This is a genomic window from Thermosynechococcus vestitus BP-1, from assembly GCF_000011345.1.
In the GTDB taxonomy this organism is placed as follows: Bacteria; Cyanobacteriota; Cyanobacteriia; order Thermosynechococcales; family Thermosynechococcaceae; genus Thermosynechococcus; species Thermosynechococcus vestitus.
On the sequence record NC_004113.1, the window covers coordinates 166,541 to 280,124 of the forward strand.

108 protein-coding genes, 2 tRNA genes, 2 other RNA genes and 3 pseudogenes (2 of these 115 cut by a window edge) are annotated in these 113,584 nt (G+C 53.7%); 68 read left to right on the forward strand and 47 right to left on the reverse strand.

Annotation, left to right across the window (positions count from 1 at the left end):
• From groL to TLL_RS00940, 4 genes are all read right to left on the reverse strand, one after another.
• Positions 1-1,584, reverse strand: partial view of a chaperonin GroEL gene (gene groL, locus TLL_RS00925; protein ID WP_011056040.1) — the 5' portion only. It extends 54 nt beyond the left edge of the window; only the first 1,584 of its 1,638 coding nucleotides appear in the window; it begins with the start codon at positions 1,582-1,584; its stop codon lies beyond the left edge, outside the window.
• Positions 1,585-1,652: 68 nt separating this feature from the next.
• Positions 1,653-1,964 (reverse strand): co-chaperone GroES, encoded by a 312-nt coding sequence (gene groES / locus TLL_RS00930; protein WP_011056041.1) that lies wholly within the window; start codon positions 1,962-1,964, stop codon positions 1,653-1,655.
• 187 nt (positions 1,965-2,151) lie between these two features.
• Positions 2,152-3,027 carry a carbohydrate ABC transporter permease gene (locus TLL_RS00935; RefSeq protein WP_011056042.1) on the reverse strand — a complete coding sequence of 292 codons (876 nt, stop codon included), beginning with the start codon at positions 3,025-3,027 and terminating at the stop codon, positions 2,152-2,154.
• Entirely contained in the window at positions 2,948-4,471 is a 1,524-nt protein-coding gene (locus tag TLL_RS00940) for an ammonium transporter (protein WP_011056043.1), read from the reverse strand. Before TLL_RS00940 ends, TLL_RS00935 begins: the two co-directional genes overlap by 80 nt.
• Before the next feature lie 258 nt (positions 4,472-4,729).
• Between TLL_RS00940 and TLL_RS00945 the strand changes: the two genes are divergently transcribed.
• The 10 genes from TLL_RS00945 to TLL_RS00990 all read left to right on the forward strand — a co-directional run bounded on the left by TLL_RS00945 (position 4,730) and on the right by TLL_RS00990 (position 13,321).
• Positions 4,730-5,365 carry an MORN repeat-containing protein gene (locus tag TLL_RS00945; RefSeq protein WP_231833795.1) on the forward strand — a complete coding sequence of 212 codons (636 nt, stop codon included), beginning with the start codon at positions 4,730-4,732 and terminating at the stop codon, positions 5,363-5,365.
• Between the two features lie 9 nt (positions 5,366-5,374).
• Positions 5,375-6,649 carry a bifunctional folylpolyglutamate synthase/dihydrofolate synthase gene (locus TLL_RS00950; protein ID WP_011056045.1) on the forward strand — a complete coding sequence of 425 codons (1,275 nt, stop codon included), beginning with the start codon at positions 5,375-5,377 and terminating at the stop codon, positions 6,647-6,649.
• Between the two features lie 251 nt (positions 6,650-6,900).
• A complete protein-coding gene (locus TLL_RS00955) occupies positions 6,901-7,491 on the forward strand; it encodes a class I SAM-dependent methyltransferase (protein ID WP_011056046.1) in 591 nt (196 codons plus the stop codon).
• A gap of 61 nt (positions 7,492-7,552) precedes the next feature.
• A complete protein-coding gene (locus TLL_RS00960) occupies positions 7,553-7,945 on the forward strand; it encodes a Fur family transcriptional regulator (protein ID WP_011056047.1) in 393 nt (130 codons plus the stop codon).
• A 38-nt stretch (positions 7,946-7,983) separates the two neighbouring features.
• Positions 7,984-10,341, forward strand: coding sequence for a GH116 family glycosyl hydrolase (locus tag TLL_RS00965; protein ID WP_164920650.1), 2,358 nt, complete (start codon positions 7,984-7,986; stop codon positions 10,339-10,341).
• A 117-nt stretch (positions 10,342-10,458) separates the two neighbouring features.
• Positions 10,459-10,908 (forward strand): hypothetical protein, encoded by a 450-nt coding sequence (locus tag TLL_RS00970; RefSeq protein ID WP_011056049.1) that lies wholly within the window; start codon positions 10,459-10,461, stop codon positions 10,906-10,908.
• Positions 10,909-12,066, forward strand: a complete 1,158-nt coding sequence (locus TLL_RS00975; protein WP_011056050.1) for a GAF domain-containing sensor histidine kinase — start codon at positions 10,909-10,911, stop codon at positions 12,064-12,066.
• Entirely contained in the window at positions 12,063-12,653 is a 591-nt protein-coding gene (locus tag TLL_RS00980) for a hypothetical protein (RefSeq protein WP_011056051.1), read from the forward strand. Before TLL_RS00975 ends, TLL_RS00980 begins: the two co-directional genes overlap by 4 nt.
• A 105-nt stretch (positions 12,654-12,758) precedes the next feature.
• Entirely contained in the window at positions 12,759-12,854 is a 96-nt protein-coding gene (gene psaM / locus TLL_RS00985) for a photosystem I reaction center subunit XII (RefSeq protein WP_011056052.1), read from the forward strand.
• Between the two features lie 140 nt (positions 12,855-12,994).
• Positions 12,995-13,321: a hypothetical protein gene (locus TLL_RS00990; protein WP_011056053.1), complete on the forward strand. Its 327-nt coding sequence runs from the start codon at positions 12,995-12,997 to the stop codon at positions 13,319-13,321.
• Positions 13,322-13,323: 2 nt separating this feature from the next.
• On the opposite strand, the gene TLL_RS00995 is transcribed toward TLL_RS00990, so the two are convergent.
• From TLL_RS00995 to TLL_RS01025, 7 genes are all read right to left on the reverse strand, one after another.
• Positions 13,324-14,073 carry an E3 ubiquitin ligase family protein gene (locus TLL_RS00995; RefSeq protein WP_011056054.1) on the reverse strand — a complete coding sequence of 250 codons (750 nt, stop codon included), beginning with the start codon at positions 14,071-14,073 and terminating at the stop codon, positions 13,324-13,326.
• Positions 14,074-14,150: 77 nt separating this feature from the next.
• Positions 14,151-14,837, reverse strand: coding sequence for a DUF3120 domain-containing protein (locus TLL_RS01000; RefSeq protein WP_231833797.1), 687 nt, complete (start codon positions 14,835-14,837; stop codon positions 14,151-14,153).
• Between the two features lie 81 nt (positions 14,838-14,918).
• The gene (locus TLL_RS01005; RefSeq protein WP_011056056.1) at positions 14,919-15,605 is read right to left on the reverse strand and encodes a hypothetical protein; all 687 of its coding nucleotides are present in this window, start codon (positions 15,603-15,605) and stop codon (positions 14,919-14,921) included.
• A gap of 6 nt (positions 15,606-15,611) precedes the next feature.
• Complete coding sequence (secF, locus tag TLL_RS01010) at positions 15,612-16,565, reverse strand: protein translocase subunit SecF (RefSeq protein WP_011056057.1); 954 nt, start codon at positions 16,563-16,565, stop codon at positions 15,612-15,614.
• Positions 16,562-17,992, reverse strand: coding sequence for a protein translocase subunit SecD (gene secD / locus TLL_RS01015; protein ID WP_011056058.1), 1,431 nt, complete (start codon positions 17,990-17,992; stop codon positions 16,562-16,564). Before secD ends, secF begins: the two co-directional genes overlap by 4 nt.
• A gap of 2 nt (positions 17,993-17,994) precedes the next feature.
• Positions 17,995-18,978 (reverse strand): alpha-ketoacid dehydrogenase subunit beta, encoded by a 984-nt coding sequence (locus tag TLL_RS01020; RefSeq protein WP_011056059.1) that lies wholly within the window; start codon positions 18,976-18,978, stop codon positions 17,995-17,997.
• A gap of 224 nt (positions 18,979-19,202) precedes the next feature.
• On the reverse strand, positions 19,203-20,375 hold the full coding sequence (locus tag TLL_RS01025) for an RNA-guided endonuclease InsQ/TnpB family protein (protein WP_011056060.1): 1,173 nt from the start codon (positions 20,373-20,375) through the stop codon (positions 19,203-19,205).
• A 192-nt stretch (positions 20,376-20,567) separates the two neighbouring features.
• On the opposite strand from TLL_RS01025, the gene bioD reads away from it, so the two are divergent.
• The 4 genes from bioD to TLL_RS01045 all read left to right on the forward strand — a co-directional run bounded on the left by bioD (position 20,568) and on the right by TLL_RS01045 (position 23,680).
• Positions 20,568-21,236, forward strand: a complete 669-nt coding sequence (bioD, locus tag TLL_RS01030; protein WP_269441373.1) for a dethiobiotin synthase — start codon at positions 20,568-20,570, stop codon at positions 21,234-21,236.
• Between the two features lie 109 nt (positions 21,237-21,345).
• Positions 21,346-21,906, forward strand: coding sequence for a glutathione S-transferase family protein (locus tag TLL_RS01035; RefSeq protein WP_011056062.1), 561 nt, complete (start codon positions 21,346-21,348; stop codon positions 21,904-21,906).
• A complete protein-coding gene (locus TLL_RS01040; protein ID WP_011056063.1) occupies positions 21,903-22,361 on the forward strand; it encodes a DUF3531 family protein in 459 nt (152 codons plus the stop codon). Before TLL_RS01035 ends, TLL_RS01040 begins: the two co-directional genes overlap by 4 nt.
• On the forward strand, positions 22,352-23,680 hold the full coding sequence (locus TLL_RS01045; protein ID WP_011056064.1) for a 16S rRNA (cytosine(967)-C(5))-methyltransferase: 1,329 nt from the start codon (positions 22,352-22,354) through the stop codon (positions 23,678-23,680). The genes TLL_RS01040 and TLL_RS01045 overlap by 10 nt, the downstream gene beginning before the upstream one ends.
• Here TLL_RS01045 and TLL_RS01050 read toward each other — a convergent pair.
• From TLL_RS01050 to lysS, 3 genes are all read right to left on the reverse strand, one after another.
• Positions 23,652-24,458, reverse strand: a complete 807-nt coding sequence (locus tag TLL_RS01050) for a CPBP family intramembrane glutamic endopeptidase (protein ID WP_011056065.1) — start codon at positions 24,456-24,458, stop codon at positions 23,652-23,654. The genes TLL_RS01045 and TLL_RS01050 overlap by 29 nt on opposite strands.
• A 28-nt stretch (positions 24,459-24,486) precedes the next feature.
• Positions 24,487-24,768 carry an ATP-dependent Clp protease adapter ClpS gene (gene clpS / locus TLL_RS01055; protein WP_024123996.1) on the reverse strand — a complete coding sequence of 94 codons (282 nt, stop codon included), beginning with the start codon at positions 24,766-24,768 and terminating at the stop codon, positions 24,487-24,489.
• Positions 24,769-24,844: 76 nt separating this feature from the next.
• On the reverse strand, positions 24,845-26,365 hold the full coding sequence (gene lysS / locus TLL_RS01060) for a lysine--tRNA ligase (protein ID WP_011056067.1): 1,521 nt from the start codon (positions 26,363-26,365) through the stop codon (positions 24,845-24,847).
• A gap of 131 nt (positions 26,366-26,496) precedes the next feature.
• Between lysS and ppk1 the strand changes: the two genes are divergently transcribed.
• Positions 26,497-28,695 carry a polyphosphate kinase 1 gene (gene ppk1 / locus TLL_RS01065; RefSeq protein ID WP_164921077.1) on the forward strand — a complete coding sequence of 733 codons (2,199 nt, stop codon included), beginning with the start codon at positions 26,497-26,499 and terminating at the stop codon, positions 28,693-28,695.
• On the opposite strand, the gene TLL_RS01070 is transcribed toward ppk1, so the two are convergent.
• Positions 28,670-30,502, reverse strand: a complete 1,833-nt coding sequence (locus TLL_RS01070) for an ABC transporter ATP-binding protein (RefSeq protein ID WP_011056069.1) — start codon at positions 30,500-30,502, stop codon at positions 28,670-28,672. The genes ppk1 and TLL_RS01070 overlap by 26 nt on opposite strands.
• Positions 30,503-30,635: 133 nt before the next feature.
• Here TLL_RS01070 and TLL_RS01075 point away from each other — a divergent pair, with 133 nt between their 5' ends.
• Positions 30,636-31,628 carry an IS481-like element ISTel1 family transposase gene (locus tag TLL_RS01075; RefSeq protein WP_011056237.1) on the forward strand — a complete coding sequence of 331 codons (993 nt, stop codon included), beginning with the start codon at positions 30,636-30,638 and terminating at the stop codon, positions 31,626-31,628.
• Positions 31,629-31,650: 22 nt separating this feature from the next.
• On the opposite strand, the gene hisA is transcribed toward TLL_RS01075, so the two are convergent.
• From hisA to queF, 3 genes are all read right to left on the reverse strand, one after another.
• Entirely contained in the window at positions 31,651-32,424 is a 774-nt protein-coding gene (gene hisA / locus TLL_RS01080; protein WP_011056071.1) for a 1-(5-phosphoribosyl)-5-[(5-phosphoribosylamino)methylideneamino]imidazole-4-carboxamide isomerase, read from the reverse strand.
• Between the two features lie 418 nt (positions 32,425-32,842).
• A tRNA-Gly gene (locus TLL_RS01085) sits at positions 32,843-32,914 on the reverse strand.
• A 19-nt stretch (positions 32,915-32,933) separates the two neighbouring features.
• Positions 32,934-33,332, reverse strand: a complete 399-nt coding sequence (gene queF, locus TLL_RS01090) for a preQ(1) synthase (protein ID WP_011056073.1) — start codon at positions 33,330-33,332, stop codon at positions 32,934-32,936.
• 143 nt (positions 33,333-33,475) lie between these two features.
• Here queF and TLL_RS01095 point away from each other — a divergent pair, with 143 nt between their 5' ends.
• A complete protein-coding gene (locus tag TLL_RS01095) occupies positions 33,476-33,715 on the forward strand; it encodes a hypothetical protein (RefSeq protein WP_011056074.1) in 240 nt (79 codons plus the stop codon).
• Positions 33,716-33,719: 4 nt separating this feature from the next.
• Here the strand turns inward: TLL_RS01095 and TLL_RS01100 are convergent, their stop codons facing one another.
• Positions 33,720-34,169, reverse strand: a complete 450-nt coding sequence (locus TLL_RS01100) for a fasciclin domain-containing protein (RefSeq protein ID WP_011056075.1) — start codon at positions 34,167-34,169, stop codon at positions 33,720-33,722.
• A 162-nt stretch (positions 34,170-34,331) separates the two neighbouring features.
• Here TLL_RS01100 and TLL_RS01105 point away from each other — a divergent pair, with 162 nt between their 5' ends.
• On the forward strand, positions 34,332-35,720 hold the full coding sequence (locus tag TLL_RS01105) for an NAD-dependent succinate-semialdehyde dehydrogenase (protein WP_011056076.1): 1,389 nt from the start codon (positions 34,332-34,334) through the stop codon (positions 35,718-35,720).
• Between the two features lie 220 nt (positions 35,721-35,940).
• Here the strand turns inward: TLL_RS01105 and TLL_RS01110 are convergent, their stop codons facing one another.
• Both TLL_RS01110 and TLL_RS01115 read right to left on the reverse strand, forming a co-directional pair.
• Complete coding sequence (locus TLL_RS01110; protein ID WP_011056077.1) at positions 35,941-37,113, reverse strand: RNA-guided endonuclease InsQ/TnpB family protein; 1,173 nt, start codon at positions 37,111-37,113, stop codon at positions 35,941-35,943.
• A gap of 263 nt (positions 37,114-37,376) precedes the next feature.
• Positions 37,377-39,326: an ABC transporter ATP-binding protein/permease gene (locus tag TLL_RS01115; protein WP_164920652.1), complete on the reverse strand. Its 1,950-nt coding sequence runs from the start codon at positions 39,324-39,326 to the stop codon at positions 37,377-37,379.
• A gap of 73 nt (positions 39,327-39,399) precedes the next feature.
• Between TLL_RS01115 and TLL_RS01120 the strand changes: the two genes are divergently transcribed.
• The 6 genes from TLL_RS01120 (at position 39,400) to TLL_RS01145 (ending at position 46,136) form a co-directional block, all read left to right on the forward strand.
• Positions 39,400-40,056 (forward strand): lysophospholipid acyltransferase family protein, encoded by a 657-nt coding sequence (locus TLL_RS01120; RefSeq protein ID WP_231833798.1) that lies wholly within the window; start codon positions 39,400-39,402, stop codon positions 40,054-40,056.
• Positions 40,057-40,549: 493 nt separating this feature from the next.
• A complete protein-coding gene (pflA, locus tag TLL_RS01125) occupies positions 40,550-41,314 on the forward strand; it encodes a pyruvate formate-lyase-activating protein (RefSeq protein ID WP_011056081.1) in 765 nt (254 codons plus the stop codon).
• Positions 41,315-41,353: 39 nt separating this feature from the next.
• A complete protein-coding gene (gene adhE, locus TLL_RS01130; RefSeq protein WP_011056082.1) occupies positions 41,354-44,011 on the forward strand; it encodes a bifunctional acetaldehyde-CoA/alcohol dehydrogenase in 2,658 nt (885 codons plus the stop codon).
• Positions 44,011-44,700: a lipoate--protein ligase family protein gene (locus tag TLL_RS01135; RefSeq protein WP_164920653.1), complete on the forward strand. Its 690-nt coding sequence runs from the start codon at positions 44,011-44,013 to the stop codon at positions 44,698-44,700. Before adhE ends, TLL_RS01135 begins: the two co-directional genes overlap by 1 nt.
• 31 nt (positions 44,701-44,731) lie before the next feature.
• The gene (locus tag TLL_RS01140) at positions 44,732-45,238 is read left to right on the forward strand and encodes a hypothetical protein (RefSeq protein ID WP_011056084.1); all 507 of its coding nucleotides are present in this window, start codon (positions 44,732-44,734) and stop codon (positions 45,236-45,238) included.
• A gap of 10 nt (positions 45,239-45,248) precedes the next feature.
• Complete coding sequence (locus tag TLL_RS01145) at positions 45,249-46,136, forward strand: hypothetical protein (RefSeq protein ID WP_164920654.1); 888 nt, start codon at positions 45,249-45,251, stop codon at positions 46,134-46,136.
• Positions 46,137-46,151: 15 nt separating this feature from the next.
• Here the strand turns inward: TLL_RS01145 and nadA are convergent, their stop codons facing one another.
• The 4 genes from nadA to ffs form a co-directional block, all read right to left on the reverse strand.
• Complete coding sequence (gene nadA / locus TLL_RS01150) at positions 46,152-47,111, reverse strand: quinolinate synthase NadA (RefSeq protein WP_011056086.1); 960 nt, start codon at positions 47,109-47,111, stop codon at positions 46,152-46,154.
• A gap of 18 nt (positions 47,112-47,129) precedes the next feature.
• On the reverse strand, positions 47,130-48,674 hold the full coding sequence (crtD, locus tag TLL_RS01155; RefSeq protein ID WP_011056087.1) for a C-3',4' desaturase CrtD: 1,545 nt from the start codon (positions 48,672-48,674) through the stop codon (positions 47,130-47,132).
• A 78-nt stretch (positions 48,675-48,752) separates the two neighbouring features.
• Entirely contained in the window at positions 48,753-49,397 is a 645-nt protein-coding gene (hisIE, locus tag TLL_RS01160) for a bifunctional phosphoribosyl-AMP cyclohydrolase/phosphoribosyl-ATP diphosphatase HisIE (protein WP_011056088.1), read from the reverse strand.
• Between the two features lie 23 nt (positions 49,398-49,420).
• An RNA gene (gene ffs / locus TLL_RS01165) (signal recognition particle sRNA small type) lies at positions 49,421-49,517 on the reverse strand.
• Positions 49,518-49,637: 120 nt separating this feature from the next.
• Here ffs and TLL_RS01170 point away from each other — a divergent pair.
• Both TLL_RS01170 and TLL_RS01175 read left to right on the forward strand, forming a co-directional pair.
• Positions 49,638-50,309 (forward strand): PHP domain-containing protein, encoded by a 672-nt coding sequence (locus tag TLL_RS01170; protein ID WP_164920655.1) that lies wholly within the window; start codon positions 49,638-49,640, stop codon positions 50,307-50,309.
• Complete coding sequence (locus TLL_RS01175; RefSeq protein ID WP_011056090.1) at positions 50,306-50,554, forward strand: hypothetical protein; 249 nt, start codon at positions 50,306-50,308, stop codon at positions 50,552-50,554. The genes TLL_RS01170 and TLL_RS01175 overlap by 4 nt, the downstream gene beginning before the upstream one ends.
• Positions 50,555-50,688: 134 nt before the next feature.
• On the opposite strand, the gene asnB (TLL_RS01180) is transcribed toward TLL_RS01175, so the two are convergent.
• Positions 50,689-52,671 (reverse strand): asparagine synthase (glutamine-hydrolyzing), encoded by a 1,983-nt coding sequence (gene asnB / locus TLL_RS01180; RefSeq protein WP_011056091.1) that lies wholly within the window; start codon positions 52,669-52,671, stop codon positions 50,689-50,691.
• 1,564 nt (positions 52,672-54,235) lie between these two features.
• On the opposite strand from asnB (TLL_RS01180), the gene TLL_RS01185 reads away from it, so the two are divergent.
• Positions 54,236-54,583 carry a hypothetical protein gene (locus tag TLL_RS01185; RefSeq protein WP_011056093.1) on the forward strand — a complete coding sequence of 116 codons (348 nt, stop codon included), beginning with the start codon at positions 54,236-54,238 and terminating at the stop codon, positions 54,581-54,583.
• An 849-nt stretch (positions 54,584-55,432) separates the two neighbouring features.
• Positions 55,433-56,173, forward strand: a complete 741-nt coding sequence (locus tag TLL_RS01190; RefSeq protein WP_164920656.1) for a glycosyltransferase family 2 protein — start codon at positions 55,433-55,435, stop codon at positions 56,171-56,173.
• Here TLL_RS01190 and TLL_RS01195 read toward each other — a convergent pair.
• Positions 56,070-56,836, reverse strand: a protein-coding gene (locus tag TLL_RS01195) for an IS5-like element ISTel4 family transposase (RefSeq protein ID WP_164920657.1) whose coding sequence is annotated in 2 segments (ribosomal slippage) — positions 56,070-56,461 and positions 56,461-56,836 — 768 coding nt in all. Because the reading frame shifts where the segments join, the coding sequence is not laid out codon by codon here. The two genes, TLL_RS01190 and TLL_RS01195, sit on opposite strands and share 104 nt — an antisense overlap.
• A 67-nt stretch (positions 56,837-56,903) precedes the next feature.
• On the opposite strand from TLL_RS01195, the gene TLL_RS01200 reads away from it, so the two are divergent.
• The 10 genes and pseudogenes from TLL_RS01200 (at position 56,904) to TLL_RS13425 (ending at position 66,105) form a co-directional block, all read left to right on the forward strand.
• The gene (locus TLL_RS01200; protein WP_164920658.1) at positions 56,904-57,383 is read left to right on the forward strand and encodes a hypothetical protein; all 480 of its coding nucleotides are present in this window, start codon (positions 56,904-56,906) and stop codon (positions 57,381-57,383) included.
• A gap of 154 nt (positions 57,384-57,537) precedes the next feature.
• Entirely contained in the window at positions 57,538-58,302 is a 765-nt protein-coding gene (locus TLL_RS01205; protein WP_164920659.1) for an FkbM family methyltransferase, read from the forward strand.
• Positions 58,299-59,396 carry a glycosyltransferase gene (locus tag TLL_RS01210; protein ID WP_011056097.1) on the forward strand — a complete coding sequence of 366 codons (1,098 nt, stop codon included), beginning with the start codon at positions 58,299-58,301 and terminating at the stop codon, positions 59,394-59,396. Before TLL_RS01205 ends, TLL_RS01210 begins: the two co-directional genes overlap by 4 nt.
• A complete protein-coding gene (locus tag TLL_RS01215) occupies positions 59,393-60,601 on the forward strand; it encodes a glycosyltransferase family 4 protein (protein ID WP_011056098.1) in 1,209 nt (402 codons plus the stop codon). Before TLL_RS01210 ends, TLL_RS01215 begins: the two co-directional genes overlap by 4 nt.
• A gap of 79 nt (positions 60,602-60,680) precedes the next feature.
• Positions 60,681-62,049, forward strand: a pseudogene (gene asnB, locus TLL_RS12815) (asparagine synthase (glutamine-hydrolyzing)).
• Positions 62,046-62,579, forward strand: a complete 534-nt coding sequence (locus TLL_RS12985) for an asparagine synthase C-terminal domain-containing protein (RefSeq protein ID WP_197524121.1) — start codon at positions 62,046-62,048, stop codon at positions 62,577-62,579. Before asnB (TLL_RS12815) ends, TLL_RS12985 begins: the two are co-directional and overlap by 4 nt.
• Positions 62,572-62,973 (forward strand): class I SAM-dependent methyltransferase, encoded by a 402-nt coding sequence (locus tag TLL_RS01225; RefSeq protein ID WP_164920660.1) that lies wholly within the window; start codon positions 62,572-62,574, stop codon positions 62,971-62,973. Before TLL_RS12985 ends, TLL_RS01225 begins: the two co-directional genes overlap by 8 nt.
• 566 nt (positions 62,974-63,539) lie before the next feature.
• A complete protein-coding gene (locus TLL_RS01230) occupies positions 63,540-64,322 on the forward strand; it encodes a glycosyltransferase family 4 protein (protein WP_197524122.1) in 783 nt (260 codons plus the stop codon).
• A gap of 714 nt (positions 64,323-65,036) precedes the next feature.
• Positions 65,037-65,567 (forward strand): annotated as a pseudogene (locus tag TLL_RS13420) (transposase); the annotation flags it as partial.
• A gap of 352 nt (positions 65,568-65,919) precedes the next feature.
• On the forward strand, positions 65,920-66,105 hold the full coding sequence (locus TLL_RS13425) for an HNH endonuclease (protein ID WP_407635180.1): 186 nt from the start codon (positions 65,920-65,922) through the stop codon (positions 66,103-66,105).
• On the opposite strand, the gene TLL_RS13110 is transcribed toward TLL_RS13425, so the two are convergent.
• Entirely contained in the window at positions 66,088-66,390 is a 303-nt protein-coding gene (locus tag TLL_RS13110) for a DUF2949 domain-containing protein (RefSeq protein WP_011056103.1), read from the reverse strand. The two genes, TLL_RS13425 and TLL_RS13110, sit on opposite strands and share 18 nt — an antisense overlap.
• A gap of 202 nt (positions 66,391-66,592) precedes the next feature.
• Here TLL_RS13110 and TLL_RS01255 point away from each other — a divergent pair, with 202 nt between their 5' ends.
• The 3 genes from TLL_RS01255 (at position 66,593) to ssrA (ending at position 69,888) form a co-directional block, all read left to right on the forward strand.
• Positions 66,593-67,402 carry a TPM domain-containing protein gene (locus tag TLL_RS01255; RefSeq protein ID WP_011056104.1) on the forward strand — a complete coding sequence of 270 codons (810 nt, stop codon included), beginning with the start codon at positions 66,593-66,595 and terminating at the stop codon, positions 67,400-67,402.
• A gap of 85 nt (positions 67,403-67,487) precedes the next feature.
• Entirely contained in the window at positions 67,488-69,194 is a 1,707-nt protein-coding gene (locus TLL_RS01260; RefSeq protein WP_011056105.1) for a helicase HerA domain-containing protein, read from the forward strand.
• Positions 69,195-69,502: 308 nt separating this feature from the next.
• Positions 69,503-69,888: a transfer-messenger RNA gene (ssrA, locus tag TLL_RS01265) on the forward strand.
• Here the strand turns inward: ssrA and TLL_RS01270 are convergent.
• Positions 69,886-71,679: an N-acetylmuramoyl-L-alanine amidase gene (locus TLL_RS01270; protein ID WP_164920663.1), complete on the reverse strand. Its 1,794-nt coding sequence runs from the start codon at positions 71,677-71,679 to the stop codon at positions 69,886-69,888. The two genes, ssrA and TLL_RS01270, sit on opposite strands and share 3 nt — an antisense overlap.
• A 285-nt stretch (positions 71,680-71,964) precedes the next feature.
• Between TLL_RS01270 and TLL_RS01275 the strand changes: the two genes are divergently transcribed.
• The gene (locus tag TLL_RS01275; RefSeq protein ID WP_011056107.1) at positions 71,965-72,456 is read left to right on the forward strand and encodes a metal-binding protein; all 492 of its coding nucleotides are present in this window, start codon (positions 71,965-71,967) and stop codon (positions 72,454-72,456) included.
• On the opposite strand, the gene TLL_RS01280 is transcribed toward TLL_RS01275, so the two are convergent.
• Positions 72,453-72,698, reverse strand: a complete 246-nt coding sequence (locus TLL_RS01280) for a DUF6439 family protein (RefSeq protein WP_011056108.1) — start codon at positions 72,696-72,698, stop codon at positions 72,453-72,455. The two genes, TLL_RS01275 and TLL_RS01280, sit on opposite strands and share 4 nt — an antisense overlap.
• A 143-nt stretch (positions 72,699-72,841) precedes the next feature.
• Between TLL_RS01280 and TLL_RS01285 the strand changes: the two genes are divergently transcribed.
• Entirely contained in the window at positions 72,842-73,426 is a 585-nt protein-coding gene (locus tag TLL_RS01285; protein WP_231833848.1) for a GerMN domain-containing protein, read from the forward strand.
• Here TLL_RS01285 and TLL_RS01290 read toward each other — a convergent pair.
• Positions 73,396-74,589, reverse strand: coding sequence for an APC family permease (locus TLL_RS01290; RefSeq protein ID WP_197524123.1), 1,194 nt, complete (start codon positions 74,587-74,589; stop codon positions 73,396-73,398). The two genes, TLL_RS01285 and TLL_RS01290, sit on opposite strands and share 31 nt — an antisense overlap.
• Before the next feature lie 11 nt (positions 74,590-74,600).
• On the reverse strand, positions 74,601-74,993 hold the full coding sequence (gene tnpA, locus TLL_RS01295) for an IS200/IS605 family transposase (protein WP_011056111.1): 393 nt from the start codon (positions 74,991-74,993) through the stop codon (positions 74,601-74,603).
• Between the two features lie 51 nt (positions 74,994-75,044).
• Here tnpA and TLL_RS01300 point away from each other — a divergent pair, with 51 nt between their 5' ends.
• Both TLL_RS01300 and TLL_RS01305 read left to right on the forward strand, forming a co-directional pair.
• Positions 75,045-76,223: an RNA-guided endonuclease InsQ/TnpB family protein gene (locus TLL_RS01300; RefSeq protein WP_011056112.1), complete on the forward strand. Its 1,179-nt coding sequence runs from the start codon at positions 75,045-75,047 to the stop codon at positions 76,221-76,223.
• Between the two features lie 26 nt (positions 76,224-76,249).
• Positions 76,250-76,504 (forward strand): annotated as a pseudogene (locus TLL_RS01305) (histidine phosphatase family protein); the annotation flags it as partial.
• A gap of 1 nt (position 76,505) precedes the next feature.
• On the opposite strand, the gene frr reads toward TLL_RS01305, so the two are convergent.
• The 3 genes from frr to TLL_RS01320 form a co-directional block, all read right to left on the reverse strand.
• A complete protein-coding gene (gene frr / locus TLL_RS01310; RefSeq protein ID WP_011056114.1) occupies positions 76,506-77,054 on the reverse strand; it encodes a ribosome recycling factor in 549 nt (182 codons plus the stop codon).
• Positions 77,041-77,769, reverse strand: coding sequence for a UMP kinase (gene pyrH / locus TLL_RS01315; protein ID WP_011056115.1), 729 nt, complete (start codon positions 77,767-77,769; stop codon positions 77,041-77,043). Before pyrH ends, frr begins: the two co-directional genes overlap by 14 nt.
• A 52-nt stretch (positions 77,770-77,821) precedes the next feature.
• Positions 77,822-77,895: transfer RNA gene (locus TLL_RS01320), tRNA-Arg, on the reverse strand.
• Positions 77,896-77,960: 65 nt separating this feature from the next.
• Between TLL_RS01320 and nblR the strand changes: the two genes are divergently transcribed.
• From nblR to cobO, 5 genes are all read left to right on the forward strand, one after another.
• On the forward strand, positions 77,961-78,650 hold the full coding sequence (nblR, locus tag TLL_RS01325; protein WP_011056116.1) for a response regulator transcription factor NblR: 690 nt from the start codon (positions 77,961-77,963) through the stop codon (positions 78,648-78,650).
• Positions 78,631-79,143, forward strand: a complete 513-nt coding sequence (locus TLL_RS01330; RefSeq protein WP_011056117.1) for a DUF192 domain-containing protein — start codon at positions 78,631-78,633, stop codon at positions 79,141-79,143. Before nblR ends, TLL_RS01330 begins: the two co-directional genes overlap by 20 nt.
• 1,008 nt (positions 79,144-80,151) lie before the next feature.
• On the forward strand, positions 80,152-80,592 hold the full coding sequence (locus tag TLL_RS01335) for a flotillin domain-containing protein (RefSeq protein ID WP_011056118.1): 441 nt from the start codon (positions 80,152-80,154) through the stop codon (positions 80,590-80,592).
• A 354-nt stretch (positions 80,593-80,946) separates the two neighbouring features.
• Positions 80,947-81,903, forward strand: coding sequence for an RNA polymerase sigma factor, RpoD/SigA family (locus TLL_RS01340; protein ID WP_164921082.1), 957 nt, complete (start codon positions 80,947-80,949; stop codon positions 81,901-81,903).
• Between the two features lie 3 nt (positions 81,904-81,906).
• Complete coding sequence (cobO, locus tag TLL_RS01345; RefSeq protein ID WP_011056120.1) at positions 81,907-82,509, forward strand: cob(I)yrinic acid a,c-diamide adenosyltransferase; 603 nt, start codon at positions 81,907-81,909, stop codon at positions 82,507-82,509.
• Here cobO and TLL_RS01350 read toward each other — a convergent pair.
• Entirely contained in the window at positions 82,506-83,303 is a 798-nt protein-coding gene (locus TLL_RS01350; protein ID WP_164920665.1) for a PhzF family phenazine biosynthesis protein, read from the reverse strand. The two genes, cobO and TLL_RS01350, sit on opposite strands and share 4 nt — an antisense overlap.
• A gap of 55 nt (positions 83,304-83,358) precedes the next feature.
• Between TLL_RS01350 and ndk the strand changes: the two genes are divergently transcribed.
• Complete coding sequence (gene ndk, locus TLL_RS01355; RefSeq protein ID WP_011056122.1) at positions 83,359-83,811, forward strand: nucleoside-diphosphate kinase; 453 nt, start codon at positions 83,359-83,361, stop codon at positions 83,809-83,811.
• Here ndk and TLL_RS01360 read toward each other — a convergent pair.
• A complete protein-coding gene (locus tag TLL_RS01360; protein WP_011056123.1) occupies positions 83,786-84,526 on the reverse strand; it encodes a TerC family protein in 741 nt (246 codons plus the stop codon). The two genes, ndk and TLL_RS01360, sit on opposite strands and share 26 nt — an antisense overlap.
• A gap of 149 nt (positions 84,527-84,675) precedes the next feature.
• Positions 84,676-85,563 carry a Sll0314/Alr1548 family TPR repeat-containing protein gene (locus tag TLL_RS01365; protein WP_197524124.1) on the reverse strand — a complete coding sequence of 296 codons (888 nt, stop codon included), beginning with the start codon at positions 85,561-85,563 and terminating at the stop codon, positions 84,676-84,678.
• 25 nt (positions 85,564-85,588) lie between these two features.
• On the opposite strand from TLL_RS01365, the gene TLL_RS01370 reads away from it, so the two are divergent.
• The 7 genes from TLL_RS01370 to cysW all read left to right on the forward strand — a co-directional run bounded on the left by TLL_RS01370 (position 85,589) and on the right by cysW (position 95,032).
• Positions 85,589-86,254 carry an ABC transporter ATP-binding protein gene (locus tag TLL_RS01370; RefSeq protein ID WP_164920666.1) on the forward strand — a complete coding sequence of 222 codons (666 nt, stop codon included), beginning with the start codon at positions 85,589-85,591 and terminating at the stop codon, positions 86,252-86,254.
• Between the two features lie 227 nt (positions 86,255-86,481).
• Positions 86,482-90,462 (forward strand): magnesium chelatase subunit H, encoded by a 3,981-nt coding sequence (locus TLL_RS01375; protein ID WP_011056126.1) that lies wholly within the window; start codon positions 86,482-86,484, stop codon positions 90,460-90,462.
• 112 nt (positions 90,463-90,574) lie between these two features.
• On the forward strand, positions 90,575-90,781 hold the full coding sequence (locus TLL_RS01380) for a hypothetical protein (RefSeq protein WP_011056127.1): 207 nt from the start codon (positions 90,575-90,577) through the stop codon (positions 90,779-90,781).
• A 154-nt stretch (positions 90,782-90,935) separates the two neighbouring features.
• Positions 90,936-92,108: an RNA-guided endonuclease InsQ/TnpB family protein gene (locus TLL_RS01385; RefSeq protein ID WP_011056128.1), complete on the forward strand. Its 1,173-nt coding sequence runs from the start codon at positions 90,936-90,938 to the stop codon at positions 92,106-92,108.
• Between the two features lie 200 nt (positions 92,109-92,308).
• Positions 92,309-93,355 (forward strand): sulfate ABC transporter substrate-binding protein, encoded by a 1,047-nt coding sequence (locus TLL_RS01390; protein ID WP_011056129.1) that lies wholly within the window; start codon positions 92,309-92,311, stop codon positions 93,353-93,355.
• Positions 93,355-94,206: a sulfate ABC transporter permease subunit CysT gene (cysT, locus tag TLL_RS01395; RefSeq protein ID WP_011056130.1), complete on the forward strand. Its 852-nt coding sequence runs from the start codon at positions 93,355-93,357 to the stop codon at positions 94,204-94,206. Before TLL_RS01390 ends, cysT begins: the two co-directional genes overlap by 1 nt.
• Positions 94,193-95,032 (forward strand): sulfate ABC transporter permease subunit CysW, encoded by an 840-nt coding sequence (cysW, locus tag TLL_RS01400; protein WP_011056131.1) that lies wholly within the window; start codon positions 94,193-94,195, stop codon positions 95,030-95,032. Before cysT ends, cysW begins: the two co-directional genes overlap by 14 nt.
• Here the strand turns inward: cysW and TLL_RS01405 are convergent.
• Positions 95,029-96,315, reverse strand: a complete 1,287-nt coding sequence (locus tag TLL_RS01405) for a homoserine dehydrogenase (RefSeq protein ID WP_011056132.1) — start codon at positions 96,313-96,315, stop codon at positions 95,029-95,031. The genes cysW and TLL_RS01405 overlap by 4 nt on opposite strands.
• A 44-nt stretch (positions 96,316-96,359) precedes the next feature.
• Positions 96,360-97,883, reverse strand: a complete 1,524-nt coding sequence (locus TLL_RS01410; protein ID WP_011056133.1) for an AAA family ATPase — start codon at positions 97,881-97,883, stop codon at positions 96,360-96,362.
• Positions 97,884-98,000: 117 nt separating this feature from the next.
• On the opposite strand from TLL_RS01410, the gene panB reads away from it, so the two are divergent.
• A complete protein-coding gene (gene panB, locus TLL_RS01415) occupies positions 98,001-98,789 on the forward strand; it encodes a 3-methyl-2-oxobutanoate hydroxymethyltransferase (protein ID WP_315862513.1) in 789 nt (262 codons plus the stop codon).
• A 1-nt stretch (position 98,790) separates the two neighbouring features.
• Here panB and TLL_RS01420 read toward each other — a convergent pair whose 3' ends face one another.
• Entirely contained in the window at positions 98,791-99,726 is a 936-nt protein-coding gene (locus tag TLL_RS01420) for a DnaJ C-terminal domain-containing protein (protein ID WP_011056135.1), read from the reverse strand.
• A gap of 114 nt (positions 99,727-99,840) precedes the next feature.
• On the opposite strand from TLL_RS01420, the gene TLL_RS01425 reads away from it, so the two are divergent.
• Positions 99,841-100,956, forward strand: a complete 1,116-nt coding sequence (locus tag TLL_RS01425) for a histidinol-phosphate transaminase (protein ID WP_011056136.1) — start codon at positions 99,841-99,843, stop codon at positions 100,954-100,956.
• Here TLL_RS01425 and TLL_RS01430 read toward each other — a convergent pair.
• A complete protein-coding gene (locus TLL_RS01430) occupies positions 100,953-101,366 on the reverse strand; it encodes a pentapeptide repeat-containing protein (protein WP_164920667.1) in 414 nt (137 codons plus the stop codon). The genes TLL_RS01425 and TLL_RS01430 overlap by 4 nt on opposite strands.
• 142 nt (positions 101,367-101,508) lie before the next feature.
• Here TLL_RS01430 and TLL_RS01435 point away from each other — a divergent pair, with 142 nt between their 5' ends.
• The 3 genes from TLL_RS01435 to TLL_RS01445 are packed head-to-tail and all read left to right on the forward strand — an operon-like array spanning position 101,509 to position 104,525.
• Complete coding sequence (locus TLL_RS01435) at positions 101,509-102,240, forward strand: PspA/IM30 family protein (protein ID WP_011056138.1); 732 nt, start codon at positions 101,509-101,511, stop codon at positions 102,238-102,240.
• 9 nt (positions 102,241-102,249) lie between these two features.
• Complete coding sequence (locus tag TLL_RS01440) at positions 102,250-103,152, forward strand: energy-coupling factor transporter transmembrane component T family protein (protein WP_011056139.1); 903 nt, start codon at positions 102,250-102,252, stop codon at positions 103,150-103,152.
• Positions 103,152-104,525, forward strand: coding sequence for an anthranilate synthase component I (locus TLL_RS01445; RefSeq protein WP_164920668.1), 1,374 nt, complete (start codon positions 103,152-103,154; stop codon positions 104,523-104,525). Before TLL_RS01440 ends, TLL_RS01445 begins: the two co-directional genes overlap by 1 nt.
• Here the strand turns inward: TLL_RS01445 and TLL_RS01450 are convergent.
• From TLL_RS01450 to TLL_RS01460, 3 genes are read right to left on the reverse strand one after another with little or no spacing between them, the layout of a single operon-like run.
• Positions 104,522-104,998 carry a DUF3122 domain-containing protein gene (locus TLL_RS01450; RefSeq protein WP_011056141.1) on the reverse strand — a complete coding sequence of 159 codons (477 nt, stop codon included), beginning with the start codon at positions 104,996-104,998 and terminating at the stop codon, positions 104,522-104,524. The genes TLL_RS01445 and TLL_RS01450 overlap by 4 nt on opposite strands.
• A gap of 12 nt (positions 104,999-105,010) precedes the next feature.
• Entirely contained in the window at positions 105,011-105,586 is a 576-nt protein-coding gene (locus TLL_RS01455; RefSeq protein ID WP_011056142.1) for a Tll0287-like domain-containing protein, read from the reverse strand.
• Between the two features lie 44 nt (positions 105,587-105,630).
• Entirely contained in the window at positions 105,631-106,929 is a 1,299-nt protein-coding gene (locus tag TLL_RS01460; protein WP_011056143.1) for an NAD(P)/FAD-dependent oxidoreductase, read from the reverse strand.
• A gap of 176 nt (positions 106,930-107,105) precedes the next feature.
• On the opposite strand from TLL_RS01460, the gene TLL_RS01465 reads away from it, so the two are divergent.
• On the forward strand, positions 107,106-107,519 hold the full coding sequence (locus TLL_RS01465; protein WP_011056144.1) for a single-stranded DNA-binding protein: 414 nt from the start codon (positions 107,106-107,108) through the stop codon (positions 107,517-107,519).
• On the opposite strand, the gene TLL_RS01470 is transcribed toward TLL_RS01465, so the two are convergent.
• On the reverse strand, positions 107,516-110,590 hold the full coding sequence (locus TLL_RS01470) for an alpha-mannosidase (protein ID WP_011056145.1): 3,075 nt from the start codon (positions 110,588-110,590) through the stop codon (positions 107,516-107,518). The genes TLL_RS01465 and TLL_RS01470 overlap by 4 nt on opposite strands.
• 122 nt (positions 110,591-110,712) lie before the next feature.
• Here TLL_RS01470 and TLL_RS01475 point away from each other — a divergent pair, with 122 nt between their 5' ends.
• Positions 110,713-111,513: a hypothetical protein gene (locus tag TLL_RS01475; RefSeq protein ID WP_011056146.1), complete on the forward strand. Its 801-nt coding sequence runs from the start codon at positions 110,713-110,715 to the stop codon at positions 111,511-111,513.
• A 60-nt stretch (positions 111,514-111,573) separates the two neighbouring features.
• On the opposite strand, the gene TLL_RS01480 is transcribed toward TLL_RS01475, so the two are convergent.
• Positions 111,574-112,446: an alpha/beta fold hydrolase gene (locus TLL_RS01480; RefSeq protein ID WP_011056147.1), complete on the reverse strand. Its 873-nt coding sequence runs from the start codon at positions 112,444-112,446 to the stop codon at positions 111,574-111,576.
• Between the two features lie 95 nt (positions 112,447-112,541).
• On the opposite strand from TLL_RS01480, the gene secE reads away from it, so the two are divergent.
• The 3 genes in view from secE to rplK are tightly spaced (at most 30 nt apart) and all read left to right on the forward strand, a layout consistent with a single transcriptional unit that may run on beyond the window.
• A complete protein-coding gene (gene secE, locus TLL_RS01485; RefSeq protein ID WP_011056148.1) occupies positions 112,542-112,757 on the forward strand; it encodes a preprotein translocase subunit SecE in 216 nt (71 codons plus the stop codon).
• A gap of 30 nt (positions 112,758-112,787) precedes the next feature.
• Complete coding sequence (gene nusG / locus TLL_RS01490; RefSeq protein WP_011056149.1) at positions 112,788-113,471, forward strand: transcription termination/antitermination protein NusG; 684 nt, start codon at positions 112,788-112,790, stop codon at positions 113,469-113,471.
• A 14-nt stretch (positions 113,472-113,485) separates the two neighbouring features.
• On the forward strand, positions 113,486-113,584 hold the beginning of the coding sequence (gene rplK, locus TLL_RS01495) for a 50S ribosomal protein L11 (RefSeq protein ID WP_011056150.1). It continues 327 nt past the right edge of the window; the window shows 99 of its 426 coding nt (coding positions 1-99); it begins with the start codon at positions 113,486-113,488; its stop codon lies beyond the right edge, outside the window.

The following is a 113,584-nucleotide window of genomic DNA, read 5'->3' on the forward strand; positions in this document are numbered from 1 at the left end:
CTTGGGTTCGGGCTTGTCAACGATGATGCACTCGGTGGTCAGGACCATACCGGCAATAGAGGCCGCATTTTGCAGAGCCGAGCGGGTAACTTTGGCAGGGTCAACGATACCGGCATCGAACATGTTGACATATTCATCTTTGGCGGCATCATAACCCACATCGAAGGGTTTTTCTTTGACCCGCTCGACAATGATGGCACCATTTTGACCCGCGTTTTCGGCAATGCGACGCAGGGGAGCGCTGAGGGCACGCTCAACAATGTTGGCACCAATCAGTTCTTCACCCGTTAGGTGCTCAGCGGCCCAGTTGCTCAACTCAGGAGCCAAGTGAACCAAGGTGGTACCGCCGCCGGGAACAATCCCCTCTTCAACAGCGGCTTTGGTGGCGTTAATCGCATCTTCCAGACGGAGTTTGCGATCCTTCATTTCAGTTTCGGTGGCAGCACCGACTTTAATCACTGCCACACCACCCGCCAGTTTGGCCAACCGCTCCTGCAGTTTTTCTTTGTCGTAGCTGGAGTCAGTTTCTTCGATTTGGCGACGGATTTGCTCGCAGCGAGCCTTGACGGCTTTTTCATTGCCTTCGGCCACAATCGTGGTGTGATCTTTGGTGATCGTGATGCGGCGAGCTTTACCGAGCATATCCAGCTTGGCATTTTCCAGCTTCAGACCCGCATCTTCGGTGATCACTTGACCCGCTGTGAGGACGGCAATATCTTCGAGCATCGCTTTACGGCGATCGCCAAAGCCGGGAGCTTTCACAGCAGCTACATTCAAGACACCGCGCAGACGGTTGACCACCAGGGTCGCCAAGGCCTCTTTCTCAATGTCTTCGGCAATGATGACCAAGGGCTTACCGGCGCGAGCCACCTGTTCGAGGATCGGCACCAGATCTTGCACCAAGGTAATTTTCTTGTCGGTGACCAGCACGAAGGGCTCATCGAGCACAGCTTCCATGCGCTCGGTGTCAGTGGCAAAGTAGGGGGAAATGTAGCCCTTGTCAAAGCGCATCCCCTCGGTGACCTCCAGTTCCGTGGTCATGGATTTGCCCTCTTCGAGGGAGATCACGCCCTCTTTGCCCACTTTGTCCATAGCGTCGGCAATCATCCGACCCACTTCTTCATCGTTCCCGGCAGAGATCGCCGCCACTTGGGCAATGGCTTTGGAGTCCTCCACTGGACGGGCATGTTCAGCAATTTTTTCAACAAGGAATTGGGTGGCTTTGTCAATGCCACGTTTCAGGGCAATGGGGTTAGCACCAGCAGCAACGTTGCGCAGCCCCTCTTTCACCATGGCATGGGCAAGAACCGTCGCCGTCGTGGTACCGTCACCGGCAGCATCATTGGTCTTGGAGGCAGCTTGGCGAATTAGAGCCACGCCGGTGTTTTCAATGTGATCTTCGAGTTCAATTTCTTTAGCAATGGTGACGCCATCATTGACAATTTGCGGCGCCCCAAATTTTTTCTCCAGAACCACGTTCCGACCTTTCGGACCAAGGGTCACAGCCACAGATTCGGCCAAGATGTCCATCCCTTTTTCAAGGGCACGACGAGCATTTTCGTTGTAGATAATGCGTTTCGCCATATGTGTTTCCTACCTCAATCCTTCAACAGTCATGAAAAATCGCACCAAGATCAAAGGAAGTCAGCGACCTAGCCCACAATGGCCAAGATGTCTTTTTCCGAGAGGAGAACGTAGTCTTCGCCCGCCAGTTTCACTTCGGTACCGGCATATTTGGAGTACAGCACTTTGTCACCCACTTTCACATCCATAGGCTGACGCTTGCCGTCTTCAGTGAGTTTGCCGGGACCTACGGCGGTCACTTCACCCACTTGGGGTTTTTCACGGGCATTGTCGGGCAGGAGAATTCCCCCTGCGGTCCGTTCTTCGCTTTCGGCGACTTTGACAAAAATGCGATCGCCCAAAGGCTTCACAGTTGAAACGCTTAGAGATACGGCTGCCATAGCGTACTGTTCTCCCAATTGTAAGAGTATGGATGGATAGCACTCACTGCACGGCTCATCGCGCAGTCTCGGGGGAGTGAGAGCATCCTTGGTAATGGCTTAGCACTCTCACCCTTCGAGTGCTAATGTAGCGAGAGACGGTTGGCGATCGCAACTCCTGTTGCAGTACGGTTTTCCGAACGGTACTTTAGTTCTTTAGCCCCGTAGTGGCAATACCGCGAATCAGTTGCCGCTGACCCAAAATAAACAAAATCATCACCGGTACAGTGGCAATCACCGCCGCGGCCATCATCAACGGCCAATCATTGGTGAACTGCTCCTGAAAATTGGCCAAGGAAAGCTGCACGGTGATCAGTTCTGGCTTGGTGGTAAAGACCAAGGGCTTAAACAGATCATTCCACTCGCCAATGAAGGTAAAGATAAAGAGCGTTACCAAGGCGGGTCGGCTCAGGGGCAAGAGAATATGCCAGAGGACCTGCCAGCGATTTGCCCCATCCAAGAGGGCTGCCTCCTCAAGGGCAACGGGCAATGTGAGAAAAAACTGCCGCATCAAAAAGACACCAAAGCCATTGGCCGCCGTTGGCAAGATCAATGCGCCATAGGTGTTGATCAGATGAGCCGCCTTCAGGATGAGAAAAATTGGGATCACCAAAAGCTGAAATGGGATCACTAGGGTTGCTAGCATCAGCAGCAGAATTGTCTGTTGTCCCGGAAAGGAAAGTCGCGCAAGGGCGTAACCTGCTAGGGCTGAAGTTACCAACTGGAGCCCCGTCACCGCCAAGGCCACAAACGTTGAGTTGGCAAAGGCTAAGATAAAGTGTCCCTGCTGCCATGCTGCGTGATAGCTCTGCCAGGTCCAGCCTTGGGGCGGCCATAATTGAGTGGGTAGGGTTCCGGGTGGCCAGCCGGAGGTAGAAAGCACCACTAGCAAGGGACTGAGAACCAACAATGCTCCCAATATCAATAGGAGCGTTAAGCCTACCCTAGGAGCGACCACTGCCAGACATCCGTTTGAGCAAATCCACAAACCCTTTGACTTCTTCGCGCAAAAGAAAGCCCGCATAGGCCTCCATGCCATGCTCGCCAATGTCCAACCCCTCGATTTCCTCTTCTGGAGAAACGCGGATGCCAATGGTCGCATTCAGGAGTAGCCACACCGCTGTACTAAAGGCAACGGTAAACCCGCCCACCGCCAGCACCCCCACCAATTGGTACCCGAACTGGGTAAAGTCACCACTCCAGAGCAATCCCTTGAGGGGCCCTGCCCCAGCTTCGTAAAAGCGCCCCGGTCCATCGGCAAAGAGACCTACGGCTAAGGTACCCCAGACGCCATTGACCAAGTGTACGGAAATGGCTCCCACTGGATCGTCAATTTTCAGACGATCAATTGTCACTACTGAAAAGACAATGATGGTCCCCGCAATAGCGCCGATTAACGCCGCACTCTCAATGGTAACAAAAGCACAGGAGGCGGTGATGGCCACTAATCCCGCCAGAATTCCGTTAATGATCATCGAAAGGTCAGGCTTGCCAAAGTAGAGTGTGGAAACCACCGTTGCAGTGACCCCCCCAAAGGCCGCCGCCATATTCGTGGTGACAGCAATGTGGGCGATCGCCCCCGGATCTGCCGCCATCGTTGACCCTGGATTAAAACCAAACCAACCAAGCCACAGGATCAAACACCCCAAGGTGGCGATCGCAAAATTATGGCCGGGGATGGCCGCCACCGACCCATCCGGCAGAAAGCGCCCCAAACGCGGCCCTAGGAGAGCTGCCCCCATCAATGCTGCCCATCCGCCTACAGAGTGCACCACCGTAGAACCAGCAAAATCCCACATGCCTAGCTGTTGCAGCCAACCGCCGCCCCAGATCCAGTGGCCCGTAATTGGATAGGAAATCCCCACCAGCAGCAAGCTGAAGATAAAAAAGGCATAGAACTTAATCCGCTCCGCCACTGCCCCAGAAACAATTGTGGCTGCCGTTCCCGCAAACACAAGTTGAAAGAAAAACTTAGCCGAGAGGGGCACCGCTGCCCAACTGAGGGAACTATAGACCCCCCGATAAGCTTCGCCAGTGGCCGGACTATTATCAGCACCCAGCAAAAAGAACCCACTGCTGCCCAACACCCCATTGCCATCCCCAAACATTAGGGCAAAACCAATTGCCCAATAGGAAATACTCGCAAGGGCAAAGACAATCAAGTTCTTTGAGAGCAGGTTCACCGCATTCTTAGCACGGCAAAAGCCGGTTTCCAACATACCAAAGCCAGCATTCATGAAAAATACCAAGACGCCGGCCAAAATCACCCAGAGCGTGTTGAGCGCCACCTGCACCTTTTCCGGAACCGCTGCTGAGGCGGCAGTATCCTGCCCCAATGCGGCTGTTGCACTGAGCACACCAATCATCACTGCAAACGTCAGTAGCGTGCGGCGAGTGGGCAGATAGAGAATCTGAGTCAGAGGATGCTGAAGACGGAACCCCCGGCGCAAGATAGAACGCAGTTTCATAGGTGCAGATGTCCAATCTACAAAGAAAACCCTTGGAACTTATCAACCCCCGCTAAAATCCCTAGAAAAATCCTAGGGTTGAGTTGCAAAGTTTGACACAAATCAAAGTTTGACATAGATGCACTGATCATCTCTGAATTCACCCTGGGGTATATGTATTCCACGATACAAAAACTTGGCTCTCTGCCTCAATTCTGCATAGGGACCAAGTGGTGCCAGTTAGATAAGTTGCAATTGTCCACCCCTGTGGAGTGTCCAGTGATAACTCATCCGCACTACCCAAATTCCGCTGTTGTCCACCGCTGGGTGCTCAGTTCTTGCCTGATGGGTTTAGGGTGTGTAACCCTACAGTTGGCTCCTGCAACTGCTCAAATTGCCGTCTATGAAGGGAAGCGGGTCACGGGGGACGTCACCCTCACCCTCCCCGATGGCAGCACCTACAAAGGGGAATTGCTAAACGGTCGCTTTGATGGCCAAGGCATCCTCACAATGGCCAATGGCAACCGCTACGAAGGGGAATTTCGCAATGGCCGCTACCACGGTCAGGGGGTGCTCACCTATGCCGATGGCGGGCGCTATGAAGGTGGCTTTGCCGATGGTATTTTTAGTGGCAAGGGTATTTTGCAACTGGCCAATGGCCAGCGCTACGAGGGAACGTTTCTCAATGGTCAGTACCATGGGGAGGGGGTACTCACCTTTCCCGACGGTACTCGCTACGAGGGACAGTTTCTAGCGGGCAAGTATCATGGAACTGGAACACTCTCCTTTGGGAATGGCACGAGCTATACGGGGCAGTTTCGCAATGGCTTATTTGAAGGAGAGGGGGTGCTTACTCTGCCAGATGGCTCCCGCATTATTGCCACATGGCACAATGGTCGTCGCGAGCCCCGCTAATCCCTTTCAATGGGGCTAGCTGTGGCTGATCCACTGACGGCAGCACTGAGGCCCTACGCCCGCTTTGGGGTGCGCCTGGGCCTTGAACCTATCCAGGCACTTCTGAGTGCCTTGGGGTCTCCGCAGTTCCAGGTGCCCTTGATCCACGTTGCGGGGACAAATGGCAAAGGCTCCGTGTGTGCCTATTTGGATAGTGTTTTGCGGGCAGCGGGCTATCGCACGGGTCGCTATACCTCGCCCCATCTGTTGAGCTGGTGTGAGCGCATTTGTGTGGATGGTGAACCCATTGCCCCTGAGGTCTTTTTGACCCTCATTCAACAAATTGAAGCAGTCCTGCCACAGGTGGCTTATCCCCCCAGTCAGTTTGAAGTGATCACGGCGGCGGCATGGCTGTATTTTGCCCAGCAGGGGGTAGATGTGGCGGTGATGGAGGTGGGCTTGGGGGGACGCTTGGATGCGACGAATGTGTGTCAGCCCCCTTTGGTGAGTGTGATTACCTCCATTGGTTGGGATCATTGGCAGCGGTTGGGCAATAGCCTGGGGGCAATTGCGGGCGAAAAGGCTGGAATTCTCAAGCAGGGTGTACCTGCTGTTATTGGTCCGGTTCCTCCAGAGGCAAAGACAGTGATTGCCGAGCGTTTAGCCGCTTTGGCCTGCCCGGCCGTCTGGCCAGAACCGGCCCAAAGGTGTGTTGAGCGTGCTGGTTGGGCAACTTGGGGTGGCATCGAGTACCCCTTGCCTTTGGCGGGAGAGATGCAGTTGGTCAATTCAGCGATCGCGATCGCCACACTGCAATGCCTGCAAGCTCAAGGTTGGCAAATTTCCCTAACAGCGATTCAACAGGGCATGGCACAAACCCGCTGGCCGGGACGACTGCAATGGTTACACTGGCAAGGTCGACAACTGCTCATTGATGGTGCCCACAATGCTCCCGCAGCTGCTTACCTACGGCAATATGTGGATCAATTGGGCTGGACAGAGGTGACTTGGGTCGTGGGGATCCTAGCCAATAAGGATCACGAGGGGATTCTCAACCATCTCCTGCGAGCCGGCGATCGCCTGTGGCTGGTGCCCGTCCCGGATCACGCTAGCGCTAACCTAGAGCACTTGAAGGACCTTGCCTACACCTGTTGTCCTAGGCTAGGGGAATGCCGTCTTTTTAACGATGTGGCTAAAGCCCTCGACAGGGCGGGCGATCGCTGCGTGGTCTGTGGCTCCCTTTACTTAATTGCTCGTGTTTTGGGGGCGATCGCAAGCAAAGACTCTCAGGTAACTCAACGATAGAAAACTGGAGGTACTCAGAGAGACAACTCATCCTCTTTGCCGGCAAAGATGGTATTGAGTAATTGAATGGCCAAGCTTGCGGGGCTGTATCAGTCAAGGCAAGACAAAAGGAAAATCGCTGACTAAATATTATTAAAAAAGAAGAAAGAAGCCATTGGAGGGTCTATTGCTGTGCTTGAAGAAGAGGGCTGACCTGTGCCTGAAGAACGCTTTGAAACTCTAGTGGTTGCCGTCGAAAAGAGCCGATATTGATGTGGGACACTCGCTTTCAAGGAGACACCTATTTCTACGGCAGGGAGCCAAACGACTTCCTCAAAGCCCATGCCCATGACTTTGTGGCCCAAGGGCAAATTCTCTCCCTCGCCGAAGGGGAAGGGCGTAATGCCGTTTATCTTGCTCAACAGGGATACGCCGTCACGGCTGTGGATGCCTCCCAAGTGGGACTGGCAAAAGCACAGCGCCTTGCTCAAGAAAGGGGAGTCTCAATCACCACCTATCACTGCGATCTGCGGGATTTTGACCTCGGTGAAAACACGTGGGATGGAATTGTTGCTATTTTTTGCCATCTGCCGCCAGAGCTGCGTACCCTAGTCAACCAGCGCATTGTCAAAGCCCTTAAGCCCCAAGGCCTCTATCTCAGTGAGACCTACAGCAAGAAACAACTGGGAATGGGCACAGGGGGCCCGCCCACACTGGAACTACTGCACGACTTAGAGGAAATGAAGCGAGAACTAACGGGTCTAGAGTGGCTCCACGCCGTTGAAATCCAGCGGGACATCCATGAGGGTCAAGGCCATCGCGGACGCGGCTGGGTGATTCAGCTGATTGGCCGCAAGGTCTGATCTCTTATCTAATTGCAGCCGTAAGGGAAAGGTAAAATCAAGGTAATGTTGTTCTATTGCTATGCCGCCGCGACGCACCCGTAGCCAAGCCATTATTCTCGATGCCCTTAGAGCCAGCGGCCGATCGCTCTCGGCGCAAGAGCTTTTTTTAGAACTGCGGCAACGACAGACACCCCTAGGTCTTGCAACGGTGTATCGCACCCTAGATCATCTCCGCATTCATGGTCAGGTGCAGGCCCGTCCCCTACCCAGTGGCGAATTGGTCTATAGCTTGGTGCAGCAGGATCAGCACTACCTCACCTGTTTACACTGCGGCACATCCATTGAAATTGAGCAGTGTCCTGTGCAGCCACTTGAAACGGAGCTACAAGAGTGCTATCACTTCAAGGTTTTTTACCACACCCTGGAGTTTTTTGGCCTCTGTGCAAAGTGCCAAGTGATGGCGCAGCGCTAAAGCGGTATTCTGGATCAGGGGCGTCTTCGGAAAATGGTGTGATTGAATTTGCCAACTGTGCTTGGACTCGGGCGATCGGCCAAGGTTGGGAGACTCCTTATCGCGTTCGCTATGCCAGCAATTTAGACGATGGCCCTTGGTATGGAATGCCCCTTGGTGGCTTTGGCGCTGGCTGTATTGGCCGTTCTTCTGCGGGGGACTTTAACCTTTGGCACGTTGATGGCGGAGAGCACATCTTTGGCACCCTGCCCGCCTGTCAATTTAGTCTTTTTGAGCAGGGAGAGCAAACACAGGCCTATGCCCTAGGCAGTGCCCCCAAGGATGGCCGCCTCAGCAGTTGGCAGTGGTACCCCGCTGGCAAAGGCACCTATGCGGTGCGGTACCCGCGGAGTTGGTTTGTCTATGAGGGGGTCTTTAGGGCCCAAATCACCTGTGAACAGTTTTCACCGATTCTACCCCACAACTACCAAGAAACCAGTTACCCGGTGGCGGTGTTTCTGTGGACATTCAGCAATCCCACAGATCAGTCCCTCACCCTAAGCCTAATGCTCTCGTGGCAAAATACCGTCGGTTGGTTTTGCAATACTACCCCTTCCTCGGCCATTGCTATCCGTGATGATGGTAGCCCTGTCTATACCTACACGCCCCGCTGGGGTCAAAGTGACGGCAATTTTAATGAACTGATTCAAACGGAGTCGTTTCAAGGTTGGCGACTGCGCCGTATGCCCCACCCCAACCCACCCCAAGAAGGGGATGGCGAATGGGCAGCATTGATTCCCACAGGCCTGGGCGAGTTTTTTGGCTGTAGTCGCTGGCAGCCAGAGGGGGATGGGGCACACCTGTGGCAATCATTTTCTGTGGATGGTTCCCTACCCTTTGTTAATGATCCCACCCCAGCGGCAGCGGGAGAGCAGGTGGCCGCCGCTTTTGCCCTGCGCTTTTCCTTAGCACCGGGGGAAAGAAAACAAATTCCTGTGGTCCTAGCGTGGGACTTTCCCGTGACCGAGTTTGGCAAGGGAGTGATCTATTACCGTCGTTACACGGATTTTTGCGATCGCCACGGTACTAATGCCGTCACCCTTGCCGCCCAAGCCCTCGCCGCCTATGCCACGTGGCAAGAGCAGATTCGCACTTGGCAAGCACCGATCCTCAGTCACCCCGACTGGCCGGACTGGTTCAAGATGGCACTGTGCAATGAGCTATACGTTCTCAGTAGTGGGGGCAGCCTCTGGAGTGCAGCCAGCGATCGCGATCCTGTGGGTCAGTTTGCCGTTTTAGAATGCCTTGACTACCGCTGGTATGAAAGTCTGGATGTGCGTCTTTATGGTTCCTTTGCCCTGCTGCAATTGTGGCCAGAGCTGGAAAAATCCGTGATGCGTGCCTTTGCGCGGGCCATTCCGACAGCAGATCCAACCCTGAGAATCATTGGCTACTTCTATCGCGGTGATCCCGAAACCGCCTACAAAGCGCCTCGTAAACTGGCCAATGCCGTCCCCCACGATCTCGGTGCCCCCAATGAGCACCCTTGGGAAAAGACCAACTACACGGCCTACCAAGACTGTAATCTGTGGAAAGATTTGGCCTCGGATTTTGTGCTCTTGGTCTATCGCGACTTTTTGTTCACGGGGGGGACGGATCTCAATTTTGCCCGGGAGTGCTGGCCGGCGGTGGTGGCCGCCCTAGACCATTTGAAACAATTTGACCAGGATGGCGATGGCCTGCCAGAAAATGGGGGTGCCCCGGATCAAACCTACGATGACTGGAAACTACAGGGAGTCAGTGCCTACTGTGGTGGCTTGTGGTTGGCAGCCCTAGAGGCGGCGATCGCCCTCGGCACGCTTCTCCAACAACCGCAGGTGGAGATCTACCGCCAGTGGCTTAGCCAAGCTCGGCCCCGCTACCATCAACTGCTGTGGAATGGCGAGTACTATCGTCTCGATACCGGCAGTGGCTCCGATGTGATCATGGCGGATCAACTGTGTGGCCAGTTTTATGCCCAACTCCTGGGCCTGGTGGATATTGTGCCCCCGGACTGTTGCGATCGCGCCCTGCGCAAAATTTACGACACCTGTTTTCTCAAATTTCACAACGGCCAGTTCGGTGCCGCCAATGGCCTATTGCCCAACGGCCAACCTGAAAACCCCCACGCTACCCATCCCCTTGAAGTGTGGACGGGGATTAACTTTGGTTTGGCTGCCTTTTTATGGCAGCGGGGAATGATCGACGAAGCATGGCGTTTAGCCGAAGTGGTGGTACGGCAAATCTACGAGAATGGCCTGCAATTTCGTACGCCGGAGGCGATTACGGCCAATGGTACCTTCCGTGCCTGTATGTACCTGCGCCCTATGGCCATCTGGGCACTGGCCCTTGTCAGTGGGGGATCACGATTGCCCTAAAATTTTTGTAACCTATCTTACATTGCTTCAATGTCTGAAGCGGCGACAATGGTCACGAATGGGCTGCCCGTTTATGATAGGGGGTAGCGCCTCAACAGCCACTTCTCTAGATAACCTATGGATAACCTCAGCCAACGTTACCTACGTCTGTGCCAAGCCTATAGCCAACTGGCAGAACGCTATACCAAACTCGATATTGACCACATGACGCTGCGGGAAAAGCTCGTTCCTTTCCTGATGGCGTTCAAATATTACAAACAAATGACAGAGCAGCTCACCGCTGAAAAAGAAGCCATGCAGCGAGAACTCAATGAGCTGCGCGATCGCTACCAGTTGCTGGTCAGTCAAAACGGCAATGTCGCCATCCATGAAGAGCTGCTCAGTGCCCTTGCTGAAGCAGAGGAGCAGATGGAACTCATTGAAGAAACCCTCAAGGAACAGGAAGCTGACCCGGATCCCAACCTGCTTCCCATTGAAAAGCAATTGTTGGAAGAATATACAAGGGGGAGTGGTGACTTTCAAGTCCTGCTCCCGCAATCGTTGAGTCACTCCGGGGTTACTGCCTAGATGCTCTGGCCAGCCAGTGAAGAATTTGCTGCCCTCTGTCGCACCCAACTAGAACTTGTTGTCAACAGCTTGGGTGCCTCTTCACTGGCGGTCTATCTTAGTGAAACCCTCAACGACTCGCCCTCGTGGTCTCCCGTTGCTGTCTATCCAGAGGCGGCATCCCTGCTGAGCTTAGCCATTCCCCCGACACTACCACCGCCAACCCAAGTCCCTGAGACCTCTTTAAGCCATTACCCTCAACAGGTGGTCTCATCCTTGGCCAACCAACTCATCCTGCCCCTGATGTACCAAAATTGGGTCTTGGGGGTACTGGTGGCGCAGCGGCAACACCGTCCTTGGCTGGCAGCAGAGCAGGCACAATTGCAACAGGTGGCACAAACCCTGGCCATCGCCTGCGTCTTGGATCAACGGCAACAATGGCTCAGTCACTCCCCTGCCCAGCCACTGGATCAACGGCAACAGCGCTTTGACGATCTGCTCCATCAACTGCGCAATCCCGTGGCCGCCATTCGCACCTTTGTCAAGCTCCTGCTCAAACGCTTGGAACCTGATCACAAGGGGCGTCCCCTCGCCGAAGGCATTGCCAAGGAAACGGAGCGGCTCATGGCACTGTTGGAGGACTATCGCCAACAGCGCAACGATATTCCTGCCCTCACAGGCAGCCAGCCCCTACCCCTTGCGGGTAAACCCCTCGATCTGGCTGAAACCCTCTTGCCACTGATCAGCGCCGCCCAAGCTCGCGCTGAAATGGAGGGTAAAACTTTTGTGGTGGAGATACCGCCTCAACTGCCGCCGATCTGGCTCGAGGAACGGGTGCTTCAGGAGGTTGTCGGTAATCTACTGGACAATGCCTTTAAGTACACCCCGAAAGGGGGCACGATTGGTCTGCGCTTGATGCTCTCGTCCCCCGCCTTAGAATTAACCGTTTGGGATACCGGCTGTGGTATTCCTAAGGAGGCGCAGCCGCGTCTTTTTGAACGGGGCTATCGAGGGGTTCAAGCAGACAGTGGGATTGAGGGCAGCGGTCTGGGCTTGGCCATTGCTCAGGATTTGCTGCGTCCCTATGGTCTGAGCCTGCGGGTGACCAGTCCCTACGCAGGCGATCGCGGTACGGCCTTCACCTTAGCCATTCCCTGGCAAATGAAGGTGGAACCATGAGTACTTTCAGACAGCGTCTTGCCAAGATCAGCAGTCAAGGGCATCAATTCCTTGGGGTGATCTTTGCCCTACCCCTATTGATCTCAGCGACAACGGGAATAGCCCATCGTCTTGGGCGCAGTTGGTTTGGGCTATCTAAAGACTTTGGGCGGGCAATGATGACCCTCCATGAAGGCCGCTATCTGGGGGAATGGGGCGTGCCGCTGTATGTGTTGGTCGTTGGCTTGGGCTTGCTGGGAATTATGACGACGGGTTTGGGTCTTCTGTGGGGGCGATCGCTCCCTGGCCAGTGGTCAGCGCGGCGGCTGCATCACCTCCTAGCTGCCATTGCAGCATTGCCCTTGCTTGTGAGTACGACGACGGGAATTGCCTATCGCCTTGGCCGCAACTGGTTTGGCCTCTCCAAAGAACAGGCGGCAATTTTCCTGAGCCTCCATCAGGGAACCTATTGGGGGGAGGTGGGGCGTCCCTTCTATGTTCTCTTGGTGGGGCTAAGTTTGCTGACCCTTCTGGCCACGGGACTGTCAATGCTGACTCTCCTACGACGGCTGCCCCACTGGCGTGCTAGGGTTACCCCCGAGACCTAGCTGCAAAATGTTACGAACTATGAGGAAGCGTTGCCAAAGGAAAGCACCTATGGAGTAATAAATACAGCACTTGATCGCGACTGTTATTCCATAAAGGAGTTGTTCATGGCGCTGACCGATACCCAAGTTTACGTTGCCCTTGTAATTGCTCTTTTGCCTGCGGTACTGGCATTTCGGCTGTCCACTGAGTTGTACAAGTAGTCAACACTGTTGTTGTCAACTGGCTGCATTGCTCTATTTCTCTAAAAATTTATTAGGCGGTTCCCAATCGTATTGCTCAGACAAGGGAACTGCTTTTTTCTTTTTATACTGATAGGCAACTGTCCGTTCACGGTTTAGCCATGGCTCACCCTCTGCAAAAAATTCCTGCGATTGCCTGGGAAGCCGCTGCCAAAATTGCAGTGCATCTGGTGCTGCTCGTCTTTGGCCTGGGGGCGATCGCCAAGCTGGTGCCCTATCAACGGAGTCAACTGCAAAAACTCCATGCCCTCGAAGCCGAAGTGGCCCAACTGGAGGCACGAGTTAAGGAATTACAACGGGAACAGGAGCGCGATCGCCAGCCCCAAGCACGGCGGCGCATTGCCCAGGAGGAGGCCAATTTAATTGGCGCCAATCAGCGGCGGATCATTTGGGTACAACCTAACACCTCAAAGCAAGAACCTGATTAAGCCTAAAACAAGGCCAAGACTAAACCACAGACGCCGCAGAGGGTGGCACCAAGGGAAGCATAGGTCATTTTTCGTTTTTGCTGTTTGTACTGCTGAATCAGCGGATCCTCAAAGCTGAGGGAAATGATAAATTTTTGTCCCCTGTTTTGTGGCTTTTGGAGGCGGAGAACTCCCCCCTGATCCGAGGCCATGCCCACCACTGACACGGGTTGCCCCAAGGGCAGCACCCACTCCTGATAGCGATAGCCGAGGGTTGTACCCTTGCCAAAGTGCCAATTGAAGGAGAGGAAGCCCAAGGAGAGGGCAAAGGCATGGGGTTGATCCGCAGGCCGCAATTCATCTAAGACCTGCACGGCTTCAATTTCAGCACCGAAGGGATTGACTTCGATCTCCCCTTGGTGATCTCGCAGCAAAAATAGGGTTGACTGCTCATGGCGGCCAATGATTTCCGAGGGGCGATCGCTCCCCTCTTTTTCATACTCGCGGCTGATAATCGTTTTGTAATAGACACAGGGAATGCGCTTCACCTCGGAGAGCAAGGGCTGAGACGTGGTTACTTGACCAACCACCTGCACGTACTCGCGCCAACTGCCGCTCCCCATCTCCTGAGCGACCTGTTGTTGGAATTTCTCTAACTCGCCAATGGTGCTAGGACTGGCCACCTTTATTCCCCTGAGCTGCAACCGATAATAGCCCTCAAGGGCGAAGAGAAAAGCTGACCCCGTTAAGCAAAGGTGAGCAAAAACCCCCATGGCTGTCGTTGAATTCCTCTGTGCTGATTTTAGCCTTATCGGCAGGCTGCCCCACTGGCTGACAGCGCTGAACTCCTTTATCCCATCGATATTAGGCCAATGGTGAGACCAAAGAAACCATCGACAACCAGCGTACTCAAGACAGCCCCCATAAATCCCCAGACGGGCAAGACGGCGGGATAGCCACGACGAATCTGGGATTCAAAGAGGGGCAGCAAACCAATGAGGAGCAAAGTCAGGCTCAAGAGAACTCCCCACACCTGGCCACTAAAGGTCTGGGCCTGGGCGATCGCCTGTGTGAGCATCTCCTGAACTGAAATGACATCCCCTTCGAGATACATAATGGCTCGCCAATGGGGAATCACATCAATCAAGTAAAAGTAGGCATCAGTGATGGCTGTGCCCAGAAACGATCCGCCAAAAAAGAACACCCCCACCAGTTGCTGCCGCCGCCGGAGGTGCCAGAGCATGAGCGGAATGGGTAGAGCCTCAATGGGCAAATGCCACAGGGGTTCCCAGCGCAGCCATCCCCAGTAGAGGGAACCTGCCCCCCAGCACCAGCTAAATCCATAAAGCATCTCGCCCCAATAGCGGCAGTGGGGGTGGCGTTGGAGGCAGAAACTAAGACCCAGAAGCGGCGGCGTCAAAGCCAAACTCAGCCAAGGGAATGTCCGCACGAGAGGCGCCTCAATGAAAACGGGAATGGAGACCAAGAAGGCGGCAAAGCCAAAGAGCAACCAAGCCAGCCGTGAGCCCAGGCGCAAAGACGAAGGTGTTGAGGGAGAAGTCAGCGCAGTCAAGGGAATATCGGGAATTGTTAACTTTTATTTCTTTCCTTTAAGGTATCACAGGCTGGAACGTCGGGGTCGGGGCGATCGCCGAGGAGCTTTCGAGCGGGCTTTGCGCCGCAGCGTTTCTGATAGATCCATAAAGGCATCCCGCTGCAAAATTGGGTAGGTGCCAATCCAGAGACGATGGCGGGGTAGGAAAACCTCAGAAATCAATTCAATCTCTGCCAGATCAGGACGACGGGAGAGAACCAACATTTCCGCTGCATCGCCAGGGCGAATCCCTCGATGTTGACGCAGCAATTTGGCTTGCACTCTGGTTTCAAAGCCTGTCTTATCGCCAATCTCCAGATTCAAGCAGCGTTCACGGTTCTCAATAATAACGAGTTGTCCCTTGTCGTTCACCGTCTCCTCTTTGCCCACCAATTCTTCCGTGACATAAACATCCAAGACACGCCCGCGCCAAAAGCCGCCATAGGGAAACCGCCGATGGCGACGATTGCGAAAGGAGGCTAACACTGCCGGTGCCCAGAGCCAATAGAGACCCGCAATCAGACCCAAAATCAGTTGGGTGCTATCCCCTAAAAAATTCAAACCGAAGGCAATAACGGCCACCGCCACCACAGAGAAGGTTAAGCGTCGGAGAAAGTCCTGAAGCTTACCCCAAACATAGCGATACTGGGAACCCGTGGCCACCAGCGGCACCAATTGACGGACTTTCTCTTGGGTGAGGGGAATGAGCACGACTAGCTAGGGCGTCGATGTTGTCTCCAGGGTATTCGTAGCGGGACGCGGCGGCGGGCGATCGCGCCACCAGGCAAGGAGGGTACTGGCAATGAAAATACTCGAATAAGCCCCTGTTGTGAAACCAATCAGCAAGGCCAAGGCAAAGTAGCGCAGCGTATCGCCCCCAAAGAGAAGGATCGTGATCAGAGGCAGCAGCGTTGTCAGGGTGGTATTGATGGAGCGTCCAAGGGTTTGCACCACGGCCTGATCCACCACCTCTTGAATTCCAAGCTCTGGGTTGAGCTTCAGGGTTTCCCGCACGCGATCGTAGATGACCACTGTATCGTTCACCGAAAAACCAATGATCGTGAGCAGCGCGACAATGAAGAGGCTATCAATTTCCACCCCTGCCACCAGTGCCAAAATGGCAAAAATTCCCGTGGTTACCAATACATCGTGGACAAGGGCGACAAGGGCAAAACAGGCATAGTCAAACTGGAAGCGCAGCGTCAGATAAATCGTAATGCCAATAAACGACACCAACAGTGCCAGCAGTCCCGATCGCAGGATTTCTTTGCCAAGGGTGGGGCCAACGGTCTCAATTTGGGTTTTCTGGGGGTCAAAGTCACCGATTTTTTGCCTGAGGGCATCACTGAGGCGGGTGCGCTGATCCACAGAGAGGGGCACTGTGCGAATACTCACCCCATACTCACCCACAATTTGCAGGCTGCTGTTACCCAATCCCTGCTGGTTGAGCACTTGACGCACCACATCAATATCAATGGGCTGGGAACAGTTGTGAGTGGCGCTACAGGCCAGTTCAAATTGCAACCGCGTCCCGCCAATAAAATCTAAGCCTAACCGCAGGGGACTGCCCAGGGACACCCACGAGATGGCCATGGCCACAAGCCCACTGAGAATGACCACCAAAGATAGACCCCACCAGAGCGATCGCTGGCGATTGACACTAAAGCTCATCGAACACTCTCCAGTTTTGGACAGAACCAATGGGGTCTACGCAGACTGGGAATACTAATGGCATAGAACAGGAACGTGCGACTACAGGTGAGAGCCGTAAACATACTAATGCCAATACCAATGGCAAGGGTAACGGCAAACCCGCGGACAAACCCTGTCCCCAAGGCAAAGAGGGCAGCACAGGCAATCAAGGTGGTGACGTTGCTATCCAGAATACTGGCAAAGGCGCGATCGAATCCCGCTTCAACGGAACGGTAGAGGGTTTTCCCTGCCCGTAACTCCTCGCGAGTGCGCTCAAAAATCAGGACGTTGGCATCAACGGCCATGCCAATACTGAGAATAAAACCCGCAATCCCCGGCAGGGTGAGCGTCACCCCAAACAGCAGAAAGGCCGCATAGGTAAAAATGGCGTATAGAAGCAGGGCAATATCGGCAATGAGTCCCGGGAGGCGATAGTAGGCCACCATGAAGACTAGCACCAACACCAAGCCGGCCAAGCCCGCATAGAGGCTATCGCGAATACTGTCTTGCCCCAGGGAAGCACCAACCGTGCGGTTTTCCACCACCTCTAGGGGAACCGGCAGCGCTCCCCCCTGCAACTGAATGGCCAGATCATTGGCGGTTTGGGCAGTGAAGCCACCGGAGATTTCGGCACTGCCCCCGACGATTCCCGTCTCGGCATATTCCACCGCCACCGTTGGGGCACTAATCAGGCGATCGTCGAGAAAAATCCCAAGGCTGCGCCCCGTGCCAGCAATCTCCTTCGTCAGTTGGGCAAAAAGCTCAGCCCCCTGGCTGTCAAAGCGCACAATCACACTCCAGTTTGGGGATGCGGGCGCCACGGGACTGGCAAAGGCCTCGGTGAGCATTGCCCCGGTTAAATCGGAGGGTGTAAAGAGGCTGGCGATCGCTTTCTGGCTTTTTTCAAGGGATTCACGGTTTTTTTCTAGCTTTGCCTCAATCTCCTTCAGGGCTTCGGGATCATTGGCCTTCTGAGCTTGCTCCGCCAAGAGTTGAGCCTGTTCCAGCAGCAGTTGTGACTGCAGTTGCCGCTCAATTTGTAGTTGAGTCTCTGTGCCCGGCTTTTGCACAGCAAAGAGTAGTTGCGCTGTCCCCTTGAGAATTCGCTCCGCCTGCTGCGGATCCGTCACCCCGGGCAACTGCACCAAGAGCTTATCGTCGCCGGCGGTTTGTACCACTGCTTCGGCAACACCCAAGCCATCAATCCGCCGCTGCACCACCCCTTGAACTGCTGCCAGCACTTGGGGCGTAATTTGCGGCACTTTGTCTGTGGTTTGCACCTGCAACGTCAGTTGGGCACCCCCCCGCAGATCTAAGCCCAGCCGCGCCGGCGTGCGCACAATGACCCACGTGGCGGCCATCAGCAACACCAAAATCGCAATCAGCCAGCCGCGATATTTTCCCATGGCTAAACCTGTCCCTGCACCAGCTTTTGCACTGCCGCTACAATTTGAGGCGGTTGCACAATCGTCAGATTCTCTAGGGTGCCATTGTAGGGGGTAGGAACATCTTTGGAAGAAAGGCGAATGACCGGTGCATCCAGCTCATCAAAGTAGCGTTCCATGATTGAAGCTGAAAGTTCGGCACCAATTCCCCCTGTCTTCATGCACTCTTCTACAATCACCACGCGATGGGTTTTGCGAATTGAGGCACCAATTGTCTCAAAGTCCAAGGGCTTTAGGGAAATCAGGTCAATTACTTCGGGGTCGTAGCCCTCTTTTTCAAGGGTTTTCACCGCTTGCAGAACATGGTGACGCATCCGCGAGTAGGTCAAGATGGTTACATCTTCGCCAGTGCGAACAACTTCGGCTTTATCAAGCGGCAGGAGATATTCTTCCTCTGGGAGGTCCTCCTTGAGGTTGTACAGGAGCACATGCTCAAAGAACAGCACCGGATTCGGATCGCGAATCGCCGATTTGAGCAAGCCTTTGGCGTTGTAGGGAGTCGAGCAGGCAACGATTTTTAATCCCGGCACCGCTTGAAAGTAGGCTTCGAGGCGTTGGGAGTGCTCGGCCCCCAGTTGTCGCCCAACCCCACCGGGACCACGGATGACAATCGGAATTTTGAAGTTGCCGCCAGAGGTGTAGCGGAGCATGCCAGCATTGTTGGCAATTTGATTGAAGGCCAAGAGCAAAAAGCCCATGTTCATGCCCTCAACAATGGGACGCAAGCCAGTCATGGCTGCCCCAATGGCCATGCCCGTAAAGCTATTTTCGGCAATGGGGGTATCCAATAGGCGCAGTTCACCATACTTTTTGTAGAGGTCTTTGGTGACTTTGTAGGAGCCGCCATAATGTCCCACATCTTCCCCCAGCACAAAGACTGTGGGATCCCGCTCCATTTCTTCATCAATGGCAGCACGAAGGGCATTAAACATGAGGGTCTCAGCCATGGTTGCGCGGCATACATTCAGTAAGGACTATTTCCTAGAGTAGTTGAAACTGCGCCGCCTGCGATCGCCCACCCCTACTCGTTCTGATCCTTCAAAGCCTTGATTGATGTCGCAATGTCCTCTAGCGCCTAGGGTGTGTACACCGCAAGACATGTTGACCTTCAGCGGTTGCGGAGTACCCACATTGACATCCTCCCCCCGCTAAAGCAGGGAGACTCCCAAAATCACTTTTGGGACTTTCTGCTTCTTCGCAGTTGCCCTCCAGACGTATGTCTATCAGGTCTTACACCCGCTCCACAGACTGTAACCGTGTGTCCCACGGCCAAAATATTCCCAGCGGCATTTATATCCCGATCATGGTGCGCCCCACACTTAGGACAGTCCCATTCTCGGACGCTCAATGGCAACCGCTCAACAATGTGACCACACTGTCCACAGCGTTTAGAACTGGGAAACCATCGGTCAATCTTCACCAGTGTCCGACCATACCACTGGGCCTTGTATTCCAATTGCCGTACCAGTTCACCCCATCCAGCATCACTGATGGATCGAGCAAGCTGACGGTTCTTGACCATGTTTTTCACAGCCAACGACTCGATTACGATCGTTTGGTTTTCACGTATCAATCGAGTCGTCAACTGGTGCAAATGGTCTTTTCTGGAATCAGAGATTTTCTGGTGAATCTTGGCAACTTTCAACCGCGCCTTATCCCAATTGCGAGAGCCTTTTTGTTTGCGACTCAAAGACCGCTGCGCCTTACGGAGTCGTTTGTAGTAGCGGTTAAAGTGCTTGGGGTTGGCAATCTTTTCCCCTGTACTCAGGGTAATGAGACTGCTCATCCCTACGTCCAAACCAACCGACGGGTCGACGGGCTGCAGTGTCAAATCTCTGGGGTCATCAAACCTCAGACTGATGTACCACTGTCCAGCAGGGTTAAGCCTGATGGTCACGGTGGATGGTTCAACACCATCTGGAAGCCGTCTCGACCAGCGAATATTCAGCGGTTCGTTGCACTTTGCCAAGAATACTTTTCCGTCTTTCCACCTAAAAGCAGACTTGGTGAATTCTGCGCTACCGCCATTACGTTTCTTTTTGAAGTTGGGATATTTCGCCCGACCTGCAAAAAAGTTAGTGAAAGCAGATTGCAGATGTCTCAATGCCTGCTGCAAGGGGACAGAGCTAACCTCATTCAAAAACTGGAGGTCATCTTGCTTCTTCCACTTAGTAAGCAAGGCAGAGGTTTGAACGTAGTCAAGTCTCTCTTTTCGTTCATACCAGGCTTCTGTTCTGGCTGCCAGTGCTCGATTATAAACCAACCGAACACAGCCCAATGTTCTCCGAAGCAGGGATTCCTGCTCGGTCGTTGGGTAGAAGCGGTAACTGAAAGCCTTTTCCATGCCTATATTATATTTGTTATTTTGTAAGTAGCACAACTATACTTGGCAGTCATAGACTATCGCTCCTATCCCTCCCCTCCCTAAAGGAAGGGGTCTCTCGGAGGTAAAGATGAAATGGGTATAATCCATTGAGAACTATGGCGACGAGGGTAGGGAGGGTTAAAAATTTCACAGTATTGCCAGTCTTTACTCATTACCGGTGTCGATACTGGTGTGGGCAAAACAATGATCACACGAGCACTGTGGTCCTATGCCCATCGCTATCGTCCCCAAGAACGCTGGGGCATTCTCAAGCCCATGCAAAGTGGAACAGCGGTTGAAATTGGGGATGGGGATTACTACTGTCAAACCCTACCTCTGGAACAAACGCCCAGGGAGGTGTGCCCTCTGAGTTTTGCAGCCCCCCTTGCGCCTCCCATTGCAGCCCAATTGGAAAATCGCAGGATTGATTTAGCCCCCCTCTGGCAGACTTACCAGCAGCTTCAGGAGCGATTTGATTATCTTTTAGTTGAAGGCATTGGGGGTCTTGGATCGCCCATTACTTGGGAGTGGACGGTGGCGGATTTGGCAGCCGCTTGGAAGTTGCCCATTGTTTTAGTGGCAACGGTACGCCTGGGGGCGATCGCCCAAATTGTGGCCAATATTGCCCTTGCCCGGCAGTACCAGTTGGTCATTCGCGGTCTGATTCTCAACTGTGTCAGCCCCTGTAGTGATGCCGAGATTGAACAGTGGACTCCGCCAGTATTTCTCAGCCGTTTTACCCAAGTGCCGGTGTTGGGGGTACTGCCCTATGGTCAACACTCCAATGAACAGTTGGCGGCAATGGTCGCTGAATGGCCACTGGATCTGCTTTGGCGCTGAGGACGGTTAGGCAGAAAATTATTTTGAGGTCGATCAAGGATCAATCAAGGATCATAATAAATAAAAGTGACTGAGATTTGATTGACACATTGATCGCTGCAACTGACCTATGCTCAAGCTCTATGGCGGCGCCAAATCCCGCGCCAGTATTGTCCGCTGGTATTTAGAAGAACTAGGCATTCCCTATGAGTTTGTGCTCATAGATCTCCAAGCCGGGGAACAACATCAACCTGAATTTCTCAAACTCAACCCTATGGGTAAAGTGCCCGTGATCGTCGATGGCGATGTGGTGCTTTGGGAATCAGGGGCGATTTTGCTCTATCTTGCCCAAGTTCACGGTGAATTACCCAAGGACGCGGCAGCCGCGGCCCAAGTTTATCAGTGGGTGCTGTTTGCCAACTCTACCCTGACCCAGGCAATGTTTCCTGCCGAAACGCGCGATCGCCAGCTTCCACCACTGCTCAAGGGCATTGAGACGGCTCTCATGGGGCAATCCTACATTCTGGGCAAGGACTTTTCGGTAGCCGATGTCGCCCTAGGGTCAATGCTGGCCTATCTCCAGATGCTCTTTCAGGTGGACTTGAGTCCCTATCCTGCCGTAGCGGATTATGTGGCCCGCTTGCAACAACGACCTGCCTTTCAGAAGGGTTTAATGGGAGCGAGGGCATGAATGTCATCTTCCGTGAAGTGAATCCCTTTGATGTATGGATTTGGGTGGAATTTGCGGCACCGCCTTCGTCCGTGGAGCAGCAGTACCTGGAGGAAGTCTTTAACTCCTGGTTTTTCCTAGGGAAACTGGGGGGATTCAATGCTGAGAATCTCCAAGTCCAGGAAACGGGTTTAGACCTCAGTCACCTAGAGTACGATCGCGCCCAAGCCGAGAGTTCGCTGATGGCAGTGATGCACAATATGGGCGAGTTTGAGTACAACGATCGCTGGGCCCGCTGCTGGTTTGATTTGGGTACCAGTGATGCCTTGGCCTTGGATGTCTTAATCAATGCCCTCCACCAATTTAGTGAGGACTATGTGCCCTTAAAAACCCTCGTAATTGGTGGTGACAATCCTGAGTGGCCGATCGCCACCAGTGAACAGCGGGAAATGATTGAACAATCAGCGTGGAACTAAGTGCACGGCGTCTTGCCCTCGATACCCTAGAACGGGTAGCCAAGGGAGCCTATGCCGATGTGGCCCTGCATCAGGTCTTGCAGCGGTATGCCCTCCATGGGAGCGATCGCACCCTCGTGACTGAACTGGTCTATGGAACTATCCGCCAACAGCGCACCTTAGATACCCTAATTCAGGGGTTTTGTCGCCAACTGCCTCCCCTCCCTGTCCAGTTAGTCTTGCGTTTAGGCCTCTATCAACTGCGGTACCTGGATCGCATTCCTGCCCATGCCGCCGTCCACAGCAGCGTTGAACTGGTCAAACAGATTGGCTTAGAAGGCTTTGCCAAACTCGTGAATGGGGTCTTGCGCCGTTACAGCCGCTGCACCACCGATCCCCTTGAAGCTTTCATTGCCCACCTGCCCCTCGTCTCTCAACTGGGGTGTCGCTATAGCTTCCCCGATGAACTGATTGCCTCTTGGTTAGAACGTTTGCCTCTTCAGGAGTGCACTGCCCTCTGTCAGTGGTTCAATCAGCCGCCCCGCCTCGATTTGCGGCTCAATCCACTGCGAATAACGGCTGATCAACTCATCGCTGATTTTGAAACAGCAGGCTATGGGTTGCAACCAATTCCCCCTCTGCCCCAAGGACTGGTGCTATCCCACTGTGGGCAATCGATGCAGGAACTCCCCGGCTATGCTGCCGGTCACTGGTCGGTTCAGGATCGGGCAGCACAATGGGTGAGCCATCTATTAGATCCACAGCCTGGGGAGGTAGTCATTGATGCCTGTGCAGCACCCGGAGGGAAAACCACCCACATTGCTGAGTTAATGGAAGATCAAGGCCGTGTCATTGCCTGCGATCGCTCCCCCCATCGCCTGCGGAAGTTAGCACAAAATCGCGATCGCCTCGGCCTAAAGAGCATTGAAATCCACATCCTAGATAGTGCAGCGGCAGGGGACTTTGCAGCAGTGGGCGATCGGGTCCTTTTAGACGCCCCCTGCTCGGGAACAGGAACCCTGCACCGCCATGCCGACGCCCGCTGGCGACCCCTGAAGAGGCGATTAGGTGAACTCTTGCCCCTGCAAGCCCAACTCTTGGCCACCGTTTCCCAGTGGGTCAAACCCTACGGCTTACTCGTTTATGCCACCTGTAGCTTGGAACCGGCAGAAAATGAGGCCCAGATTCAGCAGTTTCTGGCTCACCATCCCCAGTGGCACATTGAGCCGCCACCCCCAAACTTTCCCCTAAAAGCAGCGCCGGAGGGTTGGATCACCGTATGGCCGCAGCAGCAGGATATGGATGGTTTTTTCATGGTGCGGTTGCGACGCGATAGCTAAACCCCAAAGCCACCAGAATTAAAATCCCTACCCCCATCAGGCCGGCGATCGGGTTACCGTTAATGCCTGTTAGCCACTCTGGTGCCACACCAGTGTAGGTCACCAATTGGCCCACATTGACACCAAAATAAGCCCAGACCAAGCCACCGTGAAGTCCCATGGGAAAGCCTAAACGGCCAGCAAAGACCCATTTACTCAAACTCAGAATCCAACCCAACAGTGCCAGGCCAAAAAACTGCGGCCATGTCGCTAAAATCACCTCTAAGGGATGCAGATAGTGCAACGCCGCAAAAATCAGGCCATTGAGCAAGAGAGCAAACCACGGTTGGTACTCTAGCTCTAGTTCCTGCAACAGCCAGCCACGAAACAACAATTCCTCAGCAAAACCTACAGCAACACCGGTGAGGACGCCATCCAGCAAGACCAGACCAAAGCGATCCGACAGCCCCTGCCAGCTCACCCAACCCAAAAGCCCCTCGATGGCAAATAGCAGGGCAACCAAAAACACACCCGCTAGCCACCCTAGCAGAGCATCCCGCCCAAAGTTCCAACCGCCCTTCAGTCCATAAAACATAAAGGGCGATCGCTGGTGGTGTACCCGCTGCCCCCAGACTCGCAGTAAGAGCATAAAAATGAGGTACAACAGCCCCATATTGACAAAGCTAGCTGCTCCCCCTTCTCCCCAGAAAAAATAGATACTTAGGCCAAGGGGCAACCACAGCAGTAGTAGGGTCAGGGCAAAACTAAAAACCCGAATCCAAAAGGGGCGGCGGATCATTTGCCGCCAAAACTGGGAAAACAGTGGCTTACTCCGTGGGTTCAATGGTACTTGTTAGCCCTGCCATTTTCAGGCCTTCACAGTAAAACTCAGCGTGCTCAAGGGCACAGGTAATCACTAGGGCAACCCCCGTCAAGTGTGCCTCCATCATAATATCCACAGCCTGGGGTTGGGTGAGGCTTGGTACTGTCTTGAGCAATACCTCCACCACATACTCCATAGAGTTGACATTGTCATTGTGAAGGAGCACCCGATAACGGGGAGCCAACTTGCGAACGGTTGCTGGTTTTTCAATGGTTTGCACTGACATTGTTGGCCATGCCTCCATTCAGTGGACATCCAGGGTAAGACATTTAGTAAATACGCTTAAGATTTTAGCAAACCCATCAAACCTGACCACCCGCCGATTCAGGACGTAACAGCGGGAAAGCAATCACATCACGAATACTTGGCGAGTCCGTTAGCAGCATGACCAAGCGGTCAATGCCAATTCCTAGACCTCCTGTGGGTGGCATTCCATGTTCTAAGGCGGTGAGAAAATCTTCATCAACACTATGGGCTGCCAAATCCCCAGCCGCTTTGCGCCGCGCTTGTTCCTCCAAGCGCTGCCGTTGATCCAAAGGATCCGTTAACTCCGAAAAACTATTGGCATGCTCGCGGCCGACGATAAATAATTCAAATCGCTCCACCAGTCCCGGTTGACTGCGGTGGGGCTTGGCCAAGGGAGAAATCTCCACAGGGTAGTCGAGAACAAAGGTGGGCTGAATCAATGTAGGTTCAACGATTTGCTCAAACACTTCATTGAGCACTCGGCCAATCGTGTCACAGGTGTCTAAGTCTTTTACTCCTACCTTTTGAGCGGCTATTTTAGCCGCGGTCAGATCCCCCAATTGGCGAAAGTCAATTCCAGTAGCTGCCAACACCGCATCGTGCATTGTCACCCGTCGCCATGGGGGTGTCAGATCAATTGTTTCCCCTTGATAGGTGATTTTGAGGGTGCCCAACACCTCCATCGCCCCTGTGGTAATAATCGCCTCCGTCAGCGTCATCATATCGTTATAGTCGGCGTAGGCCTGATAGACCTCAATGGACGTAAATTCAGGGTTGTGCTTGGTTGAGATGCCCTCATTGCGAAAGATGCGCCCCAGTTCATACACCTTCTCAAACCCACCGACAATGAGGCGCTTCAGGTGGAGTTCGGTGGCAATGCGCAAATAAAGCTGCATCTCCAAGGTGTTGTGGTAGGTAATAAAAGGACGTGCCTCGGCACCCCCAGCTTCCACCTGGAGAACAGGTGTTTCAATTTCAATAAAGCCCTGCTCATTGAGGTAGCGGCGAATGGCGGCGGTGATCAGTGCTCGCTTGCGGAATGTGTCACGCACTTGGGGGTTGACGATGAGATCCACATAGCGCTGACGATAGCGCTTTTCCACATCTGTGAGGCCGTGCCATTTGTCCGGTAGGGGCAACAATGATTTTGTCAGCATGGTGTAGGATTCCACCACAACCGACAGTTCGCCCTTCTCAGTGCGCTTGAGGGTGCCCACCGCACCAAGGATATCGCCGACATCAGTAAGGTGTTTCAAATCAGCAAAGGCGGCTTCCCCCATGGTTTGGCTAATGGTTTGCTTATCGAGGTAAAGCTGAATCGTGCCGCTGTCATCCTGAAGCGTAAAAAAGGCCAGCTTGCCAAAGATGCGCCGCGCCATAATGCGACCGGCCACACTCACGCGATCGCCCACCGCTTCGCCAGCGGCCAAGTGGGCATATTTGTCTTGCAGCAATGCTGCAGTATGGGTGCGCTCCCAACGATAGGCATAGGGGCTCATTCCCTGTGCTTGCAATGTTTTTGCTTTCTCAATCCGTGTGGCCCGAATTTCGGCTCCCGTTGCCCCCACGTCAGCCATATTGGTAGAAAGTCTCCCGATTAGCAAACCTTAACCTTCTTATTGTACGCTCTGGAATCGGTAGCAACACTGCAAAAGGGGAATCGAGTACAGTGGAAGCTAGTGTGACCAATAAACAAGAACAGACGGCCATGCCCTCTGCGAAGTCCCCTCGCCGTAAAGCACCCGAACCTATTGATCTGGATAATCCGCAATACTACTTCAATCGCTCTTTAAGCTGGCTGGAATTTAATAAGCGGGTACTCCACGAAGCCTATGACCCCCGCACACCGCTACTAGAGCGGCTCAAATTTATGGCCATTTTCAGTTCCAACTTGGATGAATTTTTCATGGTGCGTGTGGCTGGTTTGAAGCAGCAAGTGGAAAGTGGCATTCTCCAAGTAGGAGCCGATGGTATGCCTCCAGCGGAGCAATTACAGGCAGTGCGGCAATATCTCTTACCGATTGTTACGGAGCAACACCGCTATTTCGATCAAGAACTGCGTGCCCTCTTGGCCAAGGAGTCTATTTTTCTCACTCGCTTTAATGAGTTGACCCCCGAGCAGCAGGCCTACCTCAACGACTACTTCCAGGCCCAAGTGTTCCCTGTGCTTACCCCTTTAGCCGTTGATCCGGCGCACCCTTTCCCCTATATTTCTAGTCTCAGCCTTAACCTTGCTGTGCTGATTCGTGATCCAGAATCTGGCCAAGAGCGACTGGCACGGGTGAAGGTACCGAATCAGTTTCCACGCTTTGTTGCCCTTCCCCAGCACTTGCACTCGCCCCAAGGTGTTCATTGGCTGGGCGTTCCCCTCGAAGAAATTATTGCCCACAACCTCAGTGCCCTCTTTCCGGGGATGGAGATTGAGGCCTACTTTGCCTTTCGCATTACCCGCAGTGCCGACCTCGAACTAGAAACGGACAAGGCCGATGATTTACTGATTGCCATTGAACAGGAAATTCGTAAACGGCGCTTTGGCTCTGTAGTGCGGCTGGAGGTGCAGCGGGGCATTCCACCGCTTCTGAGGCAAACCCTAATGGAAGAGATGGATCTCGAGGAGATCGATGTCTATGAACTCGAGGGTCTGTTGTGCTTGAATGATTTATTTGCCTTTATGGGATTGCCCTTGCCCCAGTTCAAGGATCCCGAGTGGCAACCCCAAGTTCCCCCCAGTTTCCAACGGGTAGAGGAACGGGAGTCCATGTTTGACACCAGCAGTGAAATTACCACCCTTGGCACCGACTATTGGGAAGCTGTTGCCAACGAACTCTTTAGTCTCATTCGCGAAGGGGATATTATCGTTCATCACCCCTACCATTCCTTTGCGGCAACGGTACAGCGCTTTATTACTTTGGCGGCCCATGATCCCCAGGTGCTGGCCATTAAGATAACCCTCTATCGCACTTCTGGTGACTCGCCGATTGTCAGTGCCCTGATTAAAGCTGCCGAGAATGGCAAACAGGTGGCGGTTTTGGTGGAACTGAAGGCGCGCTTTGATGAGGAAAATAATATCCTCTGGGCACGGAAGCTGGAGAAAGTGGGTGTCCATGTGGTCTATGGCGTACCGGGTCTGAAGACCCACACCAAAACAGTTCTGGTGGTGCGCCAAGAGGCGGGGCAAATTCGCCGCTATGTCCACATTGGCACTGGCAATTACAATCCCAAAACTGCTAGCCTCTATGAGGATTTGGGGCTATTTTCCTGCCGTGAGGAATTGGGAGCAGATCTCTCGGAACTCTTTAATGTGCTCACGGGCTATGCCCGCCAGCGGGATTATCGCAAGCTTCTTGTTGCCCCAGTCACGATGCGCGATCGCACCCTTCAGTTGATTTACCGCGAGATTGAACACGCCCGCAATGGTCAGCCGGCGCGGATTATTGCCAAGATGAATGCGATTACAGACACGCAGGTGATTCGCGCCCTCTATGAGGCGTCCCAAGCAGGGGTGGACATTGATTTGATTATTCGCGGTATGTGCTGTCTACGCCCCGGCGTACCGGGCGTGAGCGATCGCATTCGGGTGATTAGTATCATTGGCCGCTTTTTAGAGCACTCCCGGATTTTCTACTTTGGCAACAATGGGGACCCAGAGTATTACATCGGCAGTGCCGACTGGCGATCGCGCAACCTAGACCGCCGCGTTGAAGCCATTACCCCCATTGAAGATCCAGCGATTCAACTGGAACTCAAAGAACGACTGGAAATTATGTTGGCAGACAATCGCCAAGCCTGGGAACTGCAACCCGATGGCACCTACCGCCAACGGCAGCCAGCACCTGGAGAAGCCGAGCGCGGTACCCACAGTGTTTTAATGGCTCGCACCCTCAAGGACGTTCAAGGGAGTCACTAGATACTCCCCGATACCCCTTAGCCATAGCCCGGAACTCTGGACTCGTTTGCAGAAGTTCTTGGTAGCTCCCTACAGCCGCCACTTGGCCATTGGCCATGAGGTACAGGCGATGGCACTCCATAACGGTGCTCAGGCGGTGGGCAATCATAATGATGGTCTTTTCGCCACTGAGAGCTTGAATTGCATCCATGACCCCGGCTTCCGTTTGGTTATCAAGGGCCGCTGTGGCTTCATCCATCACCAGCACAGAAGGGTTATGATAGAGAGCCCGAGCAATGCCAATTCGTTGTCGCTGCCCCCCCGAAAGGCGGATCCCCCGCTCCCCAACCACCGTATCTAGACCTTGGGGCAGGGAATCGACAAAGGAAGCTAGCTGCGCAGCTTTGACTGCCGCCCATAAAGCCTCCTCATCAATAGCCTCATCCGGGAGGCCAAAGGCAATGTTGTGACGCAGGGTATCATCCGATAGATAAATTGCTTGGGGAATATAGCCAATTTGCCGTTGCCATTGGCCAAGGTTGTCATAAATGCTTACGCCATCAACGCGAATATCGCCCTGGGCAGGGCTGAGCAACCCCAAAATCAAGTCAACAATGGTCGTCTTCCCTGCTCCCGACGCCCCCACAAACCCCACCATTTCCCCCCGTTTAATCCTAAGGGACACCCCTTGAATTGCGGGTTGAGTTGCATTCGGGTAGGTATAGTGCACATCAATGAGTTCTAAGCAATCTTGAAAAATAGGCTTTTTTGGGCAGTCCAGAGGCTCAGAGAGCTGAAGCGTTCGCGCTTCCAAAACATCGTCATAAACCAGATCCACACTAGCAGAATAGTAGATCATGAAATTGAGGCTATTCATCAAGCGCGTCGCCGAGGGCAAGAGGCGAAATGCAGCGGCAGCAAACAGGGAGATCAAGGGCAACACCTGGGCCACATTACCTTGCTGCAGCAGGTTTAGGATAATAATCAGAATAATGCTGAGAACTGCTAAGCTTTCAAAGTAGAGACGGGGTAACTGCTGAATAAATAGCAAGAATAAGTTGGCTTTGCGATCTTCAGTCATGTTTTCAGCATGGGTCTTAAGGAATTGAGCCTCTCGGCCAAGTAACTTCACCTCCTTGATGCCGCCTAAACTTTCATTAATGCTTTGAATCACTTTTTGGGCATAATGAAGGCGACGCTGACCCACCGTCTTAAGTTGACGCCGAAAGACTTGAAAGAAAATAAAAGAAAGTATTGAAATTAAACCGATAACCAGAATTGAGATAAAGGGATTGGTCAAGATAACAACTGAAAATATAGCGAAAACAATCAAGGATTCTGAAAAAAAGTTTAATAAGGGTAATAGGTACACGTTGAAAACATTATTTATTTCACTATTTACATTCTGGATCAATGTAGCGGTATTATTTTGCAAGTGAAAGGTGTAAGGTTTGTAGAGGTAGCCCTGCAGGAGTAAAGTTGCAAACTTGCGGTTCTTACTATTTAAGAACTGCAACTGAAGGTAACTACTCAAGGCAAGAAACAAATTCTTGCAGAGATACAGAAGGCCAAAGGCTGCACTCAGTATCAGAAGCCACTGAGTTTGTTCTGTGTTTGTGAGGGAAGTTTGACGCCAAAAGAGCAGGGTGTTCAATCGCTCGGGTTTTTCCACAACTGCTATAAAGGGCAGCACTAACCCTACCCCTAGCGCTTCCCAAAGGCTGCCAAGCACCATCAGCAAACCAATGCCGACGACTTGCCAGCGATCGCCCCGATCCAGTAGTTGCCAAATTTTGCCAAGGGAGCGCAATGCAGGATGCTTTAGCATTTTATTTGTTTAGGCCTAACTGTCAGGTCCCGCATCATTATATTCCCAGAAGTCGTGCTAAACTCTTCGAAGCGTACCGGCTCCTTGAGTGCTTGTTCCAAGGTCGGAAAGCGTTCAACGATGGAGTATCACCATGCCACGTATTCATGCCAACGCCCGAACGACACCCCGAATTCGCCGTGAAATCCAACAAGCACCGGCTTCGATCAGTCATCGCGAGCTTGCCAGACGTTACGGGATCCACCGGCACACGGTAGCGAAATGGCGTAAGCGCGCAACCGTTGAAGACAAAAGCACCCGCCCGCACCGCCTGCAAACGACGCTTACGGAAGCGCAAGAGCTTGTGATCGTTGAGGTGCGTAAGCTCCTTTTGCTGCCTCTTGATGACCTTCTCGTTCTTGCCCGGACGTTCCTCAACCCCAATCTGAGCCGCTCAGCGCTGGATCGCTGCCTGCGTCGCCACGGAGTCTCGAACCTCAGGATACTGCAAAAGGAACGCGAAAGCCTCGAAGGCAGTCCCAAAAGCACCACGCGGCAGTTCAAAGCGTACGCACCTGGGTTCATCCACATCGACGTCAAATACCTGCCACAAATGCCGGATGAGGAGCAGCGCCGCTACCTCTTTGTCGCGATTGATCGGGCAACGCGCTGGGTCTATTTGGCAATCCACGAGGAGAAGAGCGCAGAATCGGCAACGCGCTTTCTTGCAAATGTCCTTGCCAACGCTCCTTTCGTGGTGCGTACGGTGCTGACTGATAACGGCAAGGAGTTTACCGACCGTTTCTCCTCCGCAGGCGAACGCCAACCCACGGGACACCATCCGTTTGATCAGCTCTGTCGTGAAAAGCGCATCACCCATCGGCTCATCCAACCCCGCCATCCGCAAACCAACGGGATGGTGGAACGCTTCAACGGCCGCATTGCGGAGATTCTGCGCGCTGAACGCTTTGTCTCGGCAGCCGACTTGCAAGAGACGCTCACGCGATACCTTTGGGCGTACAATCACCGCATTCCCCAACGCGTTTTGGGCCACATGACTCCCATTGAGAAACTGCGATGGTGGCAAACTGAGCGACCAGACCTCTTCGTTTCAAGGGTAGATAATGTCACGGGTCTTGACACCTAACAACGCCTCTATCCTAGACCAGTTATGCCCAAGTAGTGCTTCCTAAATCTGGGGGAATGTCTTGCCAGCGACCTTGACCAACGGCCCGAACCGCTTCCCGCAAATCCATCGCTTTGGTATAGAGCGCCTTGCCAACGATCGCTCCCACTAAACCATGGGGTGTCAGAGCAAAAAGACTGAGAATATCATTGAGGGAACTCACACCACCAGAGGCAATCACGGGGCGATTAGTGACTGCCAACAGCTGCCGCAGTGCTGGAATATTCGGCCCTTGGAGGGTGCCATCCCGCTGAATATCGGTGTAAACAAACCCCGCCACCCCCATTGCTGCCATGTTTTGGGCGAGATCGGTTGCCAAAATTTTTGAAGTTTCCAGCCAACCCCGTGTTGCCACATAGCCATCGCGAGCATCCAGCCCTACCCAAATTCGTCCGGGGTATTCTGCCGCTAAACTGGCCACTAGCTTTGGATTCTCAAGAGCCACGGTACCCAAAATGGCACGATTGACGCCTTGGAGAAAGAGATCAGCAACTGCTTGGCGCGATCGCAAGCCGCCACCAACCTGTACCGGAATTTCTAGGGATGCGACAATTTTGCCAATCAGGTCGTAGTTGCGCGGCTCTCCTGTTTTGGCGGCATCTAGGTCAACCAAATGTAAGCGAGGGGCGCCCAAGCGTTGCCAATAAAGGGCGACTTTTAGAGGATCGTCATGAAAGACATTGACCTTATCATAGTTGCCCTGCACTAGACGCACACATTTGCCGTCAAGTAAATCAATGGCGGGAATCACATCCATTGGCGTCGGAAATCCTTATTGAAAAATTAAAAATTTAAGCGTAACTCCCATCCTAGCAGTCCCAAGGGGTGAAGCGCATGAGTGGATTCATAAAAGAGGTTGACAGTGAGCAAACCTGTAACCCCTTCTGAGTTAAGCCAAGTATGGAGAAAAAGCTGGATATTTCCATTGCCACCCCTAACAAGCAGTTTCAAAGACTGAAGGACGCAATTGATTCGGTAGAGGCAAGCTAGAGCAATGTATCGGTGGAGGCAAGCGCAATTGGGTGAGCGGGATGAGATGGTAGAAGTCACATTACAGGAGATTCCTCGGCAGCAAGCTAAAAGGGATGCAAGAGTGTGGGGGTTCTTCGCTGCGCTTTTGGTGGCTACCCTTAGGGTGCTGACAAAACCCCTCTTCCCCACAATGATGTTTTCAGAGCGGACGATGGGACTCGAACCCACGACGTTCAGCTTGGGAAGCTGACATTCTACCACTGAATTACGTCCGCAGTCTTGCAATCTATAATCTTAGCACAAACTCTCCGTCTGGCGATGGTGTTCGACCGTAATGACGGTATGCACATTTCCACGGGGGGCAAAGTCCCCTTTAATCTTCATGTAGAGGGGGTCACAGGCGGCCACGAGATCATCGAGAACTTGATTCACAGCTTCTTCGTGGGAAATGTAGCGATCGCGATAACTGTTGATGTACAGCTTAATGGCCTTTAGTTCCACCACCTTTTCATGGGGAATATAGCTGACATAGAGGGTCGCAAAGTCAGGATAGCCTGAAAATGGACACTTACAGGTAAACTCCGGCAGGGTAATCTCAATCGTGTATTGCCGACCGGGACGCGGGTTGGGAAATGTAATCAGTTGGCCTTCTTGAATGGCGCGTTCGCCGTACTTCATTTCTGATACTTGCATGGTTTACTTCCAAGAGGTTGAGAATGAATAAGAAATTCCCTCTAGACCATAACTAAAGTTTACCAAGATTTAAGTTCTTAGCCCCTCAACGCCAACGTTGCAGGGGGACAATAGGGTAGAGAGGTTGTTGAGGCAAGCGTCCTATGGAACGGTATCAGCCAAATGGAACCCCTCTCTCGGAGGCCGATAAGGCAGAACTAGGAAAACTAAAGCAACTCCTAGAGCGAGCGATCGCTGACGGGGTACTGACTCCTGAGGAAATGGGGCAGATCAAGCAACAAATTCAGGCCGACGGCAAAGTTACCTATGAAGAGCTAGAGCTTTACCGCCAGTTTGTGGAGGAGAAAATCCACCAAGGGCTGTTGGTGCGGGAAATCTGCTAATACCTTAGACTTTGTAGGGAATGTTGGTCTCCTGAAAGGAGTGGGCTGGATCCAATCCCATGAGGATGACAGTGTCAATGACATGGATAATACCGTTCTCTGCTTCTATGTCGGCAGCAAGAACCGTAGCGTTTTTCACTTCAAGGGGATTATCACCATGAATAGGAATGGTGGAACCTTCGAGGGAAGTGACGATGCCCATCCTTTTCAGGTCTGTCGCTTTGTAGGCACCAGCAACCACATGGTACTTGAGAATCCGCCCTAACTGGGGAGGATTTTGCACAAGGGAGGTAATGGTGCCATCGGGCAACTTGGCAAAGGCGTCATCATTGGGGGCAAACACCGTAAAAGGTCCCGGCGACTGTAGGGCTTCCACCAGATTGGCCACCTTTACCGCAGTGACCAGTGTGGAAAAGCCGGGAGTATTCACTGCAATATCAACGATGGTTGCCATAAAAGCGCGCCCCAAAACTGCGATGAGAATGGACAACAATGGTTTGCGATCGCCCCCTCGATCAAGAAAATGGGAACTATAACAAACGCTAGAATTAGCATACTGAACCCGTGTCCTAGGCGCTAGCGATCGCTGGCGTTAGCCAGATAGGGAAATTTAATTATGGTAATCGCGTCCGTTAATCCCACAACGGCTGAGGTCTTAAAAACCTTTTCTCCCTTAGGGGCTGAGGAAGTAGACAGAGCCATTGCCCAAGCGGCGACGACCTTTGAGACCTATCGCCTGACATCCTTTGAACAGCGTGCCCAGTGGCTAGAAAACACCGCCAATCTCCTGCAACAGCAGCGGGAGACTCTTGCTCGCCTTATGACCCTTGAGATGGGCAAACCAATTGCAGAGGCACGGGCTGAAATTGACAAATGTGCGTGGGTTTGTCGTTACTATGCCGAGCAAGGGGCAGCTTTCCTGGAGCCTGAATTCATTCCCACGGAGGCAAGCTACAGTGCGATTCATTACCAGCCCCTTGGCATTATTTTGGCGGTGATGCCCTGGAATTTTCCCTTTTGGCAGGTGTTTCGTTTTGCGGCACCGGCCTTAATGGCGGGGAATGTGGCCCTGCTCAAGCATGCTTCTAATGTGCCTCAGTGCGCACTGGCGATCGCCCAGATCTTCAGGCAAGCGGGCTTTCCTGAGGGAGTCTTTCAAACCCTGCTGATTCCCGGCAGTGCCGTTGCTGATCTGGTGGCAGATCCGCGTATTAAGGCGGCTACCCTCACGGGCAGCGAGGCAGCGGGCACAAGTCTAGCCCAAGCAGCGGGTCAGCACCTCAAGAAAACAGTTCTCGAACTGGGGGGGAGTGATCCTTTTATTGTGATGCCCAGCGCGAATATCTCCCAAGCGATCGCCACCGCCGTTCAAGCGCGCATGATTAACAATGGCCAATCCTGCATTGCCGCAAAACGCTTTATTGTCCATGAGGCTGTCTATGACACCTTTGCCGAGGGCATAAAAGCCGCCTTCGAGTCATGGGTGATTGGCGATCCCTTGGAACCTACCACCCAACTCGGCCCCCTAGCTACCGCCGCCATCCGCGATGAACTCCACGCTCAAGTTGAACTTGCCCTGGGTCATGGTGCCAAGGCGTTTTACCGCCGCTCTCTGGATCTACCGACCCAGTGTCGCCAGGGGTATTTCTTTGGGCCAACAATTTTGACGGAGGTAACTCCCAATAACCCCGTATTTACCCAAGAGCTATTTGGGCCTGTGGCAATGCTCTTTCGGGTATCGTCCCTGACGGCGGCAATTGAACTGGCCAATGCCACACCCTTTGGTTTAGGTGCCAGTGCTTGGACACAGGACAGCGATGAAGCAGAGATCCTAGTGCGGGATCTCGAAGCGGGGGCTGTCTTTATTAACGCCATGGTCAAGTCTGATCCGCGTTTACCCTTTGGCGGGATTAAGACATCTGGCTATGGCCGCGAACTGGGACGCGCAGGACTCTTGGAGTTTGTTAATATCAAAACAGTGTGCCGAGCGAATACTCACAGTTGAACGAGGTTATCATCAATCAACTGAATTGATTTGGTTAATGCAGTGATATACCAAATCTCTTGTAAAGCATCTCTCTTAATTTTTTACTACTGGGTGCAATCCATTAATTAATCTTCGAATTCATCCTCTAAGCATTCACCGATCTCGTTGCCAAAGTGAGATAGAGAAGCTTTATCTTGATTGACATCCTCCCCCCGCTAAAGCAGGGGGATTCCCAAAATCACTTTTGGGACTTTCTGCTTCTTCGCAGTTGCCCTCCAGACGTATGCCTATCAGGTCTTACACCCGCTCCACAGACTGTAACCGTGTGTCCCACGGCCAAAATATTCCGAGCGGCATTTATATCCCGATCATGGTGCGCCCCACACTTAGGACAGTCCCATTCTCGGACGCTCAATGGCAACCGCTCAACAATGTGACCACACTGTCCACAGCGTTTAGAACTGGGAAACCATCGGTCAATCTTCACCAGTGTCCGACCATACCACTGGGCCTTGTATTCCAATTGCCGTACCAGTTCACCCCATCCAGCATCACTGATGGATCGGGCAAGCTGACGGTTCTTGACCATATTCTTCACAGCCAACGACTCGATTATGATCGTTTGGTTTTCACGTATCAATCGAGTCGTCAACTGGTGCAAATGGTCTTTTCTGGAATCAGAGATTTTCTGGTGAATCTTGGCAACTTTCAACCGCGCCTTATCCCAATTGCGAGAGCCTTTTTGTTTGCGACTCAAAGACCGCTGCGCCTTACGGAGTCGTTTGTAGTAGCGGTTAAAGTGCTTGGGGTTGGCAATCTTTTCCCCCGTACTCAGGGTAATGAGACTGCTAATCCCTACGTCCAAACCAACCGACGGGTCGACGGGCTGCAGTGTCAACTCTCTGGGGTCATCAAACCTCAGATTGATGTACCACTGTCCAGCAGGGTTAAGCCTGATGGTCACCGTGGATGGTTCAACACCATCTGGAAGCCGTCTCGACCAGGGAATATTCAGCGGTTCGTTGCACTTTGCCAAGAATACTTTTCCGTCTTTCCACCTAAAAGCAGACTTGGTGAATTCTGCGCTACCGCCATTGCGTTTCTTTTTGAAGTTGGGATATTTTGCCCGACCTGCAAAAAAGTTAGTGAAAGCAGATTGCAGATGTCTCAATGCCTGCTGCAAGGGGACACAGCTAACCTCATTCAAAAACTGAAGGTCATCTTGCTTCTTCCACTGAGTAAGCAAGGCAGAGGTTTGAACGTAGTCAAGTCTCTCTTTTCGTTCATACCAGGCTTCTGTTCTCGCTGCCAGTGCTCGATTATAAACCAACCGAACACAGCCCAATGTTCTCCGAAGCAGGGATTCCTGCTCGGTCGTTGGGTAGAAGCGGTAACTGAAAGCCTTTTGCATGCTTTAAATTATAGCGATTATTCTGTGAGTAACACAACTATACTTGGCAGTCACAGACTATCGCTCCTATCCCTCCCCTCCCTAAAGGAGGGGGTCTCTCGGAGGTAAAGATGAGAATTGAGTGATGGCGTGCTTTCTTCATAAAGTGTCACCTTTATTTAACCCTAGTTAGATACTGTAAAATTTGTTAAAAGTAATGTCAAAAATTTTACATTACTTATACATTACTGATGTGCTTAAGTCTCTAGGGGTCGCTAGTGTTATCAGTTGTTGAGTACAGGGTAAAATTTCCATTCGCGATCGCCCTTTAGTTCTAAAACATAGGTGTGGTACTGCATCAGGCTCTCGCGGTGACCAACACTGATGTAGTTGCGGGTGATGCGCTGAATATGCTCATAGACGCGTTTTTCATTTGCTAAGTCAAGGGCACTAGTGGCTTCATCCAAAATGGCGTAGGGGCGCTGATTCAGCAGCAGGCGGGCGATCGCCAGTCGTTGTTGCTCCCCAAGAGACAGCACATCATCCCACGCCAATTCCACGTCGAGTCCGCCCACGCGATCGGGCAAATGGGCCAAGTTCACTTCATCAAGGGCACGCAAAAGAATGTCATCAGGGGTCTGGCGATCGCCACCGGGATAGAGCAGTTGGGTGCGCAGCGTACCCAGCACCATGTAGGGGCGTTGGGGCAAAAAGAGCACTTCATCCACCGCTGGCCGCATAATGCGACCCTTGCCACTTTGCCAGAGTCCAGCGATCGCCCGCAGCAGCGAACTTTTACCCACACCACTAGGTCCCATGATCACAACACTTTCGCCCGCCTCAAGGGCAAATGTGACATCTTCCACCAGTCGCCGTGCCAAATTCGGTGTATCTACGCTCACGTGTTCTAAGGCAATGTAGGGCTTCTCCACCAATTCAATTTGCGATTGAGGTGGTACGGGGGGAGTCGTCAGCGCCTCATCAAACTCTGCCAAACGCTCAATGCCCGCAATAAAGCCCGTGAGGTTCGTAAACTGGTTAACAATGATTGAGAGTGCCCCCAGTACCTGAGAGAAGGCAAAACTAGCTTGGCTAATGGAACCAAAATCAATCTCGCCGGCAAAGTAGCGGGGAGCAACCACCGCCGCCGGCACAATAATCACAAAGTAGTTATAGGCTGTCGTGAAAAAATCAAGATTTCGCTGCCAGCCAATCAATAAGTTAAAGTTCCGCAGCACTTCAAGAAAGCGTTGACGCACTTGCACGGACTCTTGGCCTTCACCGCGATAAAAGGCAATAGACTCGGCATTATCGCGCACATGGACAAGGCCATAGCGAAAGTCCGCTTCCCGGCGCAGTTGGTTAAAATTCAGCCAAATCAGGCGTTGCCCAATTAAAACGGTGACGATAGTGCCGACAATGGCATAGCCAATCAATGTCAGTGTTAGGGTTTGTGAGATAGTCCAGAGAATGCCACTAAAGGCAATAAGGTCAATAATTTCGCCAAGAATGATCAACAAAAACTGGAGCGAGGTTTGCGTAAATGAGCGGACATCCTCAGTGATCCGTTGATCAGGGTTATCAATTTCCCCTTGGTTTTCAATGGTGTAGTAAGCCCGATTTTGGAAATAGCGATCCAAAAAATGACGGGTGAGCCAATCCCGCCAGCGCAACCCTAGATATTCGCGCACGTAGCGATAAATGACAACAATCGGCGTCCCCACCACAAAAACGCCAGCATACACGAAGAGGAATCGCCAGTAGGTTTCGGCATTTTTCTCCGCCAGTGCCGTCTGGAAGAAGCGCCCAACAAAGCTAATAATCACGTTGAGGCCGCTCACGGAGAGGGAAAGCATCAGCAATAGCCCCAAGAGTGCCCACGCTTGCCAGCGAAGCAGGAGGGGTTGCCGCAGCAGCGCAAAGACCCCCAGGGGAACAATCACTGTCCCTAGCAGGAGACTGCGGCTAAGGGGCTGTGCCCACAGAGATTGAATCATCTCCATGAGACCGCCGGCAATTTGTCCCATCAGTTCGGGGGCAAGGGCATTCAGGCCAAAGGTGATAGCTGCCGTGAGGCCAAAGAGGAAGCCAAACATGAGGGCAATCACCAGAAAAAGCAGCAGGATAAAGATCACACTGCTGCCCCAGCGATCGCGGGGGAAAAAATAGGGTTGGGCAATCCGCAGAAACTGCCCCCAGACACGGGCATCAAAGCGATGGGTCGGCTGCGACATTGGCTAGTTCCTCGACAGCGGCAAGGGGCTACAGGCTTACTATTGTAGTGGCGGTGGCGATGGAGGAGAACGGATGCGCCAGCAGAAAATGGCACCGACCACATCTCACATCTTGCCGTGGCTTTATTGGGGACTTTGGCCAATTCACCGTCTATTTTTGCCCCTCTACTTTTCGCAAATAACCATTGTGGGTCGTGAGCATTTACCCAGGGAGGGTCGGTTTGTGCTTGCTCCCAAGCACTGTAGTCGTTGGGATCCCGTCATTTTGCCCTTGGTGTGGCCCTATCCGCTGCGCTTTATGACAAATGCCATTGAGTTTGGCGGCGTGCAGGGCTGGTTTATTCGCCGCCTTGGTGCCTTTGCGGTCAATCTGGATCGTCCTCAACCCAGTAGTTTGCGCCATGCCCTCGACATTCTCAAGGCTGGTCAGCCCTTGGTGATCTTTCCTGAGGGTGGAATTGTCCGGGATCAAGTGATTCGTCCCCTGAGACCTGGTCTTGCCCGCCTTGTCTTGCAGCTCGATCGCCCCCTACCGATTTTTCCCGTCGGTATTGCCTATCATCCCCAGCCACAGTTCCGTGCTCGGGTGGCGCTGTGGATTGGATCACCCCTGTGGACAGACCCTGGGCAAGAGCGCAACCGCAAGCAACAGGCTCAAGAATTCACCCAGCGGCTGGAAGCAGCCTTGCATGCAGCCGTGCTAGCGGCTCGCAAATGTGCCCAATCCTAGGGCTAATGGGTAACCCATTGCACAATTGGCCTCGGTCAAGGGAATTTTGTAGAATAAAGGCAAGGTTGAATTCAACCATCAAAAGCTTCAATCCTGAGATCTTCTAACCTTTGAGGGAGCGATCGCCCGCCAGTCTGATCAACTTAAATTTCATTAAGTTAGAAAGTTAAAAAAATTTGCGAAACGACCACCAATCCTAAAAGTTGATTAAGACAGCGGGCAAATTGTTCTTTTGCCTTTATGCTGAAATTACAGTTTTACCGGAAGTTTAGCACTTTACCGCTTTTTTCCCCAAGGAGGGAAGACGCTCAAAAGCCTGTAGGATAGAGGTACTGCCTAGGGTGTCGGCCAGACTTCGAGAGCCATTCAACACTGAGTTTTTGTTAACTGGGATACTTTTTTAAGAGTGATCAAGATTCTAACGAATTCTTGGGTAGGTGCCCGGCAACTCCATAAAAGCTATCTAAACTAATCCGTTGTCACCGAGGTTCTAATGATGGTTTCGATATTCCCTGAAAAACAACCCAAAAGACAAAAGGTGACAGGTTATATTCATTCGGTTGAAACCTGTGGCACGGTTGATGGTCCCGGTATCCGCTACGTCATTTTCACCCAAGGGTGTCCGCTGCGCTGCCTGTACTGCCACAATCCTGACTGCCGTGAACCCCATCAGGGGAAGCTCGTCACCGTGGATGAGCTGATTGCCGACATTCAGCACTATCAGTCCTATTTGCGCCAAGGAGGCGTGACAGCCAGTGGTGGGGAACCCCTGATGCAACCGGAGTTTGTCCGCGAAATTTTTGAGCGTTGCCACGAGTTGGGATTGCACACTGCCCTAGATACCTCAGGTTATGTCCTTCTCGAGGCGGCGAAGCCGGTGGTGGCGGTCACCGACTTAGTCTTGCTGGACATCAAGTCCTTTCTGCCGCAGACCTATCGGCGGGTTACCGGTGTCACGATTACCCCTACCTTGGAGTTGGCCAAGTACCTTGATGAGATTCACAAACCGACCTGGATCCGCTTTGTTTTGGTACCGGGGCTGACGGATGATCCCGAAAATATGCGGGGGTTGGCGCAATTTGTGGCTAATCTCCGCAATGTTGAGAAGGTGGAGGTGTTGCCTTTTCACAAGATGGGGGAATACAAATGGCGGCAGATAGGGTTGCCCTATGAACTCTTTGATACCCCAGCCGCTAGTCCAGAGGATGTGCAGCGGGCGATCGCCCTCTTTCGGGAATATGACCTCAATGTTCAATAACTTGCCAATTTGAGAAATTGCTTTTCTAAGGAGTCGTCCATGAATGCCCCAACCTTGACCAGTGACCCCCCCGTTCAAAGCCTTGCCGATCTGGAAGGGCTGATTGAGCGCGTCCAACGGGCGCAGAGTCAGTACGCCCAATTTACCCAAGAGCAAGTGGATCACATTTTCCACGAAGCAGCCATGGCGGCCAACCAAGCCCGGATTCCCCTGGCCAAACAAGCCGTAGCCGAAACGGGCATGGGGGTTGTCGAAGATAAAGTTATTAAAAATCACTTTGCTTCGGAATACATCTACAACAAGTACAAAAATGAGAAAACCTGCGGCGTCATTGAGGATGACCCCATCTTTGGTATCCAAAAAATTGCTGAACCGGTGGGGATCATTGCCGGTGTGGTGCCGGTCACGAACCCCACTTCAACGACCATCTTTAAGGCACTGATTGCCCTGAAGACTCGCAATGGCATTATCTTTTCGCCCCACCCCCGGGCAAAGGCCTGTACGGTTGCAGCGGCCAAGGTAGTGTTGGATGCAGCGGTCGCTGCCGGCGCACCCCCCGATATTATTGGCTGGATTGATGAGCCGACGATTGAACTCTCCCAAGCCCTGATGCAGCACCCGCAGATCAAGCTGATTTTGGCCACGGGGGGACCAGGTATGGTCAAGGCAGCCTATTCCTCTGGCCATCCGGCGATCGGGGTCGGGGCCGGGAATACCCCCGTGCTCATTGATGCCACAGCCGATATTCCCACGGCAGTGAGTTCGATTCTCCTCAGTAAGGCCTTTGACAATGGCATGATCTGTGCCTCGGAGCAGGCAGTGATTGTTGTGGATGAGATTTATGACGCACTTAAAGCTGAGTTTCAACGGCGAGGGGCCTACCTTCTCTCCCCTGAGGAACGGCAGCAGGTGGCACAACTACTGCTGAAGGATGGTCGCCTCAATGCCGCCATTGTTGGTCAATCGGCCGCCACCATTGCCGCAATGGCCAATATCCAAGTACCGCCAGAAACCCGGGTACTCATTGGCGAGGTGAGTGAAGTGGGGCCGCAGGAGCCATTTTCCTATGAGAAACTCTGTCCGGTATTGGCGTTATATCGGGCACCCCAGTTCCATAAAGGGGTGGAGATTGCGGCCCAGTTGGTGAATTTTGGGGGCAAGGGGCATACATCTGTGCTCTATACCGATCCCCGCAATCAAGATGATATTGCCTATTTCAAATACCGCATGCAAACGGCGCGGGTTCTGATTAACACCCCTTCTTCCCAGGGGGCAATTGGCGATCTCTACAACTTCAAGTTAGATCCGTCGCTAACCCTTGGTTGTGGTACGTGGGGCGGCAACGTCACATCGGAAAATGTTGGTCCCCGTCACTTGCTGAATATTAAAACGGTGAGCGATCGCCGGGAAAATATGCTTTGGTTTCGGGTGCCGCCCAAGATCTACTTCAAACCCGGCTGTTTGCCCATTGCCCTGCGGGAGCTGGCGGGGAAAAAACGCGCCTTCCTCGTGACGGATAAACCCCTCTTTGACTTGGGGATCACTGAACCGATTGTCCATACCCTCGAAGAACTGGGCATCAAGTATGACATCTTCCATGAAGTGGAACCAGATCCAACCCTCAGTACCGTTAACCGCGGTCTAGGGTTGCTGCGGCAATATCAGCCGGATGTGATTGTTGCTGTGGGGGGTGGCTCACCTATGGATGCAGCCAAGGTGATGTGGCTGTTGTATGAGCATCCGGAGGTGGAGTTTGACGGCCTTGCGATGCGCTTCATGGATATTCGCAAGCGGGTGTATCAACTGCCTCCCTTGGGTCAAAAGGCAATCCTGGTGGCTATTCCCACCACCTCGGGGACGGGTTCAGAGGTGACCCCCTTTGCCGTGGTTACCGACGATCGCGTGGGGATTAAATATCCCTTGGCAGACTATGCCCTTACGCCAACGATGGCGATTGTGGATCCCGACTTGGTGCTGCACATGCCCAAGAAACTGACGGCCTACGGTGGCATTGATGCGCTGACCCATGCCCTGGAGGCCTATGTGTCGGTGCTCTCGACGGAGTTTACGGAGGGACTGGCTCTAGAGGCCATTAAACTGCTCTTTACCTACCTACCCCGTGCCTATCGCTTGGGGGCGGCGGATCCGGAGGCACGGGAGAAGGTCCACTATGCGGCGACGATCGCTGGCATGGCCTTTGCGAATGCCTTCTTGGGGGTCTGCCACTCGCTGGCCCACAAACTAGGCTCCACCTTCCACGTGCCCCACGGCTTGGCGAATGCACTCATGATTTCCCATGTGATTCGCTACAATGCCACGGATGCTCCCCTGAAGCAGGCGATTTTCCCGCAGTACAAGTATCCCCAAGCGAAGGAGCGCTATGCCCAAATTGCCGACTTCCTCGAATTGGGGGGCACGACCCCAGAGGAAAAAGTGGAGCGTCTCATTGCGGCAATTGAGGATTTGAAAGCCCAATTAGAAATTCCCGCCACGATTAAGGAGGCCCTCAACAGTGAGGATCAAGCGTTCTATGAGCAGGTGGAGAGCATGGCCGAACTGGCCTTTGACGATCAGTGCACGGGGGCCAATCCCCGCTATCCGCTGATCCAAGACCTCAAGGAGTTGTATATCCTGGCCTATATGGGGTGTCGGCGGGATGCGGCAGCCTACTATGGGGGGGAGGCAACGGGGAGTTGATGTGGCGTTATATTCCCCCCTTTGCAGCTCCAGCGAAGGTGCAAATGGCGGTGGATTCCTGGCTCTGGCAGCGGAGCGATCGCCCCTGTCTGCGGTTTTATACCTGGTCACCGCCCGCGATTTCCCTGGGCTACCGTCAAGGGCAAATTCCGGAGCAGTGGCAACACCTGCACTGGCAGGGACAACCGGTGGAGCTGGTGCGGCGACCTACTGGGGGGCGCGCGGTTTTACATCAAGGGGATCTGACCTACTCTTTGGTGGTGTGGGGGTTGGGGCAACGGCGCCGGCAGGTCTATGCCGATCTGTGTCAATTTCTCAAGGGGGGATTTGAGCGCCTAGGGTGGCCACTGCAGTTGGGAGAGGGAGGCTATGGCGCCAACGCACCCATCAATTGCTTTGCCCAGGCAACGGTGGCCGATTTAGTTTTACCGACTGGCGAGAAGGTCATTGGCAGTGCCCAAGCCTGGCGGGGCGATCGCGTCCTGCAGCACGGTTCGATTGTCCTTACCCCTGATCCCAATCTATGGCAGGAAGTATTTGGCAGCGTTCCCCATCGGCAGTCCCTTCCCCCTTTGGCGGTGGTGCAAGAGGCCCTTTTGGAGGCCTTTGAGGCGCAGTGGCAGGTGAGCCTGACCCCAGAACCCTTGAGCGATCGCGAGTGGCAAGAGATTAAGAGAATTTTGAACTGAGCTAGGCTATGATTGGCTTATTGTCTTGAGTATGGCCATGGCTCGCTGGCTGAGTGCACTTGTTTTAGCCCTTATTCTTTTGATCACAGGTTGTGCCTCCCCCCCACCCTCGCCCTACGAGCAGGTGCAGCAGGAGAGCACCCAGCGCAATGCCCCAGCGGCAGTCAGTCGCCAAGCCACCCAAGGCAGTGAATTGAATCGCTTCTTTCCGCCGGAAGGGAATGGCTTTGAGCGTATCTTTGTCCAAGAAAAAAAGGGCTTTGCCGAGGCTAAGCTGAAGAAAGATGGCAAGGAGTTGGCGATGCTGGCCATCTCCGATACCATTAGCACCCCTGAGGCGGCAGCCAAGTTTCAAAGCACTACGATGCAGATTGCCGGCTATCCAGCCGTAGAGGTGGGGACAACGCAAACGGCAATTCTGGTGGCTAACCGCTATCAGGTGAAGGTGCTCTCCCGCGATCCCAGTTTTACCGCCAGCGATCGCAAGGAATGGATTGAAAAATTTGATCTTGCTGGTTTAGCCCAACTTGCCCCCTAAGGAGATGACCGTGAGCGAACCTATCTACAAAATCGTTGATCAACTCCCCACTGGGGGTATCACCGTTATGGCTCTTCAGTCCTTGGATTTCATCCTCCCGGGGCAGTGGCAAAATATCGTTGGTTTTGAGAACACGATTCGCCATGTGACGGGGGAAACGGATCCTGCCCTGATCCGCCAAATTGGCGATCGCGCCGTGCGGCTCTTTAATGACAAGTCCCAAGGTTATCAGCGGGCACTGTGGCTCTATCAAACCGTGGACAATACCGATGCCCTCCTAGGGGCGGCCGCCCTTGCCAACAAAGTGGGTGAGAAAATTTCATTCTTCGGTTTCCTCGACAAAATCACCCCCAAACCAGAGCGGGCGCAGTCCCTTGACCTCAGCCTTAAGCTGATTGTGGAAATTCTCGCCTTTTGTCAAATCAATGGCATTCCTGGTGACAGCCTTAGTGACTTCCTGCGGGCCCTTGCCGACTACAGTGGCGAATCCCTGATGCGGATGGCCGCCCTCATCTGCTTTGATGGTCTGATTCCCCTCGGGCCTGACTTTCTCCTCAAGTGCTTGGGGACACTGCAAAGCTTGCAACCCAATGACTTGCAGGAAAACCCCACCTTCAAAGCCATCAGTGCTGTGGTGCCGGGGGGCAGTCCCAGCGGTCAATTGGGGTTTGTTATTCAGAGCTTTAATGCAGTGCAGGGGTGGATGAGCCAATTTGTGAGCAGCCATGAGTTAACGCCGCAAAAGGTGATCAATCGTCTGCAAAGCTTTATTGAACTCTCCAAAGATAACCTCGACTACTTGGGTGCCTTTTTAGACATGAGCACCAACTACTACTACCACACTGGGGTGCAAACCTTGGCACGCCGCTTGATTGAGCGAGCCGTTGCCGAGATTTAACTTCGAGATTAAACTTTAGGACATTTCCAGCATGCGTTGGATGGGCTTGAGGGCCGCAAGGCGCAGGTCCTCGGGCAGCTCAATTTGGGGCTTGCGATCGCGCATACACAAATAGAGCTTTTCTAGGGTATTCAGACGCATAAAGGGGCACTCATTACAATTGCAGGTCTGATCCTGAGGCGGTGCAGGAATAAAGGTTTTCTGAGGGTTGCGCCGCTGCATCTGGTGGAGAATCCCCGGCTCAGTGACAACGATAAACGTGTCACAATCTTCAGTTTGGCTGTAGTTGAGCAGGGCGGTTGTTGAACCAATGAAATTGGCATGGCGCAGCACCGCCTCTTCGCATTCGGGGTGGGCAATGACCTGAGCGTTGGGGTAGGTGGCCTTGAGTTCGAGGATACGTCGCTCTGAGAAGGTTTCATGGACAATACAACTGCCCTCCCAAAGCACCATTTGCCGACCCGTTTGCGCCATCACGTAGCGGCCAAGGTTGCGATCGGGGGCAAAAATCAAGGGTTGATCCGGCGGCAACTGCTGGACAATTTTCACCGCATTCGAACTGGTGCAGATAATGTCACTGAGGGCCTTAATTTCGGCAGAGCAGTTGATGTAGGAAATCACCCAATGGTCAGGATACTGCGCCTTAAAAGCAGCAAAGGCATCTGCAGGACAACTATCTGCTAAAGAACAGCCCGCCGCCAAATCGGGCAGCAGTACTAACTTATCGGGGTTGAGGATCTTGGCGGTTTCCGCCATGAAATGCACCCCTGCAAAGACAATGACGTCAGCATTAGTACTGGCCGCCTGCCGTGAGAGCCCCAAGGAATCACCAATGTAATCGGCCACATCCTGAATGGCCGGGTCTTGGTAGTAGTGCGCCAGAATGACCGCGTTCAGTTCCCGCTTCAGGTCCTGGATAGCGGCCACCAGATCAAGGGGAAGGGGGGGTTGGGGGGCAGCAAGGGTAGCAAACACAGTGTGTCCGTTTCCTCATCAATTGATTAGCCTCAGTGTCCCTCTATTATAGTGACTTTTACCAAAATTGCTATCACTGGCAACCACCTGTTGGACAAGGGCACGGGCACCATAGCTGACGCCGGCAGTGCCTTCCCCCGGATGCACGGAATCTCCCACTAACCACAGGTGGGGAATGGGGGTGCGGCTTGCCAAGCCAAAGGGGCCAAAGGTACTCAGGCGTTGACTGATGCCACCGACAATGCCATCTATTCGTGCCGTGTAGCGCCAGAAGGTGCGGGGAGTGGCCGCTTCGCAGTGGACAATGTACTCAGGCCGCAGATCAAAGAATTCCCCTAGGCGTTCCAGAGCTGTTTGGGTATATTGTGCCTTGGTGGCGGTGTAATCTAAGTCGGGCTGCCGCCAGAAATTCGGTTCAGTAAAACTGGAGGCAATCAGGGTACGATAGCCCTGGGGAGCACGGCCATCCTGGGGTTGACTCACAGAAACAAAGAGGGAGTTGTTTTCGCCAATTGGCCCCTGAGGATCGTAGAGAAATTGCAGGTGGGGTGGACAGACTTCCGGAATGGCGGCCTCCTTCACTCCCAGATAGAGGACAAAGGCACCGGAGGCCGGAGGCAGTCTTTTTAGGCGGCGGGCATAGCCAGGGGGAAGGGCATCGCCAAGGAGTTGGGGCAGGTTTTGGGCAGGGACATTGGCCACAATGTGATCGGCTTCAACGCGCTCCAAGGTTTTTGTTTTTAGGTTTTCCACCTGGACGGCGACGGCACGCCCTCCCTCGACTGCAATGTCATGCACCCGATGACGGGTGTAGATTTGGCCGCCATCCCGCCGCAAGGCATTGGCTAGCAAATCACTGAGAACCTGCATACTGCCGTGGAGATGGTAAAGACCGTGGGGCTCCTGGGAAAGGCAGAGGGCGGTGGCCGCATAGAGCAATGCTGTTTCACTGGCGTCCACTTGGGAGTAGAGCTTGAGTTGCAGATCCAGAAATTGCCGCAGCCGGCGATCGCTCCCCAGACCACAGAGATTCAGCCAATCGGTTACCGTCATTAGACTGAAGGGCACCGTGAGGAGGGTATCGGGACGGAGGGCTTGCACCAGTTGCCACAGATCAAAGCCATTGCGGGGGGGCAAAATTGGCTGCCGCTGCTGAAATCGCCAACTAATGGCAAAAAGTTGTTCAAGGCCTTGCCAAAATCGCTCACTGCCGGGAAAGTGGCGTTGACGTTCTAGTCGCCAGCGATCGCGATCGCGCCAAACATGAATGGGCGTTGTTTCCTGCGGCAGATACACCGCACAGGCGGGGTCACAGGGGGTTGCGGGCGGCAGAGGCATCTCCAATTCAGCAAAAATCTGGGCATGGATCCCCCCCGGCTCCAGACCCGCCACTTGGGTGGCACCCACATCAAAGGTAAAGCCACGCCGCTGAAAGGTTGAAGCACAGCCGCCTAATTGGGCCGCCTGTTCAAATAGTTGAACGCGGTAGCCCCGTCGGGCCAACAAGGCTGCTGTCGTCAGACCACCAATGCCGCCGCCAATGACGACCACATGCTTTGCCATTGTTATTCCTAAGTCAATGAGCAGTACTTAGCACTGTAGCCACGGGAAGCCAGGGCTGACAAGGAAAAGGGGGATCAACTAGCGCCGCCGCAACTGAAGCTGCTCATAGACCTGCCGCAAAGACACCCGATGATAGGCCAAGGCAACCAGGGTGTGGTAAAACAAGTCTGCTACCTCGCTGGCGATCGCCTCTGGATCATCGTCTTTGCAGGCCATGACAACTTCTGCCGTTTCTTCTCCCAGCTTCTTGAGAATTTTGTTATCCCCGGCAGTGAATAGGCTAGACGTGTAGGACTGCAACTGCGGGAAATCCCGCCGCTGGCAAACAATGTTATACACCTGTGAGAGAGTGTCGGCAGGCGGTGGCTCAATCGATTCCCCCTTGGCACCATGGCGGTGAAAACAACTACGCTCGCCTGTGTGGCAGGCAATGTGCCCCACCTGCTCTACAGTGAGCAATAGCGCATCACTATCGCAGTCATAGCGGATACTTTTTACCCACTGCACATGGCCAGAGGTTTCCCCCTTCGGCCACAATTCTTGGCGCGATCGACTCCAAAACCACGTGCGACCAGTCTCAAGGGTTTTCTGTAGCGATTCTCGATTCATCCACGCCAGCATCAGTACAGTGCCGTCCAAATAGTCTTGGACAATGGCTGGCACTAAACCCCGTTCATCGTAACGAATCTCATCTAGGGGGAGGCTAAGGGCAGTGGCGGGCATCAATCCTTGGCAGTTCTTCAGAGGGTGACCCGGAGATCACGCCTATCGCAAGCATCCCGTATTGCTGCTTCCTTCCGGACCTGACAAGGTTGAGGCGTTGCGATCGCATGATTCCGAGCCAACTTGGATCATAGCACAGGTCATCCAAGCCCATAAATCGCCCTATTAGGAATCTTTATTCCTAGTTTCTTAAAGAAAGTTTATATTAAAGAGGTAACAGCGTAAGATTTGGTAATGCCTATGACCCTTGCTGCACTGATGGTGACGCAGGCTGAGACTCTCCGTGGTCTCTTTCGGACGTTGACGGCAACCAGTTGTCCCTATCGCTATAACTTTCATCTCCACACGATTTGTTCGGATGGCCAGCTAACACCGCAGCAAGTGGCGCAACAGGCAATGATCCACGGTCTGAAAGGTTTTGCCATTACCGATCACCACGCCCTCGAGGGTTACTTTCAGGCGCGAACATACGTAGAAGCCTATCCAGGAACGGACCGCCCCCAGGTTTACACGGGTATTGAAATTACCGCCCAACTGCTTGATACCGAAGTACATATCCTTGGCTATGGCTTTGACCCCCATGCCCCAATCCTGCATCGCTATGCCATGGGCAGCGCCCCCGAAGGCGAATGGGCCCAGGCGGAGCGGGTGATTGCGGCTCTCCATGAGGCGGGCGGCTTGGCAATTTTGGCGCACCCGGCTCGCTATCGTCTACCTGCTGAACAATTGATTCCTGCTGCCGTAGCCCGGGGAATTGATGGGGTAGAAACCTACTATTGCTACGGCAATCCTGAGCCGTGGGAATCGACACCAGAAACTACCGCTTTGGTACACAGGCTGGCCGTTGAACACCAGCTTCTAGAGACCTGCGGCACGGATACCCACGGCCAAGATATTCTTGTGCGCCGATGACGGGGACTGAAATTCTGATCACCCTGGGGGCGATCGCCATCAGTTGGCTGGTGCTTCGTGGGTTAATCAAGGTACTCAAGGTAACGGTGGGTACCGCAATTCAAATTGCCCTGATTGTCTTTCTATTGCAAATCTTTTTTGGGATTGGTCCCGATCGCCTGTGGGAGCAGCTACAGCTTCTATGGTCACAGGTTATTCGCCATCTGCCAAATCTGCCAAGCCCTGCTTTGCCATCTTCCCAATAGGCAAGAAGAGTCAACGACCTACGGCGGCTAATTCTAAGGGGGGGCGATCGCGAGCCTTTTTGTGATTGCAGTCAGAATCGAGTCCTTCCTATGAAAGTGATCCTTCAATGACCAACAAGAGAAATCTAGACATTCTAGGCAGCCAGCCACGCCTCCCACATCAACACATTCCACAAATGGTATGCCCAGTTCCGCCGACCTAAAAGATGCTCCTGCCACTTTTGCCGCACTAGCTCTGGATTGAGAAAAGCTTCGCGCTTGAGCCGTTCTTCAGAGAGCAGATCCTCCGCCCATTCCCTTAGCGGTCCACGCAACCACTGATCGAGGGGGATGCCAAAACCCATCTTGGGCCGTTCAATTAGTTCCTTGGGCACGTAGCGATAGAGTACCTGGCGCAGCAGCCATTTGCTTTGCCCCCTCCTGATCTTGAAATAATGGGGCAGCTGCCAAGCAAATTCCACGATGCGGTGGTCTAGGAGCGGCACGCGAGTTTCCAGACTCACCCCCATCGCCGCACGATCCACCTTCACCAAGATATCATCCGGTAGGTAGGTGATGCTGTCGAGATACATCATGCGTGCCTCAAAGTCGGCGCCCTCCAGCACAGTCGCTGGCTCGGTCAGAGCTGTTCTAGGCTCTTCGGTACCAATCACTAGGGAAGTCGGATCATGCCAATGGGAAACAAAGCGCAGATAAATGTCTTCTGGTCGTCTGGTTACAAATAGGGCAGCTGCCTTGTGCAGCTTATCGCCGGGGAGGCGAAAGCGCAAGCGTTCTGGGAGCACCGGAGCTAAGAGAGCAAATACACGATTCCATGTCTGAGGCGAAATTGCCAGCACACCTTGCTCTGCGAGCTTGCGCATAGGTAACGGAATCCATGCGAGCCGCTGCCATAGGGAATGTGTCAAAAAATAACGGGTGTACCCCCCAAAGAGCTCATCACCCCCATCGCCGGAAAGGCTTACCGTCACCTGCTGCCGCGCCAGCTGAGCTAGCAAAAAGGTGGGAATCTGTGAGGAATCAGCGAACGGTTCATCATATAGGGAGGGCAACTTTGGGATGACTGCCATGGCCTCTTGGGGCGTTACATAAAGCTCAGTGTGGTTTGTTCTCAGATGGCAAGCCACAGCCTTGGCATGTTTGGCCTCGTTGTAGTCCTGCTCGTGAAAACCAATGGTGAAGGTCTTGACTGCTCGGCTTGACTGCGCCTGCATCAGCGCCACCACGGTGCTGGAATCAATTCCACCCGAAAGAAACGCTCCTAGGGGCACGTCCGCCATCATCTGGCCGGCGATGCTTTGCCTAAGGAGCCGCTCCAATTCCTCTACTGCATCAGCCTCACGACCTGTGAAGGGATTAGCGAGCCCCCTCTCTGCCACATCCCGCACTGACCAGTAGGGCTTGATGTTGCCTCTACTGCCCACAGCTAGCGGCTCACCACCATGGCTAGCTGCCCTAAACTGCACAAAGCAACCTGGGGGTAGCTTCCAGATGTTTTCGTAGATGCTCCACGGTGCGGGTATGTAGTCGTACCGCATGAAAAGAGCTAGCGATCGCCGCTCAATGGCATTGTCAAACCCTGGATATGCCCGCAATGCCTTGAGCTCGGAGCCAAATACTAGTGCGTCGCGCACCCAGCCATAGTAGAGCGGCTTTTCGCCCATGCGATCGCGCGCCAGTGTGAGCGTACGCGTTTCCCGATCCCAGAGGGCTATGGCAAACATTCCCACGACGCGCTTGAGTGTCTTTTCAATACCCAATGCTGCGAATGCTGCGAGCAATGTCTCTGTATCGGAATGACCACGCCACACTGGTGCCGTTCCGCCTGCGCCGACTTTCGAGAGCTCCTCGCGCAATTCCAGATGGTTATAAATCTCCCCGTTAAAGGCGATCACGTAACGCCCCGTGGCAGACACCATGGGCTGGTGGCCGGCAGGGGATAAATCGAGGATAGCGAGCCTGCGATGTCCCAGTGCAATGCCCACTTCTGTATCTACCCATACGCCAACATCATCCGGCCCGCGGTGGACGAGCGTATCCGCCATGCGCTGAATGGTAGCGCTTACCTCATCTGTGGGACAACCGCAAGGTTGCCAGAAACCGGTCAGACCACACATCAGTCAGTTTTGATAAACCTCATCATCACAAAGATCTGGTCATGGCTGTTTAAAACGTGCGCCCAGATGCTCTCGCAACCTCAAAATATCATATCTACAATTCGTGGCGCCCATACCTGCAATGAGTAGTTGTCCTCCACATGCCGGCGGCCAGCCTCGCCCATATGTTTTCGAAACCGCCAATTCAGTATCAGTTCCGCCAATGACTGAAGCTACTCTTCTTGTGCCACAGGGAGAAAACTATTATAGCCTGGTGTAACAATATCAACGTTTACGCCGACTGGGGACGCCACAACCGGTAGACAAGCTGCCTGATACTGAATCAGCTTATAGCCGCATTTGACGCGCTCCCCTGGTGCGTCAGGTAAAAGCATGATCCAATGTCTAACGCAGCCAGTTCGGAGGCTTCTGTTTTTTCAGCCCAAGGGCAAGGTTCAAATGGCGTATCCACGAGTTGGCCACGACGCGCCCCAATAGCCACACAGCGAATAGGATAGTGGGTACTTATAGCTATTCCAATAAAGAATGAGACATTAGGGTGCGACGCGAAAGCTAGCCAGATGATTGTCCCACTAGCCCAACAAGCTAGAACGGGACCGGTTGTGCCCCCAACCGTAGCCTAGGGAGGCATGCGTGACTGGTAACGGTCAGGTATGAAGCCCTCCCGACAACGTAGCCCGAACCGCAAGGTTGAAGCCGAATCCGTGAGGAGGAAGCAACTTCACCAGCGTCAGGTGATAGGGAGCTAGGCTTGAGGGTATGGTGAACGTAAGTGAAGTGACGCCAGAAGCCTCGTTACTCTCAGCAGGCCAAAGACGCTGACAGGCCTGGGCCAAAATGGCAAGTGGACGGCTACACCTCTCCTAATTAGGTGTACGGGGACATTAGCTCCACCGGGGTAAAGTCACCACCTAACCCCTCGCGTCATCTGGTTGGAACGCGGTAAGCCCGTACTTCCGCCTTGATAGGCCAAGCACAAGGCAAGTGGACTGCGAGGAACACCCATGGAAGTGCGGGTAGAGGAGACGGGAAAAAGCGAATGCTAGCCTGTAATGGGTTAGATAGGGATTGAGAATGCTGGCAGGACATTCAACATCATCCCACTCGAAAGAGGGCAGACTTCCCGTCGGTTCCCCATTACGAGAAAATCTATAGAACCTCCCTAATGGTGACAAAGCAAATGGCGGTGACCTTGAGTCACTGGTGCGGTCACCAACCCTCCCACCAAGGGTAGGCAGGCTGTAGATGAGTATCGTAAAGGTTGTACACACAACCGGTTCCTCTTAAATGAGGGGTTTTGGGGGGCCTGAGCCGGATGCGAGGAAACTTGCACGTCCGGTTCTTAGGGGGCTAGGGGGCAGTAATGCCCCCCTGCTACCCGACTGGCCTTGCGTTCGTCCTCGATGATTGGCGGAGCCAGTGTCCTCAATATTGTGGTGGGCCTGCTGCGCATGAAGGCGGCGGCAGTGCTGCTGCAAGACATGTTGGGGACAGCATTCGGCATCACCGGTTTGGGCGTGGGCAATGTCCAGATCACTCCAGATCACTGCTGCGAACGCGGAAGATGGGAGTGAAGCCGTTGGCACTCTTTGCGGCACGCTGGGGCTTGCAGTCCTCAACGCTCTTTTTTAGGGAGCTTCAGCGAGTGTATTGCGGTGCTCGTAATGATCCGAATCAGGCGGGTGACGTGGTCTGGCTCGCTGTTGGGGTCGTGCTGACGATTGCAGTTGGCTCTCAAGCAGCGCTGCTGACGAGTCTGCGGGGGGTAGGCATCTGGTTCGGATCAATGTCAGCGCGGGCATGTTTGGCTCAATTTGTTGAGATCAGCAAGCTTTGGCTCTGGGGCAAGCGGGGGCTTTTGACCATGGTTTTGGTCGCTCCTGCGGCAACCTTCTTTCTGGTACTTCTCTAGGTTCGCCAGCTCGGGCTGCTATTCGAGCATCTAGTCATGCGCGCCCTTGTCCAGAGCAAACTTGGCACCGACAGTCTCGGTCAGTTCCAAGCCGCTTGGGCGATCGACACGACCTACATCAGTTTTATTTTATCCTTAGTGCCATGAGTACAGACTATTATCTGCGTCTGACAGCAGTAATCAGTGATCACGGTGAGGGTCGGCGCCTACTCAGTCTAGTCAATCAACACACCGAGGTTGGTCTTCTTCTCTGTATCCCGGTTTTGGTGCTGATGCTAGGCCTAGCACGCTGGGTGATTGGACTCCTCTACTCGAACGCCTTCGGCCCAGGAGCTGGAGTCCTTCGCTGGCACCTTTTGAGCTTGGGCGACATACTAAAAGTGTAATGAGTTGGCCGGTTAGTTATGTAATTCAATTCTCACACAGGAGGCTGGAAAGAACTTTGTATTCATCGAACCGCTAGGCATCAGGGTCTTGGTCTTTAACGTTGCTCTTGGATTGCCCGCTTCGGCGGTGTTTGGGGGGCGAGTTGCCTTTCTTGCAATTTATGTTGGAATTTATACCACCTGCTTTCCTAGTCTATATTTCTTTCTTATTTCTTAGTTATGATGGTCCCTCGAACTTTCTTTGCCTTCCTGTGGTCCCGCGCTGTGGCAGCACAGACTAGCCTTGTTATTGCTGGTGCTGTTGCATTCGAGCTGACATCGCGCTGGTCTGAGGCCGCAAGTGTGGTATTGGCTGTGAAAATGACATTTCTCCTTACCCATAGGGACTTATCTACCTCGCTGATAAGATCGAAACCAGGGCCAGACTCGACGTCTTCACCAACTGGGGAAGAATGCTTTGCGTATGGATGATACAGCAATAATCCGCACCTATGGCAAAAAGAACCTCCCGGACGGCACGACAGATCGTCCCTTGGTCACCTTTGCTGTCTTCGCTTACAACCAGGAGAAATACATTCGCGAGGCAGTCGAGGACGCCTTCGCACAGACCTACTCGCCCCTCGAGATCATCCTATCGGACGACTGTTCGAGCGACGGCACCTTTGAGATCATGAAACAGATGGCGTGTGAGTATAGGGGGCCACATCGGGTACTGGTGCGTCAGAGTGAACTCAATTTCGGCACAGCCCTTCATGTATCAGCTGTTGCCAAAATGGCGTGCGGCGAGCTTCTGGTGGTTGCTGCCGGAGATGATGTTTCATTCCCACATCGAGTAGAGATGCTTGTTGAGAAATGGCTGAAATCGAACAAAGAGCCCGTGCTTCTTCATAGCGCTATGATCCAAGTTTCGGAGGAATGTCCAGAAGCACGAAGGACTTTGTACATAAAAGATGACAATAAGGTAAACCTGGAATGCTATCTCTCGGGTAACCCTCTCCCTTTTCTCCCGCCAACATTTGCTTACTCGAAGATACTTTTTAGTCAATTTCCACCAATGATTGGGGGAAGTATTATCGAAGATGGGCCTCTAGATACTGTCGTCACGAGATTGATGCCCAAATGGCGATACAACGGATGTGCACAGCAGCAAGGAAAGAAGCCGTATTTTTGGCGTATCGCGTGGCAATACCTCGCCAACGCTTGAGATGCAAAAAAGCATTCTCAACCAGATGACGAAGCCGATACAACTGCTTGTCGCATTCACGTCGCTGTCTGCGATGTCTGCGCGAAGGGATGACAGGCTGCATCCCATGCTCTTTGGCTTGGGCGATGAGGGCATCACTGTCGTAGCCTTTGTCCGCCAACAGGTACTTTGCATCGATTCCTTCGATCAAGGTTGCAGCTTGGCGACAATCCGCAGTGGTACCTGCTGTGATAACCATTCGCAGCGGCATACCATGCGCATCCACGGCCAGATGTATCTTGGTATTGAGCCCCCTTTTGTACGGCCCATGTCTTGGTTGCCGCCTTTGGCCCCTGTGGCATGAGGGTGGACTTTGACATGAGTAGCATCGATGATCAACCATTCGTAATCGGGCTCGTCGATCAACTGCTCAAGGACCTTTTCCCACACGCCTTTGTCTCGCCAGCGGCAGAACCTTCGATGCACGTTCTTCCAATCTCCGTACTCCGGGGGTAAATCCCGCCAAGGGGCGCCGGTGCGCAGTATCCAGAACACCGCATTGATGAACTGCCGGTTGTCTTTCGCCACACCCCCCCAGCTCCCTCGGCGTCCAGGTAGATGCGGTTCCAACCGCTCCCAAACCCGGTCGGAAATATCGTGGCGACGGTAGTCAGGTGTCCTCATGGCACGGTCCTATAATACAGTCCAGACACACGCTCAGTATCTCATAAACTCGTGACGGCACTATCTAATGTTTCGTGCCCTTTTAATGGGGCCAATTGCCGGCGTTGAAGAACCCTTGGTTCTGGGCAGAGTGCTGAAACGATCGTCTGGCCGAGGCTACCGAATCTCAAATCACGAAAGATGGAACCTATTTGTACTTAGTCGGATTATATCTTCAGTAACAAAGTTAAGAGATTTAGTCCATGTAAGTGCCATAGATGATGATCTAAAAGTTCGTTTGGAAAAAAACTTGATAAGGACTGTTCGCGCGCTTGCATCATCGATTGTGCTTCCATCGAAAGCACATGGTAAAGTTTATCGTGCCTTTAAATTTATTTACCTTTTATTTCGGTACCCGTACCGGGCCAAGATTCTTCACCGCATTGCGAATAGCTTGATGCTAGCGGTTTTTCTTGAGCGGGATTCGATCCGGCGGATGCGCCGTTTCCTCTCGAAAAAACCGGCGTTACCCGAAAAGTTGGAAAAGGAGAGTTTGTATGACGCGTAGAAGTCTGAGGGATGGCAAGCCGCAGGCTGAACCCGGTCGAAAGGGTCAGAGTCTGCGACGAGGGCTAAAGAAGCTGCTTCCAACACCACTATGGAGAGTTGCAGGTCGAGCGTATCGATACGCAGGGCGCATTGGGGTCTGGGCTCATGTCGGCATGCGTATACGCGGCAGTGATCCCGAAAGTGCACGTATCCTGCGCCGAGCCCTACTACAAGCCCCACTGTCGGCGTTGCGTGATCTGGACGAATGGCAATTCCCGATGGTGGATGAGGAATGCACTGTCATAGCCAAGGGTGTGGGAAGGTTTCGCATTCGTGGTCGTACAGACGATCTCTTCCACGCCCTTCCCGGGCAGGAGCCGGCGGTCGAACGTGCTGTCCGGTTCTTGCTGAAGCCAGGAGACACCTTTATTGACGCAGGCGCCAACATCAGGTTCTACACTGTGCTGGCGAGCCAACTTGTCGGCCCTCGCGGCAAGGTGATTGCCATCGAAATAATGCCGGAGACCGCGGCCGTTCTGCGGGATAATATTGCACTCAACGGCGCGAGCAATGTCCGGGTGGTGGAAGCGGCACTCTCCGAGGTGTCGGGGCATAGCGCAACCGCGACCGCGCCGCCGGGCAAGCTTGGGCAAGCGCGGCTTGGTACTCCTTCAGTGACGGGGGCGGTTCCGGTTATGACAACAACGCTGAAGGACATTCTTGCTGATGTCGCCTGCGTTAGTCTGATGAAGCTTGATGTTGAGGGCATGGAGATTCCGGCCGTTAGGGGCGCGGGCGATTCCTTGCGACGGATCAGGGCGATCATTTTCGAAGTCTTGGGCCCCGAGACTGACGCGACCTCTCTCCTGGAAAGCCACGGCTATCGGGTGACAGCGCTGGATGACCGCAACAGGCTGGCCCGTCTTGAGGAGGTGTGAGATTGGCACGCATCTCCCTTCTCCTGCCCGACCTGCGTGGTGGCGGAGCCGAGCGGCTAGGCCTTGTCCTTGCTGAGGAATTCGTGCGGCTGGGCCATGAGGTTGAGTTCGTTCTCATGCGTGCCGAAGGGGAGCTTCTGGCCGAGGCGCGGCGTGGCTACCCGATTGTGGACCTTAATGCGCCTCGGGCGCGGAACGTCGTGCCGGTCCTTGCCCGCTATCTGCGCACACGCCGTCCTGATGCCCTGATCGCAGCGATGTGGCCATTGACTGCCCTCGCGCCGATTGCCGCGCTTATTGCCGGTTTTCGGGGAAAGGTGCTAGTCAGCGAGCATTCCATCCTCTCGCAGCAATACGCATCGTGGGGCAAACTTCACTCCTTTGCCCTGCAATTCTCGACTTGCGTGGGCTATCGGCTCGCCTCGGTTCGCGTGGGCGTGTCGCATGGAGCCTGCGCCGATATGGCCGCCTTGTCGCGAATGGCTCTAGACTGCTTTGAAACAATCTACAACCCTGTTCGTCTAGCGAAACAGCCCTCACCAGAGGTGCTGCAGGCTGTCGATGCACTGTGGGAAACTGGGCGGCCGCGCATCCTGAGTGTTGGCGCTCTGAAACCGGTGAAAAACCACGCCCTTCTGTTGCGCGCCTTTGCCATGCTGCCACGTTCCGAGGCAAAGCTGATGCTCCTCGGGAAGGGTCAGAACGAGGCTGCCTTGCGCGCTTTGGCCGCCGAGCTCGGGATTGCAGACCGGGTGATCTTCGCTGGCTTCCACCCCGATCCTGCACCCTTCTACGCCACGGCGGATCTGTTCGTCCTGTCCTCCGATTATGAAGGCTTTGGCAACGTGATCGTCGAGGCCCTGTCCTTCGGCCTGCCGGTCGTTTCCACCGACTGCCCCTCGGGTCCGGCGGAAATCCTTGCGGAGGGGCGGTTCGGCCGCCTTGTTCCGGTAGGGGATGCGCCGGCGCTGGCCCGGGCCATGGATGCAGTCCTCGATTCCCCTGTGGATCGCGATGCCCTGCGGCAACGCGCGGCCGATTTCGCGCCTGAGATCGCAGCGCGCAAGTATCTGGACCTCTTGAGTTTTGCATGACTTCCGTTCTCTACCTCACCTGCAACGGCCTTCTCGAGCCCTTGGGGCAGAGCCAGATCATCGCCTATCTGCGCGGGCTGTCAGGCGATTACGCGATCACGCTCTACACCCATGAAAAGCCGGAGGATCTGGCCGACAACGCTGCGCTTGAACGTGCCCGTGTCGACTGTATGCATTATGGCATCCGGTGGGAGATGCGCCGCTTTCGCCGCAAGCCGAAGCTGATTGCCTCGGCCATGAGGCTGCTGGCCATGTTTCTGTTCGCCCTGCGGGAGGTGCGGGCGGGCCGGGTCGGGCTCATCCATACGCGCTCCTACCTTCCGGCTGCGGTGGCATGGGCGGTATGGCGGCTAAGGGGAACGCCGTTCATCTTCGACATGCGGGCCCTATGGCCGGAGGAGCTGATCACGGCCGGCCGGCTTCGGCGTGGTTCGCTACTGCATCGTGTGATCGCCATGATCGAACGCCTCTGTCTACGCGACGCAGCTGCGGTGGTGTCACTTACCCATGCCGCCGTCGCATATCTGCGCACGGTCTACCCTGCAGAGCTTTCGAGTCAGGAGATTGCCGTCATTCCCACCTGCGCCGATCTGGATCGATTCTCTCCACCACCTGATGGACCGCCGGTGGGGCCAATGGTGCATGGGTGTATCGGCACGCTGTTGAGTGGTTGGTTCCGCATCGACTGGCTTACGGCATGGATCGCAACTGTCGCCGAATGTGACCCAGCGGCGCGCTTTTCGATCATTTCGCGCGATCATCCGGCGCGCATTCGCACCGCGCTCGATCCGCAAGGGTTGTTGGGAGATCGGCTCGAGATTGGCAGCCGCAGACCGGAAGAGATGCCGGACGCCGTCCGCCAGCATCATCTATCGGTGATGTTTTACGCGGGAGGTGCGGTTTCCGAGCTGGGGCGATCGCCCACCCGCCTGGCTGAAGTCCTGGGGACTGGTCTTCCCGTGGTGGCGAACGAGGGTGTGGGGGATGTGGCGCGAATCGTGCGCGACAATCGGGTCGGCGTGGTTCTCGACGATCCGTCGCCCGAGGCAGTCCGCCGCGCGCTCGATGAGCTCAAGGCGCTGATGGCCGACTCCGATCTTTCGGCGCGCTGCCGCCGAACAGCCGAAGAGCTTTTCTCGCTTGAAGTCGGAACTGTGGCTTATGACCGCCTCTATCGCCGCATTTTCGGGACAGAGGGTACCTGACATGTGTGCTCTGACCGGGATCCTTGCCGGCAGCGGCCCCCACCACTCTGACCTCGCGTCCATAGCTATAGCTAGGCGCATGGTGGAAGCGCTTTATCACCGCGGACCCGACGATGGCGAGGTGTGGACTGAGGAGGGCATCGCGCTTGACCACTGGCGGCTCTCAATCCTAGATCTCTCGCTGGCCGGGGCGCAGCCCATGGTCTCGCCCTCGAGGCAGTTTGTGATTGCGTACAACGGCGAGATTTACAACCATTTCGAGCTGCGCCGTGAGCTTGAGAATGCAGGTGCTGTTTCTGTCTGGCGCGGGGATTCAGATACAGAAACGCTTCTAGTCAGCATAGAACACTGGGGCCTTGAGGAGACGCTTACCTGAGCTACCGGTATGTTTGCCCTCGCCCTTTGGGACCGGCTGGCGCGGTTGCTTTTCCTTGCCCGCGATCGCATCGGTGAACAGCCGCTCTACTGGGGCTGGGCCGGGCGCGACCTGGTGTTTGGCTCGGAGCTGAAGGCGCTGCGTCGCTATCCAGACTTTCCGCGCGAGATCTACCGCGAGGCGCTGGGGCTGTATGTCCGGTATGCCTATGTGCCCGCACCGTGGAGCATCCACCCTGGGGTCTTCAAGCTCGAGCCCAGCTGCATCCTTGAACTTTCTGGGCCGGTGACCGCAGCGCCGCCGACTGCTCCATTGCGCCCGGGCGGTTCCTTTGAGGGGCTGTCGATTCGGCGCTACTGGTCGCTTGCCCATCTGGTCGCGCAGGGCGCGCAGGAGCGCTTCACAGATGAGGGGGAGGTGATCGCCGCAGTCGAGGCAGCCCTCGAAACTGCCGTTAGCCGCCAGCTCATCCCCGACGTCCAGCTGGGCGCCTTTCTATCCGGCGGGATCGACAGCTCGCTGGTCGTGGCGCTGATGCGGAAGGTGACAGACGTCCCGGTGTAGACCTTCACCATCGGCTTCGAGGATCCGGCCTTCGACGAAAGCCCCCATGCCGAGGCCGGAGTCCGCCATCTGAGGACCGAGCACACGACGCTAACCGTGACCAAGTCCGAGGCGCGCGAGGTGATCCCGAATCTGCCCGACGTGTACGACGAGCCCTTCGTAGATCCCCACTCACCTCGTGTGCCGCGCAGCCCGCCGCCACGTTACGGTGGCGCTGTCGGGTGATGGTGGCGACGAGCTTTTCGGCGGCTACAACCGGTATTTCTGGGGGCCGCGGATCTCGGATAAGCTGGTGTGGATGCCGTGTGGTTTGCGCCATGTGCTTGGGCGCGGGATATATGCAGTTCCCATTGAGCTTTGGGACCGGCTGAACCACTTCGCTCTGCCTTCCCGTCGGGTTGCGCTTCTTGGAGACAAGGTACATCGGCTTGGCGATCGGCTGCGGACTGTGCGGGATTACAAGGATATTTACCGTTTCCTGGTGACCTTGTGGCTGGGTTCCGGATGATACTCAGTGAGGTGGGGCATCCGAAGTGCTCGCTCGACGATCCGACCCCTGCGCTTCTCGATCCCGACCCCGCCACCTGGATGATGTTCCAGGACATGCGCAGCTACCTACCCGAAGACATTTTACGCAAGGTGGACCGGGCAGCGATGGGCATCAGCCTCGAGACGCGCACGCCCTTCCTCGACCCCGGCGTGCTCAAGGCTTCGATGCAGGTACCGACGGCCATGAAAATCCGAAACGGCCAAGGCAAGTGGATCCTACGCCAGATGCTGTATCGGTACATACCCCGCGAACTAATCGAGCGGCCAAAGGCCGGTTTCGCTATTCCAATCGATGAATGGCTGCGCAGACCGCTACGTCCTTGGGCCGAGGATTTGTTATCAGAAAATGCGCTGGGGCGTGCTGGCTTGATTAAGCCTGCTCCTGTTCAGGGAGCTTGGCAGGAACACTGTTCACGACGACGCGATTGGACGTACCAGCTGTGGGTTATACTAATGTTACAAGCTTGGAAAGAGAACTTAAATGGATAATGTAGACACAAAGACTGTTCAGTCCTTTGGAGATGAATGGTTGCATTTCGATCAATCTATCCTTGACAAAACGGAATATGGACGACTCTTTGAGAGCTATTTCCGAATCTTCCCATGGGATAGTCTGCCTCAAAATTCATGGGGTTTTGATATGGGATGTGGATCTGGCCGCTGGGCAAGGGGTGTAGCCGCCAAAGTTGGGCACCTCACTTGCATAGATCCTTCCTCAAAGGCGCTGGCTGCAGCAAAACGTAATCTGGCCGTCTTTCACAATATTAGCTTTATAAATGCGAGCACCTCCGACATGCCGCTTGAACCAAACAGTCAGGATTTCGGGTATTCACTTGGGGTGCTTCACCATCTCCCAGATACTACTCGCGCTCAGAAGTGTTGAAAAAGAGTTTAAGAGACTAGAAAAAAAAGAAGAAATGTTGTATTTTTCCTCAAAAGCAGAAAAAACAATCAGTCTATTACGATATCTTTTGCAACTCTTGTCAAGTGTATTGTCAATCCGCTCAGCCCGTGTGACTACCCCGTCCTCAACTCTCAATTATTCCTCAAAATCTGGTTGATCTACATTCTTGACCAAGGGTTAACCAGCATAGTAGCATTATTTTATCCCTTGAATAATTCAGGGATTAGGGTGGACATATCCACTTTTTCAAAGTTAACAGAACAATGAAAGTGCTCATTCTAACGAGGTACGAATCGCTTGGGGCGAGTAGCCGTGTACGGTTTATGCAGTATCTGCCGCTTCTGCAGGAGGCTGGTATCGAAGCCTTGATATGTCCCCTGTTGAATGACGGGTACATTCAATCCCTTTACTCAGGGTCTAGACCTCTGGTTAATATATTGAGTCGATATTGGAAAAGAATCCTTGATCTATTGAGGATCGGGAGATTTGACATTTTATGGATTGAGAAAGAGCTATTCCCCTGGTTACCCGATTGGATCGAAAAAATGTTTTTACAATCGGCTCCTCCTTTTATTTTAGATTTTGATGATGCGATTTTTCATAATTACGATCAATCTCGATCAATTCTGGTAAATAAATTGTTGGGAAGAAAGATAGACTCGCTGATGAAGTGTGCCGATCTGGTCATGGCTGGCAATCCGTACATTGCAACGCGCGCTATCGACGCTGGGGCAAAAAAAGTCGTCGTCGTGCCGACAGTAGTTGACCTTAAGCGGTATGACATAACTGTAGTTCATCATGACAAGGCTGTTGTGACAATTGGCTGGATAGGGTCCCCTTCTACGGCCAATTACTTGCACATAGTGCAGGAACCCTTGCGGGAACTAAGTACCCGCTATTCTATTCGCTGTGTGGCTATTGGGGCGCGTCGTGAACAACTCTTGGGTACGCCATTTGAACCTCGCCCTTGGGCTGAAAAAACAGAGGCCTCCGAACTGGCTGCGTTAGACATTGGCATCATGCCTTTACCTGACGCGCCATGGGAGCGCGGCAAATGCGGGTACAAGCTAATTCAGTACATGGCCTGCGGTTTGCCAGTGGTTGCTTCACCGGTTGGTGTGAACTGTGAGATTGTCGAGCACGGTGTCAACGGGTTTCTCGCCAGTACCGATGCGGAGTGGCGGCACGCGATTGAGACTTTGATTAACGATGCCGATCTACGCTCTCGCATGGGGGCAGCCGGGCGCCGCAAAGTAGAACATGAATACTCATTACAGGTGTGGGGAGACAGGGTGGCAGAATTGTTTCTTGATGTGGCCAAAAGTTGAGCGGGGCTTGGGCTGGATGGTAGTTTAGAGACAGACGCAGTACAGCAGGTCGCTTTCTAAAGCCCTACCGCTAATCAAGGCCTGTCTCTTAAGCATTTTTTTCATTCTGTCATTCAAATGCTCTACTCAAATTTTTCAGGTGAGTCGTGCCACTATCCATCACCAGCTAAGGGGGACAACTGAGCGCGCACCCTTGTTCCCCGTTGTTCTTGGACACTCGATTGGCAGTCCTTAGCGGCAGACGTTGTAGTCCATTCCGATCCGGGTTTAATCGGTGCGCTGAAGCGAGCGCGGATCTATGCATGGTCAAATGGTTCTATTGCAGAAGTGTTGCAAGATAGATTAAGAGGCTAGAAAAAAGGGAACAAATGTCATATTCTTCCCTTAGAAGAAGGAAGAATACAAATTTACTACGTCATCTTTTGCAACTCTTGTCAAGTCTATTCTCAAATTAAGGTAGACATCTTCACTTTTTCGAAAGCCAACAAAACTCAGGACATCAGCTTATTCGAAGGTATTTACACTCACTTGATGTCTCAAGCAAAAAGAGACATCATTCTTCCATTCTGATGGTGTTTCCTATCGATTCAACTGTCATTAGCCTGACGAGTGAACTCTTTTTTCTATCAATATCATCAAGTGAAGTTAATTACAGGATTTATTTAACAGAGAATATTCTGGGTAAAGCGGTGATTTCTTTTTGGGGAGAGACATGACCTGAGCTTTCAAGAGGAGATTCTAGGAATGATCTCTGAGAATGCTGTTGTGGTAATGGATAGAGGGTTTGCAAGTTGGAAATTTTTAGAGCAACTGAGTGAGAGGAACTGTTTATTTGTTGTACGTCTCAAAAATAATATGAGAATGAAGTTCAATGATCATAGATATCGAGTAGTTGAATTTTATGACGAGAATCAAAGGGAGTTTTGTCTTGCGACGAATCTAAAGCATCTGAGTGATGAGGAAGTGAGTCAACTATATCGGCATCGGTGGGCGATTGAGAATCTATGGAAATTTCTGAAGATGCATTTATCCTTAGACAGGCTGATTGCAAAGAGCTTGAAGGGAATGGTGAATCAGATTTATATGTTTCTAATTGTATATTTAATTTTAGAGCTAGTGGATGTACCTAAATACTTTGGGAGGAAGCTATTAGATAAATTGCGATATCTGCAACTCGAACTCAGTCGTGGGTGCTCGGTAGTGCATTGGTGCTTTGATTGGCAGCCAGAGCAACTCATCACTTAGAATGTTAAGTTTTGTTTCGGGATTCAACACTTCTCGGCTCAAACTATGGCAATGGGCACGACCTAGGCACCCAAACCAACCTACCAGATGGATTAGGAACAAATACTTCACAAGGTAGGCAATAAGAATTGGGTGTTCAGCACTCTATTGAAGGCCAAGAAAAACAACCTGACGGCCATATACCTCATCAAAGCGTCAGGCAGACCCATACAACGCCATGTCAAAATCAAAAGTGAAGCTAATCCATTCCTGCCCAAATGGGAAGAGTACTTCCAGAACCATCGGAAAAACTAAAGAACCACTGAACGAGTATCGAAGAACCAAACGGCTTGTCTGGAAACGATAAGGCGGAATCTGTCCAGTTTGTGGCGAGCCAATCACACAGGACACCCCTGTGGAAACTCATCACAGCCTACCCCGCCACAAGGGTGGGACAGATGAACTGGACAACCTCGTCTTAATCCACACACACTGCCACAAACAGGTGCATAGTCGCAGTTGTCAACACAGCCGGCTCCTGTCACAAGAGGCTTTGTAGAGGCTTAAGCCGGATGCGGGGAAACTCGCACGTCCGGTTCCTAGAGGGACAAGATGGCAGTAATGTCTCCTTGCTACTCGACTGAGGGAGGCGATCGCCCCGGGTTTGATCCAGCCACTCAAAAATCCAATCCAACTGCTCCAACGTCATCAGACCATACTGCCAAAGAATAATTGGCAACGAAGCCCGTTGCTGCTGCCATTGGCGCACAGCCATAGCAATGCTCTGCGGGGGCAATGCCAGTTCCTGTTCAAGATAGTGGAACAGTTGAGGAGAGTAGAGCATTGCAGGTAACAGTGGTTGATTAACAGGGATAACGGTGTATTTAGGGGTTTAGACATGCAGTATAGCAACGGGATTCTCAGGATAGGGCGAATTTAACAAAAGCGGCACATCACCTGAGAAGACCCTGGGGCTGATTGCAATGTTTCGCAGCATACCCTTAAGATAATTAAAAAAGATGCCCAATTTGTAAATTTTTATTACGATGCTTCAGCAACTTCAGCGCTGGTTTTGCCAAATTGCTTTAGGGATGGTGCTTGTCAGCCTCTGCTGGCTGGGGGCGATCGCCCCTGCCCATGGCTTCAACAATCCAGAGTTGTTACCCGCTGAGCCAACCAATGTCGTTGACTTAGCAGAAATTCTGACACCCGTTCAAAAAAAACACCTTGACAGCGAACTAGCAGAATTTGAAGCACAGACGGGCTGGAAATTGCGTGTCCTCACCCAGTACGATCGCACCCCCGGCTTGGCAGTGCGAGATTTTTGGGACTTAGATGATCGCAGTATTCTCCTAGTGGCCGACACGCGGGGCGGCAATCTCTTGAACTTTAATGTTGGTGACACCGCCTACCGCGTCCTCCAGCGCACCTTTTGGGTGGAATTGCAAACCCGCTTTGGCAACCAATACTTTGTCCGCGATAATGGCGAGGATCAGGCAATCCTACAATCTCTCCATGCCATTGAAACCTGCCTTGCCCAGGGCGGCTGCCGTGCTGTGCCGGGATTGCCCCAAGAGCAATGGATCCTTACCCTCGCCACCTCGATCTTTGGCGGTATCATTTTGGGATTTGTCGCTCGTCCCCGCCGTGCCGATGAAAAAGTAGCTTGGAAATGGATTCTTCTCTTTTCGCCGCTGTGGGGGATGCTGTTCTTTGCCTTTGGCCTTGGCCCTGTTGTGGTGCGCACCCAAGAATGGCTACCCGTTCTGCGCAATGTGGCCGGTTTTGCCCTAGGTGCCATTGTTGCCTTTTTGATTCCTGCACCCAGTGGCCCACCCCTCGTACCTGAGGAATAGGCACCTTTAAGCATCTGGATTGGAAAATCGCCTAGGATTGGGGTTAGCTACACGATAACCTTGGTGAGGGAGCCCATCCTGTGCCATGAACAGTCATTATTCCTCGCGTCATATTGTTGGCATTGTCAAAGGCCCTGGCGACAGCGGTAGTGAATACGTCTTTATTACTGCTGATCCCCAGCCTGTGCGAATCGGTGAATTTGTCTATTACGAGTTGAGCCATTCCCCCAGTGTGACCTCGAAGTCCCCTGCTGGTGCTGTTCACCAAGTCCTGGGTAAAATTACTGGCTGCCGTCTGATTGAGCATCTGCCGGATCGCATGTTTGCCGATTACGAACTGAATCCCGGTGCTGTGGCTGCTCTAATTGGTTTTACCTGTGAACCGGCGGAACTCTATGAGATGACCGTAGAAGTGATCGGCGAATTTCATAGGGCCTTTGGCTTTAATAATTTGCGGCGGCTGCCCCTACCCGGTGCCAAGGTCTATTTAGCGGAAGATCACCTGCTACAGGAGGTCCTCAACAAGAAAAAGCCAGCGATGCCGGGGGCTGCTCATATCGGGTGGCTATTGTTGCGCGAGGAGGGCGCTGTTCCCATTGCCCTTGATGTCAAAGAACTGGTGAGTACCCATGTGGCCATCCTTGCAGGGACAGGGTCAGGAAAATCCTATACCGCAGGTGTGTTGGTGGAGGAATTGCTGTCCCCCAAAAATCGGGCAGCGGTGCTGATCCTTGACCCCCATGGGGAATACGACACCTTGACCCAAATGAGGGGACACCCCGCTTTTCAAGGGGAAGATGGCTATCAACCCCAGGTGAAGATCATTAGACCAGAAAACGTTAAAATTCGGGTCTCCTCCCTTGAGTTTTACGATATTCTCACCCTGCTTCCCCCAATGAGCGATCGCCAGCAGGCCATTCTCAAAAAAGCCTATGATGAAGTACGCCGCCGCTCTCGCAAGCACGATGGCCATTGGAGTACCCAAGAGTTGATTGCAGCGGTCTATGAGGTGGATCGCGTTGAAGATGAAGAGGGCAATGTCAAGCAGGGGTCCTCTGCCGATGCTTTGGCTTGGAAGCTGGAAAAAATGCAGCGCTCCGACTATTTCCATGCCTATGAGCACCTACCGCCGAAGCAGTTATTCACCCCCGGCCAAGTGACCATTCTGCAAATGAATGAGATTCCCCTTGAGGAGCAGCAGGTCATTGCCACCGCAATTTTGCGCCAGGCTAACCATGCCCGCATGAATACCCAAAAAGGCCAGGTCTATGAAGGCGATGAGCAATACCTACCTTACCCAGTTTTTATTTTGATTGAGGAGGCCCATCGCTTTGCCCCTGCCCATGAACCCTCGCAATGTAAGCGGGTGCTGCGCACGATTCTCAGTGAAGGCCGTAAATTTGGCCTAGGGGTGGGACTGATTACTCAGCGTCCGGGCAAACTGGATAGCGATGTTCTCTCCCAGTGTATGAGCCAGTTTATTCTGCGGATTGTCAACCCCGTAGATCAAGAGAGCCTGAAGCATGGCGTCGAAGCGGCTGGTCGAGATTTGCTCAGAGAACTGCCCGCCCTCAGTAAGGGGCAAGTGATTATTGCTGGGCCCTGTGTGAATACCCCCGTCCTCTGCCGGGTGCGGCAACGCTTGACGACTCACGGGGGTGACACGCTGGATGCCCCTGCCCTGTGGCAAGAGTATTTTGCTGAAGACAAACAGTTGGATCGTCAGGTGGCGACGGCAGACCCAGCACCCCGTCCTAAACCGCAAACCGTTGGCCGGAGGTCGCTCGAATAGCTAATAACTACCTGTTTTGACATCCCCCCTGGCTTGAAGGCCAAAGAGTCCTACGGCGCTCAAGCGTGCATTAACCGCTCCTGAGTCGCTTCGGCGGGTTCCTGGGCCGAGTGCGCAACCGCTGCTCGTATTTTCCCCGGCGTTACTTCCGACGTGTCCCGCCGTCGATCAGCGTGGTTGCTGCTGATAAATACATTACGGCACGACACCTCGTCCGCGCTATCCTTCCTCGCCCTGAGCGGCGGGGCTTGTCGTGCGTTTTGGTCAACTCCAAGAAAATGTGCTAACCTAAAAGTAGCTCTACCCAAGGGGCTGAAACGGCTTCGACGTCCTAGTGAAAGTTGGGCTGTGATGCAGGTCGAGAGTGGACTATCTCTCGTTAATCCAGAGTCCAAGCCAAAAGTAACTGCGAACAACATCGTTCCTTTCGCTCGTAAAGCTGCTGCGGTAGCCTAAGACCTCTAAACAGGTTCGAGCACTCGTTGTCCGACTCCGTTAAGGGCAGCGGGTTAACCCCAACGGATGCGCTAGACAGTTCTCTCTGGTGGGCTGTTTAGCAAAGACTCGACCAGAGCATCCTACTGTTCGGGATAAGGAACAGTCCCCGCCTGAGGGTCAAAAAGGCTAAGCCTGTGAAAGAGCAGTCGATGAATAGCTAGGGCGGACACGGGTTCGACTCCCGTCAGCTCCATTATTTCCCATTCAAAAAATTCAAAATCCCTTGGGCGATCGCCCGTGCCATTTGGGTTCGCCATGCCGGATTCTGGAAATTGGCAGCATCCTCCGCACCCGTGACAAATCCTGTCTCGACAAGGGCAGAGTCCATTGAGGTATTGCGGATGACGTAGAATCGGGCTGATCGTACCCCGCGATCGCGAATGTTCAAGGAGCTGAGAATACTCTTGTGAATGGCAGTTGCGAGGCGGCTGGAGCGTCCGGGGGCAAAGTAGGTTTCCAATCCATTGACATCGGGGCGAGCCAGACTAATGGCATTGGCGTGAATACTTACAAAGGCATTTGCCCGTGCCCGTTCGGCAATGGCTACCCGAGGAGCTAAGTCTAAATCAATATCGGTAGTGCGGGTCATTATCACCTGCACACCTTGTTGTTGCAAAAATTGCGAAACTTGCAGGCTGATATCAAGAACAATATCCTTCTCACGAATGCCACCAATACCAATGGCACCGGGATCGCTTGCGCCATGTCCAGGATCAACAACCACCACAAAACGACCCCGGGGTACGGCCTGAGGGGGGGGCTGGGTTGTGGCTGTGGGAGGGATATCGATGGGTGTTGGGACACTCGGGGGCGAGTCATTCACCCCTTGAATTTGCACCACAAAGGATTCCCCAGAGAGAGGACGAGGTCCAAGGATGCGAAAGTTGGGCGCTGGGGTCAGGAGAATAGAAACCGTTTGATGATCCTCTTGGCGAAACTCAATATTGCTCAGGGGGCTACCGGTGACAACGCGAGGTTTGCGCAGGTTACTGTCCAACTGTGCTTGCCGTAGGCGAATGCGATAGCGATTGCCTTCCCAGCCCACGCTATAGAAAACGGTACGATCCCCCTGAATCAGCAACTCTCGTCCCCCCAAGTCAACGCGTTGGATGGTTGTGATCGGGGTTTGGGCACGGGCCGCAGGAATCACACTAGGTCGTGGGGGGGGCGGCGGTGTCATTCCCGTGGTTGAGGGCACAATCACGAAGCCATCATTACGGGGAATCACTTGCCAATCGGCATCTTGGGCATCAATATCGAGGGTGATTTGGACTTGGCGGTTGCTCTGGGCACGGATTTCGGCACGGATGGGATCCCGACCAAAGCGGCGCAGTTCCAAGCGCCGAGGACTAAAGTTGCGAATGAGTTCACTATTGCTAAGAAGGATTTCAATGCGATCGCGCCGGGGACGGCGAATGGTGTAACTTTCTTCGGACAAGGGGCGATCGGCAAACACGAGAAAACCCGTCCCATCGGCCCGCCAACTGCGAATTTGCAGGGGCTCTGTGGGCGTTATCGCAGGGGTGGAAGAGGAAGACGCTGGGGCCAGCGTTGGTAGCGAAACGGTTTGCTGCTGGGGTGGGGGCAGTTGCACCAACCAGTTATTGGCTGTGACTCCTCGAAAGCGCACCTGCTGCGGGTCAATTGTAAAACCCGCCGCATATTCAACCACAATCCGCGTGGTTTGGGGGTCAAACTGGGCAACCCGCACTTGGCGAATGGCACCACTGTAGTTTTGACTCATTTGGGGGCTGCCGAGAACGACACCAGGCAAATCAATGACAAGACGGGTCGGGTTATAGACCAACTCAGCACGGGGCTGAACAGGGCGTTCGGTGCGAATTTCCAGTTGATTCGTGGCAGGGTTGAGGCGCCACAATTGCAGATCCCTGGCTGTAGCCGGCTGAGCGATAACCCACGCGGCGGTAGGTGCCCATAGACAACTCACCACAGCGCGAAATTGCCAAGAATGCCACAGTTGCTCCATTCCCTTTCCTCCACCAGCGATGCGCAATCCCACGGTTCAGTTGGTTCGCCAACCCACGCCCTCAAACGTGCTCAGCATACTTGATCGGGGATAGGTGTGTGAACTGGCACACCCTGCGATTTGGTTTTGCGCGATCGCCCCCCATCAAATTCAAATTTCAGCCTAGTTGCTTCAAGCTCACTTAGACGCACACCGTCCTCAATAAGTTCTGCAATCAGTTCTGCCGTTGCATGATCCAGCGTACCTGTCCGTAACTTCCCAGGGAAAGTGTGTTCGGAGCAATGGATGCCCAGTGGTCGCACCCACGATCGCCTGACGTGGATCGTTATGCCAATGGTTGGCTTTACAGTCAGTGCCCTGACCCGCGATTGGGTGTGGGGGGCCATTGCCAGTAGCAGCTTTGGCATTGGCGGCTTTCTCCTCAGCCCTGATCTAGATACGGTCTCATTACCCTACTACCGTTGGGGCTGGCTACGGATAATTTGGTTGCCCTATCAAAAGATGTTTTGCCACCGCTCCCTTTGGACCCATGGTCCTGTAGTGGGAACCCTCATTCGTTTGCTGTATCTCAGTTTTTGGCTGGGGTTAGGCCTGGGACTGATTGCTGGCGTAGCCGCCTGCACGGGTCATCTAAGGGGACTACAGGAATGGCTGCATCACTGGTGGCGAGTAGATTGGCGCTGGGGACTGGCGATCGCCCTTGGCCTAGAGCTATCGGCACTGCTCCATGTCACAAGCGATTGGGTAGTTTCCCAGTGGCAACGCTGGCACCGCTAATGGGGGTGTGTAGGGCAAGGAGGTGCACTCATCGAGCGATCGAGCCAACCCACTGCCTGTTGCAGATGTGCCAGTGCCTCAGCATCATTTTCCTTGAGAAGGTAGATCACAGCGGCAGCCGCTTGTTCGAGGGCACGGGCACGGCGATTTCCTTTGAGGCGATGCCAATCTTCGGGAGCAATCCTAACCGCATCAAGGAGAGCGGTAGCCAGTTCTTGTGCACCGAGAGTTGTTTGCGCCATGACTTAAAGGGTATCCAAAGGGACAACTATCCTCTAGTTTAAGTCGTTGGCGAGTGCCCCTCACGTGACCGGAAATGGAACCTTAGCCTTGAAGGGTGACGTCTAAAATGAAGGCAGGTGCATCCCGCCAAGGAGAGATCGTGATGGTCGCAAAAGTCACCCGCTCCCGTCCCACATTGATTGTGCTGGCCGTTATTGGCCTTGCCTCGGCTACTACAGCGGCATGGCTAACCTTGAATCCTCCTCGGCCGGGAGATCCAGTTCCCAATTCGGCGCAAGTTGCTCAGCAGCAGGAAACTCAAATCTTTTGGGTTAAAAATGAAGGGGACACCCTCATCCTAGTGCCCTCAACAGTACGGATAAATACCCCGGCAACACGGCCAGAACTCTTTATTCAATCGCGGCTGGAGCGGCTTTTGGCGGGGCCGGCTAATCAGGATGTCACCACCGGCATTCCGGAAAATACCCGTGTCAATTGGGTAGAAGTCAAAGCCGATGGCATCCATGTCGATCTCTCCCCAGAGTTTACCAAGGGCGGGGGGAGTGCCTCAATGCAAGCGCGCTTAGGGCAGGTCTTGTACACAGCAACGGCGAGTGATCCCAAGGCACCGGTTTGGATTTCCATTGGTGGTGAACCGCTCCGTGTCCTAGGGGGTGAGGGGCTAGAGGTGACGCAACCCATGACGCGTCAAAACTTTCAAAGGGCCTTTGCCCTCCGCATCCAGTAGTGCCAAGCCAGCCCAAGAAGAAGGAGACCGCACCCCGATACCCAGACTTGGACTTCGACCCAAAAGGCCAGCCCGAGACAGCCAATTAAACCTGCAACCGCAAGCCAGCGGGGAAATTGTGGCTCCTGCAGTTGCAGTGCGGCAAGATTGGTAATGGCGTAGTAAATCAGCACGCTAAAGGCACTAAAGGACCATGTCGTTTGCACATTGCCAAGGAGGATCAATAGGGCAATCCCCCCACTCACAGCGAGAATGGCAGCGACAGGTTGTTTTCCTTGGGGTGGAATCTGAGCTAAAGTTGGTGGTAAATCTCGTCGTCGCGCCATTGCCAACACTACACGGGAGAGGCCAAGCAATAGATTGAGCAAAATCCCCACCAGGGCAGCGATCGCCCCCAAAGCCATAAGAGGGGGTAGCCAAGGTACGCCAAAGCGACTCGCCACCACTGCTAGGGAGGCAGCAGTAGTGAGGTTTCCTGAATGATGACTGCCGAGGACAACCCAAGCGACACTCAGGTACAGCAGCAGCGCAATGACAATGGTGAGCACAATAGCCCGGGGAATGGTTTGCCGGGGGGTTTTAACCTCCTCCGCCAGCACAGCGATACGGGCATAGCCTGCATAGGCAACAAAGAGGAGTGCCGTTGCCTGAAGAAGATGTTTGAGTGATAGGGGTTGCGATGTTGCCAGCCAAGGTGATCCTCCCCGCTGTTGGAGATGGCCAATCCCCACAAAGAGCAATAGACTGGTGAACGTGACAAGGAGAATCCCCAGATTCACTTGAGTCGATCGGCGGATCCCCAAAAGCACCACGCCGGTCAAGACCGCCAGTAGCCCCAGAGCAGCCATAACTTGCCAGCGTCCGCTGCTGTCTTCTAGGCCCAACCATTGGTAGAGATAGGCCACAGACCCAAGGGCGGCAGTGGCTGCGGAAGCCGATTTGGCCACTAAAAACATCCACCCTGCTGTAAAGCCGAAAGGGGGAGAAAGGTAGTGATACCCATACTCGTAAGTACCCCCACTCACAGGATGGGAGGCAGCTAATTGGGCACTACTGAGGCCGTTACACAAAGCGATCGCTGCTGCTAGGATTAGGGCTATCAACACCCAAGCGCCGGCGAGGTCGGTAGCGATGCCTAAACTGACCAATGAAATCGGATACAAGCCCCGTCCTTTTAGGACTTTTGATTTCTCATGTATTCCTTAAGCACCTCTAACAGTGCTCCTCCAACAGATGCCGCAAAATAACTAGGGCTCCAAAGTGATTCTTCATGGGGTTTTGGTAGTGCAGCTTTTCCATATCGACGACTAGATACACCTTTAAGCGCATTTACAATCTGCGAAACAGAAAGTTTAGGAGGGTACTCAATTAGCGCATGGACATGGTCTTCTTCGCCGTTAAATTCAAGAATCTGGAAATCCATCTTCTTAGCGACTTCTCGAAACGATTTCTCGATCAGCTCTAATCCCTCAGCGCTAAGGACTGGCCGGCGATACTTAGTCACGCATACCAAATGAATCTTTAGGTCCGTAACACTGTGTCTCCCTTTACGAAGATGACTTGACATTGCCTGTAGACCAACCTATAATCTAGCTACAGACCAATTATAGCACAACCAATGAAAGCTAGATATAGATATCGTTTCTATCCCACAGACCAACAACGACAACGCCTAGCTCAGTTGTTTGGCTGTGTCCGTGTGGTATGGAACGACGCACTGGCAATTTGTAAACAATCTGATTCATTGCCAAAAACTAGTGAATTGCAAAAGCTAGTAATTACCCAAGGGAAGAAAACACCAGAGCGGCAATGGTTGTCTGATGTTTCTAATGTCCCGTTACAGCAGTCCGTTGCCGATTTAGGAGTTGCCTATAAAAACTTCTTCGATTCAATTAAAGGTCGGCGAAAAGGCAAGAAGATCAACCCTCCTAGATTTAAAAAGAAGACAGAAAGACAATCCGCCAGATTTACTACCTATGGTTTTTCAATTAAAGGCGAAGAAGTTTATCTAGCGAAGATTGGTAATGTCAGACCAATTTGGTCAAGAAAGCTTCCTTCTAAACCAAGCTCAGTTACGGTGATTAAAGATGCTGCAAATCGATATTTTCTCAGTTTTGTCGTCGAGATCGACCCAGTTCATCAACCTGCAAGTAATCCTTCTATCGGCATTGATTTGGGAATTAAAGCGTTTGCTACTTTAAGTACGGGCGAAAAGATTGATGGCCCTGATTATTCCAAGTTAGACAAAAAGATCAGGCGAAAACAACGCAAACTGGCCCGTCAAGTTAAAGGAAGCCAACGGCGGGAGAAAACAAGACTGCAAATCGCTAAGCTTCATAGTCGGATTTCAGACATTCGCAGGGATTTCTTGCATAAAGTGTCTACCCGCGTGGTTATCGAGAACCAAGTGATCGCGCTGGAAGACTTAAATGTCTCTGGAATGGTGAAGAACCGCAAACTCGCTAGAGCAATTAGCTTGCAAGGTTGGCGAGAATTCAGGGTTTTAGTTGAGGCTAAGTGCAACAAACTAAACCGTGATTTTATTGTCATTGACCGATGGGAGCCAACCAGTCAGACTTGCTCAAAATGCGGTTTTAAATGGGGCAAAGTCGATCTATCCGTTCGCTCTGTCGTATGTCTAAATTGTGGTGCAGAGCACGATAGAGACGAAAATGCCGCAAGAAACATAGAAAAAGTCGGGATAGGGCATTGCCACGACTATAAATGGACGCAGAGGGGGAGTAAGACTACTTCGGTAGCATCACCCAGTGAAGCGTCAAGAATCATCGCACTTTAGGGCGGTGAGTATGTCAAATCTACTACCGCAGTAATGCCGTCCTCTTAGAAATTGAACGGGAGTATCCCGACGGTAATGTTCTGCTTGTTTCCCACAAGGCTACCATTCGGATTATGCTCTGTGGTCTTCTTGGGATTGATGTGGGACGGTTTCGCGATCTCATTGCTGCCCCAGTGGCCAGTGTCAGTATTGTGGAATATACCTCCCGTGGACCACTGCTCCTTGCCCTGGCGGAGCGATCGCACCTAAGTCCAGAACTGCGGCACCTGCCGGGCACCTAACCTACACGGTCATAATATCCTTTTCTTTCTCGGCAAGGAGGGCATCAATTTTGCCGATGTATTTGTCGGTGAGCTTTTGCACTTTCTCTTGCAAATCCTTGACTTCATCTTCAGTGAGCTCTCCGGCTTTACCCGCCTTTTTGATGTGATCAATGGCATCGCGGCGGATGTTGCGAATGGCCACTTTGCCCCCTTCAGCAATTTTGGCGGCGGTTTTCACGAGTTCTTTGCGTCGCTCCGTGGTCAACGGCGGAATGTTGAGGCGGACGCTAGAGCCATCATTGTTGGGCGTCAACCCCAAGTCAGAGAGTTGAATGGCTTTTTCAATGCTGGCCAATGTGGAGCGATCGTAGGGCTGAATCAAAATCGTCGTTGCATCGGGGGTGGAGACATTGGCCAAGGACCGCAGGGGAGTTTCAGTGCCGTAGTAGTCCACCATCACCCGGTCTAATAACGCCGCGTTGGCGCGACCCGTGCGAATGCTATTGAAGTCATGCTGGGTTGCTTCAACCGATTTTTGCATCCGCTCTTCGACATCAGCTAATTTCACAGGAGCCTCCAACCATCGTACCAATGGGTTCCCCAGTCAAGGCGCGGTAGATGTTACCGGCTGTTTCTAAGCTAAACACAATAATGGGGATATCATTATCTTTACACAGGGCGATCGCTGTACTGTCCATCACCGCCAAGTTATGGGTGAGGGCATGGGTGTAGGTGAGACTGCGGTAGCGACGCGCATTCGGATGGGTATGGGGATCCGCGTCATAGACGCCATCGACCTTAGTGGCTTTGAAGATCACTTCAGCATCAATCTCGGCAGCCCGCAGGGCAGCGGTTGTGTCCGTGGTAAAAAAGGGATTGCCTGACCCTGCCCCAAAGATCACCACCCTTCCCTTTTCTAGGTGACGAATGGCACGGCGGCGAATATAGGGTTCGGCCACCTCCTGCATGGCGATCGCCGTTTGCACTCGTGTGGGTACATTCATCTGTTCAAGGGCATCCTGAAGGGTCATGGCATTCATAACGGTAGCAATCATGCCAATGTAGTCTGCAGTTGCCCGGTCCATGCCAGCAGCGGCCCCTTTCATACCGCGAAAGATATTGCCACCCCCCACTACAATGGCAGTTTGAACTCCCGCTTGCACCACCTGAGCAATTTCACTGGCAAAGGATTGAACTACCTTCGGATCAATACCATAGTTCAGGTTGCCCATGAGGGCTTCACCGCTCAGTTTGAGCAATACGCGGCGATATTTAGGACTCATTGCGAGGATTCTTGCACTCCAATACGTTCCCCATCAACGATAGCAGGTTAGACGCGCCCGGTTGGACTCGAACCAACGACCAATCGCTTAGAAGGCGAGTGCTCTATTCCGCTGAGCTACGGGCGCATTTTTCAATATTTTCCCACAACGCATAAGCTGAAGATAATATCTGGCTAGTTAGGACGATTCCGATGGATCTCACTTCTCCTCCTTCTCGTTTGCTTTTGGTCTGCGCTGACAACCACCTGTCGCAACGCATGGGGCAAGACCTTCAGGCAGCGGGTTACGATCCAGTGATTGCGACAACAGAAAAAGAATGTTACTTGGCCTGTACCGAATGGCAGCCTGCCTTGATGATCATGGATCGCTATTTAGGACGGCTCAACGGTATGGAGTTATGCCAGCGGCTGCGTCAGCAGGGGATCAGTCTGCCGATTCTACTGATGTTGGACAGCGATCGCCTCGAAGATCGGGTCGCTGTACTGGAGTCAGGGGCTGATGATTATCTATTGCTGCCCTACAGTCCCAAGTCTTTTCTCCAGATGATTCAGCTCTACCTGAAGCCACCGGTGACCCAAAGTGAGGTGTTGCGATTTGATAATTTGACCCTCGATTTACTGACGCGGCGAGCAGAGCGCAATGGGCGGATAATCGACCTTACCATGAAGGAGTATGAACTGCTGAAATTTCTCATGGAGCACCCCCGCGAAGTCCTTACCCGTGAGCAAATTTTAGAAAATGTCTGGGGCTATGACTTTTTGGGTGAATCCAACGTCATTGAAGTCTATATTCGTTATCTGCGGTTGAAGATTGAACCCGATGGTGAAAAACGGTTGATTCACACAGTGCGAGGAGTGGGCTATGTTCTCCGTGAAGCCTAAGTTACGCTGGCTGCTTCTGGGATGGGTGACCTTGGGGTTCCTGCTGGGGTGTCAAAACCTCAGCCAAGGGAATCCGGCAACCCCACCTCCAATGGTTCGCGGCATTCCGCAATATCTACCCATTACGGCCAAGGCACGCATTCACGATACCTGGATTCAATTGGAAGTGGCGCGATCGCCCGCCCAGCAGCAGTTGGGCTTGATGTTTCGTCCGCAATTGCCGAGGGATCGCGGCATGCTGTTTCCGCTGTCTCCGCCCCAGGTGGCCAGCTTCTGGATGAAAAATTGCCTTATCCCCCTCGACTTAGTTTTTCTCAGGAACGGGAAGGTGGTGGCGATCGCCCCCGAAGTCCCCCCTTGTTCAACTCTCCCTTGCCCCACCTATGAGTCTGGGGTTCCTGTGGATGCTGTTCTTGAGCTCGCCGGCGGTCGTGCTGCAGAATTGAGACTCAAGGTCAATGATCCTGTAGAGATACAGTACTTGGAGCCTTGAATGACGGTCAGGGGTACTTCGCTCCCAAATACGATTCCAAAGCAGAAGTGTTGAAAGAGAGTTTAAGAAGCGAGAAAAAAGGGAAGAAATGTCGGTCGGGTAGCAGGGGGGCATTGCTGCCCCCTAGCCCCCTAGGAACCGGACGTGCAAGTTTCCCTGCATCCGGCTCGAGCCCCCCAGGACCCCTCATTTAAGAGGAACCGGTTGTGCATGCAACCTTTACGATACTCATCTACAGCCTCTCTACCTTTTGAGCAGGTTGGTGACCGCACCAGTGACTCAAGATCACCGCCATTTGCTTTGTCACCATTAGGGAGGTTCTGTGAGTTTTCTCGTAACTGGGGACCAGTGGGAAGTCTGCCCTCTTTCGAGTGGGATGATGTTGGATGTCCTGCCACCATCCTCAATCCCTATCCAATCCATTACAGATTGGCATTCGCTTTTTCCCACCTCCTTTACCCGCACTTCCATGGGTGTTCCCCGCGGTCCACTTGCCTTGTTCTTAGCCTATCAAGGCGAAAGTACGGGCTTACCACGTTCCGTTTAGATGACATATGAGGGGTTAGGTGGTGACTCTGCCCCGACGGAGCTATCGTCCCCCCTCACTGAAGAACAAACAGTGAGTCCTGTCCGTTTGCCATTTTGGCCCAGGCCTATCAGCGTCTTTGGCCTGTCTAAGATCACGAGGCTTCTAGCGTCACTTCACTTACGTTCACCATACCCTCAAGCCTAGCTCCCTATCACCTGACACTGGTGAAGTTGCTTCCTCCTCACGGATTCGGCTTCAACCTTACGGTTCAGGCTACGTTGTCGGGAGGGCTTCATACCTGACCGTTGCCAGTCACGCATGCCTCCCTAGGCTACAGCTGGGGGAACAGCTGGTCTCATTCTAACCTTTCGGGTTAGCGAGACAATCATCTGGTTAGCTCCACGTCGCAACAGAAGAACCTAGCCATCATTGCCGCAGAACGGGAAGCGGCTGAAAAACGGGTACTGGAGCAAAATGTTGTGGAAATTGATGTCTTTCGGCGGCAGCGTCAAGCGGAAATTGCCCAACAGGCAGCGGAACTGGAGGCGGAAGCAATTCGCACCCTTGCGGCGGCCAACCGCGATAAAGCCCTTGCTGAGGCGGCAGGAGTGGAGGCCATGCTCGCGGCCCAAAATGTGATTAGCAATGCTAACTTGATAGCTCAAGTGATAAGAGCCCTCTGGCCAGAACTGGCACCCCAACTGCCGCAAGTGCTCCAAGCCCTTGCCCCCCAACCGGGGGTGATTGGCGATGCCAAAATTTATACCTTTGCCAATGGAGGCGGCACCGCTGATTTGAATAAACTGCTCCTGTCCACTAGTGGGTTGGCCCTGATCAATGCCCTTTTTGAGGAGGGGAAACTTGGCCAATTGCTAGCACAAATTCAATCTGTTCTCCAAGACCGTACGTCGAATTCCTAAAACGCGACTGCATACCCCTAGCTGCCGGAATGGATAACCCTTCAGTAGGGCTAGGGGGCAGAGGCATGCATAAAGGATTTATTGAATCCGTCTCTATTTTCAAAATTCATAGAACTTTGTCAATGGGGAAAATATAAAATAAAGATTAAGGAGCACCAAAGGTCAGTGTTAGTATTCTCCTGAACAGATTTAGAAATGTTAAGATTCTTAATATATGTCATCTAGCTTTGCAAACGCTGTTAAAGCACCGTTGGCTTGGCCGCGATCTTTAGCAGGGGCGATCGCCCATCCTATAGAGAAAACGATATTCCTGGGCCTTGGACGAATCACTGCTGTCAACCTTGAGAACGAGCGATAGGGACTATGGACACCTCAAAAGATTTAGTGCGCACTTACCTACGGGAGATTGGCCGTGTGCCATTGCTCACCCACGAACAGGAAGTGATCTACGGAAAACAGGTGCAGCAACTTGCCGCCATGAACGAGATTCGCGAAAAGCTGGCGGCAGAACTCAACCGTGAACCCACCCGTGCTGAATGGGCTGCCGCCGCCAACATCAGTGAAGGGGAGTTGGAGACCATTATCGAGAATGGCGAGCGCGCCAAACGGAAAATGGTGGAAGCCAACCTACGGCTGGTGGTTTCGGTGGCCAAAAAGTACATTAAGCGCAATGTGGATCTGCTCGATCTCATCCAAGAGGGAACCATCGGGATGCAGCGGGGAGTAGAAAAATTTGACCCCACTAAGGGGTATCGCTTCTCGACCTATGCCTACTGGTGGATTCGCCAAGCCATCACACGGGCGATCGCTGAAAAGGGGCGGACGATTCGCCTCCCTATCCACATCACCGAAAAGCTGAACAAGATTAAAAAAGCCCAGCGACAACTGTCCCAACGCCTGGGTCGCGCCGCCACGATTAACGAACTGGCCGCAGAGCTGGAGTTAACTCCTGCCCAAGTGCGGGAATACCTCGAACGGGCGCGGCAGCCCCTCTCCCTTGATGTCCGTGTCGGCGATAATCAGGACACGGAGTTGGGGGAATTGCTGGAGGATTCCTCCATTTCACCCGAGGAGTTTGCAACTCAATCCCTGTTGCGCAGTGACCTCGAACGGCTAATGGCGGAGCTGACGCCACAGCAACGCCACGTCCTCTCCCTACGCTTTGGTCTAGAGAATGGTCAACCCCTCACCCTTGCCAAAGTGGGCGAACTGCTCAACATTAGTCGTGAGCGGGTGCGGCAAATTGAGCGGGAGGCCCTCAGCAAACTCCGCAAACGCCGGGGCGATATTCACGAGTACCTTGCTAGCTAGCCCATGCTCACTGACGAACAGTACCGCCAAAAAATGCAGCAGCGCAAAGCCGTGCAGGCCCAACGCCTCGCGGAGCGCACCCGTGAAAAAGGTCTCATTATTGTCCATACGGGCAACGGTAAGGGCAAAACCACAGCGGCCCTTGGCATGGTGCTGCGTTCCCTGGGGCATGGCTACCGAGTGGCCATTATTCAGTTCATTAAGGGGGCGTGGGAGCCCGCGGAAAAAACCGTCCTTGGCCATTGGTCAGACCAATTGGCCTTCCATGCGATGGGGGAGGGCTTTACGTGGGAAACCCAAGACCGGCAGCGGGATATTGCCTGTGCCCAAGCGGCTTGGGAGCTGGCTCTCAGCTACATCACAAACCCGGCGTACCGGCTGGTGCTGCTGGATGAAATTAACGTTGCCCTCCAGCTGGACTACTTAAATGTGGCAGAGGTGCTCGAGGGGCTTGCCCGCAAGCCAGAAATGACCCATGTGATTCTCACCGGGCGCGGTGCTCCCCAGGCCCTGATTGACACTGCGGATTTGGTGACAGAAATGACCCTTGTCAAGCATCCCTTTCGTGAGCAGGGGGTCAAGGCACAGCCGGGGATTGAATTCTAAAGCAGCAGTTCCCCGGAGAAGATGGTAACCGCCTGACCCAATAGCAGCAGGCGATCGCCCCCTTGGGGTTGCATTCTAATCACGCCGCCCCGGGCTGAAGCTTGATAGGCCACTAGTTCCCGTTGACCGAGCTTGGCTTGCCAGTAGGGATAAAGACTACAGTGGGCAGAGCCCGTGACGGGATCCTCTGGGATGCCCAATTGGGGGGCAAAAAAGCGAGAGATGATGTCATATTCATAGTTCTCGCTACGGGCGGTTACAATCAGTCCCCGGCAAGGCAGGCGGGCAATCTGGTCAAAATCGGGTTTCAACTGTGCTACCGCATCGGCAGCGGCCAGTTCCACCAGCAGATCACTCCCCGCTTGTCCCATAAACAGGGGCGTTGTGCCCAGTGCTGTAATGATTGAAGCTTGCACCTGTTGATCCTCAAGGGGCGTTACGGGTTGCTGCGGAAAATCAAGGGCAATCCAATCCCCAAGGCGCTGGGCACGGAGGAGACCACTGGGGGTGTGAAATTCTAGATCCTCTACCACCCCCTCATGCTGCCAGAGGACGTGCGCCGTTGCCAGGGTGGCATGACCACAGAGAGCCACTTCTGCCACAGGGGTAAACCAGCGCAGGTGAAAGCCCCTGGCCAGCGGTACGACAAAAGCCGTTTCTGAAAGGTTCATTTCACGGGCGATCGCCGCCAAGGTCCGATCCTCAAAAAACGTCCTTAGGACACATACGGCCGCCGGGTTCCCCCGAAAGGGTTCTTGGGTAAAGGCATCAACTTGGTACAGTGGTAGCGGCATTCGACCCCCGAAAACCGTAAAATCAATCCTGTAGATCGAGCAGAGGACATACTGCGTGGAACGGACATTTCTAGCCATTAAGCCCGATGGCGTTCAGCGTGGGCTAGTGGGGACGATTATCCAACGATTTGAACAAAAAGGCTACACACTGGTCGGCCTCAAACTGATGCGCGTCAGCCGCGAACTTGCGGAGCAGCACTACGGCGAACACAAAGACAAGCCCTTCTTTCCGGGGTTAGTGAATTTCATTACCTCTGGGCCGGTGGTGGCTATGGTCTGGGAAGGACGGGGGGTGATTGCGAATGCCCGCAAACTCATTGGTGCCACCAACCCCCTCAATGCTGAACCGGGAACCCTACGGGGCGATTTTGCGGTAGATGTGGGCCGGAATGTGATTCACGGCTCCGACAGTCCCGAAAATGCGGAACGGGAAATCAATCTCTGGTTCCAAACCCAGGAACTCGTGCCTTGGGAGCCGGCCCTTACCTCTTGGGTGTATGAGATGTAGGCTTATGGGCTGATTTGGAAAGGGTTGGGGGGGTGTGTGGCTCCTCCACCTCCCGCTTGGAAAAGCCCCACGTAAAGCAAAGGGCAATCAGGCTAATCATCACCCAGTCAGAGGGAACCAATTGCGGATTGATGACACGAATCAACAGCCGCAGACCCACCAGCGTCACTGTGAAATAGCCGGCATCCTCAAGCCGAGGAAATTCTTTGAGCCAACGAATAAATAGCTCCGCCATAAAGCGCAGCATTATCACCCCAATCGTGCCGCCGAGTAATACCAGCCAACGCTCATCCGACAGGGCGATCGCTGTTGTCACGCTATCGAGGGAAAAGGCCAAATCCGCTAAGGCCAGCAGGGGGACGGCCTGCCAAAAAGAACGAATCACCCGCTCGTGTTCATGCTCTGGCTCAGTCGTAAAGAAAAAGTACTTCGCCGATAACCACAGCAGATAAAGGGCCCCCGCCAACTCAAACTGCCAGAACTGCAAGACCCAAGTTGCTGTGAGGATGAGCCCAATCCGAAAAATGTAGGAAATGGCGAGTCCCAGATTGAGTGCCCGCCGCTGTTCATCTAAATTTTCAATGCCTCGTACCAGGGCAGCGAGGGCGATCGCATTGTCCGCTGAGAGCACTGCTTCCAATGCCAACAACACCACCAGTAACAACAGGGTATCGAGTCCCCAATTGGGCGAGAGTTCCAATAGTTCATCAATCATCGGGCGAGGGAAGTTCTCCAGATTTTTGGCTGCTTATCCTTATCGTCGCACACTAGCGGTACAGCCTTTTTCCCAAGGATGGCACCCCTCACATCAGTATTGGATGCAGTATTGGCAAGCCAAGGAGTCCCTTTGTCACAGCCAGTGCCCTAGCCCTGAGGTAGGATACGGCGGCTAAACTGCTGAATCTCCTCGCGAATGCCTCGTGGCAATTGGTTTTGTTTGGCAAGGGCCTGCTGGAAGTATTGCCGCGCCTGCGATCGCTGGCCACTGGCGGCTAAAATTTGGGCTTTGAGATAGAGCAGTTCTGGATTGTTGGGCGCAAGTGCCAAGGCTTGATCAACGGCGTTTAAGGCTTGGGGCCATTGCTTGCGATCGCGATAGGCCAAGGCTAACCCCCGATATCTGAGGTAATCAGGAGCAGCGTAGGTTTGCAGGGTTTGAATGGCCCGCTCCATGCTGACAAAGCTGACATTACTGGCAATACCCCACTCCATAAAGCCACGGATAAGATTCAATTCCGGATCGCGAGGATTAAGAGCTTCGGCTCGACCCACATGATCGAGAACCTGCTGTACTCGCAATAGAGCGGCTGGTGTACCCATTACAGGACCAGATCCCGCATCGGAGATTTCATAGCCAGCCATCAGGAAGTGACCGACTGCTTGGTAAAGGTTACCCCGCAGGGGATCGCGGCGCGTGAGGGCTTGGGCAGCGCGGAGGGTTTCCTCAGCATAGCGTTTGTACCCTGCCCAGTCTTCATTGAGATAGGCAATGGCGGCAGCCAACGTCAGCGTTAGGGGTTCCTGGCGATCGCGCTCTAGGGCAGCGGGGAGTAACTCCTTACCCTTGACATAGTTGCCATCGCGAAAGAGGGCAACAAAGACGGCTTCCGTGGCATCGGAAATGGGTCGCGCCTGGGAGCCGCTGCGGAACGGATCTCCGGCAAGGGCAGCGGTACTCAGTACCCAGGGAGCGATCGCTCCACTAAGATAGAGAGCAAAATGTTGCCATAGACGCCATTGACGTTTTTGCACGGTCGTTACCTCCGGAGTCTGCATTTTGTTTTCGGTTCGCCATCTCAGCTACCACCCTGCCGCCACCCCTCAACCCATTTTGCGGGACATTCATTTAGACTTGGGTATGGCTGAACTGGGATTGATTATCGGACCCAGTGGATCCGGCAAGACCACCCTACTAGAGATTTTAGCCGGCTTGGCTACCCCGAGTCGGGGAATCATCCGATGGCAGGATCAGGTTCTCACACCGGATCATTTACAACAGTTGGCCGGATTGGTTTTTCAGTTCCCAGATCGCTACTTCTGCGGCAGCACCATTCTTGAAGAGCTGCGCTTTGGCCACCCGGAAATCCCCTACGAGAATTTTTACCGCGCTCTTGCCGATGTTGGCCTCGATCACTTGCCTTTGCACACCCGCCCTGAATCCCTCAGTGGTGGGCAGCAGCGTCGCCTTGCTCTCGCTGTGCAACTGGTGCGCCAACCCTACCTGCTCTTGCTCGACGAACCCACAGCGGGTCTAGATTGGTCCATGCGCCGCCAATTGGTCCAGGTGCTGGGCCGCCTTAAGAAACACTGGAGTCTTCTGGTGGTGACCCATGAGGCCACCGAACTGCAGGAGATTAGCGATCGCAGGTGGCGATTGGAAAACGGTTGTCTAGTGCCACTGACTTCCCATCAGTCAAGTCCTGTAATAAGTTTTAATACTTAGGTAGCAAAACTTTGCAATTTGTTACCACAGGGGCGCAAAGTCGCTCCACAGCTTGATTTTCTGCTACAACCACAAAAGGTACAGCCCTTCTTGCAACGATGGCAGACCCACAACCCTGTGCAGGTCGATAGGGGATAGTACCTCCTCGATGTCCTCCATCGTTTTCGCAAAAGGGCCTATATCCCACTTGGGGTTTCGTCTCGATCGTTAACAAGGAGTTTGAACGCATGTTCACCCACGTCAAGTCCACGATTCGGCATATCGCGCCAGCGGCGTTAAATGGGCGATCGCTGTTGCGAGTGGTGTATGTGGTACTTGAAGCCCAATACCAGAGCGCGCTGTCGGCAGCGGTTCGCAGCATTAACGATAGCCATCCACAGGTAGCCATTGAAATCAGTGGCTATCTCCTTGAGGAACTGCGCAATCCTGAAAACTATGCCGCCTTCTGTGAAGACGTGGCGCGGGCGAATGTGTTTATTGCCTCCCTCATTTTTATTGAGGACTTGGCGGATAAGGTGGTGGAGGCCGTTCAGCCCTATCGCGATCGCCTCGATGTAGCGGTTGTCTTCCCCTCCCTGCCGCAGGTGATGCGCCTCAACAAAATGGGCAGCTTTTCCTTAGCTCAGATTGGCCAATCTAAGAGCGTGATTGCCAATTTCATGAAAAAGCGCAAGGAGAAGTCAGGTGCCGGCTTCCAAGATGCCATGCTCAAACTCCTGCGAACCCTGCCCCAAGTCCTGAAGTATCTCCCCATTGACAAGGCACAGGATGCCCGCAACTTCATGCTCAGCTTCCAGTACTGGCTGGGGGGCTCGCCGGAGAACCTCGAAAACTTTCTCCTGATGCTGGCGGATCGCTATGTCTTCAGGGGGCAATACAGCAGCACTCTCAACTACCAAGAACCCGTCACCTACCCCGACACAGGCATTTGGCATCCCCTAGCACCTCAAATGTTTGAGGATCTCAAAGAGTACCTCAACTGGTTCAACAGTCGTCGCGATATTGGTGCCGATCTCAAAGATCCCCTGGTGCCGACCATTGGCTTGCTGTTGCAGCGCACCCACCTTGTCACCGGTGACGATGCCCACTATGTGGCCATTGTCCAAGAGTTTGAATCCCAGGGAGCGCGAGTGATTCCCGTCTTCTCCGGCGGTCTAGACTTCTCAACACCCCTGGAAAAATTTTTCTACGATCCCCTGCACAGCGATAAACCCCTTGTGGATGTGGTGGTTTCCCTAACAGGCTTTGCCCTCGTGGGAGGCCCCGCCAAGCAGGATCATCCCAAAGCCGTAGCGGCACTGAAAAAGCTCAACCGTCCCTACATGGTGGCACTGCCCTTGGTATTTCAAACCACCGAGGAATGGGAGGATAGCGATCTGGGCTTGCACCCGATTCAAGTGGCACTGCAAATTGCCCTACCGGAACTGGATGGTGCCATTGAGCCCATTATTCTCTCGGGTCGCGATGGCATGACTGGTAAGGCGATCGCCCTCCAAGATCGCGTCGAAATGATTGTGCAGCGAGCCTTGAAGTGGGCCAATCTGCGCCGCAAACCCAAGGTAGAAAAGAAAGTTGCCATTACCATCTTTAGCTTCCCACCCGACAAGGGCAACATTGGTACGGCTGCCTACTTGGATGTCTTTGGCTCCATCTACAAAGTCATGGAAGCCCTAAAAAACAATGGCTATGATGTGCAGGACATGCCGGAGAGTCCCGAAGCCCTGATGCAGGAAATTCTCCACGACGCCCGCGCCCAAGTGGGCAGTCCTGAACTCAACATTGCCTATCGCATGAGCGTGCCCGAATACGAGCGCCTCACCCCCTACGCCAAGCGCCTTGAAGAAAACTGGGGCAAACCGCCGGGACACCTCAACAGCGACGGCCAAAACCTGCTCATCTACGGCAAAATCTACGGCAACATCTTTATCGGCGTGCAGCCCACCTTTGGCTACGAGGGAGATCCGATGCGGCTGCTCTTTTCTCGCTCCGCCAGTCCCCACCATGGCTTTGCTGCCTACTACACCTTCCTCAACCATATTTGGCAGGCGGACGCGGTCCTTCACTTTGGCACCCATGGCTCCCTGGAGTTTATGCCCGGCAAACAGATGGGGATGTCCGGCGAGTGTTACCCTGATAATCTCATTGGTTGTATTCCCAACCTCTACTACTACGCCGCCAACAACCCCTCCGAGGCCACTATTGCTAAGCGCCGCAGCTACGCCAACACAATTAGCTACCTCACACCGCCGGCGGAAAATGCTGGTCTCTACAAAGGGCTACGGGAACTCAGCGATCTCATTGGTTCCTACCAAAGCCTCAAAGAGAGCGGTCGGGGTGTCCAGATTGTCAACACGATCATGGACAAGTGCCGTATGGTCAATCTCGATCAGGATGTCCCTCTCCCCGACAAGGACGCGGCGGATCTCAGCGCCGAGGAGCGCGATACCCTCGTGGGCAAGGTCTATATCAAGCTGATGGAGATTGAAAGTCGCCTCCTGCCCTGTGGCCTGCACGTGATTGGTAAACCACCAACAACGGAAGAAGCAGTGGCCACCTTGGTGAATATTGCCAGCTTGGATCGCCCTGAAGACGGCATTAAGAGTTTGCCCCGGCTCATTGCCGAGAGCCTCGGGCGCGATATTGACGAGATTTATCAAAATAGCGATCGCGGGGTCCTGGCGGATGTCGAACTGCTGCGCCGGATTAACGAAGCGACCCGTACTGCTGTCAGTGCCCTCGTCCAAGCCCAAGCCGATGCCGATGGTCGTGTGTCGCGGGTGTCGAAGCTGAATTTCTTTAACATGGGGCGCAAAGAGCCGTGGATTGAATCTCTCCATGGTGCAGGTTATACCCACGTGGATGCCGCTGCTCTCAAACCCCTCATGGAATATCTCGAATTCTGTTTGCAGCAGATTGTTGCTGACAATGAACTGGGAGCACTGTTGCAAGCCCTTGAGGGTGAGTACATTCTCCCGGGTCCCGGTGGCGATCCAATTCGCAATCCTGAGGTTTTGCCGACCGGCAAAAATATCCACGCCCTGGATCCCCAAGCCATTCCCACCGCCGCTGCGGTGCAGTCTGCCAAAGTGGTGGTCGATCGCCTCCTGGCACGGCAAACAGCAGAAAACAACAACCAATGGCCAGAAACCATTGCCATGGTGCTCTGGGGCACAGATAATATCAAAACCTATGGCGAGTCCCTTGCCCAAGTGCTGTGGCTAGTGGGGGCACGTCCTTTACCCGACTCCTTGGGGCGCGTCAACAAGGTGGAACTCATCCCCCTCGAGGAGCTGGGGCGGCCACGCATTGATGTGGTCGTCAACTGTTCGGGTGTCTTCCGTGATCTCTTTATTAACCAGATGGCGCTGATTGACCGTGCCATCAAAATGGCTGCCGAAGCCGATGAGCCCCTTGAGCTAAACTTTATCCGCAAGCACGCACTGCAACAGGCCTCAGAACTAGGGATTGACCTGCGCCAAGCGGCCACACGGGTCTTTACCAATGCCTCTGGTTCCTACGCGGCCAATGTTAACCTAGCGGTGGAAAATAGCTCCTGGGAACAGGAGTCAGAACTTCAAGATATGTATCTCTCCCGCAAGTCCTTTGCCTTCTCGGCGGATTCTCCGGGGACGATGCAGCAGGCCCGGGAACTCTTTGAAACGGCGCTCAAAACCGTGGATGTGACATTCCAAAACCTCGACTCCTCAGAAATTAGCCTCACGGATGTCAGCCACTACTTTGACTCCGATCCCACCAAGCTGGTGGCAGCCCTGCGGGGGGATGGCAAGCAACCCAAGGCCTATATTGCCGATACCACCACCGCCAATGCCCAAGTGCGAACCCTCTCGGAAACCGTTCGCCTCGACAGCCGTACCAAGCTCCTGAATCCCAAGTGGTACGAAGGGATGCTTGCCCACGGCTACGAAGGGGTGCGCGAGATTTCGAAGCGGCTGGTCAACACCATGGGCTGGTCGGCCACCGCAGGGGCTGTGGATAACTGGGTCTATGAGGAGGCCAATGCCACGTTTATTCTCGATGAGCAAATGCGGCAACGGCTTCTGAATACCAACCCCCACTCCTTCCGTAAGATGGTGAGCACCTTCCTGGAACTCCATGGGCGCGGCTACTGGGAGACCAGTGAGGCCAACCTGGAACTGCTACGGCAACTCTATCAAGAGGTGGAGGACAAGATTGAAGGGGTTGAGTAAACAACGTTAACACCATGGGGGGAAGCTCCCCCCCTTTTTATTTGGGCCCAGGTGTGAGGGAACCCTCCCTATCGACCGAGGGTCAGACCGCGCAGGACCTTTGAGAGTTGACATGTCGAAAACACTCTCAGTAGTTGGCCTATCCCCCTTGATGGGTTTGACCACCCTTTCCTTGGCGGCTACAACCACCGCTTCAATGAATGTCAATGGGGAGCTGGATGGTGGGTGTCAGCGGGTAGATGTGGTGCCGAGTCCCCCTAGCCAACCCGTCTATGGGGTACCCCCTCCTCAAAGCAACCAGTGTATGGGGTACCGCTAGGAGAGGTCAGTGTTCCGCCAGCCTGGCCGCGATCGCGCCATCATCTTTACCTCCGAGAGACCCCCTCCTTTAGGGAGGGGAGGGATAGGAGCGATAGTCTGTGACTGCCAAGTATAGTTGTGCTACTCACAGAATAATCGCTATAATTTAAACCATGCAAAAGGCTTTCAGTTACCGCTTCTACCCAACGACCGAGCAGGAATCCCTGCTTCGGAAAACATTGGGCTGTGTTCGGTTGGTTTATAATCGAGCGCTGGCAGCGAGAACAGAAGCCTGGTATGAACGAAAAGAGAGACTTGACTATGTTCAAACCTCTGCCTTGCTTACTCAGTGGAAGAAGCAAGATGACCTTCAGTTTTTGAATGAGGTTAGCTGTGTTCCCTTGCAGCAGGCATTGAGACATCTGCAATCTGCTTTCACTAACTTTTTTGCAGGTCGGGCAAAATATCCCAACTTCAAAAAGAAACGCAATGGCGGTAGCGCAGAATTCACCAAGTCTGCTTTTAGGTGGAAAGACGGAAAAGTATTCTTGGCAAAGTGCAACGAACCGCTGAATATTCCCTGGTCGAGACGGCTTCCAGATGGTGTTGAACCATCCACGGTGACCATCAGGCTTAACCCTGCTGGACAGTGGTACATCAGTCTGAGGTTTGATGACCCCAGAGAGTTGACACTGCAGCCCGTCGACCCGTCGGTTGGTTTGGACGTAGGGATGAGCAGTCTCATTACCCTGAGTACAGGGGAAAAGATTGCCAACCCCAAGCACTTTAACCGCTACTACAAACGACTCCGTAAGGCGCAGCGGTCTTTGAGTCGCAAACAAAAAGGCTCTCGCAATTGGGATAAGGCGCGGTTGAAAGTTGCCAAGATTCACCAGAAAATCTCTGATTCCAGAAAAGACCATTTGCACCAGTTGACGACTCGATTGATACGTGAAAACCAAACGATCATAATCGAGTCGTTGGCTGTGAAGAATATGGTCAAGAACCGTCAGCTTGCCCGATCCATCAGTGATGCTGGATGGGGCGAACTGGTACGGCAATTGGAATACAAAGCCCAGTGGTATGGTCGGACACTGGTGAAGATTGACCGATGGTTTCCCAGTTCTAAACGCTGTGGACAGTGTGGTCACATTGTTGAGTGGTTGCCATTGAGTGTCCGAGAATGGGACTGTCCTAAGTGTGGGGCGCACCATGACCGGGATATAAATGCCGCTGGGAATATTTTGGCCGTGGGACACACGGTTACAGTCTGTGGAGCGGGTGTAAGACCTGATAGGCATACGTCTGGAGGGCAACTGCGAAGAAACAGAAAGTCTCAAAAGTGATTTTGGGAATCCCCCTGCTTTAGCGGGGGGAGGATGTCAACGCAAAAAGCCCCATCGCAATCAACCGCAATGAGTGATCCCCACCAATCCGAGGGGGTACTGATGAGGTTTTCAGCATTTCAGCTAGAATCGCCACCCCTTCTGCTAAGATGGATTTGCATATCGGTATTCCGACCGGCTTATCGTAGATTGATAGTAGAATGGCGACTTGGCAGCGTTTTAGGGTTTGGTTGATCTTGTTCTTACTAGCGGTAGGCCTCACTGGTCTCACCGCTTCCTGTCAATTTCAGGCTCCTCTGCCCGATGGTCGCCCTGCTCAAGTGAATCTAACCCTTTCTGGCTTCTCGGTTACCAAAAAGGCGCACGAGGCGATTATGCCCCTGTTTGCTGCCCAATGGGAACAGGAACATCAACAAAAAGTGCGCTTTCGGACGAGTTATGGTGCCTCTGGCAGTCAGTCACGGGCAGTCATTGATGGCCTAGAGGCTGATATTGTCCACTTGTCCCTTGGCTTAGATGTGGATCGCATTGTCAAGGCAGGGTTAATTGATCCCGATTGGACTAGCCGAGCCCCCAACAACAGCATTGTCACCACTTCCGTTTGTGCCCTGATCACCCGTGAGGGCAACCCCAAAAATCTGCAAACATGGCAGGACCTTACCCGTGAGGGGGTCACATTTGTCACTGCCGACCCTAAAACCTCTGGTGCGGCTCGCTGGAACTTCCTGGCACTATGGGGATCGATCACCCAAACCGGGGGAACCTTTGATCAGGCTCGCCAGTTTGTCACTGCCGCTTTTCGCCATGTCGCTGCCTTACCCCGCGATGGCCGTGAAGCCACCGATGCTTTTTTGAAACAGGGACAGGGGGATGCCTTAATCAACTATGAAAATGAAGTGATCTTGGCACGTCGCCAGGGGCAAACCCTCTCCTATGAAATTCCCCCTGTGAATATCCTGATTGAAAACCCGATCGCCCTTGTGGATAAATATGCCGATCAACATGGCACGCGGGAGGTGGCCCAGGCGTATATTGACTTTCTCTATACTCCCCAAGCCCAAGAGATCTTTGCCCAGTATGGTTTTCGACCCGTGGATGCGACCGTCCTTGCTGCCCATCGTCAGGTGTTTCCACCGGTACCCAACCTCTTTACTGTGGCCGATTTAGGGGGCTGGGAGAAAGTGCAGGCCCAATTTTTTGCCAATGGTGCCCTGTTTGATCAAATTCAGCAGGAGAATCAAGCCTGATGAGCGCTCCTCACCCTGTTTCCGCGGCCCTCTCTCCTCAGAAACCGCACTGGCAGTTCCCTTGGGTCTGGAGAATCACCGTCTTTTACTTGCTGGTGATGCTGGCTGTACCCATTGCTGCCCTCCTCAGCCGCGCCAGCAGTGCCGGGCCGCTGCATTTTTGGCAGGTGGCAACGCGGGCGATCGCCCTGTCGGCCTATGAAGTTACGTTTGTCACTGCTCTTATTGCAGCGCTGATCAATGGCGTCTTTGGTACCCTGATTGCTTGGGTGCTGGTGCGCTACTCCTTTCCGGGGAAGCGCTTCTTTGATGCCGTAGTGGATCTGCCCTTTGCCCTGCCGACGGCGGTGGCCGGTCTTACCCTAGCAACGGTATATAGCGAAAATGGTTGGCTGGGTCGCTTACTGGCCCCCTTAGGCATCAGAATTGCCTTTACCCGCTGGGGGGTGGCGGTGGCGATGCTCTTTATTTCCTTACCCTTTGTCATTCGCACGGTTCAGCCGGTCCTCACGGAAATGGAAAAGGATGTGGAGGAGGCTGCATGGTCACTGGGGGCCACCCATGGGCAGACCTTTTGGCGAGTCATTTTGCCGCCTTTGCTGCCCGCTATTCTCACGGGGGTTGCCCTAGGCTTCTCACGGGCCGTAGGGGAATTTGGCTCAATTGTGATTATTTCGTCCAACACCCCCTTTCGAGACTTGATTGCCGCGGTGCTCGTCTTTCAGAGCTTAGAGCAGTATGACTATGAGGCGGCAACCATTATTGGTACGGTGATGCTCTTGGTCTCCTTAGGGATTTTATTTCTGATTAATCTGCTGCAAACATGGGGGCGACGCTATGCGGAGCGCTAAACCCTCTCCCACTCAAGAAAAGCCGTGGTTACACGTCCTTTTGATTGTTGTTGCCCTCGGCTACTTGACCCTTGTGCTCCTGATTCCAGTGGCCAATGTGCTTTTCCAAGCCTTTCACAGGGGAGTCATGCCTTTTCTGGAAAATTTGCTGGCGCCAGATTTTCTCCATGCCCTGTGGCTGACGTTTGCCCTGGCCTTGGTGGTGGTGCCCCTAAACACAGTCTTTGGTCTCTGTGCCGCTTGGGCGATCGCCCGCCATCGTTTTCCAGGCCGTACCCTCTTACTCAGCATAATTGACTTACCTTTTTCCATTTCCCCCGTGGTTGCCGGACTGATGCTGGTACTGGTCTATGGCCGCAATGGCTGGTTCGGGGGCTGGTTGCAAGCGCTGGATATTCGCGTTATGTTCTCCTTTCCAGGGATGGTGCTGGCAACAGCCTTTGTCAGTTTGCCCTTTGTAGTGCGAGAAGTCATCCCTGTGCTGGAGGAAATCGGCACCGAGCAGGAGGAGGCCGCAAAAACCCTTGGCGCCAATGAGTGGCAAACTTTTTGGCGGGTCACTTTACCCAATATTCGCTGGGGGCTGCTCTATGGGGTCCTGTTGACCAATGCGCGGGCAATGGGGGAGTTTGGTGCTGTGGCAGTGGTCTCTGGCAATGTGGCTGGTTTGACCCAAACCCTGCCCCTCTTTGTCGAAGACGCCTATAAAAACTACAACACCGAGTCAGCCTATGCCGCAGCAGTTATTCTGGCACTCTTGGCCCTGGTCACGCTGGTGGTGAAGGAAATTTTGGAGCGCAAAACAGGGATCAAGCCCAATCCTTAGGAAGTGCCCAAAACTCGCAAAATCGAGGGCACAGCTTCAATATCTGCCATCTGGGCAATCTCAGCCATCGCTTGGCGAAACTCGCCCTCGCGCACGTGGTGGGTGACGATCACAATTTCTGCCAGCTCATTGTGGCTGCCAATTTGGACAAGGGATTCCAAGCTGACATTGTGGTTGCCAAAGCACGTGCCCAGTTTCCCCAGTACCCCCGGATGATCCTGGGCATGGACACGGGCATAGAAGCGACTATCCACCTCTGCCATAGGCAACAGGGGGACAAACTCCTCATGCTGGCAGGTGAGCAAAGGATGCGTCGCCCGTCCTTGGGGTAGCAGGGCCGCAATATTAATTAAATCGGCCACGACGGCACTAGCGGTGGCACCGGCACCGGCACCCGGACCATAGAACATCACTTGTCCTAAAGGTTCTGCCTCTAGGAGAATGGCATTATAGACGCCATTGACACCCGCCAGGGGATGATCGAGGGGCACGAGGGTGGGATGAACGCGCACCTCCAGGGGCTGACCGCTGAGTTGGCGGGCGATCGCCAGCAGTTTAATGCGAAACCCCAGTTTTTCGGCGTAGGCAATATCCACCGCTGTGATCCCACCAATGCCCTCCGCATACACTTCCTCGCGGCGAATCCGTCCTCCAAAGGCAAGGCTGGCCAAAATGGCAATTTTATCCGCTGCATCCCAACCTTCAATGTCGGCACTGGGATCAGCTTCAGCATAGCCTAGGCGCTGGGCATCGGCAAGGATGGGAGCAAAATCCCCCTGCTCCTGCTGCATGCGGGTCAAAATATAGTTGGTAGTACCGTTGAGAATGCCGCTGATACTGTGGATACGATTGGCCCCTAGGCTCTGTCTCAGGGCTTGAATCACGGGAATGCCACCGGCTACGGCAGCTTCGAGCATGACATAGACCCCTTGGGCATTGGCAGCATCAAAAATTTCGGCACCATGACGGGCAATAACGGCCTTGTTGGCGGTAACAATGTGCTTGCCATAGGCAATGGCTTTGAGGATGAGCGATCGCGCCGGTTCAATACCGCCGAGGACCTCCACCACAATGTCAATGGCTGGGTTAGTGACAATGCTTTCCAAATCCGTTGTCAAAAGCTGCCGATCAAGGGCAACGGCGCGGGGCTTATGGGGATCCCGTACGCCCACTTGAGCGATCGCCAGTTCCTTGAGCAGCGGATGGCGCCCCACTGGATCCGCCAAAATTTGCGCCACACCGCCACCGACAGTGCCCAACCCTAGTAAACCAATGTGATACATCAGACCCGTCCTATTGCACTGTTCCTATTATCGGTTGCCTCGTCCTAGTCACACACATGGCGAACGTAGGGTTCCTCCTCAGGCAAAAAGGGTTCAAAACTAGCCATTTGGGTAGCAATCAGATCAGGGGTCGCCTCGGCAATATCCCCTTGGCGAGCGCTCAAGCGACGGTGCAGCTCCTCCGGGGGGGCACTACAGAAATGAATCTCTAGGGGGACATGCAGTTTCTTGGCTAAGGCAATCACTGGTTGGCGCAGCGCCACGCGATCGTATTTCGCATCCAAAATCACCGTTTGTCCCTGAGGCAGCAACAATTCCGCATAGGCTAAGAGTTGGTCATAGGTTTTTTCGGTCATGGCATCGGAATAGAGATCCACCTCAGGAAAATCCGTACTGCGGCGATCTAGGGGTAAGTGGGCCAAGTGTTTGCGCACTGCATCGGAGCGAATTTGAATGGCTTGCTCCGCCTGGGCGAGTCGCCGTCCCCGGGTACTTTTGCCTGCTCCCGACAGGCCGCACATCATATAGAGCTTTGCTTGACGGGGTTGGGTATAGCGATAGGCAGCCCCATAGTAGGCCGCAGCAGTGGCTTGGATCTGTGCCTTTTCGGCCCCGCTAATGGCGGGATCATTGAGGGCTAAGGCGTTGACATTGCCCCGAATATAGGCCCTCACGCACAGGTACAGCGGCAAGAGCACAGCCCCCTCATAGTCACCACTCCATTCCAAGTAGGTGTTGAGGAAAAGATTGGCCAAGTCGCCACGCCTGCGAAACTCCAAATCCATCAGCAAAAAAGCGGCGTCATAGATGCCATCAATGTTGCGAAATTCTTCGTTGAACTCAATACAGTCAAAGATTTGTACTTTGCCGTTGTAAAGACAGATATTATTGAGGTGCAGGTCCCCGTGGCACTCGCGGATTTTGCCCCCTGCCTGCCGCCGCACAAACCACTCTTGACGACGACTCAAAAAGTCATCGGTAAAGGCTTGAATTGCCGCGTACTGCTCGGGGGATTGACACCGACCGACAAACTGGGCAGCCAAGGCGTGGCAGTTGTTAATCACTTGGGCGATCGCCCGCGGCGAGCCAAATTCACTAATGCGCGGACTCGTGGCAGCACAGCGGTGGAAGTGGGCTAGTTCTTTGCCAAGGGATTCAATCAGGTGGGGGGTGACTTGGTTGGCCGCAAAGAGGTGCGAAAACAGTTGCGACTGATCAAATTGCCGCATTTGCACAGCATACTCAATCACCTCAGCCCCCGCCGGTAAGTCTTGGGGATGCGCCACACAATAGCGATCGCCCACCGCCACAATGGGCACCACCGCCAAGTAGAGATCCGGCGCCAAGCGGCGATTAAGCCGCAACTCCTCCTGACAGTAAAACAGCCGCCTTTCCAGGGTCGTAAAGTTCAAAAAACCAAAGTCCGCCGGCTTTTTCACCTTATAGGCATAGTCCCCCGTCAGAAACACATAGGAAATATGCGTTTGCAGCAATTGAATGGGCGTGGTGACCGCATGGGGGTAGGCCGCAGGGGTTAATAGGGCTTCAACAAAGGCAGGCAAGGACATGGGTATTGTGGCTAACCTCGCGAACAATCATACACCAGCGTCTATCCCCTAGGGCGTAATTGACGTTTGCGCCTCTCCCTTAGAGGATGGGGATACGACCCTCCCCTGGTGTATGGAATGATGGTGCGTCGCTCTGTAACCTTACCCCAACTCCAAGCAAAAAAAGCGCTGGGAGAACCCATTACCATGCTCACGGCTTGGGATTATCTGTGGGCACGCCTGTTGGATGCGGCCGGGGTGGATGTGATCCTTGTGGGGGATTCCCTGGGGATGGTTGCCCTTGGATATCCAACCACATTGCCTGTGACCCTTGACCAGATGATTCACCATGCCCAAGCGGTGCGCCGAGGCGTTAGCCATAGTTTCCTTGTGTGTGATCTGCCCTTTTTGAGCTACCAAGAAAGCCCTGAACAGGCTCTGAGATCGGCGGGGCGCTTAATCAAAGAGGCAGAAGTGCAAGCCGTGAAAATGGAAGGTGCCTCCCCTGTGGTCCAGGCAGCAACGCGGCGCTTAGTGGAGGCTGGAATTCCAGTGCTGGGTCATGTGGGTCTATTGCCCCAACGGGTACATCAGTTGGGAGGATGGCGACAACAGGGGAATACTCCCCAAGACGCAGCAGCGATTCTAGCGGGTGCCCTTGCCCTTGCTGAAGCAGGTGTCTTTGCGGTGATTTTGGAGCATATTCCTGCGGCCTTAGCGCAGCAGATTACCGCCCAGTTGAAGATTCCCACAATTGGAATTGGCGCAGGCCCCCACTGTGATGGTCAGGTACTGGTGACAGCAGATGTTTTGGGCTTGAGTCCCCAGGTGCCCCCCTTTGCTAAGGTGTATGCCGACTTGGGAACACAGGCGATCGCCGCCATTGAAAATTACTGCCAAGCCGTCAAATCGCGGCAATTTCCCTGACTTAGATCGGCCAATGGCCACGGGGATTGAAACTACGGAGCGATCGCAATTTTTCGTAGAGTTCTTTTTCTTGGGCGCTCAGGGATTTGGGGGGCACAATTTGCACCTTGGCAAGGAGATCGCCAGCAATGCCGCCACTACTGCGCCAGCCCTTGCCCCGTAACCGGAGCGATTGCCCGGATCGCGTTCCCGCAGGCACATTCAAAACCACATTCCCCGAGGGTGTCGGCACCGTCACTTGCGCCCCCAAAGCCGCTTCATCGGGAGTGATGGGCAAATCAATCACCAGTTGATCATCCTCAAAGCGGAAGAGGGGATGGGGCGCCACCTGTACCGTGAGATATAGATCTCCCCGCTGTTGAGTGTAGGGGTTATATTGACCTTTGCCCCGCAGCCGCAACTTCGTCCCCGGCTTAATGCCAGCGGGAATCGTCACGGTCACCTGCTCATTACCAATGGCAAATGATTTTTGGCAGCCCTGAAAGGCCTCTTGAAAGCTAATTTGCATCTCCGCTTCGACATCGGCACTGCCAAATCCAGAGGTATCAAAGCCAACGGTGCTCCAAGAGCGGGTACGCCCTGTGCCTGTGGCAAATCGTCCTAGCAATTCATTGATAAAGTCTTCAAAGTTGGCAAACTGACTAAAATCAGCGCCAAAGTCGCCCACATTGACATTAAAGCCACCCGCCTCCGCTGCACTGGCCTGTTGCCAGTACTGACCAAATTGATCGTATTTGCGTCGTTTTTGCGGATCTGAAAGAACTTCGTGGGCTTCGTTAATTTCCTTAAAACGAGCTTCTGCCTCTTTATCCCCCGGATTTAAGTCCGGGTGATATTTGCGAGCAAGACGGCGAAAGGCCTGCCGAATTTCAGCCTCCGTGGCATTTTTGCTGACCCCGAGGATTTGGTAGTAATCTTTGAAGTCGGTACGCGCCATAGGAACATTCGCCTCTACGTAATCAAAAGATGAAGATTGAGTGTCAGGGCTGGCAGCAAATTAGGGCAAAAAGCTCAGTGCTATTATAGTTGAATCCCTTTATACCGTCTTGGCATGGCGACGTTTCTTCGTCCAGAACTGAGCAACTTCCGCGCCTACTCCACCCCCACCAGCGACTCCCTACCGCTAGAACTGGACTACCTCGATACCAATGAGTTTCCGTGGGACTTGCCCACTGCCCTTAAGGAGGTCTTAGCTCAGCAGTACGTCAGCACCCTCGCCAGTCATCGCTATCCCGATAGTCACCACTGGCCCCTGCGGCAGGCGATCGCCCGCTACGTCAGTGAACAGAGCCCAACTGAAATTTCCCCACACCAAATTGCGGTTGGCAACGGCTCCGATGAGCTGATTCGCTCCATACTGCTGGCCACGGCGATTGGCGGCTACGGTTCTATCCTAGTGGCAGAACCGACATTTTCCATATACGGGATCCTCGCCCAAACCCTAGGGATTCCCGTCCATCGGGCAACCCGTGATCCTGACACGTTTGCAGTGGAAATTGCCGCCGCCAATACCCTCATTGCCCAAGCGGCTCCACCGGTGCGCGTTCTCTTTATGCTGCAACCCAACTCACCGACGGGAAACCCCCTAACTGCAGCCGAGGTGGACTGGCTACGGCAGCTTCCTGAGGATATTTTAGTGGTGATTGATGAGGCCTATTTTGAGTTTTCCGGCAAGACACTGGTGGGGGACTTGGCAGCTCATCCTAACTGGTTGATTCTGCGGACCTTTTCTAAGGCCTTTCGACTGGCGGCGCATCGGGTGGGCTATGCCATTGGCAATGCAGAGGTGATTGCGGTTTTAGAAAAGGTTCGTCTGCCCTATAACCTACCTACGTTTTCTCAAGTGGCGGCGCAAGTGGTCCTTGACCATCGTCAGGCGCTGCTCGCAGAAATTCCCACGGTGCTAGCGCAGCGGGATCGGCTCTATAAATGGTTGCAGTCATGCCCCCAACTGCACGTGTGGCCGAGTGTGGCCAATTTCCTCTTTTTCCGTTTGCGGGAACCCCAACACACCCCGTCCCTGTGGGATGCCTTGAGGGATCAGGGCACCCTGGTGCGGGCGATCGCCGGCGGCATTCGGGTGACAATTGGCACACCTGCGCAGATGGAGCGCTTTTGGCAACGGCTGCAAGCCTCTTTGAACCAACAGAAGTCAACCGACAACTAATCCGACAACCGGCCATTGGGAAGAACTGTGGCCCGCAGGGTTGCCGTGGCCAAGGAAGTGTGGGTGAGTTTAGCACCTCGCAGATTGGCTCGACTAAGATTCGCCTGGCGCAGTTGCACATCTGTGAGTTCAGCATGGATCAGCCGAACCTCAATCAGCTTGGCAGCCGTCAAATCGACATTGATCAGTGTGGCATTGCTGAAATCCGAACCACTGAGATCGGCCCCTGCTAAATTCACGTCTTCTAGGGTGATACCGCGCAAATCAAGCCGCCGAAAGTCACGCCGCCCCCTGGCATAGTCCGCCAGCATCTGATCAGCTCTACTTTGATTAATAATGGCTGGGGCGTAGCGACTGAGAAAACCATGTTTATCAAAGGCGTCTGAAGATTGCCCCGAAGAAGCAGACATCACTAAAGTTAGGAGCAGGATTCGGATGATTTTTTTACTATAGCTTAAGTCTACGGCAGTGACGGTTTTTTGGACTCGGGGCCAAAGAATCTGAAGAAAGTGGCATACTGCTATAGGTAAGGAACCAATAGGGAGATAAGCTGTGGGACTGTTTGATCGCGTCAGCCGGGTGGTTCGCAGTTGGCTCAATGCGCTGGTGGGTGCTGCCGAAGATCCCGAAAAAATTCTCGAGCAGACCCTGATCGAAATGCAGGACAATCTGGTAACACTGCGGCAAGCTGTTGCCCAAGCGATCGCCTCCCAAAAGCGGTTAGAGCAACAGTTCAACCAAAATCAACAGCAGGCGGCTGAGTGGGAACGCCGGGCCAAAATTGCCCTGCAGCATGGCGATGAGCAACTGGCGCTGGAGGCCTTGAGTCGCAAAAAAACAGCCCTCAATGCAGCCATGGCTCTCAAGGGGCAGCTGGAGCAGTCTGTGACTCAAGTGGAAGCTCTCAAAAAACAAATGCAACAGCTTGAAAGCAAGATTGCTGAAGCGAGAACCCGCAAAGAAATGCTAGTGGCACGGGCACGGGCAGCCAAGGCCTCAGAGCAACTGCAACAAACCTTTAGCAGTCTGAATATCAACGCCCCCATGGCCGCCTTTGAGCGCATGGAAGAACGGGTTCAGGAACTGGAGGCTCGCTCCCAAGCGGTGGCTGAACTCAATAGCGATACCCTCGAAGCCAAATTTGCTGCCCTAGAAGCGGGCAGTGTGGAGGAGGACTTAGCGCGGCTGAAGGCAGAGTTAGCCAACCCACAACTGTCCCCCAGTAGCACCCCTGCCTACGATCCAGAGTTGGAAGCCCTGCGGCGGCAACTGGAGAAAAACTAACGATTTTCCATGGATTTGCTGCGATCGCTCCCCCTCGGGCTATACCTTGAACAACCCATCACTTGGCTGCACCGCCTTGATCCACGGGTCAAATTGGCATGGTTGATGACGTTTCTGTTGGCACCTATCTTAGCGGATGTCCCTTGGCGGTTGGGGCTAGTGGTCAGTTTAATTCTCCTGACGCTCCTAGGGGGAATTCCTGCACGGGTATGGCGGCGGCAACTGCTGTGGCTCCTCCTGCTGGGTAGTTTAATTCTGGTGATCACAGCGTTGATGCCCGATGGGATGGCTGTAACCTATCAACCCCGTCGTCCCTTGGCAGCCACGGTTCCACCCACGAGTTACCGCTATATCCTGTGGCAATTTCACACCCAAGTGGGTCAGTTTCCCATTCAGCTGCAAGTCTCCCAGCGATCGCTGGATTTAGGCATCCGCCTGAGTACGCTCCTGTTTACACTCCTCTACAGTACACATTTGTTTTTGCTCACCACTGCTCCTGAGGAAGTGACCGCTGGCTTAGAAAATCTCATGCAGCCCCTGAAACGCTTTAAGCTGCCGGTGGCCGAAATTGCCCTGACTTTGACCCTTTCACTGCGGTTTATTCCCTTGGTCTTGGAAGAAGTGCAAAACCTGAGCCGCTCGGTGCGGACTCGTGCCATTAATTGGCGACTCGTGGGCATTAAGGGCAGTATCCAGCTATGGCTCACCTTGGCGGTACGGCTGTTGGAAAATTTGCTCCTGCGGGCAGAGCAGGTGGCCTGTGCCATGCAAGTGCGGGGCTTTCAAGAACCGGGAACCTACGATAATCCGTGGCACCATCTGCGATTGCAGCGGCGAGATTGGTTGGCCTTGGGGGGTATGGGGCTATTTTGGTTAATTCGCCTGGGTTGGTTGGGGGTTGAGCACTCGTGATGGGCCCCTGTGAGCCGTGGCTTTGGCGTTCTCTGCCCCTGGGTGGGCGCACGGGTCGCGTGATTTTTCAACAGTTGTTTTTGAGGGAGCCGATTGCTGTCCTACTGGAAAGTCCAGCCCAAGCCCCCACACCCCAAGCTCGCTACTCCATTTGTGCGGGGTCACCGCGGCGCGATCGCCAGTGGGTGTTATCCCTCGGTGAAGTGCTGCCAACATTACAAACATTTCCCCAGGGAAGCACTGTGCCTGAAGCAGTCAGCCATCTGCCCTTTGCAGGCGGGTGGTTGGGATGGCTGGGGTACGAATTGGCATGGGAAATTGAAGCGCTACCCCCGCCCAAACCCGATCCGCTTCCTTTTCCAGTGGCCTTTTGGTATGAGCCTCAAGCCTTTGCTGTCTTGGATCATCAGGCGGATTGCCTGTATCTGGCGGCGTCGAGCGCGAGTCAACTGGCGGCGCTGCAACAAACTCTTGAAGAGCCTTCCCCTGAGCAGTCCCTCTTATTCCCCGATCGCCCCGGCAGGATTGAGCTAGCGGCGGGCTGGCAGCCCCATACCTACCAAGCAGCCGTTGAGCACATTCTCCGCCATATCCGCGCTGGCGATATTTTTCAGGCCAATCTGTCGGCGCGCTTTTGCCATGATGGCGGCGTTGATCCGTGGCAACAATATCTGCGGCTACAGCAGATTAACCCCTCTCCCTTTGCCAGCTTTTGGCAGACCCCTTGGGGCTACATTGTCAGTTGTTCACCGGAACGCTTGGTGCAGGTTCAGGGCGATTGGGTGCAAACACGACCCATTGCCGGTACCCGTCCCCGTGGCCAAACCCCTGCGGCCGATCGCGCCTATGCCGAGGAACTCCGTAGCAATATCAAGGAACAGGCAGAACACATTATGCTTGTGGATTTGGAGCGCAACGACTTGGGGCGGATCTGCCAATGGGGCACTGTGGTGGTGGATGAACTCCTAAGTTTGGAGTACTACAGCCATGTGATGCACCTCGTGAGCAATGTGCGCGGCAAGTTGCAGCCGGGGAGATCCCCCGTGGATGTCATCCGTGCTCTCTTTCCGGGTGGCACCATCACTGGCTGTCCCAAGGTGCGCTGCATGGAGATTTTGGCAGGTCTTGAGCCCTTTCCCCGCAATTTGTTCTACGGTTCCTGTGGCTACTGGGATCAGCGAGGGCATCTGGACTTGAATATCCTCATCCGTACCCTCTTGGTGGGGCGCGATCGCCAGACAACTTGGGGACAAGTCGGTGCCGGTATTGTGGCCGACAGCGCTCCAGAGCGGGAATGGCACGAATCCCTGAGCAAAGCCCAAGCCCTACTCCTTGCCCTCGGAACACCAACGCCCATTGCCACCCATTCCTAAACTCCCGCCCTCAGGGTCTGCCACTCAATGACCACAGCAGCAGGAACAGCAATCTCAATCCCCTGCTCCTCTAGGGGCGGACGCAGAACCAAGGGTTCACTCCTCGGCAGTTGCCAGGCGAGGGGCAACAGATCAAACTGTCCTACATTGGCAACGGTGTCTGCCTTGGGAAAGTCATCCGCGGCGGTGAGGGTTTGACCGCTGGAGGTGATTAACACCAAGGGATCGGGATGGCGAAAATGGTACTGCTCTGGAAAGCCCACCAAGCGCAACTGCAACTGGTCAGGACGAGAAAAAAGAATCACCTGCCACGTAAAGCCACGATTATCCCGCAGCGGATGCCGCGACTGCACCACCACTTGATTGGGAGCCTCTTCAATGGTGCGAATCATGGCATGGCTCCTGGGGGACACCGCCAGCCACAGGGGAATGACTAACAGGAGCAAAAGTAAACAACGTTGCCAACGGGCCATGGGAGCACCTCCTTAGGGTGAGGTTTGCAGGGCCTGCTGAATTTGGGGAATCGTGACAGCGTACATGCCCCGCAGATCGCCAACACGGAAGCCATAGGCGCGATCGCTGGGATATTTTTCCTGAATAAAGGCGGGACGGCGATTTTTAGCCCCATGGCAGGCAAGACAACTGGCTTGGACATCAATGCGACGGAAGTAGTGCACCCCTTCCTTATCGGTTTGCCAAAAGGCTTGCAGGTGGTGGTTGTTATCAAACTGATTGAGGGCTTGCACATCCAGTGCAGTGCGCGGGGCATGGTTGGGGTTGCGGTACTTGAGTGCCACCTGACGCACTTGCCAGCCATTGGCAGCGGCAATTTCCTTGGCTTGCTTGCCCACGGGGGCACAGACGGCCTTAAAGGTGTCAAGGGTCGGTTCGCTAGTCCCCCCTTCTAGGGTAGAGGCAAGGCCAATGCGCATTTGATCCAACTGTTCAATGGCCGTAACCACTTTCCCCAGTTCCTCAGGATTCGCACTGGCCAAGGGGGCTGGGGAACCCTGAATCCATAGGGATGCCATCAAGAGAGCCATGAGAAAGATGCGCACCATAGAAATGACCTCTCTATTAAATTTATTTTGTCAATGTTTGTCTGTCAAACTTTCATGATAGGTTGCTGCTCTGGAAACACCGTGGGTTGCAGGGGACGCACAAGGGAAAGACCAAAGAATAGCCGCAGTCCCCACTGTTCAAACCAAGGGACACCCAATCCCCACCGCATTTTCAGTAGGAAGTAGCGTTCAAAGGCAGCCTTCACCCAACTGACCCACAATCCTTGAAGGGCGCAGGCCAAGCGGCGGTTCTCCCCAGGGGGTTCAGGAATGACCGGAGCGGCAATATAGGCAATACCGGTATTGCCAAAGTCAGCAAAACATAGGGCATCCAGTGTCGGTACCACAGGGTCAGCCACTAATTCCCCAAGGGCAACGGCAATGTTGTGGCTCGCAGCGATCGCCATCTCCTCGGTCATTTGACCAGTTTTGGGCACTCCCACAGGCACAGGGGTCACTTCTAAAGGTGGAAGGTGAACACTGATGCCCACCCCATAGATTTCAGGATAGTTGGGATGCTGTAGGGTCGGTAGCAAGGGTAAAAACCCCTTCTCATTGCCAAGGCCAGAGGCGCGCACAAAGGGCACTCCGCGAAAAGGCGGCAAAATCATGCTGTAGCCAAAGGGAATCACCGGTCTATCCCGCAGTAGGATTCGATGCGGCTCAATGGCAGTGATCTCCGCATTGGTGATTGTTTCAATCCCCCGTTTCTCTATCAGGTTGCGGGTGAGTTGATCGCTGTTGGCCAAGCCGCCAATCCCCAAGTGGCCAACGTAGGGTTCAGGGGTAATGAAGGTGATCTTGACGCGATCGCGCAACCCATGATGCCGCAGGGCGTGCTCTGCCAAAAAGAGAAATTCATAGGCAGGCCCAAAGCAACTGGCGCCGGGAGCAGCACCCACAACTAAGTCCCTTGGCTCTTTGAGGAATTCTTGCCATGCTCGCTGGGCGGCAACTGCGTGGGCGGGAGTACACACGGAATGGCTGTGGATACCAAGGCCGGGAATGAGATCAACAGCGAGTTCTGCCCCTGTGGCAATCACCAAATAGTCGTAGTCAAGGGCTTGTTCAGGCAAGTAAATTTTCTTTTCCTGAGGAGCCAGCCGCTGAACCTTGCCTTGCACCCACCTCAACCCATGGCGCCGGCTCACTGTCTCGAGGGGCACTTGCAGCCGTTCGAGGGAATTGTGTCCGAGGGCAACCGCTACTAGTCCGGGAATAAATGTAAAGCGATCCACATCAGAAACCAAGATCACTTCATGGCGATCGCCTAAACGATGTTTCAATTCGTAGGCTGTGGGCAATCCACCAATGCCCGCGCCAAGGACAACTACCCGTGCCATGACTGTATCTCTGCAAATTTATTTAATTAACTATATACTAGTGCAAGAATATGAAATTGGCCACAGCCGTCTGTGCAAAGGAAAACCCCAGAGTTGCGCTGCAGTCATCTTGTGGCCTTGTTGCGGCAGCCATTGGGACTATACTGGAAAAAACATGAGCGGTTGGAAGCCCACAGATGAATAGTTGCGTCCTCTTTGCGGAAGTCATCCAAGGCCCAGAACTACGCTACACCCAAGAAAATCAGATGGCGGTGGCGACAATGGTAGTGCAGTTTGCTAGCCTTCGCAGTGAAGAACCACCCATGAGCTTGCGAACAGTTGCTTGGGGTAACTTAGGACAAAAAATGCATGCAGAGTGCAAGGTGGGCGATCGCCTGATTTTAGAAGGTCGGCTAAAAATGGACACCATTGACCGCCCCGAGGGCTTCAAAGAAAAACGCGCCGAGCTAGTGGTGAGCCGTTTTTACACAGTTGACGGCAACATTGTGGATCACCCTGCCCAGCCCGCCGCCACCGTACCCGTGACACCTAGGGTGGCCCCCCCACCCCCCGAATTCGAGGATATTAGCTTGGACGAAGTGCCCTTCTAAGTTTCCAGCCGCAGGGTTACCACTTCCCATGGCTTTAGGGTCATTGCGTTTCCACCGTCTGTGGGCATCTCGAGAAGGGTTTGTCGCGCTTTGATCTGCCATGGGATGAGGGTTGAGTGCAGTTCCAAGGGGCCCCCTTCCCCAGCCACGTCTGCCACGCGCAATTGCCAGCCTTCTCCATCTTCTGCTTCCTTGAGAGCAAGGCATTGAATGCCGGCCTCCGACCAATGGAGCAGATGGGCGTAGGCGGGTAAGGCTCCTGGAGAGGGGTCAAACGGCTTCGTTGCCCCGTGACCGATCGCGCTCCTGAGGGGATGATGAAACTGAGCCGCCCATTGGGGGACAGCCGCCGCCTGCCATGAGCCACTGTGGGGAAACACGCCATAGCTGAAGCAGTGCTGACAGCGATCGCTGGTCGGATCTGGCCATGTGGGCGATCGCAAGAGGGTCAAGCGCAGTTGATTGGCTTGGGCATCAAGGCCGTGCTTGCAGTCGCTGAAAAGACTCACCCCATACTCTGGCGTACTCAAATCTACCCAAGTGAGAAAGGGCACCTCCCATTTTGTTTGTTCATGGGGACTGAGGTGGGGATTAGGGAGTGTCGGGCGCACCGTAACGCCGCCGGGAGTTTCACAGGTGATCTGCTCAGCACTGATTGCCAAGGGAAAAGCCGCCTTCAGGAGAATATGTTCCTCCTGCCAGTCAATGACCGTATCAATGCGCAGCCAGGGGGTTTGATACTGCAACACATATTCCTGCTGAATCCACGAGGACTGAAAGCGCCACCTTACCCGTAGGCGTTGCTCCAGTTGATGCCACGTCACCCATTCAATGGACTCTAGGATCGCGCCCGCTAGTCGATGCCGCCCATAGTTGGGATCAATGTTCCAGGCATCCCAGTATTGCCCCTGATCACGGAAAAATTGCAGTTGATTGCCGCGATCGCCCAAACAGGGACGATGATTCAACTTGTCGTAGAGGTTCGTGATTTCCCCCGTTGCCGGATCAATCTCAACGTGGAGATAGTTATTTTCCAAGACATAGCCTAAGGGGGGGGTGGGTAAGGTCTCAGGGCGCGATCGCGGGCAGAGCCACAGCAGTGTGTAGCCAATTCCCGGCACCTCAGGGGTAGAAAACGTCAGACACCCTTGGGGCGCATTCAACTGTGCTGGTAAATCGTAGTTGCCCCGTGGACAATACACCCGCCACGAGGGGATCTCCTGCGGTAGCTGTGCCAAATCGATGTGGACAACCCCGGCGCGATCGCCCACCCCACTATTGAAAATAACCACAGGAATGGCCCCTGCCACGGGGGGGGTGCCGTAGTCTATCGACGCACACAGAGCGGTTTGGGCCGCAGCCAGTAACGTTTCTGTGGTTTTCAGAAGCTGCTGCCATGTCGGATTGACCTCAGCATAGACCTCAGGAATTGAGGAGCCGGGGAGAATGTCGTGGAACTGGTTAAAGAGCAGTTGTTGCCAACTGGTTTTGAGTTCTTCCCTGGGGTAGGCAAAAGAAGTCGTAATTGCGGCGAGGGCACACCAGCGCTCTGCTTCTTGTAGTTGCCGTTGGGCGCGATCGTGGGCAGCCTTTTGATCGCCATGACTGGTGTAGCAACCGCGGTGGAATTCTAAATACAGTTCCCCTTGCCACTGCGGGGTCGGCGGTGTTTCTTGGCTCAACTGTGCCAAATACTCTCGCACGGTGGTCCATTGCCACTGCGGTCCAATGCCGCCGAGGCGTTGCCAGCGTCGCACCCGTTCCAACATTTCTGCCGTTGGCCCACCACCATGATTGCCAACACCGGGGAGCCAGAGGCTGCGCTGCGATCCCGTTTGTTGCCACCACTGTTGGGCGTAGGTAGCCATTTTCACCGGATCAATCCCCTCGCCAATGGGTGCTGACATCAGGGCATGGATCTCAGCCCCTGCCACATCCCGCCAGACAAACCAACCGTAGGGAAAGCGGGTGGTGTCATTCCAGCGCAATTTTTGGGTGACAAAGTAGCGAATTCCCCCTTGGGCCAAGAAACTGGGCAAGCGTTCCGGAAAGCCAAAGGTATCGGGTAACCAAGCAATGGGGCTCATTTCACCAAAGACCTGCTGCACGTACTGCTGCCCATAGAGAATTTGACGGGCAATGGACTCAGCATGAATGAGATTTAGCTCCGGTTCCACCCAAAGACCCGCGGCCACATCCCACCAACCGGCGGCAACGGCGGCCTGAATTTGCCCAAAGAGTTCTGGGGCATGGGTTTGTAAATGGGCATACAAAGCTGGGGTGGAGTGGGTAAAGGTCAGCTCAGGGTAGCGTTTCTTGAGCCCCAAGACGGATTGAAAAGTGGACTGTGCCACTTGCCATGTTTCTGCGATGGGCCACAGCCAAGCCAAGTCTAAATGGGCATGGCCACATAGATGGATGGTGAACTCCCGTAAAGGGGTGGCGATCGCCAGCATGCTGTCATGCATCTGCGCCAGCAACGAATCTAAGATGGGGCGCTGCCCTTGACTGTTTAAAACCTCCTGAAGCAGCAATTCAAGGGGTTCTAGGTTGAGGGTTTCAGCAAAAATCTCCAAAATGTTCAACTCAGCGGCAACAAAGGCGGGGTCAACTCCCGTGGGCGATTCAAACCGCAGGCAGGATTTCACCAAAGCACCGTCATCGTGGCCGGGACTGATGAGATGCAACATCACCTCCCAGGTTTGGCCGGGGGTTACGGCTTCCCCTAGGCAAAGGCTCACCGAATGATCAAATAAATCCCCTTGGTGAACCGCCTGGCCATTGACATACACCGTTGCCTGATCCGCCCACCACCTCAGATCAAGGCGTAGAGTTAAACCCGCTACGCTATAGCCCTGAACCATCGCCGGTACACTGAGCCGCTGCCCCAACCACAGGGAGTGCCGACCCTTGGGCCACGTCAGATGACCTTTAGCATTCACACCATAGGGGGTCGTCCCTACATCCTTGAGGGAGGGTGAGGTGAGAGGAAACCACTGGGAATGAATCTCAATGACTGCCAATGAACGTAAATAGTCACGAGATTTCTTGATTAATTCTGTCAAGACCATAAAAATTCGTTAATTTGCCGGCGATCGGTCGAGGCCAATTGCTATGCTGGAGATGGGAGGAGCCGTTGTCATTCATTGAACCAAACTGTCAATAAAAAATTTTATTTAAGGGGAGTGACCTCATGGTAACCCGATTTGAGCCGCGGCGGGGCTTTTTGATCTCCTCAGTCTGTGGGATACTGACCACCCTCGCGATCGCCCCAGTGATGCTTGCCCAATCCCAAGGACCCCCTGCCCCCGATCAACCTGTAGAAACTGTTGTCGCGGATCCCCTCCAGAGTTCCTTCCCGCTCCCTTGGAAATGGATTGAGGACGGCCACGCTGCCGCCGTAAAAGCCAAGAAATCCCTCCGCTTCACGCAGCAGACGCCCCAGTATTTCTCTCCCGATGGCCGCTATGGGGCACAGGCCACCCTCTACTTTAGGGCTGAGCCCGAGGCGCAACGGCAGCAACTGGTGAGCGTTCTTGAAATTCGCGATCGCCAGAGTGGTCGCCGGCAGCGGATTGCAAGTCTCAAGGAAATGCCGCCGGAATTTTTGGCAGAGGTGCCCCAAGGCCAAGGTCTGATTGCGGTGCTGGTTCCTGTCGGTTGGTCAGCAACGGGCGATCGTCTTTTGGTGCGACAGGTCGCTGGGCTTTTTGCCACGGATTTAATAAGTGACAGTGCGTGGATTTGGCAGGCGGGGGTGGGTCATGTGGCCACAGTTTATCCCACTGCTGAGGAATACGACTTTGCCACCCTCCTCGGCTGGAGCACAACGGATCCCCAACGGGTGCTCTTTCAAACCCAAACGATGGGGAATCCCAAAGTGACGATTTGGGCGGTAGATACCCAAGGCAGCACCCAATTGGCCCAGGGCGATCGCCCCCGTGTCTATGGCACCACCCTACCCGCCACTGCGAATGCCCAGCCTCAGCCCTAGGGCAATTCAGAGATAGAGGGAAATGGTATCCAAAATTCCAAGGGCTGCAAGGGGAAGCCCTTACCTCAATTGGCTCAGATAGCGATCGATGAAGCCAATCATCACCGCCGGGCACTCCAGCTGGGGCGTTAGGCCCACCCCTGGAATCACATCAAAGGCACGAATCGCCTCCCGGTTTAACTGGGCCAAGCGTTGACCGACACTCAGAGGCGGAAGTTTTGCCTGCTCTCCCCAAACGATATAGGTCGGTACCGTCAAATGGGGCAAGAAGCGACTGAGGTCGCAGCAGAGATCACCCCTCACAAAAGCCAGTGCCGCCAATTCTGCCCCCGGCGACTGTGCCACTTGGGTATAGGTGGCAACCATTTCGGGGCTGATGCGGCTAGGTCGGGCAAACTGTTGATGAGCCATAAAGGATTGCACACTCAGGGGATTGGCGACACCAAGGCGATAAAAGGCTATATCCACATAGGGCTGGCGGGCAATCTGGGCAAGGGGAGTTTGGCGGTAATCTTGACCAAAATCACTCAAACCCGTGGGGCAGGTGAGAATGAGGCCACGGAAGCGTTGGGGATGGGCGATCGCCCCCTGGATGGCAAAGGCTGCCGTCAGTGAAGACGTGATCACCACCGCTGGTTCTGCCGTCAATTGGCCAAGGCACTCCAGCAAGTGATCCCCATAGGCCGCCACCGTATAGGGTTGATCGCGATGCTCAGAAGCTCCCCAACCGGGCAAATCCAAAGCAAAAAGGGAATACTCGGCTGCAAAGGCGGGATAAACCGCCGACCACTCATAGCGGCTCGAGCCACCGCCAAAGCCATGCCAAAAAAATAGGGGCGGCCGGGCATGGTTCGCCGTGCTGACATCATTCGTTACGTAGGCTACCTCACCCATCGCCGTTGTGAGGGTGCGCGATCGCAGGCAATCAAACATGGGGATTTCCTAAAGAGAAGAAACCTGCTATGATAATAAATCGCGCTGAATTAAACGGGTAGCAACGGGCTGCCCCGCCCCAGTGGAGTGCCGCCGTGAGCAAGAGTACCGAAGGCGAAAAGCCCAGTCGTGGCTTTAATCTAACTGAGTTTTTCCGCGAAACCAAGGAAGAACTCAATAAAGTGGTGTGGCCCGATCGCCAGCGCCTGATTGGCGAATCTGCGGCAGTCATTCTCATTGTTTCCCTTTCCGCTGCTGTCATCTACCTAGTGGATGAACTCTTTCGTTGGCTGGCCACACTGATTTTTTAGACAGCCAAAGATTTCTACGAGTACGCGCCTATGGTGAGTGAATTTACTGATCATGCCGATCTGGACGATCCCCTTGACGATACCGTTGAAGTGTCGGAAGGGGAGCAAGCGGGTAAGGTCAAACGGTTTTGGTATGCCGTGCAAGTAGCCTCTGGCTGCGAAAAAAAAGTGAAAAGCACCATCGAGCAGCGGCTCCATACGCTGGATGTGGCCGATCGCATCTTTCGCATTGAAATTCCCCAAACCCCCGTCATCAAAATCAAAAAAGATGGCTCGCGGCAAACCATTGAGGAAAAAGTTTTTCCCGGTTATGTGCTCGTCCAAGTGCGGGCACAGCAATCTCCCGAAACCGGCGAATGGCAAATTGATGATGAAGCTTGGCAGGTGATTAAAAACACCCCCAATGTGATTAACTTTGTCGGTGCTGAGCAGCGCCGCAGTACAGGCCGGGGACGCGGTCATGTCAAGCCTATGCCCCTGAGTCCAGCCGAAGTGGAGCGTATCTTCCGCAAAGCCCAAGAACAAGAACCGGTTCACCGCATTGATCTCAACAGTGGTGATAAGATCAAAGTTCTCAATGGTCCCTTTAAGGACTTTGAGGGCGAGGTAATTGAAGTCAGTGCTGAGCGCAGCAAACTGAAAGCATTACTCTCGATTTTTGGCCGCGAAACGCCGGTCGAACTCGAAGTCACTCAAGTGGAAAAAGTAGATTAGGACGCTAACTCACTATGGCGAAAAAGGTCGTCGCAGTTATTAAACTGGCCATTCAAGCAGGTAAAGCCAACCCTGCTCCCCCCATTGGTCCAGCCCTTGGTCAGCACGGTGTG

Excerpts from the sequence above, each read along its gene's own strand:
- pflA (WP_011056081.1), top strand. The coding sequence starts at position 40,550 with ATGATGGTTTCGATATTCCCTGAAAAACAACCCAAAAGACAAAAGGTG.
- TLL_RS01410 (WP_011056133.1), bottom strand. The coding sequence starts at position 97,883 with ATGTCCTTGCCTGCCTTTGTTGAAGCCCTATTAACCCCTGCGGCCTAC.
- TLL_RS00975 (WP_011056050.1), top strand. The coding sequence starts at position 10,909 with ATGCTCTGGCCAGCCAGTGAAGAATTTGCTGCCCTCTGTCGCACCCAA.
- cysT (WP_011056130.1), top strand. The coding sequence starts at position 93,355 with ATGAGCGCTCCTCACCCTGTTTCCGCGGCCCTCTCTCCTCAGAAACCG.
- TLL_RS00950 (WP_011056045.1), top strand. The coding sequence starts at position 5,375 with ATGGGGCTAGCTGTGGCTGATCCACTGACGGCAGCACTGAGGCCCTAC.
- TLL_RS00940 (WP_011056043.1), bottom strand. The coding sequence starts at position 4,471 with ATGAAACTGCGTTCTATCTTGCGCCGGGGGTTCCGTCTTCAGCATCCT.
- TLL_RS01050 (WP_011056065.1), bottom strand. The coding sequence starts at position 24,458 with ATGATCCGCCGCCCCTTTTGGATTCGGGTTTTTAGTTTTGCCCTGACC.
- TLL_RS01105 (WP_011056076.1), top strand. The coding sequence starts at position 34,332 with ATGGTAATCGCGTCCGTTAATCCCACAACGGCTGAGGTCTTAAAAACC.
- TLL_RS01255 (WP_011056104.1), top strand. The coding sequence starts at position 66,593 with ATGCTTCAGCAACTTCAGCGCTGGTTTTGCCAAATTGCTTTAGGGATG.
- TLL_RS01440 (WP_011056139.1), top strand. The coding sequence starts at position 102,250 with ATGGATTTGCTGCGATCGCTCCCCCTCGGGCTATACCTTGAACAACCC.
- tnpA (WP_011056111.1), bottom strand. The coding sequence starts at position 74,993 with ATGTCAAGTCATCTTCGTAAAGGGAGACACAGTGTTACGGACCTAAAG.
- pyrH (WP_011056115.1), bottom strand. The coding sequence starts at position 77,769 with ATGAGTCCTAAATATCGCCGCGTATTGCTCAAACTGAGCGGTGAAGCC.
- cysW (WP_011056131.1), top strand. The coding sequence starts at position 94,193 with ATGCGGAGCGCTAAACCCTCTCCCACTCAAGAAAAGCCGTGGTTACAC.
- queF (WP_011056073.1), bottom strand. The coding sequence starts at position 33,332 with ATGCAAGTATCAGAAATGAAGTACGGCGAACGCGCCATTCAAGAAGGC.
- TLL_RS01330 (WP_011056117.1), top strand. The coding sequence starts at position 78,631 with ATGTTCTCCGTGAAGCCTAAGTTACGCTGGCTGCTTCTGGGATGGGTG.
- TLL_RS01115 (WP_164920652.1), bottom strand. The coding sequence starts at position 39,326 with ATGTCGCAGCCGACCCATCGCTTTGATGCCCGTGTCTGGGGGCAGTTT.
- TLL_RS01140 (WP_011056084.1), top strand. The coding sequence starts at position 44,732 with ATGGCCATGGCTCGCTGGCTGAGTGCACTTGTTTTAGCCCTTATTCTT.
- clpS (WP_024123996.1), bottom strand. The coding sequence starts at position 24,768 with ATGTCAGTGCAAACCATTGAAAAACCAGCAACCGTTCGCAAGTTGGCT.
- nblR (WP_011056116.1), top strand. The coding sequence starts at position 77,961 with ATGGATCTCACTTCTCCTCCTTCTCGTTTGCTTTTGGTCTGCGCTGAC.
- TLL_RS01275 (WP_011056107.1), top strand. The coding sequence starts at position 71,965 with ATGCCCAGTGGTCGCACCCACGATCGCCTGACGTGGATCGTTATGCCA.
- TLL_RS01360 (WP_011056123.1), bottom strand. The coding sequence starts at position 84,526 with ATGATTGATGAACTATTGGAACTCTCGCCCAATTGGGGACTCGATACC.
- cobO (WP_011056120.1), top strand. The coding sequence starts at position 81,907 with ATGCTCACTGACGAACAGTACCGCCAAAAAATGCAGCAGCGCAAAGCC.
- ppk1 (WP_164921077.1), top strand. The coding sequence starts at position 26,497 with ATGCCCTCTGCGAAGTCCCCTCGCCGTAAAGCACCCGAACCTATTGAT.
- TLL_RS01390 (WP_011056129.1), top strand. The coding sequence starts at position 92,309 with ATGGCGACTTGGCAGCGTTTTAGGGTTTGGTTGATCTTGTTCTTACTA.
- TLL_RS01445 (WP_164920668.1), top strand. The coding sequence starts at position 103,152 with ATGGGCCCCTGTGAGCCGTGGCTTTGGCGTTCTCTGCCCCTGGGTGGG.
- TLL_RS01270 (WP_164920663.1), bottom strand. The coding sequence starts at position 71,679 with ATGGAGCAACTGTGGCATTCTTGGCAATTTCGCGCTGTGGTGAGTTGT.
- TLL_RS01280 (WP_011056108.1), bottom strand. The coding sequence starts at position 72,698 with ATGGCGCAAACAACTCTCGGTGCACAAGAACTGGCTACCGCTCTCCTT.
- TLL_RS01035 (WP_011056062.1), top strand. The coding sequence starts at position 21,346 with ATGCTCAAGCTCTATGGCGGCGCCAAATCCCGCGCCAGTATTGTCCGC.
- TLL_RS00990 (WP_011056053.1), top strand. The coding sequence starts at position 12,995 with ATGGCTCACCCTCTGCAAAAAATTCCTGCGATTGCCTGGGAAGCCGCT.
- lysS (WP_011056067.1), bottom strand. The coding sequence starts at position 26,365 with ATGGCTGACGTGGGGGCAACGGGAGCCGAAATTCGGGCCACACGGATT.
- secF (WP_011056057.1), bottom strand. The coding sequence starts at position 16,565 with ATGAGCTTTAGTGTCAATCGCCAGCGATCGCTCTGGTGGGGTCTATCT.
- TLL_RS01230 (WP_197524122.1), top strand. The coding sequence starts at position 63,540 with ATGTTTTTACAATCGGCTCCTCCTTTTATTTTAGATTTTGATGATGCG.
- TLL_RS00980 (WP_011056051.1), top strand. The coding sequence starts at position 12,063 with ATGAGTACTTTCAGACAGCGTCTTGCCAAGATCAGCAGTCAAGGGCAT.
- TLL_RS01020 (WP_011056059.1), bottom strand. The coding sequence starts at position 18,978 with ATGGCTGAGACCCTCATGTTTAATGCCCTTCGTGCTGCCATTGATGAA.
- TLL_RS01205 (WP_164920659.1), top strand. The coding sequence starts at position 57,538 with ATGCGTATACGCGGCAGTGATCCCGAAAGTGCACGTATCCTGCGCCGA.
- TLL_RS00935 (WP_011056042.1), bottom strand. The coding sequence starts at position 3,027 with ATGCGGGCTTTCTTTTGCGCGAAGAAGTCAAAGGGTTTGTGGATTTGC.
- TLL_RS01465 (WP_011056144.1), top strand. The coding sequence starts at position 107,106 with ATGAATAGTTGCGTCCTCTTTGCGGAAGTCATCCAAGGCCCAGAACTA.
- TLL_RS00960 (WP_011056047.1), top strand. The coding sequence starts at position 7,553 with ATGCCGCCGCGACGCACCCGTAGCCAAGCCATTATTCTCGATGCCCTT.
- TLL_RS01470 (WP_011056145.1), bottom strand. The coding sequence starts at position 110,590 with ATGGTCTTGACAGAATTAATCAAGAAATCTCGTGACTATTTACGTTCA.
- TLL_RS01300 (WP_011056112.1), top strand. The coding sequence starts at position 75,045 with ATGAAAGCTAGATATAGATATCGTTTCTATCCCACAGACCAACAACGA.
- TLL_RS01225 (WP_164920660.1), top strand. The coding sequence starts at position 62,572 with ATGGATAATGTAGACACAAAGACTGTTCAGTCCTTTGGAGATGAATGG.
- TLL_RS01095 (WP_011056074.1), top strand. The coding sequence starts at position 33,476 with ATGGAACGGTATCAGCCAAATGGAACCCCTCTCTCGGAGGCCGATAAG.
- TLL_RS00955 (WP_011056046.1), top strand. The coding sequence starts at position 6,901 with ATGTGGGACACTCGCTTTCAAGGAGACACCTATTTCTACGGCAGGGAG.
- TLL_RS00995 (WP_011056054.1), bottom strand. The coding sequence starts at position 14,073 with ATGGGGGTTTTTGCTCACCTTTGCTTAACGGGGTCAGCTTTTCTCTTC.
- TLL_RS01480 (WP_011056147.1), bottom strand. The coding sequence starts at position 112,446 with ATGTTTGATTGCCTGCGATCGCGCACCCTCACAACGGCGATGGGTGAG.
- TLL_RS01185 (WP_011056093.1), top strand. The coding sequence starts at position 54,236 with ATGGGAGTGAAGCCGTTGGCACTCTTTGCGGCACGCTGGGGCTTGCAG.
- hisA (WP_011056071.1), bottom strand. The coding sequence starts at position 32,424 with ATGGATGTGATTCCCGCCATTGATTTACTTGACGGCAAATGTGTGCGT.
- nusG (WP_011056149.1), top strand. The coding sequence starts at position 112,788 with ATGGTGAGTGAATTTACTGATCATGCCGATCTGGACGATCCCCTTGAC.
- TLL_RS01135 (WP_164920653.1), top strand. The coding sequence starts at position 44,011 with ATGTGGCGTTATATTCCCCCCTTTGCAGCTCCAGCGAAGGTGCAAATG.
- TLL_RS01375 (WP_011056126.1), top strand. The coding sequence starts at position 86,482 with ATGTTCACCCACGTCAAGTCCACGATTCGGCATATCGCGCCAGCGGCG.
- TLL_RS01100 (WP_011056075.1), bottom strand. The coding sequence starts at position 34,169 with ATGGCAACCATCGTTGATATTGCAGTGAATACTCCCGGCTTTTCCACA.
- asnB (WP_011056091.1), bottom strand. The coding sequence starts at position 52,671 with ATGTGTGGTCTGACCGGTTTCTGGCAACCTTGCGGTTGTCCCACAGAT.
- TLL_RS01460 (WP_011056143.1), bottom strand. The coding sequence starts at position 106,929 with ATGGCACGGGTAGTTGTCCTTGGCGCGGGCATTGGTGGATTGCCCACA.
- panB (WP_315862513.1), top strand. The coding sequence starts at position 98,001 with ATGATGGTGCGTCGCTCTGTAACCTTACCCCAACTCCAAGCAAAAAAA.
- TLL_RS01215 (WP_011056098.1), top strand. The coding sequence starts at position 59,393 with ATGACTTCCGTTCTCTACCTCACCTGCAACGGCCTTCTCGAGCCCTTG.
- TLL_RS01040 (WP_011056063.1), top strand. The coding sequence starts at position 21,903 with ATGAATGTCATCTTCCGTGAAGTGAATCCCTTTGATGTATGGATTTGG.
- TLL_RS01200 (WP_164920658.1), top strand. The coding sequence starts at position 56,904 with ATGTTTCGTGCCCTTTTAATGGGGCCAATTGCCGGCGTTGAAGAACCC.
- TLL_RS01190 (WP_164920656.1), top strand. The coding sequence starts at position 55,433 with ATGGATGATACAGCAATAATCCGCACCTATGGCAAAAAGAACCTCCCG.
- TLL_RS01450 (WP_011056141.1), bottom strand. The coding sequence starts at position 104,998 with ATGGCCCGTTGGCAACGTTGTTTACTTTTGCTCCTGTTAGTCATTCCC.
- TLL_RS01420 (WP_011056135.1), bottom strand. The coding sequence starts at position 99,726 with ATGGCGCGTACCGACTTCAAAGATTACTACCAAATCCTCGGGGTCAGC.
- TLL_RS01110 (WP_011056077.1), bottom strand. The coding sequence starts at position 37,113 with ATGCAAAAGGCTTTCAGTTACCGCTTCTACCCAACGACCGAGCAGGAA.
- TLL_RS01385 (WP_011056128.1), top strand. The coding sequence starts at position 90,936 with ATGCAAAAGGCTTTCAGTTACCGCTTCTACCCAACGACCGAGCAGGAA.
- TLL_RS12985 (WP_197524121.1), top strand. The coding sequence starts at position 62,046 with ATGATACTCAGTGAGGTGGGGCATCCGAAGTGCTCGCTCGACGATCCG.
- TLL_RS01475 (WP_011056146.1), top strand. The coding sequence starts at position 110,713 with ATGGTAACCCGATTTGAGCCGCGGCGGGGCTTTTTGATCTCCTCAGTC.
- TLL_RS01075 (WP_011056237.1), top strand. The coding sequence starts at position 30,636 with ATGCCACGTATTCATGCCAACGCCCGAACGACACCCCGAATTCGCCGT.
- TLL_RS01285 (WP_231833848.1), top strand. The coding sequence starts at position 72,842 with ATGGTCGCAAAAGTCACCCGCTCCCGTCCCACATTGATTGTGCTGGCC.
- TLL_RS13110 (WP_011056103.1), bottom strand. The coding sequence starts at position 66,390 with ATGCTCTACTCTCCTCAACTGTTCCACTATCTTGAACAGGAACTGGCA.
- TLL_RS01455 (WP_011056142.1), bottom strand. The coding sequence starts at position 105,586 with ATGGTGCGCATCTTTCTCATGGCTCTCTTGATGGCATCCCTATGGATT.
- TLL_RS01430 (WP_164920667.1), bottom strand. The coding sequence starts at position 101,366 with ATGTCTGCTTCTTCGGGGCAATCTTCAGACGCCTTTGATAAACATGGT.
- TLL_RS00970 (WP_011056049.1), top strand. The coding sequence starts at position 10,459 with ATGGATAACCTCAGCCAACGTTACCTACGTCTGTGCCAAGCCTATAGC.
- TLL_RS01405 (WP_011056132.1), bottom strand. The coding sequence starts at position 96,315 with ATGTATCACATTGGTTTACTAGGGTTGGGCACTGTCGGTGGCGGTGTG.
- TLL_RS01025 (WP_011056060.1), bottom strand. The coding sequence starts at position 20,375 with ATGGAAAAGGCTTTCAGTTACCGCTTCTACCCAACGACCGAGCAGGAA.
- crtD (WP_011056087.1), bottom strand. The coding sequence starts at position 48,674 with ATGGCAAAGCATGTGGTCGTCATTGGCGGCGGCATTGGTGGTCTGACG.
- TLL_RS01175 (WP_011056090.1), top strand. The coding sequence starts at position 50,306 with ATGACGGGGACTGAAATTCTGATCACCCTGGGGGCGATCGCCATCAGT.
- secD (WP_011056058.1), bottom strand. The coding sequence starts at position 17,992 with ATGGGAAAATATCGCGGCTGGCTGATTGCGATTTTGGTGTTGCTGATG.
- psaM (WP_011056052.1), top strand. The coding sequence starts at position 12,759 with ATGGCGCTGACCGATACCCAAGTTTACGTTGCCCTTGTAATTGCTCTT.
- TLL_RS01425 (WP_011056136.1), top strand. The coding sequence starts at position 99,841 with ATGGCGACGTTTCTTCGTCCAGAACTGAGCAACTTCCGCGCCTACTCC.
- TLL_RS01070 (WP_011056069.1), bottom strand. The coding sequence starts at position 30,502 with ATGCTAAAGCATCCTGCATTGCGCTCCCTTGGCAAAATTTGGCAACTA.
- adhE (WP_011056082.1), top strand. The coding sequence starts at position 41,354 with ATGAATGCCCCAACCTTGACCAGTGACCCCCCCGTTCAAAGCCTTGCC.
- groES (WP_011056041.1), bottom strand. The coding sequence starts at position 1,964 with ATGGCAGCCGTATCTCTAAGCGTTTCAACTGTGAAGCCTTTGGGCGAT.
- hisIE (WP_011056088.1), bottom strand. The coding sequence starts at position 49,397 with ATGCCCGCCACTGCCCTTAGCCTCCCCCTAGATGAGATTCGTTACGAT.
- TLL_RS01350 (WP_164920665.1), bottom strand. The coding sequence starts at position 83,303 with ATGCCGCTACCACTGTACCAAGTTGATGCCTTTACCCAAGAACCCTTT.
- TLL_RS01260 (WP_011056105.1), top strand. The coding sequence starts at position 67,488 with ATGAACAGTCATTATTCCTCGCGTCATATTGTTGGCATTGTCAAAGGC.
- TLL_RS01380 (WP_011056127.1), top strand. The coding sequence starts at position 90,575 with ATGTCGAAAACACTCTCAGTAGTTGGCCTATCCCCCTTGATGGGTTTG.
- TLL_RS01170 (WP_164920655.1), top strand. The coding sequence starts at position 49,638 with ATGACCCTTGCTGCACTGATGGTGACGCAGGCTGAGACTCTCCGTGGT.
- TLL_RS01120 (WP_231833798.1), top strand. The coding sequence starts at position 39,400 with ATGCGCCAGCAGAAAATGGCACCGACCACATCTCACATCTTGCCGTGG.